Raw genomic sequence first — 115,343 nt, 5'->3', positions numbered from 1 at the left:
GGGAACCGGGACGCCATTATCATTTCCGTCGGTTACTCCGTCTTCTGCAGCGTTTTTATCTCGGAGATTATGATCTACTTCAGGGATGAAACCTATCATTTGATCTATTGGAAGTGGGGGCTGCTAGTTTTCCTGCTGTCTCTTATAGCCGTGATGGGCAGGCAATTCTCTCGCAACCATGATCAGCTGGTCAAATACTCCAAGGAGCTCGAAATGTTCAACCGGGAAATTCAGCGCGCGGAGAAAATGGAGCTGATCAGCCATCTGGCCGCATCAATCGCGCATGAAGTTCGAAATCCGCTGCAGGTGACGCGCGGCTTCATTCAACTGGCGGGGGAAAAAGCGGTAAACAAAGAGAAGCAGTTCCTGCAGCTGGCCGTGCAGGAGCTGGATCGCGCGTCCAGCATCATTACCGAATTCCTGACTTTCGCCAAGCCTCATTTGGAAGATGTCAAACCGTTGAATATTTCGGAAGAGCTGAATCACATCCAGGACATCATCTGTCCTCTCGCCGCCATGCAAAGCACGAGACTTGAATTTACCGCTGAACCTGACCTTTATGTGCTGGGCAGCGCAGAGAAATTGAAACAGGCGATCATAAATATGATCAAGAATAGCCTGGAGGCGATATCCGGGTTTGACGGCGCCGTGTCGGTTAAGGCGGACAGTGAAGGGGATGAGGTTATCATCCGGGTCACCGATAATGGCGAAGGAATCGATCCCGAGAAGCTGGACAAGCTAGGCGAGCCTTATTTCTCCAACAAATCCAAAGGAACGGGTCTTGGGCTCATGGTCACCTTCCGGATTATTGAGGCGATGGAGGGGACGATCCGCTTCAGCAGCGCCATAGGGATTGGAACGGAAGCCGTCATCCGCCTTCCCGCCGTTTCGAAGGATTCCGCGGAAAAGCCTATTCCGGAGAGCTGAACAAGAAAGCGCCCCGTTTGTCAAACGGGGCGCTTTCTATTTAACCCATCCAGTTGATCAGTCCGGCAATCGCAAGGCAGATCAATGCCAGCACAAAGGACCAGGTCGCAACCTTGTTTCTTATCCTTCTGTCCGATGGCTGCTCCGTATTAAAATTGCTTCTTTGCTGCTCAGGCGTTGTCCAGGCTCCCAAAGCGACCCCCGATATCAAAATAAATGCGCAGCCGATATAGACGAATAACTGAAACATTTAGGCGTACCTCCTCGCTTGCTGTCACGATAGTGTAATCATGTATACGGACAATTGCCGAAAAAGTTTTCGATAATGGAAAAAGACGGTCCCGCTTCAGGACCGTCTTCTCAAACCTTCTATCTGTATATGATCTCCTATCCCGTGCACATCGTCTATCTCGAATCGCTTGGCCCCTGCCGGAATGGCGTCTTGCTGTAAGGTATATCCCGGCCAGACCGCTACTGCCGTAATGCCATTCAGTTCGCCCAGCAGCCGTTCATCCTCCGCCTTTCTCACGATCACAAGCTTCGGGAACCGCTCAGCCTTAAACCCTTCAACAAGGATAAATGCCTCTGCCGGCGCTTCCCCGATCAGCTCAACCAATGCGGAAGGCTTCTCTTTCACGATTGCCGTCCGGTCTGCCGAAGTAATCGCCGACCAGACGGCTCCGGAGGAACGGTGCCGGGCGGTATCCGTATGCGCCGGCTCCGCCTCAAAATGGTGGCCGTCATGCTTAATCGTTGCGACCATCACGCCGCGGGACACCAAATAATCGATCAACCGGCATATGAGCGTTGTTTTGCCCGTATTTTTAAAGCCTGTAATCTGATATACGGCTGCTGCCAAGGCTACACCCCCTTTCGTAATTTCGCTTCCTCGTATTGCTCCGGAGTATTGATATTGTCAACAAAGCTAAGAGCTATGCCGGCCAACGTAAACTCCTCATCCGGAACCCGAGTATAGTCGATCCGCTTCAAAAAGCCCTTCATGCTGTAGTCGCCTTCCTGCAGGCAACGCTCTGCCTGCTCGAGGCATTCCGCGCGATAAACGGCATGCAGCGGATGAAGCTGCCCCTTAATCTCAGGCACGGCAGCCAGACTTCCGCTCTCTTCCATCCGATGCTGCAAATAGGAGGCTGCCTTAGCCGATACAAACGGCATGTCGCAAGCGGATACCCAGAGGGCTGAATAACAATTGTATTCAAACGCGGTATGAAGAGCGGCAAGCGGCCCTTGTCCCGGCGACGTATCAATCAGGCAGGGCAGCTTCAAGCCGGAGAGGAGCTTAGCCTGCTCCTCGGACGCGACGACGGCCGTAACGCTTCCGCATAACGGCAGCATGCCGTCACGGACCTGCTCAATCATAAACCGCCCTTCCATCGGCAGGAGCGCTTTCATTAATCCGCCCATCCTCCTGCCTTGGCCTCCGGCCAATATGATACCGCCTATCATTCTTTCACCAGTCCCATCTCCCGCTCTTCCCGCAAATACTCGGCAAGCGGCCGTACCTTCACCGCGCTTGTCTTGAAATCCGGCATTTTGCAGTTCGGATCAAGCAAGGCATTGGTAGCCCGGTTCACGTTCTGGGCATCTCCCCAATGCATCGGGATAAATAACGTATCCTCGCGAATGTCCGAAGTAAGCTTCGCACGGACGATAACCGTTCCCCTGCTCGATTGCACGCTGGCCAGAACGCCATCCTCAAGCCGGTATTTCCGAGCAGTCAGCGGATGAATCTCCAGTATGTTTTCCACCTCGCGGGCAGCGAGAACGGGGCTTCTTCGCGTCTGCACCCCTGTCAGGTAATGGGACAGCATACGGCCGTTTGTCATGTACAACGGATATTCTTCGTTTGGCTGCTCCGCCGGAGATAAACTGTCTACGGTCTGGAATACGGCAAGCCCGTCCCGATGGGCAAATCGCTCGCCAAACAACCTTGGAGTCCCCGGATGGTCAAGGGACGGGCATGGCCAATAGATCCCCTCCTCCTTGCGGAGCCTCTCGTACGTAATGCCGTAATAATCCGCAATGCCGCCGCGGCTGGCGATCCGCAGCTCATTAAAGATATCCTCCGGCCGGCGGAAGGCGAAATACTTCTCCTTGCCCAGCCAGTAAGCCAAGTCGCACAGAATCTGCCAGTCATGACGCGCTTCTCCCGGAGCCGAACGGCCAGCAGGCCGCAGCAGAACCCGGCCCTCGAGGTTTGTCATCGTCCCCTCATTCTCGAGATATGCGGTGACCGGCAGCACGATATCGGCCAGCTTGGCGGTCTCGGAGAGGAACATATCCGCAACGACGAGAAATTCCAGCCGCTCCAGCGCTTCTTCCACCAGGAGGGCGTTTGGGTTCGATACAATCGGATTAGAGCCCATTACGAACAGCCCTTTTATATCTCGGCTATGAACAAGCTCCATCATTTCGTACGCGGATACCCCTTTGCCCGGCAGCTCTTCGGGTTTAATTCCCCATACACCAGCTATATAAGCTCGGTCTTCCGGATTTTCAATCAATCGGTAACCGGGCAGCTGGTCTGCTTTTTGCCCATGCTCGCGTCCGCCCTGCCCGTTCCCTTGCCCGGTTACGGCGCCGTAGCCGCAGCCCTCCCTGCCGATTTTGCCCGTAGCCAGAATCAGGTTAAGAAAATTTCTTACGGCCATATGGCCATCCGCGTGCTGTTCAACGCCGCGGGCCGTAAAAACCATTCCCGTACGCGCCTTGCCAAAGCTGATAGCCGCTTTGCGGATCAGATCCATGCTTACGCCGGTCACGTCCGCTATTTCATCGAGGTCAAGCGAATCCACATGCTCCCTCACCTCGGCAAAGCCTTTCGTTCTGCTCTTGATAAAGCCTTCATCAATGAGCTTCTCGTCAAATATTACCTTCAGCATGCCATTCACCAGCGCCGCATCCATGCCGGGCTTCACCTGAAGATGGAGATCGGCGATAGAAGCGGTGGCCGATACTCTGGGGTCGATAACAATTATGATAGCCCCGTTATCCTTCGCTCTCGTAAAATACGGCATCAGCGTCGGCTGGCATTCCGCGATGTTAGTCCCCGCCAAAATAATGCATTCGGCTAGCGGAATGTCCGACAGCTTGTTTGTCAGGCCGCGGTCGATGCCAAAGGTTTTTACGCCAGCCGATGCCGCGGCCGACATGCAAAACCTGCCGTTATAGTCGATGTATTTAGTCTGCAGGGCAACCCGAGCAAACTTGCCCAGCAAGTAGGCAGATTCGTTTGTAAGCGATCCGCCGCCGTACAGACCAACGGAATGGGCGCCATGCTCCGTTTGCAGACCGGTCAGCCGAGTGCTGACTGCCTCGAGCGCTTCCTCCCAAGTTACCTGCGTCAGCTTGCCGTTTTTACGCATCATCGGATGAAGCAGCCTTTCCCTGCTGACTGCATGTTGATGGGCGTTCATCCCCTTCACGCATAACCGGCCCTCGGAAGCTTTATTCGGAATCGCCGTTACCTGGTAGGCTGGCCGCCGTCCCGAACGGTCCTCCGCAACCTCCATCTTGCATTGCACGCTGCAGAAGGGACATTGCGTGGCCATTACTTCCTTGGCCTGCTCCACCGTGAATGTCATTGTTTCTATGTGCCGCTCCATACCATCTCCGCCCTTTCCGCCGCCTGCATACGGCTGATTAAATCTTCCTGCTCTCCGCGATCGAGCAGCTTCTCCCTAAGCGGCTGGAGGCCGATTCGCTCAAGCCATTTCCAAGGGCGCTCCCCGTAATAAGCGGACTCCCTGTACGACTGAACGCAGGCTGCTGCCAGCTTCAGCGCCATTTCTTCCTCCGCCACTACAGCAAGCAGCTGCGCTTGCTTGACCGGATGCTCCGAATGACCTCCGACGTAAACCTCCCAGCCGGCAGGTACGGCAGCAAGCCCAAAATCCCGAACCAGAACGTCCGAAGTTTGCAAATAATGAACGGACCGCTCGGTTTGCACCGGATACGGCAGTTGCAGCTCCCGGGCATCCCATGATAACTCCGTGATCTCGTGGTCTAACAACGGACTTGCCGGCTTTTTGGATTCCTGGTTCAATCCCATATAATAAGGAATAGCCCCGCGGCAAACGACGCAGCCGTCAGCCTTGCTCCAGCCAAGCTTTTCTCTTGCCTGCGCCGCGTCTGCATACTCCCGCTTCGCAATTTCGGCCTTCACTTCTTCATGCCCCAGCTCGGTACAGCCGCAGATCGGCACCGTCTTTTTGGTTCCGCCTCCGGCTCCCGCCAGCACGCTTGCGAGTACCGCGCCAACCAGCTGTTTGCAGCCCCCGCAGGAGCCGGACGCTTTTGTCTTATCCCGGATCTGCTCGACCGTCAGCAATTTGTCCTCCTGAATGGCGCATACGATAGCTCCTTTGCTCACGCCGTTGCACGAGCATACGGTCTGGTGATCGGCCATCGCAATAACAGCCTCATCGGCACCGCCTGATGCCCCTTCCGTCTTTTCAAGGAGCACCTCCGCATCCGTTTTCTTCTTCAAATAATCCAGCAGCTTCATTCCCTCGGAACTGTCCCCGTACAATACGGCACCGGCTATCCTGCCGTTTCTGACGGTTACCTTCTTGTAAGTGCCCCGCAGACCGTTATATTGCTGCAGCGCCACCTCAATATCGCCTTGAATATCTCCTGCAGAGAACACGTCCACCCCGGACACCTTCAGCATGGAATAAGGAATGGAGCCTTTGTAAGGGGGAGTATCCGCATCCGTTAATACCTTGGCCAGCACTTTTCCCTGCTCGTACAGCGGTGCGACCAATCCGTATACCGTCCCGTTATGCTCGGCGCATTCCCCAACCGCATAGATATGAGGCATATTGGTCCGCATGTAATCATCAACAAGAATAGCCCGGTTTGTGGCAATTCCGCTGTTATTGGCTATCTCGACGTTGGGACTGATTCCGACGGCCAATACAATAAGATCCGCCATAAGCTTTGTTCCGTCACTGAACAACAGCCCTTCGGCCCGTTTGCGGCCGATAATTTTCTCCGTCCGTTTCTCCATCCAGAACCGCATGCCCTGCTGCGTAAGCTCGCGCTTGAGCATATCGGCCGACATCGCGTCCAGCTGCCTGTTCATTAGATAAGGAGCATTATGAACGACATGCACCTCCATGCCCAGATTGAGCAGACCGCGCGCTGCCTCCAGCCCCAGAAGACCGCCTCCGATCACCGCCGCTCTCCGGTAGGATTCCGATGCCTCGATCATCGTCTCGCAATCTTTTATATTACGAAAGGCTGTTACGCCGGATTTGCGAATACCCGGGATCGACGGGACAAAAGCCGAAGATCCCGTTGCCAATATAAGTTCATCGTAAGGCACCGTCCTGCCCGATTCGAGATAAACGTTTTTGCCGGCCGCGTCAACCCGCACCGCCTTCTCGCCAAGCAGCAGCCGGATTCCGCGCTCCTTGTACCAAGCAAAATCATTGATGGTAATATCCGAAATGGAGGTATCCCCCTGCAGCACTTTCGACAGCATAATCCGATTGTAATTCGGATGCGGCTCATCCCCGATAATCGTGATTTCGAAGGCTCCGGGCGATAACCGGTCTATCTCCTCTACGCATCTTACGCCTGCCATTCCATTGCCGATTACCGCTAGTTTCCTTGTCGTCACAACGTTAATCCTCCGTTTGCCATATGCGTTAGTAATAGAAAAGAAACGATTTCCCCTTTCGCCGCGCCTCTTCCGCCCGCCGGGATTACGGCAATGGCGTTTGCTTCCGCGAATGCCGCGATATTGCCCGATTTATCGTTGGGCAGCGGCGAAATCCGCCATACTCCAAGTTCCATGGACGCTATGGCGCGTACATACCTTGGATAAGGGCAAGGCTTGCCGATCGAATCCTCCAGCTTCCCTTTGAGCCATTGATTGCGGTAATTCTTCATTCCCTTTAACCATTGAACGGCCGGCTTCACCAGCAGCTCGAGACCGGAATAACAAGCGGACGGATTTCCCGACAATCCAAACAGCAAACATTCCCCTTTCTTGAAAGCAGAGGTTGGCGTACCGGGTCTCATCAGCACCTTTGTAAACAGCGGCTCAAAGCCGGCGCTGGCGGCGGACCGCTCAACGTAATCATGGTCGCCGACCGATATGCCGCCTGTCGTAATGACCACATCGGCCTGCTCCGCGGCAAGCCTGATTTCGTTTGCCAGGATGGCAGGATGATCCGGAACCGGCTTTCGGCGAATGACATGAGCGCCAAGCTGCTTCAGGAAAGCATAAACAACAAGTCCGTTTGCGTCGTAAATCCGGTTTGCGGTAAGAGCCGTTCCCGGCTCCTGAAGCTCATCGCCAACCGGCAGAACAACGATCCGAGGCTTCGCATATACAACCGCTTCCGCCTGCCCGTAGGAGGCCAGCACCGCCATTTCTTTAGCCCCGATCATGGTTCCTTTCACAAGAATCAGCTTGCCTGGCGCAAGATCCTCTCCGGCTTCCGCGATATGTCGGCCACCCGGATGCGGACGGTCTATTCCAATCCACAGCGGCTTGCCGTCTTCCCCGTTAATGGGAGTAACCACTTCCTGCATAACAACGGTATCGTAACGATGCGGCACAGGCGCACCCGTAAAGATCCGTACGGCATCCCTATCATTAACCGGCCGGCCTGCGGTACACTCCTGAGCCCATTCCTTGGAAGCGCCCGCCTTAACCTCCGCGATCACTCTAAGCATAACTTCACTGCCCGGACCGGCGCCAAGCAAGGTTTGCGAGCGTACGGCATACCCGTCCATCGCCGCCCGGCGGAACGGAGGCATCGGAAACGGTGTAAAGAAATCTTCCGCCAGCACTCTGCCCACGCAATCCTCCAAGGGCAGCTTTTCCGTTCGAACGGGGGACATTCCCTCACACAAATGACGAATCGCTTCTTCCACGGATACAACAAGCTGCTGCTTCTGCAAGGCAGTCATTCAGGCATTCCTCCCCACCGCACAAAATGAACATAAAAAGCCCGTTCCCTATAGAAATAAGGAAGCGGGCTCCGTTGCCAAAGTCGACAGCACATCGTTGTGCTGATCATTTGTTTTGAGCATAATGTAAGTTTAGTCGCATGTCAATATAAGTGACGCAAAAATATCGACTTCTGCATTATTTTATGGATATTTTAAAATTTGGTGTTAAGTTTATTGACATGCATTTGACAATTCACCTATAATTCGAATTGGGTTCACAATGATGTGACCGTACGATCCGGTGGGTACAATGCTGTACCGCCTTCGGCAAAGAGGCCGCTTCTGTCCGCAAGGGCAGTTTGCGGCCTTTTTTTAATTTTTGAAAAGAAACGAAAATCAGACTCTCGCCCCGGGAACGCGCGTCTGCGAACGGAAAACACAGAAATATATCCATTGGAGGGAATTGGTTATGAGCAACCCTACGTCGTTTTGGAAAAGCGGGCATAAGCCTTCATTATTCAGTGCATTTATGTATTTCGATATCAGCTTTATGATTTGGGTGCTGATCGGACCGCTTAGCGTCGTTATTATCGGAGATTTTGATATGACGCCGGTTCAAAAAGCCAACCTCGTTGCGCTGCCGGTGCTTGGCGGCTCTATTCTCCGCCTGGTGTTTGGCTTCCTGACCGACTATATCGGCCCCAAGAGAACCGGGCAGCTTGGCATGCTGCTTACGATGATCCCTCTGGTATGGGGATGGAAATTCGTTGATTCCCTATCGGATCTTCATATCGTCGCCCTGATGCTTGGCGTCGCAGGCGCCTCCTTTGCCGCTGCGCTTCCGCTTGCAAGCCGCTGGTATCCGCCGCAATATCAAGGTCTCGCCATGGGTATCGCCGGCGCAGGCAACAGCGGAACGGTCTTTTCCACTTTGTTCGCTAACCGAATTGCCCAGCATTTCGGCAGCTGGGAAGTCGTTTTTGGCCTGGCGATAATCCCAATCGCGATTGCCTTCATCGTCTTTACGATTTTCGCGAAAGACAGCCCTAACCAGCCGGCTCCCAAAAAACTGTCCCAGTACGCGAAAATATTAAAGCAGCGCGACACCTGGCTTTTCTGCATTATGTACAGCGTTACGTTTGGCGGCTTTGTTGGTCTCTCCAACTACCTGACGATCTTCTTCAACACCCAATACGGCTTGTCTGCCGTCAAAGCAGCCGATTTCACTACGCTATGCGTTATCGCCGGCAGCTTCTTCCGTCCGATTGGCGGGTATTTGTCCGATAAGCTTGGCGGCATTAAGGTCCTGATGATTTTGTATACGGGTGCGGCTGTTATGCTCGCTTCCATATCGAGTCTTCCGCCGCTCTATCTCGTGATTGGTCTGCTATTCGTAGGCATGATGTGCCTCGGCGCCGGCAACGGCTCCGTATTCCAGCTGGTACCGCAGCGATTCGGTGACGAGATTGGACTGGTAACGGGGATCGTTGGCGCAGCAGGCGGCATTGGCGGTTACGCTCTCCCGCTCATTCTCGGTAATTTGTATCAATCCACTGGCTCCTACACGCCAGGCTTCCTCATTTTGTGCGGCATTGCGCTGCTAAGCGTCATTATGCTGGCGTTTGCCCAGCTGGAATGGAAGAAAACCTGGATCGGGGAAGGCGGCAAAGCCCGCAGCGTTTGACCTATAATTTTGTCCTGCCCGCATGAAAAATCTTTCCGTGAGGGTTATAATGGGAGCAGGACTGATCAATGAAGAGGAGAATTACGCATGCGGTTTATCGACAATCACAATATCACGGACCCGACGCTGAATCTGGCGCTCGAGGAATATATTTTACGTTCGCTGCCGGAAGACGAATATTTGCTGTTCTACATTAACGAGCCTTCTATCATCATCGGCAAGAACCAGAATACGGTTGAGGAAATTAACGCCGAGTATGTCAATGATAATGGCATCCATGTGGTACGCAGGCTGTCGGGAGGCGGCGCGGTCTATCATGATCTCGGGAATCTCAGCTTCAGCTTCATCATGAAGGATGACGGCAAGTCGTTCCACAACTTCAAGAAGTTCACGGAGCCCGTTGTCCGCGCGTTGCGCAAGCTTGGCGTAGAAGCGGAGCTGTCGGGACGCAACGACCTTCAGGTTGGCGAGCGGAAAATTTCCGGCAACGCCCAATTTGCAACCAAAGGGAAGATGTTCAGTCACGGCACTCTCTTATTTGATTCGGAGATTGAGAATGTCGTTTCCGCGCTTAAGGTTAACGCGGAGAAATACGTCTCGAAAGCAACCAAATCCATCCGGAGCCGCGTCGCCAACATCTCGGAATTTCTGAAGGAACCGATGACCATTCAGGAATTGAGACAGTACTTGCTGGAGTCTATATTCGAAGGCGAGCCGGAAATTCCGGTCTACGAGCTGTCCGAAGAGGACTGGGCGAATGTCCGGAAGCTGGCCGACGAGCGTTACCGCAGCTGGGACTGGAATTACGGCCGCTCCCCTGCCTTTAACGTCCGTCAGACAAAGCGTATCGAAGGCGCGGGAACTTATGACATACGCCTGCAGGTGGAGGAAGGCAAAATCGTGGATGCCGCCGTATTCGGCGACTTCTTCGGCAGAGGCGAGACAAGCGAAGTGACCTCGAAGCTGATCGGAACGCGTTACGACGCGGAATCGCTCGGCAAGCTGCTGGATGAGATCGACGTGAACTTCTACTTCGGTCCCATTACGAAGGAGCAGCTGTTGTCGCTCATGCTGTAAACGGCATCTAACCAAAAACACGGTTGCGTTTATCCGGGATAAACGCAACCGTGTTTTTATTTCGGCTAATTCTCTAACGTCCTATAAATCTTTTTGACTCTCTTTAACTGCGCATCCGTGAGCTGCTGCTCTCTTGCCCGCAGCACCTTCAGATATTCCTCTATGTTAGGAGCCGTAACCGCAAGAAGAACGCTTTCCGAATGCTGAGGAACTTCTTTGGACCTGCAGCCCTCGAGATGGCGGAGCAAGAAAGGAAAAATAACTTTATTGTTAGCCTCGCTTACAGCCGCTAATTTCGAAAGCGCAAGAACAGCCTTGTCCACGGTTATTACCGAACCGGTATTCATCGCGCTTACGATTTGATCAACATGCTCCATTATCGCTCCCGATGCCGTTTCTGCTATGGTGGACAATGCCGTCATCGCGCCCCAGACCAGCCGATTATCCCGGCTTCCCAGCAGCTCGATGAAGCGTAAAGCGTATGGGCTAATCAGCTCCGGCCTTATTTCGCCAAGCTCATAGGCGACCTTGATGCAATCATGCCGGATCTTTTTATCCTTGCTCGACAAATTTTCGATGATTTCTTGTATGCCTGCAACGTTTTCTTCGCTTGCCAGCCTTTGCGCAAGCTCAATATTTGGCTCCTCATCCTTGCGGCCTAGCCGGGAAGCCAACAAGTTCACAACGGACATGGTATCCCTCTTTTTAGCACAATAGTTAACCTACTTGCCTAGCACAAACTGCAGCCCCGACCAAAATACGCGGATCGCGAAATAAACAAAGAGCAGAGCCGAGAAAAACGAAATGACCCTCACGAATTTCGCGCCTAGCGCTTTGCCCGCCCGCCCGCTGAGGTAAGCCATGCCAAGCGACCATAATAAGCCGGCGGTGAAGAAGCCCGCGATAAATAGGGCAATCGCGTACCGGCTGTCGCCATGAACCTCGGCCACAATCGGTCCGGCCGAAGCAACAAACCACAGCATAACCGTAGGAGACGACAACGCTGCTCCAAGCCCAAACATAAAATCCGCGAGCCTCCGCTTGGGCCGTTGCCCTTCATCCGCTTCCCGCGCTTGCCAATCAATCATCCTCGGATGGAGCGATTCTTTCGCCATTTTATAAGCCAGCAGCAGCAGAACCACCGTACCCGCAATCCATAGACTCCACCGAACGGGGGTAATCTCCAATATAAAGCTGAACCCGACCAGCGCGAGCGCAAGATAGGTCAAGTCTCCAAAGCATGAGCCGAAACCGATCATAAAGGACGGCTTAAAGCCGCGCTCAACCCCGGTTTTAATAATCGCAACGTTCACCATGCCCAAATCCAAACAAAGAGATAAAGAAAATAAAAAGCCTTGTATAAACGCTAACCCTAAAACCATCTAAACGTTCACTCATCCTGCTTCCAAGATTTAACCCTGTACCAATATTCGTATTGCGTCTCGAAACCGAATTTGTCGTAAAGCCGGTTCGCCGGCTGGTTCCCCTGAACGACTAATAAATAGGCTTTATCTGCTCCGTTCCGCAACGCCCAATGGAAAATATGCAGCAGCAGCTGATAGCCCAGTCCTCTGTTACGGAACCTCTCGGATGTGACAATATCGTACAAGCCGATATAGCCATGCTCGATTACTCCGATTCCGCAGGCCGCCGGAATCCCTTCCGCGTAAAGCGTTACAAAGCATTGGCGGAGCGGCATGCCGGTCAGCATCTTAACCGCCGCTTCCCGCTGCTTGTCCGATAGCGGCATCATCTGCGTAAATTCATCCAGCCAGCGTTCACTCAGCCGGTCGTCAATCCGGCATTCGCAATTCGCCGGCAACGGAAGCTCCGTTAGTGCCGCCGTCTTCACATAAACGGGATCCACCATCCGATAACCCCGCTCCTCCAGCATAGAGTCCAGCTGGCTTGGCCTGGCGAAAGGCGTGATTTTAAAAACCGCGTCCAAGCCCCGCTCCGCATACAGCTTCTCGCAGTGAAGGATTTTTTCCGCCACTTGCCCGTAACTCTCGTACAGCGGCATCACGCAATTCGAGCGCTTCGTGTAACCGTCCGCAAACCGCAGCAGCCAGCCGTCGTAAACGACCGTCTGAAGTGACGGCCATGCGTTAAGACTTAACTCCTCTATCGTCTGATGCAGCGAATTAATCTGCATGTTCGTATCTCCCCTTCATTAAAGATGAAACCTTTCGAGCTGGGCAAGTTGATTTTCCCGCAGGAGAATTTCTCTTTGCTTAGGCCCCAGCAGGTCAAAATGCGGGTATTTATCCCGTCTATGAATATATTGCGGATTCAGACCGTTATCCCTGCACCACCGCGCAAGCTTGTCCAGATCGGAGCAGCCTACCTTGGTTACGGTCTTCATGCCCGGAAAACGCGGATCCACCCAATAATGCGTCAGGTAGGCAATCTCGCCGCGGGCGACCGCTTCCTTCCATGCCGTCATTTCAGACCTGGAAATCCCGAATGCCATCGCGCTCTAAGCTCCTTTACTCACGAATGAATATGCTTTACTCTTCCGACCTGGCCGTCTGTCAGGCGAACCTTGATGCCATGAGGGTGAGTGGGCGAATTCGTCAGCAAATCCTTCACAATGCCGCGCGTCAGCTTCCCCGTCCGCTGATCCTGCTTCAGAACAATATCCACTTCAAGACCCGGCTTCACCGAAGCGCGCTCTGTACCGTTATTCATTGTTGATCATTCCTTTGTTTGCATGTATGCTTAATAGCTTATGAAGCCCAGCATAGCATATGTAGATGAAAGATGCACTTCCAAGGCACAACTGTTATACTAGACGATAAACGAGTTCGATGAAATGAGGAAAATATACAAAATGTCAACTGAATTTATTTCCATGGGTATCATCCCGGAGCTGACGGACGTTCTTCAGTCCAATGGCATTACAAGCCCTACTCCCGTACAGAAGAAAGCAATCCCCGTCCTGCTGTCCGGGCAAGACGTCATTGCCCAGGCTCAAACGGGCACAGGCAAAACCATCGCCTTCACCCTGCCGATTCTGCAGCGCATCGATGTCGATAAAGAGCAGGTTCAGGCGCTGATTCTGACTCCGACGCGGGAGCTGGCTATCCAGATTACAAGCGAGCTGAAAAAGCTTGCAGCGGCCGTTGGCGCCAAAGTGCTTGCCGCTTACGGCGGACAAGACGTGGATGCGCAAATCCGCAAGCTGAACAATGCGCCTCATATCGTTGTGGCTACGCCGGGCCGCTTGATCGATCATATGAGACGCGAAACGATCAACCTTGGCAAGCTGAAGATGCTTGTACTCGACGAAGCGGATCAAATGCTTCACATGGGCTTCCTGCCCGAAGTCGAAAGCATCGTGGAGCAGACGCCGCGCGCCCGTCAAACTATGCTCTTCTCGGCTACCATGCCGGATCAGATTAAACGTCTCGCCGAGAATTACATGAAGGTACCGGTAGATATCAAAATCCAGAGCACCAATGTAACTCTCGATAATATCAAGCAGCTCGTAGTCGAAACAACGGACCGCGGACGCCAGAAGGCACTCATTACGCTGATCGAAACCCAGCGCCCGTATTTGGCGGTTATCTTCTGCCGGACCAAGGTCCGCGCGAAAAAGCTGAACGAAGCTCTTCAGGATTACGGCTTCGAGTCCGACGAGCTGCACGGCGATTTGACGCAGGCCAAACGCGAGCAGGTCATGAAACGCTTCCGCGACGCGAAGCTGCAAATTCTTGTTGCTACGGACGTGGCGGCGCGCGGCCTTGACGTAGAAGGCGTTACCCATGTCTTCAACTACGATGTGCCAACCGATTCCGAGATTTATATCCACCGCATCGGCCGGACAGGCCGTGCCGGACAACGCGGCATTGCAATTACGCTGGCATCGCCTTACGACCGAGGAGCGGTTGCCCATATCGAGCGCAGCATTAACGCGTCTCTTGAGCGCCGCACCGTTGAGCCGGACGGCACAATCGTGAAGAGCAATGCTCCTCATTCCGGCAGCGAAGGCAAAAGCTATGACAAACGCGGAGGACGCAGTCGCGGCGGTCGCGACTTCAAGCCTGCGCAAGGCGGACGCGGCGGCAGAGGCGAGCGCAATGAGCGCGGCGCAGGTGGTGCAGGCCGTTCGCAAGCAGGCGGACGCGGCAAGCCGGAACGAGCTGCCGTCAGCAGCACCGAGGTCAATGGCAATCCGTGGGAGGCTGCTGCTCCTGAACGGGGAGGCAGAAGCGGCGAGCGCGAATCCGGACGCGGGGGCAGAGACGCACGCGGCGCTAACCGTGGCGGCAGAGGCGAACGGACTCAAGGCGGTTCTACGCGCGGCAATACGCGCGGCGCAGCAGCCGGCGGCAGAGGCGAACGGGCCCAAGACGGCGCGACACGCGGCAGTACGCGCGGCGCAGCAACCGGCGGCAGATGGGAAGGCCGTCCAAGCAGCGGCAAGGATTCCCGCAGCTCGGGCGGCAGCGCGCCGCGCGGCGGCAGGGATTCGCGCGGCAGCAACGGCGGAGGTTCCCGCGGTCCTGCTCCAGGCGGACGCCGCGGACGCAACAGATAAGCATAAAGGAGTGGCAGTACATTGAAGAACGTGCAGCTGCCGGAGGCTTATGTCCGGCAAATGCAGGCTCTTCTCGGAAGGGAAGAAGCCGAGCGGTTTCTTGACAGCTACAATGATGCCCGCGTCTACGGGCTTAGATTTAATCCTTTGAAATGTCGACAACCTATCGGGGATCAAGCGGCTGCTCTCAAGCAGCCGTTTCAATTGGAGCCCGTACCTTGGTGCAAGACCGGTTACTATTACGGCGAAGCAGCGAGACCCGGCAAGCATCCTTATCATACAGCCGGACTATATTATATCCAGGAGCCTTCCGCGATGTCCGCGGCTGAGCTGCTGGATGCCCAGCCCGGCGAGACGGTTCTTGACTTCGCGGCTGCTCCCGGCGGCAAAACCACGCAAATCGCAGGCAGCATGAATGGCGAAGGTCTGCTCATCGCCAATGAAATCCATCCTGCCAGAGCGAAAATTTTAAGCGAGAACGTTGAGCGTCTCGGCATCCGTAACGCGGTGGTTACAAATGCCGCGCCGCAGGAACTGTCGAGACGCTTTTCCGCCTTTTTCGACCGCATCATGCTGGATTCTCCTTGCTCGGGAGAAGGCATGTTCCGCAAGGATGAAGATGCGGTTGCCGAATGGTCGGAAGCTCATGTCGCCTATTGCGCCGAGCGTTCGTCGGAGATTCTGGAGCATGCCGCGATCATGCTGAAGCCGGGCGGCATGCTTGTCTATTCGACCTGCACGTTTAACCGAGCCGAGAACGAGGATACGATTGCGCAATTTGTTGCCGCGCATCCCTCCTTCCAGGTCGAACAAATCGAGCGCATCTGGCCGCATCGGGTCCGCGGCGAGGGGCATTTCGTCGCCCGGCTGCGGAAAACCTCCGAAGGCGAGCAGCAGGAGGCGACAGATGAACCGCCAAAGAGCAAAGACAAGCGGCGGGACAAACGCGCTGCGGGAAGGTCCAAGCCGTTGACCGCCGAAATGGCCTTGTTCCACAGCTTTGCCGAGCAGGCATTGCCCGGCTTAAGCCTTGGCCCGGGCGAGCCGCTCCGCTTCGGCGACGCTCTATACTGGCTGCCCCATCAAACGCAAGGCAGCTTTGGCGCCGCTAATCTTAACGGCCTTAAGGTCGCTCGGCCTGGTCTGCATCTCGGCGATATCCGCAAGAACCGCCTGGAGCCGGCGCATGCGCTTGCTCTCGCCGTTCAGGCGGAGGACGCATCGTGGGTGCAAAGCTACCCGCCGGATGCGCCGGAGGTTGCGGCTTACCTTCGCGGCGAGACGCTGACTGCCGCAGGTGAAGAGAGCGGCTGGGGCCTTGTTGCCGTTGACGGCCTGCCGCTGGGCTGGGCCAAAGCAAGCGGCGGCCAGCTAAAGAACCATCTGCCGAAGGGACTTCGACGTTTCAATTAATCGCGGGGAATGTCGGGGATGCTGCCAGCAAGCTTTTTCCTTCTGGGTAACTACCCAAATCCGGATGTATCGTGACAGGAGTCCATTCCACACAGAGCCTTCCTCAATACAATACTGTATACCGGACAGAGGGCGAATGTACTCCAGTGACAGCAGCCTTCCAGCGGAATACAATCACAAGGAGGAATTAGCATGTCTGGCGTATATGGAGGCGGCGTCAATACAGTAGGTTTCATCCTTGTCCTTTTCATTCTTCTGGTAATCATCGTTAGAGGAGTTTGGCACTAAGGACTTGGCACTAGACCCAACTGAAGAAGGGGCAGCACCCGAGGTCATCTTGACCAAGGGGCTGCCCCTTCTTAACGTTCAATCTCTTCGCTTCAGCTCCAGGCAAATTCCCTTAGAGCGTACGCAACGCCATCTTCGGCGTTGGAACGTCCAACGATATCGGCTGCTTCCTTTACCCCGTCCGGAGAGTTGCCCATCGCAATGCCGCAGCCGGCAAACTCCAGCATGGAAATGTCGTTATAGTAATTGCCGATCGCGAGTATCCGGCTCCGGTCAATGCCCTGGCTGCTGGCGAATTGCCGCAGCGCTCTGCCCTTGCTTGCTTCCGGATGATGCACGTCGATAAAGAAATCGCCGCTGCGGATCGTGTGCAGGGACGTCGGCCATTTCTCCCACTCCTCCTGCACCCGGTCCATTACTTCGATGCTGCCGAACACCGTAAACTTGACAAGCCCCTCCGGCAAGTTTGCTCCTTGCCCCAGAACGGAAGGCGACGCATGGAACTTGCCGTACATATCGGACACCTCCGGCGTTAACGATTCGACCATCATTTCAAAAGCCGTATTTACGTCGTAATGCACCTGATTCTTCCGGCAATAATCTACGAACGGCTCCAGCTGCCGGGGCGCGATCTCGTATTGGTGGATGATTTTTTTCGTATCCGAATCAATCGTTGCCCCGCCGTTGTGCGTAATAATCGTACCGGTTAGCCCTAGCTCCTCCAGCACCGGAAAGACGCTGAAAGGCGCCCGGCCCGTGCATAATACGATGCTCGCTCCACGATCCGCCGCTTCCCGCACGGCTTCGCGAGTCTTGCTTGTCAGTTGATGATCATCCGTCAATAATGTGCCATCTACGTCAAGCGCAATCAAATCATACTGTAAGGCCATACGATTCTCCCCATCCTGTTCTCTATTTTTATTCCGAAGCCCGGTGAGCGCGCAAAAGCGCAATTTCCTCATCGGTTAATTCGCGGTAAGTTCCTTCCTCCAGATCGGCATCCAGCTTAAGCGGCCCCATCGATATTCGCTTCAGGTATACCACCTTTTTGCCTACCGCTTCGAACATCCGCTTCACCTGATGAAACTTCCCTTCCATTATCGTAAGCGATATGACCGAAGTTACGCCACCCTCGCCGCTGTCCTTTTTCAATATCTTTAGATCCGAAGGCATCGTGACGTATCCGTCATCCAGCGTAACGCCAGCCTTGAATTGCGTCTGATCCTCTTCGCCCACATCGCCCTGCACGACCGCTTCGTAGGTTTTGGGAACATGCTTGCGCGGCGACAGCAGCTCATGCGCCAGCTGTCCGTCGTTCGTGAGCAGCAGAAGTCCAACCGTATCCTTGTCCAATCTTCCCACAGGGAACGGATCCATTAATTGATCCTCCGGTTTCAGCAAATCGATAACGGTCCGTTCGCGGCGGTCTTCGGTTGCGGAGATAACGCCCGTTGGCTTGTTCATCATCAAATAGATCACCTCCCGGTACAGCACCCGTTCCCCGTCGAATGCAACCTCGTCCAGTTCCGGATCAACGAGCAGCCCGCTGTCTTTGACGACCTTTCCGGCAACCGTTACTTTACCCTGCTTTACCAGCTTCTTGATCTCGCTGCGGGTTCCGTATCCGGTATGGGACAGAAGCTTGTCTATCCGCATCTTTTTGCTCATCTTACATCCACCTCCAGCCAACCGGCAGCTCGTTCTTGAGCATGCCGTCTCCCGTATATTTTCCCCATCCGACCGGATAACCGTCCGTGCATACAAGCACGTATCCTTTCAGAGGCTGAGCAGGATTTCCTTCCATCTTTATGTTATGGGCTTCCACGAAAAGCGTCTCGCCTTTTAAATACCGGATAATGTCAGGATCATCCGACGCAAAATTGAGCGATCGTACGGCTTCCGATGGCCGGAGCCCCATAGCAAGCGCTTGCGAAGGCTCGAATCGGTTGCGGCCCGCTTCGCCGACGTACCAGCCCGCGCGCACGACATGCAAGCCGTCTAATGGAGGCATCCCTTCCGGCTGGAGATAGATACGCGAGCCAAAGCTAAGCATGGACCCCGTGCCGGCAAATCCGCCCGACAGCTCCTGCTCCGCAAAAGCATGCCATGCCGCTGCCGCATCAACAACCTCCGGCTGCCGGCCTTTGCCGGACTGCCGTGCCGGACTGCCTGTCCGTTGGAGCTTGCCGCTGTCCTTCGTTTCGCGGCCGCCCTTCTTCTCCGCTGCCCGCAAGGCGGCACCGGCATTGCCTTTTACCTTCTTCCTTTTTCCGGCATCCTTCTCCGCAAGGACCGGAGGCTCAAGATATTGACGTTCCTCCGCGGGAGTAGCGCCTTTACGGGTCAGCACCGCCGCATAATGCCCCTCGCCTTCGATATGGTGAGGCCATAACCGGACGGTTCCCGCCAGCGACGCCGATTGTTCGGCCGCAAGCCCCTCTCCCGCTTCTCCCGCCCATTCGGGATGCCCGGGCTTCCAGCCGTATTGATGCCGTACCGGCCTGACCTCGAAATCCGGATATTCGGCAAGCAGCTCCGCGATTTGAGCTTCGTTCTCTTCCGGAGAGAACGTACAGGTCGAATAGACCAGAACCCCTCCCGGAGCGAGCATAGCTGCCGCATCGCGCAAAATATGCCTCTGCATGGCCGAGCAGCGTTCAATGGAATGCTTCTCCCATTCGGCGATCATCGATTCATCCTTGCGGAACATGCCTTCGCCGGAGCACGGCGCATCGACCAGTATACGGTCGAACCATTCCCGGAACACGGGAGCTAGCGCCGACGGCTCTTCGTTTAGAACGACGGCGTTGCGGACGCCGGCCAGCTCGATGTTTTTGGCGAGCGCCTTTGTCCGTTCCCTGGCATTATCGTTGCTTACCAGCACGCCGCTGCCTTGCAGCTTGGCCGCTATCTGAGTCGATTTACCGCCCGGCGCCGCGCAAAGATCAAGCACGCGATGTCCCGGCCGGACATCGAGCAGCTCAACCGGAGCCATCGCGCTTGGCTCCTGAATATAATAAAGACCGGCATGATAATGCGGATGTTTGCCCGGTCTTGCCCCTTCTTCATAATAGAAGCCGCCCGATGCCCACGGAATCGGACGAACCGCTCCCCCCATCGGCGAGATCGATTTCCACTCTTCGGCGCCCAGCTTCAAACGGTTAATCCGGATGCCGTACACACGCGGATCCTCGTAGGAAGACATAAAACGGTCGAACTCTTCTCCAAGCAGTGATTTCATCTTTGTCGTAAAAGCAATCGGCAAATAGCCGGACATCTGGTCATCCCCTTGCATGCAGCTGAAATACGTTAGAAATATAACATCGAGTATACTCTAATGCACCTATAATGAGAAGGGCAAAGCATTTGTGATCAATATGTGAAATTAATCACAACCCCTTGTCAATTTGATAAAAGTGGCATATGATAAGAGCAACAAGAGATTGTGAATTAATTCACACAAGGTGAAGCGCTTCGCCGTATAGCAAAACGCAAGCTCTCATCACCATCTTCACTGAGGCCGGAAGGAAGCCGGCACGCATATTATGCATGTGGATTGAGGTAACATGCTCCCGCATCGACGTCCGCTTCCTATTTTCGCACTGAAGTATGTGAATGTTTTCACAGAAAAATCTAAGGAGGAATTTTATATGAAGATCGCTGTTATTGGATGCACGCATGCAGGTACCGCCGCTGTTACTCAGATGGCTAAGCTTTATCCCGAGGCGCAAATTACGGTTTACGAGCGCAATGACAACGTATCGTTCCTCTCGTGCGGCATTGCCCTTCACGTCGGCGGAGTTGTGCAGGATGTGAAGAAGCTGTTCTACGCATCGCCGCAGCAGCTTACGGACATGGGCGTTCAAATGAAGATGCGCCATGAGGTGCTCGAGGTCCACACGGAAGCCAAGACGATCCTGGCACGCAACCTCGAGACCAATGAGGAGCAGCTCGAAAGCTACGACAAGCTGGTTGTGACAACCGGATCGTGGCCGATTATTCCGAAGCTGAAAGGGATGGAGCTTGAGAATATCGTTTTGTGCAAAAACTACAATCACGCTCAAGCGATCATCGAAAAAGCGAAGCATGCCAACCGGATCACCGTTATCGGCGCGGGCTACATCGGAATCGAGCTTGTTGAAGCTTTTGAACAGCTTGGCAAGCAAGTAACGCTTATTGATAATATGGACCGGATTCTGTTCAAATATTTGGACCGCGAATTTACGGATGCTATCGAGCAGGAGCTTGGCAGCCGCGGTATCGAGCTTAAGCTGGCACAGACCGTAACCGGCTTCCGCGGCGAAGAAGGCAAGGTGAACACGGTCGTAACGACAGCCGGCGAATACGACACGGATCTCGTTGTCCTCTGTATCGGCTTCCGCCCGAATACGGATTTGCTGAGAGGCCAGATCGACATGCTGCCAAACGGCGCCATTATCGTGGATGAGTATATGCGTACCAGCAACCCGGATGTCATGGCCGCAGGCGACAGCTGCGCCGTCTTTTATAACCCGACCCACAAGCATGCGTACATCCCGCTCGCAACTAACGCCGTCCGGATGGGAACGCTCGTGGCCCGCAACCTTATCGCGCCGACCGTCCGTTATATGGGGACTCAAGGTACATCGGGCATTAAGATTTACGAGCAAAATATCGCTTCGACCGGCTTAACCGAGCTGGCTGCCCTTGATGCGGGGATGGATGTAAAAACGGTTACCTTGGAAGACAATGACCGTCCTGAATTTATGCCGACCTACGAGAAAGTACTGCTCAAGGTTGTCTATGAAGCAGATACCGGCCGGATTGTAGGGGCCCAGGTGATGTCGAAGGACGATCTGACGCAAGCGATCAATACGATGTCGGTCTGCATCCAGAACGGTATGACGATGAACGAGCTCACCTTCGTCGACTTCTTCTTCCAGCCCCATTACAACAAGCCTTGGAATCTGCTCAATCAGGCCGGTTTGCAGGCAATGTAATAATTAAAAAAAGCGGAAGCTCTCCGAACAGAGCTTCCGCTTTTCGAATTATTCCGCTGCGAACTGGATGCCGTCGGGCGACAAGACTGCCACGCGCGCCAGCGAATCTACCCGGTAGCCCGCTTCCTTCAGCTTGTCCGCTCCGCTTTGGAAAGACTTCTCGATTACAATGCCGATACCCGCTACGCTTGCGCCGGCCGCTTCCACAATTCTCGCCATCCCAAAAGCCGCTTCTCCGTAAGCCAGGAAGTCGTCAATGATAAGCACCCGCTCCCCCGGCGACAAAAACTTGCGGGAAATCGCCACCTCGCTCTTCACCTGCTTCGTGAAGGAGTATACCTCCTCGACGTAAAGATCATCGCGAAGCGTAAGCGACTTCTGCTTGCGCGCGAAAACAAGGGGGACCTTGAGTGCTAGTGCCGTCATGACCGCGGGCGCAATTCCCGAGGACTCCAGCGTCAACACCTTGGTTATTCCTTCCCCCTCATACGCTGCGGCAAAATACTGACCGATTTCAAACATCAGTTGCGGATCAACCTGATGATTTAGGAAGGAATCCACCTTTAGTACGGTCTGGCTAAGAACAATGCCTTCGTTTCGAATCTTATCCTGCAATGCTTTCATTTCTCTTGCAATCCTCCTGCCCGATTTTCTTCTCTTTAATATTGAGACTACCCGGAAACGGGCAAGTACGCAAGCATTTCTAGTGTGCGGCCGCCGGCGCTGCAGCTGTTTCTTTGGCAGAACGAATCAGGTACGCTGCAAGCATAATAACCGCGAACAAGGCAAGATAGGCAAGCAGAATGCCCGTATTGCTCCAATACATATCCCAGTTGCTTGTGGAGATAACGCTTTTCATGCCGCGAAGCACATACGTCATCGGGAGGCACTGTCCGACGGATTGAATCCATTGCGGCGCAAGCTCCATCGGGAACGTACCGCCGCTGCTCGCCAGCTGGGTAACGACCAGCGCGATGCCAACCAGCTTGCCAAGCGTTCCGAAGATCGCGACAAGCATCAGAATCAGGGTCGTGAACATGCAAGCCGTAACGAGAGTAAACAGGAAGAACTTCGGCACGCTTTGCACGTCAAGCCCAATCGCATACAGCACGATGAGGTCGAGCACGATGATCTGCAGCACGGCTACCAGATAAAAGACGCCGATTCTGCCCCAGAACTTTTGCCAGACGGATCGGACTTGTCCCTCTTGAAAATGAACAATGTTAGAAGCCATTAACGAACCAACCAAGAGGCCTAACGCCAGAAAATACGGAGCCGACCCTGTTGCGTACGTCTTGACCGTATTCAGCTCTTTTTGTTCGAGCTGTACCGGCTGGGCGTACATGTCAAGCTCCGAATCGCTCGCTTTGATGCCCGCCGTTGACTGTGCCGCATCCGACAGCTTGTCCGTCAGCTGCTGGGAGCCGTCCACGAGGCGGATAACCCCGCCGAGCAGCTCCTGCGAACCGTTGTTCAACCGCTGTGCGCCTCCGGCAAGCCGGTTAATCCCGCTTTGCAGCTTGCCGATGCCATTGCCATAGGCATCAAGTCCGTCCTTCAGCTGGGCGCTTCCGGCTACTAGCTTGACGCTGCCCTCATAAGTCTGCGTTAGGCCGTCCGCCAATGCCGATTGTCCGGCAGCCAGCTTCGCACCGGATTGCCGAATGGCTTCCGCCGGCTGCTTCAATCCTTCAACGGATTCGCAGGCGCCGTCAGCAGCTTGAGCAAGCTTCTCGCTGCCGCTTGCAATGGCCGAGAAAGCAGCGTCATCCTTCAGTTCGGGATGCTGCTCCACATAGGCCTTGATCTGTGACTGCAGGCTTTCAGCCGATCCGATTACCCCGGAAGAGGCCTTGGCTGCGGCATCTGCCGCCTCATTCCATGCGGCCGTATTTTTCTGCAGCGCATTTGCCCCTTCTGCAAGCTGCTCACCTGAAGACTTCAGCTTGGCAAGGTTATCGGTCATTGCAGCTGTCCCCGCGGACAGACCGGCAGCTCCGCCTGCTAATTGCTGAATCCCTTGCTCGAGCGGCTTCGCGCCGTCGCTTAGCTTGCCCGCTCCGCTTGCCAGCGACGCTATCGCGTTATTGAGCTTGCTTACGCCATCCTGCGCGGATTCCGTTCCTTGCGTCAGCTGCTCCGCGCCGCTGCTGGCAGCCGAAAAGCCGTCGGCCATTTGCTGCATTTTCCCGTAAACGGTCTGCGTATAGCTTTTTACGATATTTTGGCTGACTTGGTTCGCCAGCTCCTTCAGCACGTTGCTTCCGATCTGACCCGATACATAGTTGTTGCCCGGATTCGTCATATAGACCAAATCGGCAGGCTTCGGATGATCCTCCGTGAGCGTCGTAACGCTTTGCGAGAAGTTGTCCGGAATAACGATCGTTAAATAGTAATCGCCGTCATAAAGCCCCTTCTCCGCCTCATTCCGCTCTACAAAATGGTAATCCAGCGTATGGGCGCTTTTCATATTATCCACGATATCTTGGCCAAGATGCAGCTCTTTGCCGTCTGAGACTGCTCCTTTGTCCTCGTTGACAATCGCGACAGGCAGCTTGTCCATATGGCCGTAAGGATCCCAGTAGCCTGCCAGAAACATGCCTGTATAGAGCAGCGGAATAAACAACAATACGATCGAGCCGATCCGAAGCGTTTTGTGGTTAGCCATCAGCTTCAGATTCAGCCAGAACAAGTTCCCCTTCATTTAACATGCACTCCCATTATTTATTTGTATAATACAACTAATAACCATTGTATTATACAAGTTTATGGCCGGAATGCAAATACTTAATTCGTCGGCATACATTACTTACCATGAGGTTGCTTGCATTATGCAATCGCCAAAGGTAAGCTAACATTAAGAAACTAAGACAGGAATGGGAAATAGCGATATGGACAGGAACGAAAAGTCGCCATTCAGCATGATTGAAAGCCAAATCTCGATCTTCATCCGCCGGGCCGAGGCAGCAAGGCTCTCCAACATTATGGGCAAGGAAATGGACCGCTCCTCGTACCTGATTCTTCAGCACCTGGAAAAAGCGGGACCAACCGGAATCAAGACGCTCTCTACCACCTTTCAGCTGGATATCTCTACGGTAAGCCGGCAGATTGCGGCCTTGGAATCCAAAAGGCTGATCTCGAGGTTAACCGATCCTTTTGACGCGAGGATCAGCCTGCTGCAGCTGACGGAGGACGCACCTCCCCTGCTCGCGGAGGTTCGCGAGTCGAGAGAAGCCTTTTTCAAGGATCTTCTTACCGATTGGAGCGAGGAAGAAGTTCGCGCCTTCGGCGATCTGCTGCTCAAATTCAACGAGACCGCCGAACACCGAATCCGGGCACGATCATAATACAAGAGGAGGTTGTCCATATCGGACAACCTCCTCTTTGGTTTGACTCTATAGGCCAAGCATGAACTGAATCGTCCGGTCCGACACTTCCGGAATATGCTCGTGGCCGTAGTCGGGATAAATATCGGCCGATTTCGGCGCATGAATGTTGTTGTAAGCCGCAAACTGGGTGGAAGGCGGGCAAACCGTATCCGCAAGTCCTACGGTCATGAGCACTTCCCCTTTGATCCGGCTGGCTAAATGCTGCAGGTCGATGTAACCAAGCTTCTCGAAAATCTGCTCTTCCCGCTCATGCCGAGGGTCAAAATGCCGGAAGAAGGTTCTCAGCTCCGCATACGCGTCCTTCGCCAGATCCATCTCCCACACCCGTTTGTAATCGCACAGGAACGGATACACGGGCGCAAGCCTCGAAACACGCGGTTCCAGCGATGCGCAGGCAATCGTTAACGCGCCGCCTTGCGATCCGCCTATCGCCCCGACCCGGTCGGGGTCAACCTCCGGTCGATCCATCGCAATCCCCGCAAGCTGCGCGGTATCAAGGAAAATATGGCGCATAAGCAGATTGTCAGGGTGGTCGTTCAGACCCCGGATTATATGTCCGTTATGGGTAGTGCCCTTCACTCCGCCCGTATCCTCCGACAGCCCGCCTTGTCCGCGGCAATCCATTGAGAAAACGGAATAGCCCAGCGCCGCATAAGTTAGCTTATCGGACCAGTCCCCCGCATTCCCGGTATATCCATGAAATTGAATGATGGCGGGATGCGGCTCCGGGACATTTTTCGGACGGACGTATTTGGCATGGATTCTAGCTCCGCGCACGCCGGTGAAATAAAGGTCGAAGCAGTCCGCGAACGGTACTTGAAAGCTGCTTGGCACAAGCTCGATTTGGGGATCGACCGCGCGCATTTCTTCGAGCGCGCGCTCCCAATAAGCGTCGAAGTCTTCCGGACGAGGATTGCGTCCTTTATAGCTGTACAGCTGTTCAAGCGGCATATCAATAAGCGGCATAGATCATTTCCCTTTCTTTTAGCCCCATGACCCGGGGCCTCATTCTTTTTTCTTGTCCTCCATCTTTTCCATTTCCATATTCGCATGCCGGGTGCGTGTTGACAACCCCATCCGCGCAGAAAAAAATCCCGCAGACTGCGTTTAGGCAGTTGCGGGATTTCTATGAATCCGATCCTCAGTTCGTATGGTTGCTCTTCTTCGCACGAAGGATCGCCGATTCGATGTCAACCGACAGCTGCTTGAGACCATACAGATCCTCCTGCTCAAACAGCTCGTTGAATTTCATTTGAAATTGTGCCGCTTCTCTCACGCGGTGGTAGAAATACAAATCCTGAATCGAGCTGAGCACGGTGGAGACAACGTTGGAGCGTTCCTCGAAGTCGCGCTGCGCATCCAGAATTTCGTGGCGGATGCTGGACATTTCCGTATCGAGCAGAAATGCCGCTTCGGCCGCTTTCTTCAGCCGCTCGCGAACGTCATCCGGCAAGCTTTCCTTATATTTATAGTTCAGCGAATGCTCAATCGTAGCCCAGAAATTCATCGCAAGCGTGCGAATCTGAATCTCGGCGAGCACGAATTTTTGGCCAAGCGCTGTTTGTACCGGATATTCCACAATCATATGGTAGCTTCGGTAGCCGCTGTCCTTGTAATTGGTAATGTAGTCCTTCTCGTAGACAAGCTTCAGATCCTTCCGGATGCGGATAAACCCGGCGACGCGGTGAATGTCGTCTACGAACTGGCACATGATCCGGATACCCGCGATATCCTCGATGCCTTTTTCCAGCTGATCGGCGGGCACGCTAAGCCGTCTTGCTTTTTCCAGTATGCTGGAGACTTTCTTGACACGACCGGTAACGAACTCGATCGGAGCATACGCCTCACGCATCTTAAGCTCGACCCGCATCGTCTTTAACTTCACTTTCAATTCTTCAACTGCTTGCTCATAAGGCTGTAAAAAAAGATTCCAATCTCTTCCATCCATCCGGCCGCCTCCTGTTCCTATCGATGATCTGCGCCCACTGCCTCCGATATGTTACGGTAGCCGTCTTTACGCAATCGTTCTTTTAAGCCGTTCGTCAGTTCGCGGAGTACTCCTGGACCTTTATAGATCAAAGCGGTATAAATTTCAACGAGCGAGGCCCCGGCGCGGATTTTATCGTATGCGTCATTCGCCGTAAAAATTCCGCCCGATCCGATAATCGGAAGCTTGCCTTCCGTCAGCCGGTATACCGCCCTAACAACCTCGGTCGAGCGCTCGCGAAGCGGCGCTCCGCTAAGTCCGCCCGTTTCCTTGGCATTAGGATGCCTAAGCCCATCCCGTGAAATCGTCGTATTCGACGCAATAATGCCCGCTACACCGCTGTCTTTAATCGTCGAGACGGTAAGCTCAAGCTGCTCGTCCGTCATATCAGGAGCAATCTTCACCAGAACCGGCTTTGCTTTACTACCTAATTTCGACGCCTGAAGCCCGATTTCCTCCAATACTTCGCCAAGAAGCGTGCGCAGCTCGTCGCCATGCTGCAGCGCGCGCAAATCCGGCGTGTTCGGGGAACTGATGTTGACGACAAAGAAGTCGCCATACGGATATAACACTTGTATGCAGGAACGGTAATCTTCGTGAGCCCGTTCATTTGGCGTTGCTTTATTTTTACCGACGTTTACGGCAATCGGGATCCGGTTAATTTTGCGCTGCGACAGCTGGCGGGCCATCGCTTCCGCGCCTTCATTATTAAAGCCCATCCGGTTAATAAGCGCTTCGTCGGAAGGCAGACGGAAAAGCCGCGGCAGTTCGTTGCCCGGCTGTCCTTTTGGCGTTACCGTTCCTACTTCGGCGAATCCGAAGCCGATGCTGGAGAAGCCGTCCGCGGCTACGCCGTTTTTGTCCAGCCCGGCGGCAAGTCCAACCGGATGCGGGAAATGAATGCCAAACAGATCGACCGCAAGCTCCGGCGATTCGGCCACGCCGTACATGGCATGCAGCATGTTGTTCATGCCCGGAACGCGTCCGGCTGTATGCAGGCCGTCAATGACGAGGTGATGAGCCTTTTCGGGATCCATTTGAAAAAATACCGGTTTAAGAATAGAAGAATAAAGCAAGATTACACACTCCGTTTCAAGTTTCTGTCCTACCTGACAGTTTATCTTTTTTGTAAGAAAAAGAAAAGGGCGGCGCTCTCCGGCAAGTCCTTCCGGATATTGCGGCAGAACAAGAAACCGTTTACAATATGGGTATATGGTTTTCATTTTTCCCAAGGAAAGGTTGATTGACGATGAGCACAGCCAAACGGAAAGCTCCCGCTATGAAACAGAAGCCGAAAGAAGAGGTAAACGTCAAGGCGCTCGCCTGGATTGGTTCGGTCGTGGTTGTCATTATCGCCGCCGTTGCGGTCCTCCTCGTCCTCAATCAATAGCGATATGCAAAACGCGCAAAAAAACTCCATGCTCTCAGCGAAGGCTGAAGTAGCATGGAGTTTTATTATGACAGCTTACATATTAAACGGTTCGTCAGCGATCTTGATCGAATCTGTAGGGCAGCCGTCGCAAGCATCTTGCAGATCGTCGTACAGATCCTCAGGAATTTCCGTATTGCCATGGTTGCCGTCGTTTCCGAAGATGACTTCGGCAATGCCCTCGTCGTCGTAATCATAAATATCTGGTGCCGTAGCGCCGCAAGCTCCACATGCGATACAGGTGTCTTTCTCTACCCATGTAAATTTAGCCATTGGTATTCCCTCCCACAAAAAAATAGACATAAAAATGCTTAAGCAAACGTCGTGATGTATCTACCGCTCGCTATAATTAGTGTGAACCTTCACTCATCAATATATAACAAACCGACCACCTTGGCAACAAGCTATGCCTAAGCAATTGTTACAATTCATCCTTTTGGAGAGAAGTGCCGCGCAATCGCTTATTGCGGATAAGCACGGACGGATCATCGCCCAGCATGCCCGCCGTCAGCACCGCGTTCTCGCCAAATTTGTCCCGCAGCACATCCATGGTTTTGGTCAAGGCCTCCTTGCGCGGCTGCTCCTTGTAATCAAACAAATCGAGCTGAACGGCAGTCTCTTCCTCCGCCGTCAAATTTTGCAGGGTAACCCCCAAGAGTCGGGCGGGTTCATTTCCCTTCCAATGCTCATCAAACAGCCGGCAGGCTTCATGATAAATAACATCCGTCGAATGGGTCGGGGCGCGAAGCGTGCTGGAACGCGTTATGGTAGCCATATCCGGCTTGCGGATCGTAATCTGGACCGTTGATGCCATCAGCTTTTGACGACGCAGCCTGCGACCCGTCTGGTCGGCCAAATTCAGCAGTATCCGGTGGGCATCCTCCCTGTCCGTTACATCGTAAGGCAGCGTGGTGGTGTGCCCGATCGACTTGCTCTGCTCCCGGTCCGCGCGCACCTCGGAAGGATCAATGCCGTGGGCGGCCGACTTCATCCACGAGCCGTATACGCCGAACTGGCGAATCAGCAGCTCCTCGTCCGCCGCGGCGAGCTGGCCGATCGTGCGGATACGCAGCCGCTCCAGCTTATCTGCCGTTTTCTTCCCTAGGCCATGCAGCACGTCGCAGGGTTTATCCCACAAGACATTCGGGACGTCCCGCAGCCGCAATACCGTCAACCCGTTAGGCTTCTTCATGTCGGAAGCCATTTTGGCCAGCAGCTTATTAGGCGCGATGCCAATGGAACAAGGCAGCGTCCACTCTTCCGCGATCCGCTTTTGCAGCGCTTCGGCGATCTCGAGCGGGGAACCGAATATTTTCGAGCCGGTAATATCCATATAGCATTCGTCAATCGAGATCGGCTCCACAAGCGGGGTATATTCCCTGGCAATGCTCATAAACCCGCGCGAATATTTGCGGTACAGCTCAAAATCCGGCTGGATGATCATGAGATCGGGGCAAAGCCGCATCGCCTGCCTGACGGTCATGCCCGTCTTGATTCCTTTGCTTCGCGCGGCATAGGAGCAGGTGACGATAATCCCTTTGCGGAGCTCCACGCTTCCGGCAACGGCCGTCGGCTTCCCCTTATATTTCTCTGGTTCCTCCGCTTCATGCACGGAGCAATAGAATGCATTCATATCCAAATGAAGAATGACGCGCCCTTTGGCCGGATAGTCCTTGTGTGTGTCAGCCATAGCCAATAATCACCTTCCTACTCCTCCCAGAATACCGCCCTTTGGGAAGATGCGTCAAATCCAAATGGATGTGCGTAATATTTTAAAAAATTCCATGCTCCTCTCTACATTCTAATCAACAAGTGTTATAATAGTTAATTATATTTGTGTAGGCGATCAGTGAAGAAGGAGGCGTTCCCGGCTATGACAACATCGATAACAATATTTGATACTACGCTGCGCGACGGTACGCAAGGCGAAGGAATCAGCCTGTCAGCGGACGACAAGCTCAAAATTGCTCAAAAACTTGACGCTCTCGGCGTTCATTATATTGAAGGCGGGAATCCTGGAAGCAACGGCAAGGATATTGAGTTTTTCCAACGGGTTAAGAGCTTGAAGCTTCAATCGAAAATTACGGCATTCGGAAGCACTCGCCGTAAGTTCAGTCAGGCTGATCAAGATTCTTCCCTCGTGCGCATCGCGGAGTCCGGCGTACCGGCGGCTACGCTCGTAGGCAAGTCGTGGGATTTCCACGTGCATACCGCCTTGCAGACAACGCTGGAAGAGAATTTATCCATGGTTTACGATTCCATTGCTTTCTTGAAGCACAGAGGCATGGAGGCATTGTTCGATTCCGAGCATTTCTTCGACGGTTACAAAAACAATCCGGAATACGCGGTAGCGGTATTGCGCAAGGCCCAGGAAGCCGGTGCGGACTGGCTGGTGCTCTGCGATACGAACGGCGGCACCTTGCCGGGTGAAATCCACGAAATTGTTAGCCGCATCCGTCAGGAGCTGACGGCGCCTATCGGCATACATACCCACAATGACTGCGAGCTGGCCGTGGCCAATTCTCTCGCGGCCATTCAGGCCGGCGCGCGTCAGGTGCAAGGTACGATTAACGGTTACGGCGAGCGCTGCGGCAACGCGAATCTCTGCTCGATTATCCCGAATCTTCAGCTCAAGATGGGCTACGATGTTCTCCCCGAAGAGAAGCTTCGGACACTAACGGGCACCGCCCGTTACGTGAGCGAGATCGCGAACGTCAATATGCCGGTCGGACAAGCGTACGTCGGCAACGCCGCATTTGCCCACAAAGGCGGCATTCACGTATCCGCGATTATGAAAGACTCCAAAACCTACGAGCATATCCAGCCTGAGCTTGTAGGGAACAAGCAGCGCATTCTCGTATCCGAGCTTGCCGGTCAATCAAATATTATTTCGAAGGCGCAATCGCTTGGACTGGATATCAATGCCAATAACGAGCAGACCAAAGCGATTATGGATCACATCAAGGAGCTTGAACACCAAGGCTATCAATACGAGGCCGCGGACGCATCCCTGGAGCTTCTTCTCCGCCAGGCCTTTGGCGAACCGGTTGAAGTGTTCAAGGTTGAGTCGTTCAAGATTCTGGTTGAGAGCGGCGCGAAAGGCCAGATGAACTCCGAAGCGATCGTCAAGCTGAACGTAGACGGCCAGCAGGTCTACACCGCGGCAGAAGGCAACGGTCCTGTTAACGCGCTCGACAATGCCCTGCGCAAAGCGCTGGTGCAATTTTATCCGAAGATCGAAGAGATTCATCTGTCGGATTACAAGGTTCGCGTGTTTGACGAAAAGGATGCAACTGCAGCGAAGGTACGCGTTCTGATCGAATCTTCTAACGTAGACAACACGTGGAGCACGGTAGGCGTATCCAGCAACGTCATTGAAGCAAGCTGGGAAGCGCTTGTCGACAGTATCCGTTATGCTTTGCTTAACATGGAGAAATCAACAACGGCAAGCTTTGACAATATCGAACGTATCGGTGTCATAAACCACTAACAAAGAAAGAAACGCCCGGCAGCTGGTCTGCCGGGCGTTTTTATTTTAGCTGTATTGCTCGATTAGCCGTTCCCATTCGTCAATCGTGATAACGCCGTTGATTCTCTCGCGTATGACTCCCGATGAATCGATCAGGAAGGTTGTCGGGAATGTATCCACCTTATACGTATTGGTAACGTCCCCTTTTCGGTCCATTAGAATCGGGAACGTAAATTCGTGATCGTCCACAAACTGCCTCGCTGCTCTTTCCTTGTCGAACTTTGTGGCATTTACGCCGTAAAAAGCGATTTTATCCCCGTATTTCTCATACAGCTTCTGTAAATCCGGCGCTTCCAGCTCGCATGGTCCGCACCACGAGGCCCAAAAATTCACGAAGGTCAGCTTGTCCTGCTTGCCGCCGACCGCATAGTTCTTCTCGTCAAGCCCAGGCAGCTGGAAGGTTAACGCTTCGGAACCGGCCTTTGGTTTAAAGTCGGATGCCGCTGCCGTAACGCTTGATTCATCCTTGGATACGTATTGATACACCGCTAAACCTGCCAATACAAATGCGGCGATAAACAGCATCGTAGCGCGCTTCATGGTGTCCCTTCTTTCTTGTTCATTTCTATATTATGCCTATCGTAACACGGCGAGGAATGGAAGCTCAAGCCGGGGGGCACATTAGCCATGAAAAAGACAATGTCACCTAGATCGGAGGACTCTTCTTTTATGGCCGAAAACAAATGGCTGCAGTATATCGCTTTTGCTTCCGTTCCGCTCGTTCTGGTGCTCGGCAATTCCATGCTTGTCCCGATTTTGCCTGACCTTGCCAAACAAATGAAGCTGTCCGAGCTTCAATCCAGCCTTGTTATCACTTTATTCTCGGTTAGCGCCGCGGTTTTCATACCAGCGATTGGCTATTTGTCGGACCGTTTCCGCCGTAAAGCAATCATCATTCCGGCATTAGCGGTATATGGGGCTGCAGGAATCGTTGCGGGCTTTGCGGCGATTTGGGGCTCTTATTGGCTCTTGATCAGCTCGCGGGCCTTGCAAGGCCTTGCGGCGGCAGGTACCGCTCCCATTGCAATGGCATTGGTTGGCGATATGTATAAGGATGGCCAGGAGAGCGAGGCGCTGGGCATCGTTGAAGCCTCCAACGGCGCAGGCAAAGTCGTAAGTCCCATTCTTGGCTCTCTGCTCGCGCTAATTGTCTGGTATGCGCCGTTTTTTGCTTTTCCCGTATTTTGCGCGGCGTCGCTGCTCGCCGTATGGTTTTTTATCAAAGAGCCCGAATCCAAGTCCGAGCCCTTGAAGCTCAAGCCCTATTTGGCCGACATGAAAAAAATATTCCGCGAAAAAGGCCGCTGGCTAATTACCGCTTACTGCACGGGAGCATTAGGTCTATTCCTGCTATTCGGCGTCTTGTTTTATTTGTCGGATCTGCTGGAGAAGCCCCCCTACTCCATAGATGGAGTTCTAAAAGGCTGTATTTTAGCGATTCCGCTTCTTGGTCTTGTCATTACGGCTTATTTGACCGGACATTCCATCAAGAAGGACGGAAAAAAAATGCGCCGATGCATTCTGATCGGACTCTCGCTTATGAGTGCCGCCTTGATCGGCTGTTTGTTCAGTTACTGGCTCATTTACGTATTTATTGGATTTATCACGATAAGCAGCGTTGGCACCGGATTGCTTCTTCCTTGTCTAAACACTTGGATTACCGGCTCCGTGGATACCACCCACCGCGGAATCGTAACTTCATTCTATAATAGCTTAAGGTTTTTGGGCGTTGCCGCGGGTCCTCCGCTGTTCAGTTGGCTTGCCGACCGGTCGGTTACCGCTCTCTTTATCCTTTTGGCCGTTTTGGCCATTGTCGCCTTGCTCTTCGCAATCCGTCTCCTGCATCCGGAAAAGACGGCAAACCCGGCTAGCTAAATCCTTCCTGAGCCTTGTATAATGAGCTGTATCGTTCAGGAAAGGAAGATTGCCTCGCATGTTATCCATCTCGACCATTTCGATTACTCATCAGGCATACGGACAGCTGCTCGGCATCTGCCGGGAAGCGATGCCCCAAGAGGCTTGCGGAATCCTTGCGGGAACGCCGGCTGCGCCGGAAATTCCCGCTATAGTTACGCAAGCTTATGTCATCACGAACGTACACGAGGATCCTGTACGCTCATTCCGTTTTGACCCGGCCGAATGGGTAACCGCGTATTTCGACATACAAAAAAACCGACAGTCGCTCGTCGGTTTTTTCCACTCCCATCCGAATTCATCGGCCATACCTTCGAAACGCGATTGGCTTGGCTTGCCGGTCTCCGATGATGGGATCTCTTATTGGATTGTCTCCATGCCGGGCAGTTCCGCCGCAGATGTCCGGCCTTACCGTTTGTATGAACAAACCTTCCGCCCGCTTGCTCTAATGCTTACTTAAATAAGCGTATAAATCTCCTAATGTCATAATGTTCCGGTCCAAAATCCGGACAAGAAACTTCTGCCATAGCTTCGCCGTCATCATGGAGTCCTGCAGGGCATGGTGACGCTCGGTAATCGGAATTCCAAAGTCCTCCAGGAGATCGTCGAGCGCATAGGAGGCCCGCTTCGGCTCCAGCCACTTGGCAACCAGCATCGTGTCCAATACCCGGTGATTCAAGCTGACCTTGGAGGTCCGCCATAACGCTGCGTTCAAAAACTGCTTATCATGCCCGGCTGCATGCGCAATGAGCAGCCTTCTTCCGATAAACTCCATGAAATCATGGAGAACCTGCATCAGATCGGGCGCATCCTGCACCATCTCGTTTGTTATTCCCGTCAGCTCGGTAATTTGCCTTGGAATACGGCGCTTCGGATTAACTAGACTATGGAACTGCCTGGATTCGTCAAGCTCAAGCCCCTTCATATGGACCGCCCCAAATGATAGGATCTCGTCGCCGTTAGAAGGATAGAACCCGGTCGTCTCCAAATCGAAAACTACGATGTCGAGCTCCTTCAACGGCGTATCCAGCATGGACTGTTTGCGCTGCTCCTTGTTGATGGAACGGATAAACGCCATCTGCTGCGCGTTTTGCGAGCCCAGCATGGAGGCAAGGGCAGGCGTAAAGCCCCCCATTTTGTACAGGTTCCACATCCGCCCGACGCCTTTTGGTTCCTTCATTTCCTTTCATCACCGCCTTACATGAGCCTTCCCGTTGTCCGTTTAAACACCTTTCGCTGGAGCTTCTTGCTGGTTTTCAGCGCGCTCTTCAGCTCCTCGGTCATCTCTCTCGACAAGCTCCGGTTGGAGAGCTTTCCGTTGTTGGCGTATAGTCCGTCCTCATTCTGCTCCGTCGTCATTAACCGTAGCCGGAGAAAGAGCAGGAAAGCCTGTTCATAAGCCGCAGCCTCCTCCGATGGCAATTGTTCGTGAAGGGCAAGCGTGCGGATTCGCGACAACGTTGACGTATCGCGGATACCCGCTTGAATGGCCAATAACCGAATCGCATTCACAAGCGGTATATAAGCCCCGTATTTGATGTCCAGACTTCCCGCATCCGAGCCGTATTGTTCCTTCAATAAATGGCCAAATAATCCGAGCAGCACCTTATGGCGCATCGTATTGTCAAGCATTCGCCTCGTGATATTCGGATACTCTACGACATTATTGAAATAATGATCTCTCAGTTCAAAAGCAAGACGATGGTCGCCGTAGACCGGCCTTCCGTCCGCCATGATCAACAAGTACCGAACGGCTTCCCAGGCAGGCTCTCCAAACCAGCCATTCAGCTTGACCTTCCATTCGGTTAACGACATGCACCATTCCGGGTTGTTGCTCAGCACATTGCCTTCGCATAACGGATAACCGGACTGATGCAGCATCGAGACGATGATTGAGGTTAATTGCTGAAAATAAGCCCTGGTTTCCTCCAAATCGCTTGCGGGGTCCTCAAACACAATACCGCTGTCCTGATCACTCGACAGCGTCTGCTCCTGACGTCCTCCGCTGCCGAACAATAGATACGCGTATGGCACGGGGGGAGAACCAATCCCGAGCCGTGCCATTTCCGCTTCCGCAAGTATGATTGAGCGGCAGATAAGTGTATCATGCAGCTCATTTAATTGTTCGTTGAATTGTTCGACCGGACTCATCTGGAGGATACCTTTCATATGCTCGTGTACTTGATCCCGCAAACTGCGCAGTACATTCACGTTATCGGCCTTGCCGATTTGCTTCAGAAGCTGCACACGTACCGGATCGCCCATCCGCCGCCTCTCCCCTCAGGTCAGTCCAACAAAACTTGTTTTAGCCTTGGATGCCTTGACCTTTTTTAAGTTGCTCAGGATAACCATAAGCGCCGTGCTCACTCAGGTCAAGACCGATAATTTCTTGCTCTTCCGTTACGCGGAAGCCGATTGTTACTTTAATGAGGAAAAGAACCAGGAACGATGCGGCAAGGACAAACGCGCCGCATACCAGAACCGACAGCGCTTGAACGCCCAATTGGTGCCAGCTGCCTGTATCGATCAGACCGCCTTGGCCGACGCCAACTTTTGCCGCCAATTCGTCAGTCGCGAAAATACCGTTAGCCAGCGTACCCCAGATACCCGCAGCGCCGTGCACCGACATGGCATAGATCGGATCGTCCACTTTGATTTTCTCGAAGAATTTCGCGCTGTAGAATACAAGCACGCCTGCTACCAGACCGATAACGACAGCAGCCCAAGGCTCTACGAATGCGCAAGAAGCCGTAATAGCAACGAGACCGGCAAGAGTACCGTTCAGCATAGTCGTAATGTCGGCTTTCCCGTTAACCGCCCACGAGATCAGCAGAGCCGCAACTGCGCCGGCGCCTGCACCCAGCATGGTAGTAAAGCCTACATAACCAAAGAAGCCATCGCCGATTGCGAGAGTAGAACCGGCGTTAAAGCCGAACCAGCCAACCCACAGAAGCAATACGGAAAGTGCGGTAAATACTTGGTTATGCCCGGAAATTTCGTTAGCGGAGCCGTCTTTGTTGTATTTGCCGATACGCGGTTTGAGCAGCACGGTTGCCGCGAATGCCGCAATAGCGCCGGACAAGTGAACAACGGTCGAACCCGCGAAGTCTTGCGCGCCGTCTTTAGCGAGCCAGCCGCCGCCCCAGATCCAGTGAGCCACGATAGGATAAATAATACCGATAAAGATAATGGTAAAGATAAAGTAGGAGGACAATTTAGCGCGTTCCGCGAAGCCGCCCCAAGCGATGGACAGCGATACAATGGCGAAAGCCAATTGGAACAGGAAGAACAATGTAGTAGGAAGTCCGTCGTCTACGCTAATAATAGAAGGATCAAACAGGAAATCGCCAAATCCGATAAATCCGTTAAGCGAGCTGTCGGCGCCGAATGCGAAGCCGTAACCAACCGCCCAATAAATCAATGCCGCAAGACCTGCTGTGAAAATCGTTTTGCCGGCAACGTGGCCTGCGTTTTTCATTCGGGTGGAGCCTGTTTCTAAAAGGATAAAACCGCCTTGCATGAGCAATACGAGCACGAAGGCTACCATTACCCACAGCGAGTTAATTCCCATGTTAAGTGTTCCTGCCGTTGGGTCATCGGCAAACGCCATTGCCGGGAACACCAAGCATAATGCAGCTAAAGTTAACACCATTTTCTTAATCAATACGACCACTCCCTTAATGTAATGTTTACTAACATGTTAGGAAAGACTTAATGTCATTATAGTCAGGAACACCTAATTTGACAATATATATTCTTCTAAAATAGAAAAAAATCTAACGTTCGTGTCTAAAAACGAACGGAATGTTAAGTTTTTTCACAAATCCTTTAGTGAATTGGTTCTAGAGTCTATACATTCTTCGCATTTTGAATCTACGACTTTGGAATCAGAATCTATGAGCCTTCATTAAAGAGGCGAAATTTGTACATTCATGTAACACGTTTGACTGTACGGTTAGTTTCCGATTATGATTAAAGGACAGTATTATAGAAAGAAGGTGGAGAGATTGGGGATACGAAGCTTTATCGTATAGGCGAACTCGCGAAGTTAGCGGGTGTCAGCCCTCGGACTATTGATTATTACACCTCAATGGGCCTATTAGAACCGTCGGAACGTTCCGCCAAAAATTATCGCTTGTACCATGATGAAACTTTAGTCCGTCTCAAACGTATCGAACAAATGAAGAACGAAAAATATACGCTAGACGAAATCAAGGAAGCTTTGGAAGGCTGGAGCAAGGTTACGCCCGAGGAGCAAGTATCTCAGAAGCTGACGGATCTTCAGCATCACCTATCCCAGCTGGAACGCGAAGTAAAAGAGCTGGAGCCGGTGATCAAGCAGCTTAAGCCGAGACAAGCAAACCGGCTGTATACCCGCCTGATGCCTCAAACCGCGGCTTGCATCGAGGCGTTAATGCTCCTTATTAACAAAGGGCCATTTATGTAAGAATATGTCCCATCGATGTATTCCTTGACCACTCTGATGGAGGTATGATCACATGTTTTTTCACCCTATGGACTTCCTGATCCTAATTGCCTTCGGTTTATCCATTTGGGCGCAGTTCCGGGTAAAAGGAACGTTCAACCGCTGGGCCGGCGTACAAACGACGTACGGATTGACCGGTTACCAGGCTGCAAGACGCATGCTGGATGCCAACGGCTTGCATGACGTACCTATCGAGCCCGTACGCGGCACCTTGTCGGACCATTACGATCCGATCCACCGCGTTGTCAGATTATCCGAGCCGGTCTATTACGAAAGCTCGATTTCCGCTGTTGCGGTTGCCTGCCACGAGGTTGGCCATGCGATTCAGCACAAAGTACATTATCCCATGCTGGTGCTTCGCCACCGGATCTTCCCGGTCGTGAACATCGCATCCGGCATTGCACCGTTCCTGCTTATCGCCGGTTTCCTGTTCCACGCGATGAACCTTGTCGGACTCGGTATCATCTTCTTCTCCGTTGCGGTTGCCTTCCAGGTAATCACGCTGCCCGTCGAATTCAACGCAAGCAACCGGGCACGCGATTTGATGGTTGCCGAGGGCTTCATTACGAACGAAGAAGAACGCGGCGTAGCCAAGGTGCTTAACGCAGCGGCCCTCACTTACGTGGCGGCAGCGCTCATCTCCTTGCTGGAGCTCGTTAAGTACATTATGATCTTCACTTCATCGAACAACGATGATTAACCAACATAACGAAAAAAGGGCTGCCCCAATCGTCGCCAAGACGATGGGACAGCCCTTTTTCTGCTGCTTATTTCTCCTTATTCCCCTGCTTGCCTTCTAGCTCATTAAAGTATCTCAACAGGAAGCCATGAAATACTTTAGCCACTAGCGGCATCTTCTCGTTCGAACGGTGGATGATGCCGATATTCCGCGTTACATTGGGCGTTCTTACGCGAACCTTGGCCGATTGGAGCACACCCGCATGATACAAGGCCATCTCCGGCAGCAGACTTACCCCCATACCGGCCGCAACCAATCCCCGTATAGTTTCAGTCTCTTCCCCTTCAAAGCCGATTTTTGGCGTAAACCCGGCCTCCTGGCAGGCTTCCCATACAATCGGCCGAAGCGAATATCCTTCGCTGAACATAACAAACGTATCTTCCTTCAGTTGAATAAGATCAATCTCCTGCTCGCCGGCAAGCGGATGGTTGGGCGGCAGGATGGCAAACAGCTCTTCGGTTAACAGAACCTCGCCGCAGACCTGCTCATGCTCATCCGGGAAAGGCGAGATAAAAGCTAGATCAATCTCGCCTTTTACCATATCGCGAATCAAGGAAGGGTACATGCCCTGACGGAATCGAAATTTGACATTAGGATGAAGCTTGCGGAAGGCTGCGACCACCTGGGGAACAACCGACACCCCAAGACTATGCGGGAAGCCCAGCCGGATTTCCCCTTTCTCCGGATCCATAAACTCGTGAATTTCCACGACTGCCCTCTCCAGATCATCGAGAATCACTTCCGCGCGTTTAAGAAACAGCTGCCCTACCGGCGTCAGCTGCAGGTTGCGTCCCTTCTGCAAAAACAGCTTCACACCAAGCTCTTCTTCGAGCTGATGGATTTGACGGCTGACCGCAGATTGCGCAACATGCAGCTCCTCGGCCGCTTGCGTCACATGTTCTTTTCTGGCAACCTTCACAAAATAATAAAGCTGTCGTAGTTCCATAATGTCTCCAATCTCTCCCGTACATCCTGATTCTAATACATGCGCCGTCTCTTCGTCATCGCGCGGTCCAATAAGCCGTAAAGCAAAAATCCTGCAACTCCGCCCCCAACATGCCCAAGCAGGCTTACGCTAGGCACAATAACCGAGAAGACCAGACCAAAGCCAAGAATCGTGTAAACCGTTTTTCTCGAGCTCTGGTCCAGCCAAGCCTTCCGGAAGATGGCAATATAGAGAAATGCTCCAAATACTCCGTATATCGCTCCCGAAGCCCCGGTGGACAAATAAATAGTCTGGTCATCCCCATACAGACCATGTACCGCGCCGGTGAAAAAATTCGAGATAATACCGCACAATAGATAAAACACAGCATATTTCACCGGCTTCAATAATCGCTCCAGAGGCGGGGCAAATACAAGGATCGAGAACATATTAAAGAAAATATGCTGAAAGCTTGAATGCATAAACATCGAGGTGATAATCCGCCAAGGCTCCTTGAGACCATACGGATTATCGGGCATATAGCTGACAAATGCGCCCGACTTCATTAAATGATAATTGTCGTTAATATCCCCTGTCACGGCGATTGCAATAAAATAAATGAGATTAAGCGCAATGATCGCCGAAGTAACCGGATAAGCGCGCAAATAACCCCGAAAGCTTTCGTACCTTAAAAAAATCATTACGCATCACTCCTTCCAACCATTGGACAACCCCGATTCATAAAGCTTATAATATAACCTGTTACAAACCTTAAACGTGAGAAGGAGGACATATCCATTATGTCACAAGAACGCACTGGCGTTGCCGCATTTAAAGGCAATCCTATTACATTAATCGGACCGGAAGTTAAAGTTGGAGACCAAGCTCCCGATTTCACCGTCAACAAATCGCTTGTTGACTCCGTATCCTTGAAAGATTTCGCAGGCAAAGTAAAATTGATTAGCGTTGTTCCTTCAATCGACACGGGCGTGTGCGATGCGCAAACCCGCCGTTTCAACGAGGAAGCCGCTTCGCTTGGCGACAACGTAATCGTGCTGACCGTAAGCGTTGATACTCCTTTCGCGCAATCCCGCTGGTGCGGTGCGGCAGGCGTAGACAAAGTCGTTATGCTGTCGGACTTCAAATCGCATGACTTCGGCCAAGCTTACGGTGTGTACATAAAAGAATTCGGCCTCGATATGCGCTCGATCTTCGTTATCGACGCAAACGATAAAGTACAATACGTCGAATATCTGTCCGAAATGACAGAACATCCAAACTACGAGCAAGCCATCAACGCCGTTAAAGCTCTCGTATAATTTAAGCGTAAATAAAGCGAGTGAAGGCTTGCCTTCCTCGCTTTTTTATTTATTATGTGATTCCTTCTTATGCCTTAAAAGCAGCGAGCTTCTTGTCCAGCGTCCGGTAAATGTCAAGAATAACCCGGTAATTGGAACCAAGATCGCCAAGCGAGCCTTTGGAAGCGGAATAAATATCAACTGCCGAGGTAACAGGATTCACGCCAATAACGGTTACCGTAATATCCATTGTACGCCCCGTCATCGTACGCTTCTCCATGACAATCTCCCCAACCGACTTCACTTCGTGGAGCAGCTTGTAACCCTGCATTTTCTTCAAGGTAGACAGAACTTCCTCCCAAGCCTTTTCCTTCGAAAGTTTATAAATATGTGATTTGAGCAGTGGGTCTTTAGCTTTATCGCCCGTCGCTTCGTGACTGCGAAGCAGTCCGATTAGAGTGCGCTTCAACAACGATGATCTCCCCCTCTAGCATCTATGTACATCATTATAATTGTAGCATGTTTATATGCATGAAAAAAGTCCATAAACAGGTTTCAACATACAAAAGCAGTTCCTTGATCATCCCGTGAGGACAACCAAGGAACTGCCGGTCACTATAATGGCAAGAAAAAACCCGCCTATGCCGTCCGACTTACATGCTTCTGAACCCGCTCTCGCAGGTGGGTGTCCTCAGAAACGTTTTTGAGATCCCCTTTTGAGGGCTTGTCAGCCGCGTTTCAATGTTGGTCTCCCTAGAAACAGCCATTGGTTCAAAACAACGAAAAGCCGAAACGAACATCGCAGGATGTATTGCTATTATAGACGTAAATCCGGCAAAAGTAAACTTCGCTTTGCTTGCTATTTACTGGTTACGGTCCCTCTCGGAATCCGTAAGCTCCGCAAGCTCGTTTTCCTGCTCCTCCGCCGCCTTCTTCTTCTCGTTCTCCATTTGATCTTGAAGCTTGCGGTAGATCAAATGGAAATTCCAGAACGAAAGATAAGCAATTACGCTGCCCATAAAGAAAGGAATAAGGAACGTATACTGCGTGCTGAAGTACATGACTGCTGCTGCCATAATCGCCGTCGAGAACGAACGGATCGGACGTCCGATCGTAATCAGGATCGCGTTTTTCAGCAATTGAAACGTTTTCATATGATAGTGCACGAGCATCGAGAAGAAATTGAATAAGGAAACAACGAGAAGCAAGCAGATCGCCAGATACAGGTATGAGAACAAATTAAATTTATCCTGATAAACAATAAAGTCAATGATCATGATGCCGAGTACAAGCGAGTAGAAAATGCCGCCGATCATGCTTTGCACATAATTCTCTTTGTAACCGCGGAAGAACGTTTTAAACATAGGTACATCGACTTCACCCATTACCCATTTGCGCGCAATCGTAAACATCGCTGCCGTGGCCGGGAACAAGGTGAACGGCGCGATAACCGCCATCATAATTAATGTAGCATACACCTGACTTGTAATCGCAGAATCAGACGTATTCGCCGGGGCTGCAAGAAGTCCGCTCCATGCGATAAATACAAACGGAATCGAACATACCAGCCATAAGATGTTAATGACCGCCAGACGCATTATCCATTCGGAAATCCGATACAAACCGCCAACAAGGCCTTTTGGTTCCATTTGATTCGCCCCTACCCTAATAGAATGATTATGAAAAAAAGGGGAAAGCCCGGATGCCCGTTAGGCATCACGGACTTCCCCTGATCTACATACCTTAGTTGTTCACGAAGTCTTCAGACGAATATTTCGGACGGCGCGGTTCGCTGCTGTTACTGCGGCCTTCGCCGCTGCGTCCGCGTCCACCGCCGTTATTGTCGCGGTTGCGATTTTCATATCCGCTGCGGGATCCGCTGCCGCTTTGTCCGCGTCTGTCGTCACGGCCGCGGTAACCGCCGCCGCCTTGAGCGCCGCGATTGCCGCCGCCAAACGATCCGCCAGAGAAACGGCGACCGTTCGAGCGGATATCCGGCTTGCGTTTTTTAGCGCGAAGCGGTTCTTCCGGCGTCAGCTCAACGCTAACGTCTTTCTTCTCGCCGGTAAGCAGCTTGAGAGCCGCCGCCATCAAATGCACGGAGTCATATTGCTCCAGCAATTGGATGGCAATGCCCTTGTACTCGGTGAAGTCATCGTTCTGAACCACTTCGAGCACGCGCTCCGCCGTAAGGCGTTGCTTGCCTTCAATCGCTTCCGCCAGGCTTGGCAAAGGTTTCTTGCTGATTTTTTGACGCGTAACCTTCTCGATAAAGTGAAGATGATCCACTTCGCGAGGCGTTACGAACGAATAAGCGGAGCCTTCTTTGCCGGCACGGCCTGTACGACCGATACGGTGAACGTAGCTCTCCGGATCTTGCGGAAGATCGAAGTTGATAACATGCGTTACGCCGGACACGTCGAGACCGCGTGCCGCAACGTCGGTTGCCACCAGAACGTCAATGCTGCCGTCACGGAATTTGCGCATAACGTTATCGCGCTGGTTCTGAGACAGGTCACCATGAAGGCCGTCAGCCGAATATCCGCGTTTTTGCAGACCTTCGCTGAGCTCATCAACACGGCGCTTCGTACGACCGAAAATGATGGCGAGTTCAGGCGATTCCATATCGAGCAGGCGGCAAAGCGCTTCGAATTTCTGACGCTCATGCACTTCGAAATAATTCTGTTGAATCGTTGGTGCGGTAACTTGTTTCGAAATAACCGCCACATGCTCAGGGTTTTTCAGGAATTGTTGTGCCAGCTTCTGAATGTTCGGAGGCATTGTAGCCGAGAACAACAGGGTTTGGCGCTCTTCCGGCACTTGCTTCAGGATGGCTTGGATATCCTCCATGAAGCCCATGTCCAGCATTTCATCCGCTTCGTCGAGAACAACGGTCTGTACATCTTCAAGCTTGATTGTCTTGCGGTTAATATGGTCGAGCAAACGGCCAGGTGTACCGATAATGATTTGCGGCTTCTTTTTCAGAGCGCGGATCTGGCGACCGATTTCTTGTCCGCCATAGATCGGCAGTGAACGAAGACCTTTGTATTTAGTCAGCTTCCCAATTTCGTCTGCAACTTGGATCGCAAGCTCACGGGTCGGCGTCATAATCAATGCAACGATACGTTCTTCGTTAATGGAAATCTTGTTGATGAGCGGTATTCCGAATGCAGCCGTTTTGCCTGTACCAGTCTGTGCTTGACCAATCATATCGCTTCCGCTCATTGCGATCGGAATCGATTTGTCCTGGATTGGGGTAGATTCCTCAAATCCAAGCTCCGTAATTGCCTGCAACACTTTAGGTTCCAGGCCAAATTCAGCAAATGTTTTCAAACTTTTCTCATACTCCTTTTATCTGCAGCCTACTAAAAAATATCCAAATCATTATAGCACATAATAACTTACGAATACCAGCAATGGGCAAAAAGCCATACTACCATAGATTAACAACCGCTGGTTTACAGCGAATTCAACTACGGAGATTACCAAAAATGAACAGCAAATGGATATTCAAACCTGCGGTCACCGCAGTTGTTATGACCATAGGCGCTTTGCTTATTGCCGGCGCGTTCAATTTGTTCCTGATCCCCCATCAATTGCTGAGCGGCGGCTTGTCCGGCGTTGCGATGATGATCGGCTATATTACCGGCGGAAATATCGGCTGGCTGTATCTGGTGCTTAATGTTCCCGTTCTGGTTTGGGGCTGGTTTATCGTGGGACGCCGTTTTATCGTCTGGAGCATGTGCACCGTTCTGGCCTCCACTCTGTTTCTCCAGCTCATTCCGGTTGCGGCCATTGCCAAGGATGCCGTCCTCGCCTCCGTCTTTGGCGGTATTATTCTGGGGATCGGAACAGGCATGACCTTAAGATACGGCGGTTCCTCAGGCGGCTTCGACATCATCGCGTCCATTATAACACGCAAAAGGGATTTGCCGGTGGGATCTCTTATTTTCACCCTGAACGGTCTTGTCATCGCAGCCCTTGTCCTCTACACGCAGGATTGGAATCTCGCGCTCTATTCCCTGCTGTCCATTTATATCGCGGGGAAAGTGGTCGACATTATCCATGTCCGGCATATTAAGGTGACGGCTTTTATCATTACGACCAAAACCGAGGAGATGCTGACGAAGCTGCTAAGCCATCCCCGCGGAATTACGATTATCAAGACGAGAGGCGCTTATACATCCGCGGAACAAGATATGCTGATGACCGTCCGTACGCGGTACGAGTTAGCCGAGCTTCGAAAAACGATTGCCTCCATCGACAGTCGCGCCTTCGTTAATATCGTGGAAACGGTTGGGGTTATAGGCGACTTCCGGCGGTCGAAGGATTAGTCCACGTATAATAGACAAACATGGAATCATATACATATCCCTATGTTTTTGCATTTCATCCTGTTATAATGTGGTTATCCCGTTACTTTTGGTTTCTTGCCATATGATTTGCCCTGAACCTATGATGAAAGGGTGATGCTCAGGTGGATATGGAAACAGTCACATTGTCACAGATTGTGGAAAAGCTGGTGCCCGAGCTAAGTTCTTTCCTCACGAAGCGCGAGCTTGCGATCAACATCGTGCTGCGGGATGGATTAGCCGTTCTGGAACCGGAAGATGCAAGGGAAATTGTGCAGCATAGCATTTGCGAGCATCAAATACAGGCTTTACTGCAATGACAAGATGGGGTATATGATTCAGAAAGTCAGCCTGTCGGCTTCGTGCCGGCAGGCTTTTTTGTTTGCAGCCGTACATGAAACAATTGCCTGCTTAGAAAGTGGCCGGACCGAAAAAAATAATGCCACGATTCCTTCTTCTGCTTTATAATTTGGATGAAAACGCTAACGGGGAGAGGGCATAATTATGGACATTATCTTTTCGACGCTGATGCTTTTGTACCATCTTGTTACGGGAACCGGAGAAGAAAATGCCGCCTCGAAACAGCTTGCTGCCTCTCTTTTTAACGCAGCCGCAGGAAAAACGATTATCCCGGCTGCACCCGCTATGGCCGCCACAACGCCAGAAGCGTTTAAAGACGGCATAAAGGCTGATCCCCAGCCGGACGCCCCAACCGTCAAAGGCGTATACGTAACGGCTCACAGCGCCGGTGGGTCGCGTCTGAGCTCGCTGCTGAAGCTTATGGACGACACGGACCTCAACAGCATGGTCATTGACGTCAAAGATGATAACGGATACATAACCTATCCGACGCAAACGCCAGAGCTGCTGAAGCTTGGCACCACGCAAAAATATATCTCGAATATTCATGCCCTGATGTCGAAGCTGGAGGCTCATAAGGTCTATCCGATTGCCCGAATCGTCGTGTTTAAGGATACGGTCCTGGCCAAAAAGCATCCCGAGCTTTCCTACCGCCGCGCCGACGGTTCCTTGTGGGCCAACGGCAAAGGGGACAGCTTCGTCAACCCGTATATGCCCGAAGTGTGGAAATATAACGTCGCGGTTGCGAAAGAAGCCGTCAAGCTGGGCTTCAAAGAAATTCAATTCGACTACGTGCGTTTCCCGGAAGGCTTCGAGAAGAAGGCGGATTCGCTTACCTTCGCGAAAACCGATCAGAGCCGCGTGGATGCCGTTGCCGGCTTCGTGAAATATGCCCGGGAGCAGCTTGAGCCGTTAGGCGTCCGCGTCTCCGTCGATATATTCGGCTACGCCGCCTCCGTGCCTGCCGCTGAAGGCATCGGCCAGGATTTTGTAAAGATATCGAGCGATGTCCATGTCATCTCGCCGATGATCTACCCAAGCCATTACGGGTCAGGCTGGTTCGAGCAGCAGGACCCGGACAAGAGTCCGTACGCTACCATTGCCGGAGCGATGAAGGATACGCATAAAAAGCTCGATCCCATCGGAGACAAAAAGCCGATCATCCGGCCTTGGATTCAGGATTTCACCGCAAGCTGGCTTGGCAAAGGCCACTACATCAAGTACGGTGCGACTGAGGTAGAAGCACAGATCAAAGCCCTCCACGATGCCGGGGTCGACGAGTACCTGTTATGGAATGCCGGAAACCATTATTCTGAGGGAGTGAAGTATTAACGCTCCGGTTATTTCGGTCGCGCGTTCCTTGCGGTTTGTTTCTTGATCAACTTAAAAAGTGGTTGAAACAAACGCGCAAAGTCACGCTCGACTCGAAATAACCTCCGCTGACCAATTAAAACCAATTCAATAAAAAAGGCTTCTTCGACCAATTTCGGATCGAAGAAGCCTTTTTAAATTACAAACGAGTTATTCAACAATTGCTTTCGCTTTTTTCCGACGGTTGAACAATTCGTATACCATCGGTACGAAGATAAGTGTCAGCAGCGTGGAGCTGATCAGACCGCCGATAACGGTGATCGCCATTCCTTTCGAGATCAGACCGCCCGACTCGAAACCAAAAGCAAGAGGCAGGAGCGCGCCCACCGTAGCGATAGCGGTCATCAGGATTGGACGCAGACGCGTGCCCGCCGCCTCCAGCAGCGATTCGCGAACGGACAAGCCTTCTTTTTGCTTGTGAATAACGCGGTCTACGAGTACGATCGCATTCGTTACCACGATACCGATAAGCATCAGCATACCGATCAAGGCAGTAACGCTGATCGTCTCCCCTGCGATCCACAGGCCAACCAATGCGCCGATAACGGTAAACGGCAGCGAGAAGAGGATGGCAAACGGAGTAAGAGCTCCGCCAAACGTAATGACAAGCACAAGGTATACGACCGCTATAGCGGCAAGCATGGCCAGGCCAAGCTGCGTAAACGATTCTTGCATGTCTTCCGTCACGCCGCCCATTTTGATCTCAACGCCTGCAGGCAGCTTCATGCCGTCAATCGTTTTTTGCAAGTCCGAGGATACCGCGCTTACGTTAGAGGATACGACGTCGGCCGTTACTTCCGCATTAATGCGGTCGTCGAGGCGGGTAATCGTATTTGGCGATTTGCCCTCTTCGATCTTCACGACATCCTTCAGCGCAACCTCCGCGCCTGTAACAGGCGATTTAAGCATGACGTTTTCAAGGTCGGATTTTTCTTTGTACGTCTTTGTATCCACCTTAACGTACACATTTACGTCTTCATTGTCTTTCTTGATCGTAGTCAATACCGGATTGTCTCTAACCGGGCTAAGCGCCATTGCCACTTGGCCGGCAGTCAAGCCATATTGGCTCATCTTCGCTTGATCCGCTACGATGCGGTATTGCTCGTAACGCTCGGAGAGGCTGGAGTCCACTTTCTCGAGATCTTTGTTTTCTTTCAGCTTGTTCATCAGATCGGTTACGACCGGATCAAGCGAATCCATATCCGGACCGTATACGACCATGGAGATCGTCGATCCGCCTACGCCGCCGCCTGCGCCGAAGTTCTGCTCTTTCCATTCGCCTTTGCCGCCGAGCTTCTGGAGAAGCGGAACAATCTGATCCTTCTCGTCGGAGAAGTTCTTCATGTCTTCATCGTAAGTCAGGTTAAACAAAGCCTGCTTCGACGCGCCAGGGTTCATCGGGTTCTGGCCGCCAACCGCGTACTGCACGATATCAATGCCTTCGCGCTTCATCAGTTCTTTTTCCGCCTTCAGCGCCATTTCTTCAACCTGCTCTTTCGTCTCGCCAGGAGCCGGGTTGTACGTGACGATCATCGATTTCTGCTCATCGCCCGGCAGGAAGCTCATGCCGATGAGCGGCGTCAGCGAGAGACTGCCTACAAGCAGAACAATCGCAATAACGGAAGTAATGACTTTATGGTTAAGCGACCATGCCAGAATGCCTTTGTACCAGGTTGCCAGGCGGCCATGCTTGTCGTGGTCCACGGCCTTGCCTTCCTTGATACCGTTCCTGAACATCATATGAGCCAGCATCGGCACGACCGTAATCGCAACAAGCAGGGATGCGAGCAAAGCGAATACGACGGTTAAGGCAAACGGCGTGAAGATCTCCCCAACCATGCCGGATACGAACGAGAGCGGAAGGAATACGGCAATCGTTACAATCGTCGAGGACATGATCGGAACGAACATTTCGCGGGTCGCATCCAAAATCAGCTCTTTGCCCTTCAGCTTCTCGCCTTTAAGCGCCATCCGGCGGTACACGTTCTCGATAACGACAATCGAGTCATCGATAACCCGCCCGATCGCGATCGTCATGGCGCCTAGCGTCATAATATTAAGCGTAATATCCATGCGGCTTAAGATGAGCAGCGCAATCAGAATCGACAGCGGAATCGAGACAACGGCGATAACGGTGGAACGGATATCACGCAGGAAGATCATAATGATAACTACAGCGAACAATGCGCCGATAACGGCTTTGCTCAGCATGGTCTCAACCGATTTCTCGATAGGAGCGCCTTGATCGAGCGTGGTAACGATAGTAAGGCCATCGTTCTTCTCTTCCATAGCCTTAATGGCATCCTTCACATTGTTAACAACGTCCACCGTATTGGCGTCTGCTGCTTTTACAATGTTAATGCCGATGGAGTCCTTGCCGTTCGTACGGGATACGGATTCCGCCTTGCCTTCTACCGTCAGCTTCGCTACATCGCTAAGCTTTACGTTAGGCATCAGAATCAGATTGTTCAGATCCTCTTCCGTGGATACGTTGCCGTCAACGACAACCGCTTTCTCGGAATCGCCGAACTCAAAGATCCCAAGAGGGGCTTTCATCGCGGAGGCTTGAATGATGCCTTTTACGGCATCCTCCGTCAGCCCGAGCTGCGCAAGCTTGGCTTGATCGAATGCAAGCTGCCCTTGCAGGACGTTCTGACCGGAAATCTGAACATCCGCTACGCCCGATATCCCTTGCAGTTCAGGCAAAATACTGGAATTCACCAGATCGGTCAGCTGCGCCAGATCTTGCTTGTCGTTTGCGAAGCTAAGCGAAATAACCGGGAAGGCATTCAGGCTGATTCGGGATACGTCCGGATCTTGCGCTCCTTCCGGCAATTTCAGGTCGGCAAGCAGGCTTTTCACCTCGCTTTCCGCCTTATCCATATCGGTTCCGAATTTATATTGGATGATGACCGAAGATGCATTCTCGAAGGATGTCGAGCTGACGCTGTCCACTCCTTCCATATTCCGTGTCTGCTGCTCGATCGGTTTGGTCACTTTCTCCATCACTTCTTCCGGCGCAGCGCCAGGCAGCACCGTGGTTACGCTGACGATTGGCACCGTAATGTCCGGCAGCGTTTCCATCTTCATGTTCAGGCCGGAATACAGGCCCGCGAACAGGACGATAACCGTCATGATCCATAAAGCAAATTTGTTATTCAGCGAAAACTTGATCATGCTTTTCAAACCTTCCCACTCCTTCTCTATTATCTACTCTGCTTTTACACTTTGAACCGGTATCCGACGCCCCATATCGTCTCGATGTATTGCGGGTTCGACGGATCGTGTTCGATTTTTTCGCGCAGCCTCCGAATATGAACCGTTACCGTAGCTGCGTCGCCGTTTGAGTCTAGACCCCATATCCGCTCAAACAGCTCCTCCTTCTCAAAAACCCGGTTAGGATGGGAAGCCAGAAGCAGCAGAAGATCATATTCCTTGGAGGTCAGCATGGCCTCCCGGTCATGAATCGTTACTCTTCTGGAGGTTTTATCGATCAAAAGTCCCCGGATCCCAATCTGTTCACGGCTCTCGCCCCGGTCCGCAGTGAGCCGCTCGTATCGGCCTAAATGCGCCTTTACCCTGGCCACCAGCTCGCTTGGACTAAAAGGCTTCGTCATGTAGTCATCCGCCCCAAGCCCAAGTCCCCTGATCTTATCGATATCTTCCTTCTTCGCCGTGACCATGAGCACCGGAATATTTTTCGTCTGCCTGATCTGGCGGCAAATTTCGAACCCGTCCAGCTTCGGCAGCATGACATCCAGAATGATCAGGTCATAGGAGCCGCTTAATGCCTTCTGCAGCCCGATATCCCCTCGCCCTTCGATCTCGACGGCAAAGCCGTGGCTTTCCAGATAATCCCTCTCCAGCTCGGCAATAGCCTTCTCGTCTTCAATGATTAGAATGCTCTTCATGCTCGATCACCACCGTTCTAACGGGTTCGGCTCTTGGGAGTTGGAAGCAGAATCTGGCCCCGCCGCCTTCCACATTTTCCGCCCAGACCGTACCGCCATGCCCTTCAATAATTTGTTTGACGATAGCAAGACCTAGCCCGCTTCCTCCCGTCTCGGAGTTCCGGGACTGCTCCGCCCGGTAGAACCGGTCAAAGATATACGGGAGATCCTCCTTCTCGATCCCCGGTCCCGTATCCTCGATGGCAACAAGCACATCGCTTCCTTTCTCCCGAACCGAGACCGTAACCCTCTTCTCCGCGGATTCCGGAAGCTGGCCCATATACTTCTCGCTGTTATTCAAAATATTCGTTAATACCCGGCCAAGCTTGTCCGGATCGGCCGCGATCAGCAGCTGCACGCCGGGAGGAGACTGAAAGCTGAGCTTTACGCCCGATTTTTCAAGATCAAACCGCTGCTCCTCTAAGTAATGCTCCAAATATTTGACCGAATCAATCGTTTTGAAATCAAAGGCGACCTTGTGCAAATCCAGCTTGGAAAACAAAAATAATTCGTCAATCAATTGATCCATGTCGTTAGCTTTATGATAAATGGTCTCCATGTACCGCTGGCGCTTCTCGTCCGTGTTGGCGATGCCGTCCATAATGCCTTCCACATAGCCTTTGATCGCGGAGATCGGCGTCTTCAAATCATGCGAAATATGGGACAGCAGCTGCTTTCGGTTTTCCTCGTACTGCAAGCTTTGATCGATGGACTCCTTGAGCTGGATCCTCATCGCTTCGAAGGCCGCGGCGAGCTGCCCGACTTCCCCTTTGCTCCTGACAACAACCTTTTGCGATAAATCGCCGTCCTTGATCTGCAAGGCAGCCGTCTTCAGCGCATGAATCGGCCGAATGATGCTGCGGGAAACGTAATAGGTCAGAATCAGACTGGACAAACCGATAAACGCGATAAAGATCAAAGTCCCAATAGGCCTCCAAAGCGGCGGCACAACATCATAGCGGCGAAGCAGCAGCATCTGACCGTTGTGTCCGTCCGGATACCTGAAGGCGATTTCGTTGATTTGAAACTTGAAAGCTTTGAAAGATACCGTATTCGGTAACTTGTCAAACAATCCTTGCCAGTCCTCATGCGGTGACAGTTCCTTCAAAAACACCGGAACCTCCGTTACGATTCCATCCTTCGCCATGATAAGCCCCGCCCATTGGTCAGCCAGTCTCCGCTGAAGCTTATCGGTATAAGCAGGGGACGAAAGCTTGTCGGTATCATTCTCGAGAACGTATTTCAATTCACCGTAAATGAGGGACTGGTTCGTCTTCTCCTCCTTCTCCACGCGGAAATATTCCCTCAAATCCTGCATGCCACCGGCATAAAGCACAAACACGACAAAGCCCAGGATCAAGACCATCGGCAGAAAAACCATGGCCAGATACGACATGTACAGCTTCACTCGAATGGACAATCGTACTCACCCTGACTGCGGAAGTTTTGAATCTATCGTTTATCATAACCGTGAATTCTAAACGAACTCGAAAGCATTTCTTACAAAGTTCTTACAAATGGCCAATCGACGCAGGCAGCGTTACGATAAAGACAGAGCCATGGCCAAGCTCGCTTTCCACCACAACGGAGCCGTGATGCATCTCGACGATCTTTTTCACCAGCGACAGCCCAAGGCCGCTTCCCCCAACCTTGCGGCTTCTGGCCTTGTCTGATTTGAAAAAGCGGTCGAAAATAAGCTCATGCTGATCGGCGGCAATGCCGATCCCGGTATCCTTGATCCGGAATTCCACCATGCCCCCCAGTTCCCTTAAAGCAATATCGATCTGACCGCCTTCCGGCGTAAACTTGATGCTGTTGCTGATCAGATTGATCCAGACCTGACTGAGCAGATCCTCATCGGCTTCCACGTAGACATCGTCAAGATCTGCGTTAAGTTCAATGGATTTCCCCGTCCACTGCGGTTCGCAAGAAAGAATAAGCGTTCCGAGCTGTCGGTCCAGCCGGTAACGCTTAGGCTCGAAGGGATGCTTCTCCGAATCAAGCGAGGCAAGCCGGAGCAAATTCTCGCTGAGCTTGGACAGCCTGGAGCTTTCCCCTTCGATAATACGCAAATATTTCATCCTGGTGTCAGAATCAATCGACTGATTCTGCAGCGCGCGCGCAAAACCGCTAATGGATGTTAGCGGTGTCTGAATTTCATGCGAAACGTCGGAAATGAACTCCTGCCGCAGCTCCTCCAGCTTCTCGAGTCCGTCCGCCATCAGGTTAATCTCGTCGAGAATCTCCATGTACCTTGGATCCATCTTGCCGAAGTTGAGACGCACCTTGAAATCGCCTTGCGCAATCCGTCTAAGCGCGTCTCTCATCGAATTCGTAAATTCCTTCTGCCTTTTGTGAAAAAAGAAGAATCCGATTAATTGGATCACAATGCCCATTAAAAAGAAACCGCCCAGCAAATTTAGAAGTTGAGCGACATAATGATGTGGAGTCCAATGGATTTGGTTGTATAACCAATGGCTAAAAAAATAAACGGCAGTCCAGCATGCCGTAACAAACGAAAGCATGAGGCTGAATTGGCCGATTCTCACGAGAACTTTAAGCACAAGCTTCAGCTTATCCTTCAACCCTGCACCTCCAGACGATAGCCCAGACCACGGATCGTCGCAATACGGAAGGTATGCAACGCTTCAGGGAATCTTTCGCGCAGCCGATTGATATGAACATCAAGCGTCCGTTCATTCCCCTCGAAATCGTACCCCCATATTTCTTCAATCAGCTGTCCGCGCGAGAACGATTGCCCCGGATAACTGGCCAGCTTGAACAGAAGCTCGAATTCCTTAAGCGGAAGCGTCATGCTCTGTCCATTGACCTGAACCGCATAAGTCTTCCGGTCAAGAATAAGATCCCCCGCTTGAACCGTCTGCGAAGACGCGATTCTGTAACGTTTAAGCAGCGCCTTCACCCGCGCAATCAACTCCAGCGGTTCAAACGGCTTCACCAGATAATCATCGGCGCCCAGCTCGAAGCCCTTCAGCTTCTGAGCCGTTTCCCCTTTCGCCGTCAGCATAAGCCGCGGCAAATCATAATGATCGCGAATCTCGGCGCAGAGCTCCCAGCCGTCCATGTTCGGCATCATGACATCCATAATGACCAGATCCGCTTTAGCGGACTCCAATATCCTCAAGGCATCTACGCCGTCACAGGCTTCCAGCACCTCAAATCCTTCAACCTTCAAGTAATGGCTGATTAACTCCCGAATATGCACATCGTCGTCAACGACCATAACGCAAGCCATGTTCATTCTCCCTTTCCGTTACGAGATTTTCTCTAGCCGTAATTGCTGGTTGGCAAATTCGCGATAGAGCTCATGGGATTGCAGCAGCTGTTCATGCGTGCCTCTTCCCGTAATCGTTCCCTTCTCGACAAACAAAATCTGATCGGCATCCACCACCGTGGACAACCGATGCGCGATAACCAGCGTCGTGCGCCCAGCCATCAGATTATCGAGAGCCTGCTGCACGACAATCTCCGATTTGCTGTCCAGGCTTGAAGTCGCCTCGTCCAGCATCAGAATTTGGGGATCGCGCAGAATCGCCCTTGCGATTGCAATCCGCTGGCGCTGCCCGCCGGACAGCTTGATGCCGCGCTCGCCAACCTCCGTCTCGTACCGGCCGGGAAGCTCGTCAATAAAAACATCCGCATAAGCCATTTTCGCGGCTAGTTCCATTTCCTCATCGGTAATCGTTCTGCCCGTGCCGTAAGTGAGATTATCCCGGATCGTCCCGGCAATAATCGGGCTTTCCTGCGAGACATAGCCGATCTTGCTGCGCCAGTCATGCAGGGATAGAGCAAAGATATCCTCCTGCCCTATGCGAACCGTACCCTGCTGCGGTTGATAAAACCGCTCAAGAAGCGAGAACAGGGTTGTTTTCCCGCCGCCGCTTGGACCAACGATCGCCGTCACCGTACCCGGCCGAAGCGTAAAATCGATATTCCGGAGAACATCATCCTGCTCGCCGTATGCAAACGTGACATCCTCGACTACAATCGGCTGTCTTGCGTCAAGCAAAGGACGACCTTGGTGCATTGGCTCTTCGTCCGAATGCAAGGTAGCGATAATCCGCTCCGTCGCTCCGATTGCCTTCTGCATTTGCGTGAAAAATTGCGAAATCTGGTTAATCGGAAATACAATTTGGATCAAATATAGGATAAACGCGACCAAATCACCGGCAGTCAGCTCGCCAGACGATACGCGCATTCCGCCGTAAGCAATAATCAGAACAAGCATCCCCATCATGACCAGCCCTACAATCGGAAAAATAACCGCCTGCAGCTTGCCTTCCCGGATGCCGAGACCAAGCAGCTTCACGATGGAACGCTTGCCGTTGTTATATTCATAGTCTTCCGCATTTGACGCTTTGACTAATCGAATTTCCGACAACGCCTGATCAAGCACGGTCGTAAACGCTGCCGTCTCGTCTTGAAGCTCTCTCGAAATCTTCGTCATCTTCCGGCCGACCGGAATAAAGATCAGCATCGCAACCGGTAAGGCCGTCAGCATCAGCAGCGTCATTTTCCAATCAAGGAACATAAGGATCGTTACCGCGCCAATAATCGATATCAATCCGTTAAAAAATCCGGTCAAATGCTCCGTAATCAATCCTTTGACGATTCCCGTATCATTGATTACCCGGCTTACCGTATCCCCTGTCCGGTGTTTATCGAAATAGGGCACGGTCAAGACCAGCAGCTTCTTCCATAGCCGGTCGCGCAGGCTTGCGACAACGCTTTGCCCGACCCGGTTCAGAAGGTAGATGGATACCCCGGATGCCGCCGCCTGCCCAAGAAAGGCCAGGCATAGCCCAATAATCTGCGTCGTGCTTATATCGGTAATGGAAAAGCTGTCCACCACATTTTTCGTTAATAAAGGTACCGCCAGCCCAACAACGGTAGAGATAACGCTTAATCCTACCGCAATTCCAAGCAGCCATTTCGAAGGCTTGGCGTCCAGCATCAGCTTCAAAAACGGACGCCAGCTGCCTCCGTCCTTGCGCTTCTTCTCTTTTCGCATTGTTTTCCTTCCTCTCCCGCAAGCATTCTAGTCACTTGGAAGAATACTACGCCATTGTAAACCCAATTTAAACAAAAAAGCGCCAGAGCAGCAATTGCTCTGGCGTTGTCATCTTTGCTAGATATGAAAATTTATTGGGAAAGGCGAAGAGCCAGATTGTACATTTCCATATTAAACGGCTTCTTGGTGTTAACAACCGTATCAATGTCGGTAGTAACCAGCTCGCCGCGTACGATGCCGCAGGCTTTGCCGGACTCGCCCTCCATCAGTTGATGAACCGCAAAGTCGCCGAGACGGCTTGCCAGAATCCGGTCCATCGCCGTTGGCGTGCCGCCTCGCTGAATATGACCAAGGACCGTCACGCGAGGCTCAAGACCGCAGCCCTTCGTAATTTCCCTTGCCACGTCTTCACCGCGACCGGCGCCTTCGGCTACGACTACGATACTGTGGCGTTTGCCTTTGGCAAAGTTGCTCTCCATGCGCGCGGACACTTCAGCCATGTCGATTGGCACTTCCGGAACGATAATCGTTTCCGCGCCGCTCGCAAGACCCGCATACAAAGCGATATCTCCGCAATGGCGTCCCATAACCTCAACAACGGAAGAACGTTCATGGGAGGACATGGTATCGCGGATTTTGTTGATCGCGTCAACTACGATGCTGACAGCCGTATCGAATCCGATCGTGAAATCCGTAAACGGAATATCGTTGTCGATAGTGCCCGGCAGACCCATTGTCTTGATGCCAAGCTTGCTCAATTTGTTGGCGCCTTGATAAGAGCCGTCGCCGCCAATAACAACCAGGCCGTCAATTCCGCGCTCGCGCAGAACCTCGGCACCGCGCTGTTGGCCTTCGGGAGTAGTAAACTCCTTGCAGCGAGCCGTCTGGAGAATCGTGCCGCCGCGTTGGATAATATCGCCTACGCTGCGAAGATCCATCTTGAAGAGGTCGTCGTTGATCAGACCTTGATAACCGCGTTGAACGCCATATACGTCGAGACCATTATACAGAGCGCTCCGGACAACGGCGCGGACCGCCGCGTTCATGCCTTGAGAGTCGCCTCCGCTCGTTAGTACAGCAATAGATTTTACAGATGACATAATCATTCCTCCAAGTATTTTATCTAAACCTGTTGTCTTCGAATCCAGATGCTGTTGACCAAAAAAAACAGGCGGGTAAGCGGGCTTTTTTTCATCAGCTTGCGGGATGCGGCCAGCACATCCGATTGGGTACGGACCTTGGGATCGGATAGGTAAAGGGCTAGCAGCCCTTCGATAATTAGCCGGTGGAAGCCGGCTGCAGGGAGCTTTTTCACATCTTCCCTGGCCCTATCGACAATCGTGACAATCCGTTCGACAAGCTGCTGCTGACTGTCATAATAATGACAGAAATTCAAATCGCCGCCGGCTCGGTCTTCTTCCTGGTCGATCAAATAATCGAGCATGATATGAAGGCCGCACACATGCGGAAAATATATATTTTTAATTGCTTCCGCGTCTTCCGGACGTAACGTCTTGTCGCTCGCCGCAGCAAACAGCATAAACATGCCAAGCGTCGAGCCCGTCGCGGCTGCAAATTCATTCCAATATAATCCGGGATACCTGTCGGCGTAAGACTCCCACCAGTTAAGCAGTCTCTCCTCGCGCAGGTCCTTGCGGATATGCTTATACACCTGAAGATCGGTATACAAGCCAACAAGCTCCGTAACATGCGGCTGTGCCGCGGCATACGAAGGCAGCATCGAAACACAGTGTTGACATAAATTTACCAAATGATGCAAATAACCGCCATCGTTCCGCTCCTGGCGCAAAGCGTAATAATCCTTCACCGGCGCTGACGGGTCGACCGCATCCAGCATCGATTGATGGAGCAAACGGAAATCGTCCGGGTCTAGCGATGTACTGCGGTCGCATAGATTGTCCAGGTAATCGCTTATCGTCTGCAGCGCCACAATTAAAGGAATAAGAACATACCGCTCGTCCAAATTCACGGAGGCGTAGATCGCACCGCCCTGGCAATGAAACTTCTTGCTGTCCATGCTTTGAAGGGCCTGCAGCCGAAGCTCGGGATCCGGAATCTGCTCGGCCAGCCTGCGCAGCTTGCGCAGCTCGATATTCACTTCAGGCAATATGTACTTATAGACGCGGTGCATGAGCTTTAACGGGCGCTCGGGTACCCGATTGCCGGACAAAGTCATTACTCTCACAACGCACCCCCTTCTAAGACAGCCTTACGTATGCCGGCGGGAATCCAGCTCCTGATTCGTACGGTACCAGATATGCAAGTCGTTAATCCGGCTTGCGTATTCGGCTATCTCCGCATTCAATCGGCAAGACTCTTCGAAATTCTCTTCCTCGTACAATTGACTTTGCATACGGTTGATAACTCTCTCAAATTCCATAACCCGATCCGGTATTGTTCCCCTAATGAGCTCCCACCGTTCCACGATGTCCGACTGCTCCGCGGATGAGTACTGCTCCCAGTCCGCTTCAAGCACCGGCAATGCGATCAAGAGCCGCTCATTCCACTCAAACCGATACATCAACATTCGTGAACCTCCAGACAATAATGTACCATTTCGACAAGCAATAATCCAGCCTATCATGTATACTGTTAAACAATGTTGTTTGATAAGTACAGGCTTACGAAGCAAGAATTATCGCGAAGAACGCGCGTTAATTCTTTTCAGGAGGAAAACATATGGATCACTCAGACTGCGCGGCGCCTTCCGCAGCTACGGTCAAACGGGATACGCTTTCGCTCAGAGCCTTCAGCTTTGCGATGTACTCCACGCAGGCTCTGCTCATTTCTTACATTCCCTTGTATTTTATGGACCAAGGGTTCTCGGCGCATCAGATTGGCATTATTTATTCAACCGGCCCTTTTATCTCTATCTTTGCGAATCTGCTTCTAGGCATGGCAAGCGACAGGTTCCGGACGATCAAGAAGCTGCTTACGATTCTCTTGTTCGGGCAGCTGGTTATGATCTCTCTCTTGTTCCCGGTTCATCACTTTGCCCTGATCTGTCTCGTCATGACGGCCTTTTATTTCTTCCAGACACCAATGAACCCGCTTAGCGATAGCCTGATCCTGCTCGCCAGCCAGCACATTAAGACACCTTATGCGCTAATCCGCATATTCGGCTCGCTTGGTTTTGCCGTATCGGCTTACCTGTTTGGTTTAATCCTGAAAGGGATTGGCACGGAATGGACTTTACCGCTCGGTTTAGGCACGATAACCGTCACGATTCTATTATCGTTCTTCTTGAAGGATTACCATGGCAGCACCCGCAAAATCGATTTTTCAGGATTCTTCAAATTGCTTCGGAAGCCTGAAATCTTATTTTTCTTCTTCATTATATTGCTTGTCTCGATCAGCCACCGGATGAACGAAAGCTTCCTAGCCGTTGCCCTGCGGGAGATGGGCGCTTCGGATTCCCAGGTAGGGCTGGCCTGGCTGTTCTCCGCGATCAGCGAAATCCCGGTCTTGTTCCTGATGGGGAAATACGGACATAAATTCAAAGAGCTGCCGCTGCTCGTATTCGCCTGCCTGATGTATATGCTCCGGTTCTGGCTGGCTTCCGTGCTGGAAGACCCCCGCCTCGTGCTGAGCACGCAGCTTATGCACAGCGTCAGCTTCGGCATCTATTTTTCAACCGCGCTCCGTTACTTGTCGCAGCTTATCCCGGATGAATACCGCTCCTCCGGCCAAGCTGTCTATGCGGTTGTATGGTCAGGACTCGCCGGACTGATCAGCGGTACGGTCGGAGGTTATTTCTTCGAGCATTTCGGACGAAGCAGCTTTTATCAGATGGGAGCCGTGCTTGCCCTGATCTCGGCAATTCTGTTCTTCTTACAACATGTATTTGGACGAAATAACGCTTAAAGAACGAAAAAAGAGATCCTCTCGAATACGAGAAGGATCTCTCTTGCTCTCTTGCGTGCTTATAAGGGGTTGATCTTATAATTTAATGACGTTAGACGCCTGTGCACCGCGATTGCCTTGTGTAATTTCGAATTCCACCGACTGACCTTCTTCCAGCGACTTGAAGCCGTCGCCTTGAATAGAAGAATAATGGACAAACACGTCTTCGCCATTCTCTACCGAGATAAAACCGTAGCCTTTCTCAGCGTTAAACCATTTAACTGTTCCCTTCAACTTTCACTACCTCCTAAAATAACCGCCGCTTGAAACGACGAGTAACATCATTATATCTGCCTAATTTGGAAAAATCAACAAATTGAAATTCGAAGAAATTGATTAGAGCCCGGAATAAAAGGAAGACCCGAATTCAACAGCTCCGGTTCCCCGCCGTTTGCCGTAACGGATGCCAGCAATTCATCCATCCGTTCATACGGCTTCCACCCCAAGGAATACAGCGGGTAGATTCTTACTTCTCCGCCGGGCCTGCAAACCCGCATCAATTCCAGCAGGGATTGCCTGTGGAACTCAAAGCCAAACTGCTCCGCGTATAGAAAAAGAAAATGACTGCACAATACAAGCGAAAATGCATGGTCTTCGAACGGAAGCTCCGGCAATGATCCCGCTACATACCGGCTCCGCCCTTGCGCTGAATGCAAATGCCCGCGAAACCTCTCGAGCGATTGCAAACGACCTTCGCGATGCTGCTCCAGGCTGCCGTAATAGCTCCAGTCGAAATGCTCCCTCAGCTTATGAAGCTTTGCCGTAGAGGTCTCGATCTCGGCTGCCGCCTCCTCGAGCCACGCGCCGGTATCCTGCACATAACGGGGATCCGCTGCGGTCGCATCATAGCCGCGGCTTCCCGCATCCGCGGTGAACGAGGATCCGCCTCCTGCCACATCCAGCATCTTGCCCTTTGCCAGTACCCGCTCCGTTAACTCAAACATTCTCGCGTACTCGTCAAAACCCCGGCATGTCATAGCCACGCCAACCTGCTCGTATACCTGCTTGCTCATCTCCAACACGCTCCTCAACTCGGCTCTTCTCGTCTCTTCATTCCGCCTGCTTGAAGAATAGCCTAATTCTACCATCCGCTATTATTGATTTCCACCCCTAAATTTGGCTATGATGAACAGTATATCTTGGTTAGGAAGGTGGAAAAGCAACGATGTTTAAAAAACATGAAATTTTTAAAACCGATAAATACAATATGCTTACCGTGGAGGTTCAAGGCAAAACCTTGATCGTCCGCGAAATTTCCGATCAATGGGGCGAGGAGACCCACACCTTCGTCAGCCGTCCGGAAATGATGCATTGGGCGGAAAACCGGTTCAAGCCGGAGCAATTCGCAGGCCGCGAAGAAGAACGGGAAAAAATTCTGAAAGCGCTGAAAGAAGTATAATACGGCAGGAAATATTAACCTGTACGGCGAACACATATCGTTACAACACGGTGCATAGACAATAGACTAGCGCTTGCTTTCGTCATGTTTATGATTTCAGGAGGAACAGATGGGCTCCGTAAACGCAATTTTTATCATTTCCGCCTTCGTGCTTGGCGGCCTCGTTATTTTAAAGCGCGATTCCATGGCGCCACACCTGCGCAGGTGGATGGCAATCATCTCTATCGTCTTAATCGCATTCGCCTTTTTCCTTATTGTGTATAGCTTCTTTACAATGGGAACTTAGGTTCATGTTTGGAAGCATCGCCGGGCATACTAGGACAAATTGTGTTCCTGAGGTGATCTTCCGCGAATGAAATGGCTGCCTGTCGTACTAGCGTTATGCCTTGCTCCCGGTTCGGCATCCGCCGACGCCGGCAAGCAGGCTGCGTCCAATCACCAATCTTCTATATCAATACCGAGGAGGAGTTCGATGAATCACGTACCTAAGCGTTCCGAAACCGCAGTAGAATCCCGCTGGAAGCTGGAGGATCTGTTTGCCGACCAGGCTGCCTGGGACAAAGAGTTCGCCGAAGCGAAAGCTTTGATCAAGAAAGTCGGAGCTTTCGAAGGCAAGCTAAGCGATCCCGCGCAATTGAAAGCCTGCTTCGAGCTGGAAGATGAGCTCTCCCTGCATGTTGAACGTCTTTATGTCTATTCCAATATGAAGCATCATGAGGATACCGCTGAACCGGCTTTCCAGGCTCTGTCCGACAAGGCCAAAAAAATCAGCGTGGAAACCGGAGAAGCTCTTTCCTTTATCACGCCTGAAGTATTATCGCTCTCGGATGCCGAGCTTGACGCTCTGATTGAGAACAAAGATCTTGCGGTATTCAAGCATACGCTTGAAGAAATGCGCCGCCAGAAAGCGCATGTCCTGTCCAAATCGGAAGAAGCGCTGATGGCGCAGGTCGGCAACGTAAGTTCTGCTCCGGGTTCAATCTACAGCATTCTGAACAATGCGGATCTGAAGTTCCCTAAAGTGAAAAACGAAGCCGGCGAGGAAGTCGAATTGACGCAAGGCCGCTACATTCAGTTCCTGGAAAGCAAAAACCGCGAAGTGCGCGCGAACGCCTTCCGCACGATGTACGATACATACGGCAAATTAAAAAATACGCTCGCGACGACGCTGAATGCGAACGTTACGAAAAACATTTTCTATGCGCGGGCACGCAAATACCCTTCCGCGCTTGGCATGTCGCTGTACGGGGACAACATTCCGGAAAGCGTATATACGAACCTGATCGATACGATCCATAAGCACCTTCCGCTCATGTACCGCTATATGAACCTGCGCAAGAAGCTGCTTGGCGTTGACGAGCTTCATATGTACGATCTCTTCGCCCCGCTCGTTGAGGAATTCGATATGGAAATTTCGTACGACGAAGCGAAAAAAATCGTAAAAGAAAGCTTGAAGCCGCTTGGCGAGGATTATTTATCCGTGCTGCAGGACGGCTTCGACAACGGCTGGATCGACGTATACGAGAACGAAGGCAAACGCAGCGGCGCTTACAGCTGGGGCGCTTTCGGCACGCATCCTTACGTGCTGCTGAACCATAAAGACAACCTGAACAGCATGTTCACCCTGACGCACGAAATGGGCCATGCGCTCCATTCGTACTACTCGGATACGAATCAGAACTACCGCGACGCGCAGTACACGATCTTCCTTGCGGAAGTAGCGTCTACGCTGAACGAAGCGCTTCTGATGGATCATCTGCTTGGCAAGTCGACGGATCCGAAGGAAAAAATGTACCTGCTGACGTACTATGCGGACCAGTTCCGCACGACGGTATTCCGCCAAACGATGTTTGCCGAGTTCGAGAAAATCATTCACGAGAAAACCGAGCAGGGCGAATCGCTGACTCCGCAGGATTTGAGCAAAATTTACTACGACCTGAACGTGCTGTATTACGGCAAGGACATGGTTGTGGATAAAGATATCGAGATGGAATGGGCGCGTATTCCGCACTTCTACAACAGCTTCTACGTGTACAAATACGCAACGGGCTTCTCCGCCGCAACAAGCTTCTCGAAGCAAATTCTCGAAGAGGGCGCTCCGGCGGTTGACCGTTACCTCGGCTTCCTGAAGAGCGGCGGCAGCGACTTCTCGATCAATATCCTGAAGAAGGCCGGCGTTGACATGTCTTCCCCTGAGCCAATCGAGCAAGCGATGAGCGTGTTTGAGAGCTTGATTGAGCAGATGGAGGAGCTGACGAAGTAAACGGATCGGTTGGTGCTTTATTGGAGGATGAGGCTGTTCAGAGGACGGGAAAGGAACTCCTTCCGACGCTCCGCTCCTCCAGGAGTTCCTTTCCCTCTCTCTTCACCCTTTCATCGCCATGGTCCACCAAAAGCTCCTCTACTTCGTATAGAGGGGCGAGGAAGGCAGAAAAGACACAAGACAGACTCGGTTGATTTCGAGTCTGTCTTTTTGTGTTAGGAGATATTGTTTTTTTCTTATAGCAAAGTGATTAATTGCCTATTATTTTATAATAATTAGGATCGATGACGAGTCTTGCTTAACACCCTCGCATCAGAATGATTGGAGACAGTTTACTTCCCTTCCACCACTTCGGTGACAGAAGGGTTTTCAAACAGCGCCTGCTTTTCTTCTTTTTGACAACCAACGTACTACGCAAGGAACTTTATTCCTTCCCCATCCAAAAAAACGACAGCCGATACCGGCTGCCGTTCTTTCAACATTATTCTATAATGGCGACTGGGCGGGACCAGCCTCCGCTAGCTTTTTCCACTTTGATCGGGAAGCAGCATATCTTGAAGCCGTATGGCTGAGGAATTTGATCCAGGTTGGCCAATTTCTCGATCTGGCAGTATTCACGGTCCTTGCCGACAAAATGAGCCGCCCACAGGACGCCTTCTCTCGGATCCTGTTTGAACGATTCCGCTTGCAGGTTAAGCGGAATATCCCATCCCCATCCGTCGGTACCCACGACTTTAATGCCTTGATCAAGCAGCCACACCGTCGCTTCGGCCGATACCCCCGCATGCAGAAAGGCATAATGCTCGTGGTATAAACGTTTGTCCGCATCGCTGCGGATAAGAACGATATCAAACGGTTTTAAGGTGTAGCCAATTCGATCGAGCTCGGCTTTCAGATCCTCCGTAGTAATTTCGTAGCCCGGTGGCTTGGCGCTGAAATCGAGCAGTACGCCGTCGGAGAAGAACCACTCGAGCGGAAGCTCGTCAATCGTTCTGGCCGGCTTCCCTTCCGAAGTAGGCCAATAATGCCATGGCGCGTCTATATGAGTACCCGCATGCGTGTTCAAGGTTACCGTTTCCGTTGCCCACGCTTTGCCTTCCGGAAAATCCTCTTGCTTAAGCCCCAGTATGGCAGCCGCTTGCTGCGCCCCTGCCTCATGGCTCGAATAGTCGATTTTGGCAGGCAAAGGCTCTCTGATTGATGGGCTAATAGGTACGCTTAAATCAATTATTTTCATCACGTAATTCTCCTTGTCTCCCGATTCAAGCCCCATTATACCACAATCCGCCAACCGCCTAGTTTGAGATTACGTTAATAATCCTTGCAAGGGCAATCCAATCTACACTTCGCCCCAGTAGATCTCAGTCTCGTAATCGAAGGAGATTAGACCATTTTTCTCGGTAGCGTCAAATAGCTTCCGCAGCTCAACCATTAAAGGCTCGTGGTTAGGATGGCCGGGCAGCGGCATGTAGGAGGAAGACGACATCCGCCCGCTTACTTGCTCGAAGTTAAGCGGACTTAATAACGGGAAGGTTGCTTTACGGAGTTCTCCGTCTTTGAAAAACGGCGTAAGGGCGTCTCGGGAAATATTTTTATGACCCACCTTCTCGTAATCGATGCCGTATGTCCGGAGCAGCAGGTCGTAACCTTCCAGGAATGGGGTGCCGGTTGTTAAACGCGAGTTCCAGATCAGCACGGCTTTGCCGCCGGGCTTTAGGATCCGGTTGAATTCGGCTTTAGCAGCGGGACGGTCAAACCAGTGAAAGGACTGGGCGCAAACGATAAAATCAACCGAGTTGTCCGCAAGACCGGTGTCTTCGGCTGAACCCTGTACCGCCTGAAACTCGGGATATCCGCTTAATTGATCAATGGCGGCCTGGCGCATATCCGGGTTAGGCTCAACGGCAATCACCTTGCTGCCTTGCTCCAGCAATAGCCTGGTGAATATGCCCGTTCCCGCTCCCACATCGGCAATGACGGATTCCGGACGAAACCCGATTGTCCCGTACAAATAGTGAATAACCTCGTCCGAATAGCTCGGACGGTATTTCACGTACTGATCTACCCGGTCGGAAAAACGCTCCTTGCTGTTCATCGATTCGTCATCTCCTAATCTATTATTAGTATTTATAGCCACTGCAGAAATTCGAGACGGTTTCCAAATGGGTCGCTTAGATAGAATCGCTCTACTCCTTCATCAGACCGCGCATGATCATCAATCACTTGAATTCCCTCTTGAAGTAAATACTCCCGCAGCGCGCATAAGTTCTGCACCTGAAAGGCGGGATGAGCTTTTCGGGCGGGAATAAAGTCGTTTTGAACCCCGATATGCACCTGATGCGATCCGCATTGAAACCAAACTCCGCCGCGTGCAATCAGACTTTGAGGCTTTGCTATCTCCTTCCAGCCAAGCAATTCTCCGTAAAAGCTGCGCGCATCCTTCTCGCAGTCTTCAGGAGCCGCTAACTGAACATGATCGATACCAGTGAATAAGAAAGACAACCTCTCACCGCCCTTAGTTCCATCATGCGAAACATAGTTTCAATTTATAGTTCCATTTTATAGGAAAACCATGCAAGAATCCAGTCACTTCGAACAAACAAGAGTAAAAAAAGACCCCTGCGGAAGATTAGCTGTCTTCAAGCTAATCTTCCGCAGGGGATTGTTTTAAAAGAGGGCGCCGATGGCCCAGCCAAGCAGGCCGGCGAAGACCGACGACAGGAGATTTACCCTGTCGTTGTTCAGCGCGGCCAGGCCGCGCACCCGCTCTGCCGCCGTCCCGCAATGGACGGCGCGCTCGGTCTCGCTGCCGCATACCCGGCAGCGGTACATGGCCTGGCCGGTGGCGCCGAGCGCCGAGTCGGCGAAGCATCCGGCCAGGCCGGCGGCAGCGGCGGCGATGATTACCGCCGCCGCGCCGCCGGGGGCGCTGCCCGCAGCTGCGTCAGCCTGCTGCGGGAGCGCCAGCAGCGCAGCGCTGACGCCGCCGATGAAGGCGGCGCCAGCCAGCGCTGCAAGCGTGCCGAGCGGCGTAACCGCGCCGCTCGTGCCCGGCTTTACCCGCTTGCCGGTCGTGATCGATCGCGGCGCGGTACGGCTGAGGGCTCCGATTTCCGTGGCCCACGTATCCGCGTTTACGGCGGCCATCACGCCGATATAAGCAAACAGCCAGGCCGTATCCGGCCAAAGCGCATTGCCCGCGCACATGAGCAGGCCAATGCCGCCATTGGCCCAGACCTGTCCGGCGTCCCGCCTGCCGGTCTTCTCGTAATTCGCTTCCGCGGCGGCTTTCGCCCGGTGGCGTTTCTTCCACTTCGACCATAGGGTCGAGGATACAAAGAAAGCAATCAGGCAGCCGAACCAGACCGGCTCGCCTAACGTCACGAAGCCCGTCCCCATAATCATGGCAGACCATGCGCCCGAGCCCGATAATGAACGTGCTCGATAAGCAGCAGCGGCAATCAATCCGCTCCCGACAAGACCCGCAAGCAGCCTCAGCCACCACTCGTCTACCCAACCAACCATAATCCTCGCTCCTTAGCATTAAACAAATGGATAGTCGGTTTTTAGCCCTACAATCCATCATTCTGCCTGATTTCCATGTGCTGATAGGCTGATTTCAGCCTATCAGCCTCCGTAACTATCATCTTATAAAACTGCTTATCCAGCCAGTTTAAACCCCTGCCAGACTGTTCTCAGCCCGACAGGGGTCCACAGCTTGCTTCTGTTACACGCCAACCTGCTGCATCGCTTTTTGCCAGCGGTCGGGATAATTCGTGCAAATCATCAGCTCCGGATCAAGCGCGATCAGCTTGCGGATGGAGCGTTCGTCGTTAGGCGTCCAGGCCATCACCTGGATACCGGCCTGCTTAAGCAGCTCCAGGCGGGAGGAGTTGAGCCGGCCATGCTCGATCGACAGGAACTTGGCACCAAGCTGTTCCAGTTCTACAGGCAGCGAGTTGCGCCAGCCATCGAGGATTAGGCCCGTAAGGATGCTGCCGCCAGTCCGTTTATGTACATTAAACAATGTCCCGGCATGGAACGACGTTATCACTGCTTCGTCCTCCATGCCGTAGTCCTTCAGCAGCTCAATTACATAATCTTCGAGCTTCGGGTAACGGATCCCATCCGTCTTCAGCTCGATATTAAGGCGAATACGCCCACGGGCCTTATCGAGCACCTGACTAAGCGCAGGAACGCCTTCTCCCTTGTACAGCGGGGAAAACCAGCTCCCGGCATCCAAAGCCTGCAGCTCGGCAGCCGTCAGACTTTTTACGTCGCCGCGCCCGTTGGTTGTCCGCTTCAGCTTGTAATCATGGATAACGACGGGTACATTGTCCTTCGACAGCTGCACATCCAGCTCGATCCACTCGATATCCGGCTCGTCAATCGCTAATTGAATGGCTGCTAGCGTATTCTCCGGAGCGCGTCCGGACCAGCCCCGATGCGCAACACATGCATTTCTCATTAGGCGCTGACCATCCTTTCGCTTCCCTTATTTCGCTGCAATCGTGCCGTCGCCGCGCACCCTCGCGCCAAACGACAACGCCGTTAGATGATCCAGCAGCGTCTTCGCTTTGTCGCCCTCAACCGGCTTGGGCTGGGCAAGATTGTTGTTCATGGGATCAAATTTCAGATCGCAGTCACCGGACTTGGAGCAAACCGCGTTCAGTACGCCTGTATCTGCCGTAGCCCCTTTTGGATACGCGCTAAAAATAAAATTGCCCAAGCTGTAAGCAATCCACTTGCCTTTGTACTGCTCGAATCCTTGCAGCACATGCGGATGGCTGCCAATGACAAGATCCGCGCCCGAATCGATATATTCCCGCGCAAAATCCCTCTGGTATTGCTCAGGCTGTTCAGCCCGTTCAATCCCCCAGTGAACCATGACAACAACAAGATCGGCCTTTTCCTTGGCTTTCTTGATCGCAGCTTTGGTTCTTGTCGTATCGTAGGTCTCGGCTACGCCAGCGCGGTTTTTATCCGCTTTCCAGTCGCCCGTCGGCACAACCCGGCTGACGCCGATATAGGCAACCTTAATGCCGTTTGCTTCCTTAATAACCGGAGCAAAAGCCTCCGTGTCGTTCTTGCCGGCCCCTACATGGTTAATGCCGGCTTTGTTCAAATTAGTCATCGTATCCAGCAAGCCTTCAACCCCTTGATCCAACGTATGGTTGTTGGCTAAGGTTACGATATCGATACCGGAATCCTTCAGCGCCGGCAGCGCGCCCGCATCGCCTTTAAACACAAATTGCTTGTCTTCGGCAGGCACTCCGCGGCTTGTCACCGGATATTCGAGGTTCGCAGCCGTCAGATCCGGCTCGCTTAGGTGAAATAACGCTTCCTTGTACGGATAGTCGTCTCCGTATTGCTTCATCATGTCGCCAACGCTTGCCGCCAGCAGAATATCTCCTACAAAGGCTAGACTTACCGTATCGCCGGACGCTCCGCCGCCTGCGGAGCTGCCTCCTGACGCTGGGGTGCTTGAGTCGTTTTGTCCGCCTGAACTGTCCCCATTCGTTCCGCCATTATCCGTACCGTCGGTATTTCCGTTGTTGGCTGCGGAAGTTTCTTCCGGCGCAACACTTGCCTCAGGGGTTGCCTCAGATGAGGAATTGCCGGCTGCGTCAGCATTAGTCGGTTCTGGGGAATGACCGGCTGCGGCCGATTCTTCCGTCTGCGGCTTGCTCTTCTTATGGAATAAGCCGCCGTCCTCGGCAGAGGCCCAAGCCGCGATTAGAACGACAATTAGGCCAACAATCATCAAATTCACGGTTAACAGAAGGCGAAATCTTTTTTTGCGTCTTCGTTTTTCATGCTGATGCGCTTCAGAACGGGATGCGTACATGGATCGGCTCCTTCCAGCCAGAATATCCCTTCCATTATAGCAAGGTTAGTTCTAGATTGCGAAGGTTTCATAGAGTCGATAGAATTTCGAGAGCCGCTTCTTTCCCCGATCGGATGCAGTCCGGCAATCCTACTCCGCCAAAAGCTGCGCCTGTTACGTATACGCCCGGAAGCTCCGCTGCCAGACGATTGCGAAGAGCTGCCGTATTCTCCAGATGCCCTACAGGATATTGCGGCATCGAGCGCGGCATACGTGTTATTTCCGTAAAAATCGGAACGGCATCGATACCCAGCACCTTCTGAATATCTTCAAGCACGGCCTTTTTCAACTCTTGATCCGGAAGCTTAGCCACCTCTTCATCGCCAGCACGGCCTACATAGCACCGGAGCAGCACCTTATCGTCGGGACTGGTATGCAGCCATTTGTTTGATGTCCAGGTACAAGCTGTAATGCGCAGTCCCTCCGAGCGCGGCACAAGGAAGCCCGACCCGTCAAAGTCTCGGTCAAAAGTCGATTTCTCAAAGGCCATAACCACATTTGCGACGGATACATAGTTGATGGCCCGAAGCTCGTTCACGTCCACAAGCGGCTCCAGCAGATCTGCCGCGCGGAAAGCCGGCACGGTAACGAGCACCCGGTCTGCGGGCACGATCTCGCCCGACTCTAAAATAACCTCGTAATTAGAAGCTGCATCCTCGCCATTAAGAGGGTTGATCGCCACGACGGCATCGCCCAAACGCCGCTCTACGCTTTGCAGAGCTTTATCAAGAGCCTTTACTATCGTGGACAAGCCTTCTTTAAAGCTTAAGAAAACACTGTTCTTCAGTTCTTCCGGCAAATAATCCGGCGCTTGATGCGGCGCTTTGTTCTTTTGCTGCATCTGCGTTCCCCGAATAAGGCTGCCGTATTGGCGTTCCGCCTCCGCAAACTGCGGAAATGTCGCCTGAATACTCAGCTTGCTAAGGTCCCCCGCATAGATACCGGCAAGAAGCGGCTCCGAAATATGCTTTACAATCTCGGCGCCAATTCTGCGGGACAGAAAATCGCCAAGCGATTCATCTCCGTCCGGTGCCTCAGACGGCATCTCCAAATCCTCAAGCGAACGGGCTTTGCCTTCATCCGACAACAAAGTCGTCTGCATAAACGTATCGAGATTCGTCGGAATGCCAAGCACCATGCCCTTCGGCATCGGATGAAGCTTGCCTCCTCGCATAATATAAGAGGTTTTGCCGTTTTCGTTTTGCGCGGTCAGCTCATTCTCGATGCCAAGCTCCTTCGCCAGTTCAATCATCGGCAGTTTGCGCGACAGGAAAGAATCCGGCCCCTTCTCGATGACGAACCCGTCACGATGCAGCGTATTAATTTTTCCGCCAAGAACAGGCGCGCCGTCCACAATCGTCAGCTTCACCTGTTTGCCTTGCCGCTCCGCTTCCCGCTGCAAATAAAAAGCGGAGCTCAGTCCGCTGATCCCCCCGCCGATTACGACAATTCGATCAACCATTCCGATTCTCCGCATGCTCTTCATCCTTTCCCTATTCCAAAGAACCGGCGCCCATAACCGATTCTGCTAACGTTTCCATATACAGTGGGTCTCTATTCAACATCGTTATCCGTTCAAGCGTAATTCCCAATTCGGCTGCAGCCTGCTTGGCTTCAAGATCCAGATCGTACAGCACCTCCAGATGATCGGATACAAATCCGACCGGGGCAACCAGTACGGCTTTAATCCCTTCATCCGCGAGCACCTTCAGCGTATCCAGAATGTCCGGTCCAAGCCAAGGCTCTCTCGTGCGTCCTGCGCTTTGCCAAGTAAACTGCCAATCCTGCGCTTCCACGTTCGCCAGCTTCGCAACCGCATCCGAAGTGGCCAGGAGCTGCTGCTCATACGGATCGCCCATCTCTCGGATTTTTTCCGGAAGGCTATGCGCGCTGAACAATACTTTAACCGGTGCTGCGTTGCCGGACGATTCCGCCAGACGCTGCAAGCCGTCCGTTACGCGTTCGCTAAGGGCTTGCAGCAGCTTAGGATGAAGATGGTATTCTTTGACGAACGACATCTTAATGCCAAGCTCGGCTGCTTTCTCTTGCGCGCGCTTATTATACGAGCCTACGCTCATGATCGAATAATGCGGCGCAAGCACAATGCCTACCGCTTCCTTAATACCATCGCGCGCCATTTGCTCCACGCCGTCTTCGATATAAGGAACGGCATGCTTCAATCCCTGGTAGCAGACGTAACGGCCCGGCGCAAGCTGCTCCAGCTTATCCTGCAAGCCTGCTACTTGCCCGTTTGTATTCTCGCGCAGCGGGAATACGCCGCCAACGATCGCTTCATAGCGGTCGGTCAGCTCTTTCAGCTGCTCCGGCGTTGGCGCGTGGCCCCGGCGGATATGGGTGTAATAGGCTTCAACATCATCAAGACTTTGCGGCGTGCCATACGACATCACCAGAACGCCAATCTTGTTATTCCTCTCAGACATGACTCGTTTCCTTCCCCTCTCGCGCTGCAATAGCTTTCTCCGAATAGGAGTGAATGAATGCCGTCAACTCTGTTAATTTCTCGATAGATGCTTCCGGGAACAGACCGTGGCCCAAATTAAACACAAAGCCCGGCTGCTGAATGCCTTGGTCAATAATCTCTGCCGCATACTGTTCGATAACGCTCATGGGCGCAGTCAGAATAACCGGATCCAGATTGCCCTGTACCGCGTACTTACCGTCCAGACGGCGGCGGCCTTCCGGAATCGATACGCGCCAATCAAGACCGATAACGTCAGCCTTCAGCTTGCGCAGCTCCGGCAAAAGCTCTCCAGAGCTCACGCCCGGGAAGTAGATTTTCGGCTGCGGCAGATCCGACAGCTCGGCAAAAATCCGCTCGATCGTCGGCAGTACAAACTTGCTGAAATCGGCAGGCGTAAGCGCCCCTACCCAGCTGTCGAACAATTGGAATGCCTTGCCGCCGTTTGCCATATGGGCGCGCAAATAAGCGATAACCATATCCCCAAGCTTATCCATAAGGCTGAACCAGACCTTCGGCTCGCTGTACATAAGCGCTTTGGTCCGCAAATAATTTTTCGAAGGTTTGCCCTCGATCAAATAACTTGCGATCGTGAACGGAGCGCCGGCAAACGTAATAAGCGGCACTTCCAGCTCCTTGTCCAGTATGCGGATCGTCTCCAGCACATGGCCCAGATCGCCTTCTACGTCAATTGGCTTTAAACGCTCCACATCAGCCGCCGCGCGAATCGGATTGTGAATAACCGGTCCTATGTTGGCAACGATGTCGAAATCAATCCCGATCGAGGCGACCGGGTTCATAATATCCGAATATAAAATAGCCGCATCCACGCCAAGCTTGCGTACCGGCATCATCGTAACTTCCGCCGCTAGCTCTGGCTGCTTGCAAATTTCGAGCAATGAATATTTCTCTTTAATCTTACGGTATTCAGGATCATATCGTCCTGCCTGACGCATGTACCAGACCGGTACAGTGTCTACAAGTTCCTTCCGGCATGCCCGAATGAAACGGTCGCTATAGCTCATGTTGCCGTTCCTCTTTTCTTTAATTTTTCACTAATTTCCATTATGCCCTTTTTCGTTACCCCTAACAACCGTTCTCGTCTTGCTTCCTATGACAATAGTATGACAATCAAACCTTCCGTGCATGAAGAACCGATGAATATTAGCCGTCAAAAAAGAAGACAGCAGTAAGGCTCTCCCTATCGTTCAGGGTTCCTCCACTGCTGTGTTATTCCTCTTATTCGGCCGTGGCCGGCAAGATCGGATCCTTCAATAAGGCCTTATAGGACGGGTCGAAATACGCGGTAAATGACAGCTCCGTCGAATTCATTCCGCTGTCGGTCTGCTGCAGGGTAAAGTCATTAATCACAATAAGGCGCTTTTGCTGCTGAAGTTGAGCCATCCAGCTTTTCACCTGTGCGTAGGTGCCAAGCAAAGACACGTTTACATTCACTTCCTTCACGGTTGGATACAAGGGATCTTCACCGCCGGATAAAGCGTTGAGCTTATTCTCGCCCGGAAGATCAACGGTTGCGCTGTTTAATTTCGCTCCGGTCTGAAGGCTTAAGCTTTTGAGCGTAACAACAAGCTGTTCCGAGTTATCCCATAGTGGAAGCGCAGCTTGCATATCCTGCTCCGCCAGCCCGCTTCCTTCCTCTTGTTTAGTCACGCTCGCCTGCAGGGCATTTAATTGCATTTCGGATTGCTCCGCAAGCTTCTTCTGATCCGACAGCTTGCTGCTGGATGGCTGAAGCAATACGACGTACAACAGAAGCAGCACAAGAAAGAGCAGCATCATGACAATAAGGCCAAGCGAGCGGTTTTTCGTATTATCCATGATTGTCCGATCCTCCTGCGTCAGTCTGTTCTGAAGCAGACGCTTTTTTCCAAGTGATCTCGTAGCTTCCTACCCATTGGCCGTTATTATCGGCAAAAGACCGCAGATGAACGTTCCCGGCAAACGGCATGGCACGAAGGCTCGTCAAGTAAATGGATAACGCTGTTAAATCCGTGCTTTTGAACGTAAGGGACAGTTTCCCGGGTGTGTTGTATTCAATCGTTGCAAGCCTGGAGCCATAAGGCAGCCGATTCGTCAGCTCGTCCAGAACGGCAACGGCATCCTGTCTGTTATCGTTAATATACTTCACGACCGCCTGCGGATCGGCATCCGCTTGCGCCTCCGAATTTTGCGTCGATATTTGCTGCTGGAGTAAAGCCGTTTTATCCTTGATGACTTGCACGGTATGCTCGTAATCCGAGATTTGAAGCCTGTTGTTCGTATTAAGCGCAAGAATAGCTCCAAGGCAAAGCAGCCATAAGATGCCCGCGATCAGCAGCTTGGCCGGAATAGGCCTGGTCTTTCTGGCTTTCTCCGGCATCAGATTAATGCCTGGAGTCGTTTTATCGCGAATGGCAAGACCGAACGGAATCATATATTCGTCAAGCTTCCTGCGGACCCGCTTGCGAAGCGGCGATTCCAGCTCGACGGTCTCGACTCTCATTTCCGGCTGCGCCTGCTGCAGCTCGGCTGCCAGCTGGGTACGCCCGGCCAGCTCGCCGGCGATAATCGCCTGATTTATCCGAGCATGGCCTTCATGAATACTGTATTGATAGAAGCTGAGAAGCCTGGAAATCTCCGCATTAATACTGGAGATCAGCTCCGGGGTAAACGTTCCGTCAATGGAGCCGCTGTAATCATATTCGTTAATGACCCGCATAAAGACCGGATGCCCCTTATGGAACATATACACTTCCACATTCGCTTTATCCAGATGAATGAGCATCGTATTTTCAAGCGAGTCTATGTACCTGGCTTGAATCGCCCTCGCGAAAGCCGTTGAAGCCAGCTCGGCGTATTTGACCTTCAGGCCCGCGTTCTCCAACAGCTCAATGCATTGCTTAAGCCATCTTTGCGGGGAGGCGTATACGAGTACATTGGTAGACTGCTCATCCGATCCGGCAGCGATATAATCATAGACCGGATCTTCAAACGGAAGATGAAGCGCCGTCTCGACTTCGAGATTAATCAGCTGGTCCAGCTCTTTTTCATGAACGGTCCCGATCTGAAGCTTCCGGATAATGATCTGCGATGTCGGAATGGACAGCGTAATCGAAGTGCCGTTAAGCCTCTCTTTCTTCACCCACTCCTTCAGACTGGAGCGAAGCTCTTCCATGTTCGTGAAGTGATCCTCAAGAATGACTCCATCGGCAAAAGGCAGGAAGCCGGTCTTCTCGATTTCCCAGCCCTTTTTCCTTTTCCTTACTCTCGCGTAGCGTACTCCGCCATGATCGATCGTTAGACCAACACGCTTGCTGCTATCGAGCATTCTTCCTCACATCCCGCTACATCAGAATTGAACGGTACAAATCAATCATTGCATCGCCGTAAGCAAAGGACAGCAACGCGCCAAGCAATAAAAACGGCCCAAACGGAATGGGCTGCTTTCTCTTCACAACCTTAAACAGCATTAATAATCCGCCAATTAAGCTGCCGAAGAAGCAGGCCAGAATAAAGGCGGGAATCAAATTCGGCAGCCCGAGGATCCACCCTAGCAGGAAGAGCAGCTTAACATCGCCAAGCCCCATGCCGCCTCTCGTAAGAATAACAACGGCCAGCAGAACACCGCCTCCGGCAAACGCCCCTCCGAGATGAAGCCAGATGGAGCCTGCCGGGAATAGACATCTAAGCATAATAAATAGTGGGGCAAAGAAGAGCAAAATACGATTGGGCAAAAGCATATATTTCAAATCGGAGACGGTAAGAATGACCGACATGCTGACAAGGAGCAAGCCTATTACCGTATTCCAGCTGTTTCCGAAGGTAAGATAGATCCATACAAACAAAATGCCGGTGATCGATTCCCCAAGCGGGTATACAGGAGAAATCCGTTTGCCGCACTGACGGCAGCGTCCACGGGACAAAAGGTAGCTCGCAACGGGCATCATATCACGCGGTTTAAGGCGCATCCCGCATTTCGGACATTGCGACGGCGGCGATACAACCGATAGCTTGATCGGAATCCTTAGCCCAACAACGTTAAAAAAGGAGCCTACGATTAAGCCTAAAAAAAACAAATAGATTGCGAGAAATAGGGTCATAGGCGGGTTCGCTTTCGGTTTAGTGTTGTGTTGTAAGACACCAGAAATCGGATACGTTATCCGATTTCTGGTGAGTTATATACTAGGTCGCAGTAGGAGTTGGTGTTGCTGTCGCCGCTTTACCATCTTTTATTTCGTCAGCGTCAATAGTTTTACTATTCAAAGTAACAAAATCTAGATTACCGGATGCATCGAATTTTACTGCAGATGTTGCTGCAATTGGATCTTTTGAACTAGGTAGAACAGTATTTGCAGCAATGTAACCCGAATCCGCTAAATTTTTAAACGTAATAGATTTATTATTAAAATCTCCATCCAACTCTCCAGTTACATACAATCTTGCAGCATCATACAATTGTTGCGCTGTAGCAACATCCGCGTCCTTCTTCGTGTTATCAATAATTTTACCAATCAACGGAACCGCAATTACCGCAATCACAGCAAGAATAACGATAACCGCCAAGAGCTCGATCAGCGTAAAGCCCTTTTCTTCTTTTTTCAGATGTTTCATCATTTTTTTCAACATGTTGGTTTCCTCCTGAAATATTTGATTGTTGTCTCTTCTATGTTGTCTAGCTAGTAAGCCCCCATGGTTACTGGACACTGGAATACAAGGTGAACATCGGTAAAATAATCGCCATAACGATCAGCCCGACTACCCCCGCAAGGAAAACGATCAAGAGAGGTTCGATCAAAGACTTCAGACGGTCGACCGTGTTGTCGACGTCCATCTCGTAAAAGTCCGCGATCTTGGCCAGCATCTGGTCAAGCGAGCCGGTCTCTTCCCCAACCGCAATCATCTGCGTTACCAACGGAGGGAATACCCACGCTTTCTTGAACGGCTCCGACAAGGAATTTCCTTGACGCAGCGACTCCCCCGATTTCCGTATGTATCCGCCGATCACTTTATTGCCTACCACCTCCTCCACAATGGCCAGAGACTGGAGCACCGGCACGGAGCTAGCATACAGCGAGGACAGCGTCCTCGACATTTGGGCGATTGCGCCTTTTTGCGCGAGCTTGCCGAAGATCGGTACCTTCAGCTTTGCGTAATCCAGCACATACCGCCCCCGCTCCGTCCGTTTGTATATCTGATAGGCCGCAATCAGGACGATCAAAGATAGAAGCCAGTAATACCATTGATGGGACATGCTTTTGCTGAGTGCCAACACAATCTTCGTAATTGCCGGAAGCTCGGAATCAAACGATTCAAACATCGTGACGAACTGAGGCACAACGCCCTGCAGCAAATAAATAACGGAAGCGATGGACATCAGGCCAACAACCGCCGGATAGGTCATCGCGGATTTGATTTTTTCTTTGGTCGTATGAGCCTTCTCGAAGAAAAGAGCCAGCCGGTCCAGCGTGCCGTCCAAATCCCCGGTCTCTTCGCCTGCTCGGATCATGCTGACAAATAACGGCGGAAAAATCCGCTTATGCTCTTGCACGGCTTGAGAGAACGGAATACCTCTTAGAAGAGCCGAGCTTACGTCTACCAACGCTTTCTTTAGCGGTTTGCTTTCCGTCTGAGCGGCTAGGATATTGGTCGCTTCCACAATCGTAACCCCTGCCCGGATTAGCGTTGAGAATTGACGGCAAAAAATAATAAAATGAATGCTTTTCACCGGATTGCCAATGTAAATTTCGGTAGACAATACGCTTTTTCGGATCTCTTCGACGGATAATACCGTCAGCCCGCGCTTACGCAGCTCCTCTACCGCCGAGGACTTATCCATGGAGTTCAGCTTTCCTTGCAGCTGCTTGCCGCCGTTCGTCTTCACATGATAAGCAAATTGCGGCATTAGAAACCTCCTTCCGTCATATAGGGCTTAGCCGCGGATGGGTGAATGATGCCGGAGTGGAGCAGCTCCTTCACGGACATTTCCAGCGTGTGCATGCCTTGGGCACGGCTTGTCTGCATGATGCTTTTAATCTGATGCACCTTTGCCGTCCGGATCAGGTTGGAGACGGCCGGCGTATTGACCAGAATCTCCGTTGTACACGCTCTGCCTGCTCCTCCCCGCTTCGGAAGCAGCCTCTGCGACACAACGGTAACGAGTACGGATGCCAGCTGCGTTCGAATCTGTCCCTGCTGGTGCGCGGGAAAGGCGTCAATGATCCGGTCAATCGTCTGGGGTGCATCGGAAGTATGCAGAGTTGCCAATACAAGATGCCCGGTCTCCGCTGCCGTAATCGCAGCGGATATCGTCTCGAGATCACGCATCTCGCCAACGAGAATCACATCGGGATCTTGCCGGAGCGCGGCGCGCAGGCCGCTTGAGAAGCTGCTTGTATCCTGACCGACCTCTCTTTGATCGATAATCGAGGACTGACTTGTATGTACAAATTCAATAGGATCTTCGAGGGTTACGATATGTCTCGCCTGCGTCCGGTTAATATGGTCGATCAAGGCGGCAAGCGTCGAAGATTTCCCGCTTCCCGTCGGCCCCGTCACCAGCACGAGCCCTTGGTGTTTCTCCGCCAGCAAGGCTAGAGACGGCGGCAGCTGGAGCTGCTCCAAGGTCGGGATTTGAGTCGGAATCGTTCTGGCGGCAAGGCTAATGCAACCTCTTTGCTTGTATACATTGATCCTGAAACGGCAGTACCCCGGCAAAGAAAGGGAAAAGTCTACCTCCCCCATCGCGCGGAGTTTATCCGCCTGCTCATTTAACAGCAGGCTTAATGCCATCTCCTCTGCTGCATCCGCAGTGACGGCGGAATCGCCAATCTTATGGAGTTCTCCATTAATCCGGAATACCGGAACGCTGCCAACCGACAGATGCAAGTCCGATGCCCGGAGCTCATGAGCCTGCTTAAGCCAATTTAGAATAGGTTCGTTAAACACGGCTTTCCTCCTAAAAGGAAGCACCACGAAAATGAGAGGCAAATAGGCTGTCGTGGCGATTCTTGTTTCGTAAACATTCCATTAATTGGCCACGGTTTCGCGGAGAACTTCCTGCAGTGTCGTAATGCCGCGGGTTACCTTTTCCAATCCGTCGTCCATTAGCTGGATCATCCCTTGCTTGGCTGCTGCCTCGCGAAGCTCGCTTAACGAACCGGATAATGTGATAAGCTCGCGGATTTCGTTATTGATCTGTAAAACCTCATGAATAGCCACCCTGCCGCGGTAACCCGTGCTTCCGCAATTGCCGCAGCCTCGGCCGCGGTAAAGCGTTTGCGCCTGAATCCCCCGGCTTTTCAAGAACAATCTCTCCTGTTCGGTAGGCTCTTGCGCTTCCCTGCAGTCGTTGCATATCCTGCGGACAAGCCGCTGCGCAACTACGCCGATAAGCGATGACGCGATTAGGTAAGGCTCAACTCCCATATCCCGGAACCGCGTAATCGAGCTGACGGAATCATTCGTATGCAAGGTGGACAATACCAAGTGGCCGGTCAGGGAGGCGCGAATCGCAATCTCTGCGGTCTCCGTGTCCCGGATCTCGCCGACCATGACCACGTTGGGGTCCTGACGAAGGATGGAGCGCAGACCGGTTGCGAAGGTTAATCCGATGGTCGGGTTAACCTGGACCTGGTTAATGCCGTCCAGCTGGTACTCTACCGGATCTTCAACGGTAATAATGTTGGTATCCTCTTCATTCAGGTGGCTGAGCGCGGAATACAGGGTCGTTGTTTTGCCGCTGCCCGTCGGGCCGGTAATGAGCAGTATGCCGTACGGCCGCTCAATCATTTCCTTAAATACTTGGACGTTATGGTTATTGAAGCCAAGCTGGTCGACCGCTTTCACGCCCGTGCTCAGGTCAAGCAGACGAAGAACAATCTTCTCGCCGTGAATGGTAGGCAAGGATGCGACGCGGATATCTACCGTCTTGAAATCGAACTGCATCTTCATCCGGCCGTCCTGCGGAAGCCTCCGCTCGGCGATATTTAATTTGGACATGATTTTAAGTCTTGCGGTAATAAAGCCCTGCATCTGCTTAGGCAAAGCCCGTTCCGTGCGCAGCACGCCGTCAATCCGGTAACGGATCGTGACGCTTGTCTCACCCGGGTCAACGTGAATATCGGAGGCTCGAAGCTGTACCGCCTGCTGAATCATCTGGTTCACAAGCCGTACGACGGGAGAATCTTCGTCCGTGATTTCCGTCTCGCGGATCTCTTCCTGCGTCGGAAGGTCAATCATCATCTGACTCATGGAGTCCTGCAGGCCGTAATGTCTTGCGATAGCCCGCTGCAATTCGTCTTTGCTGGATATAGCCGGTTCGATTCGGAAGCCTGTGCTCATGCGCAGCTCTTCGATCGCGAAGTAATCAAGAGGATCCGCCATGGCTACCATAAGCCTGCCGCCGTCCTTCTGCAGCGGGATCGCCTGGTAGCGCTTGGCCATGCTTTCGGGGATGATCTGGGTAATTTCCGGATCAATCTGATATTTATACAAGCTGACATGCGGGATTCCTAGCTGAAATTCCAATACTTCAATGAGCTGCTGCTCGGTTATGTAGCCTTGCGCGATAAGCAAGTCGCCTAGCTTCTGCTTCGATTTGCCCTGCTCTTGCAGCGCCTTCTGCAGCTGTTCTTCGGATATTATGGCGCTCTCGACCAATAAATCTCCTAGTCTCTTCTTAATAGCCACCATCTCTTAACAGCCCCATTCTCTTATATCTTCGCGACTGCAAACCTAATGCGATATAAAATCAAGCCGAAACCGGGTTCTTTATACCCAAAATTCTAGACCACGGAACCATTTTTGGCAATATTTATTCTATTATATGTTGCATCTATAGACCCTCTGACTTAAACTGATTATAGCGCATTATTACTAGATTTCAAGAAATATTTTAGGTACTAGGAACTATGTAAAAAGAATGTAAAAATAGGAGGATAGGACTATGAAATTAGCAGGTTTTCAGAAAAAAATTTCCATCGCCTTAGTCATTACTCTCCTCGGGTCGCTGTTCGCGTTTGTAGGCTTTCCCGCCAAACATGCCGAAGCTGCGGATACGTTCGACCTGGGACTTGTTGCGCTGAAATCGGTTGAGAAAAGCAAATACGTGAAGGTGACGTCAAACAACTCTACTCCTGCTGCCGACTCGGACAAGGTATGGACGGAAGAGCTTTTCGTATTGGCGAAGTCAGGCAACTATTACACTTTGAAATCGAATAATACGGGAAAATATCTAACGGCAGGCAGCAGCAACAGCTCGCTGACCGCAAGCAGCGACACCAATACGAACGATAACCAAAGGTTTTCGATTACGACTAACCCCGACGGAACCGTGTCTTTCTACTCTGTAGCCAAGAGCAGATATATGAGCACAACCTCCTCAAGCAGTAATCTGCGTCTGAGCAGCGTTACGACCATTCAAAGCTCCCAAAAATTCAAGCTTACCTCCCTCCGCGATTCCGTTCGAATACTCGAAATAACCGAATCCGGAGCATCGGACCTCTCCTCCATACTCGGGAGCAGCTCTCCCGTCCCGTTCACCATCGATACATACAGCATGAAGGAATTTGTTGCTTCCCGTGATGATTTGGACGGTAAATACGATGCGGTGTACATAGGAAAAGGCACCTTGGTCGACAAGGACAACAAGACAAAGACGCCCTACAGCATGTCCTTGCTTAGCGCGCAATCCTCAGGGAGTTCAACGCAAAGCAATAACCATAACACAAGCAGCATTCAGAACGATATCACGAAGCTGAAGGCAGATGAAATTACGAATGATTTTATCAATAAAGGTCTGCCCGTTATCTTTTACAACGATGCTTCCACCAGGAATGGCATCGAATATCAGGCGGATTTAAGCTCAAGCTCGAAGGCTTTGCTGAAGAAGTACTTCCTTCCTTATAAAGACGGAAGCACGGCAAACGCTATTTTCGTGGATTCAACTCATATCTCTTCTGCGGCGAACTTCATGAGCAAGACCAATCTGCTGGAGAAAGCCAATGTACGTCCGCAATTGACGGTAACGGGTAAACCAACCGACTATACGGCAAATCAGGCCAATTCGTACAGCGCAGGAAGCACCATTACTTTCAACTACAAGATTGATAACGTAGGAGATATCAGCCAGAAAAATATTGAGGTTAATTTGTACATCAGCACCGATCGCTCCCTGCCGTTTGGCGCTGAGCAAGTGGTAGCTGCCAAGCAGGCGGACAGCGCAACGGGAACAATCTCTTACACACTGCCCAAGGGCTATTCCGGCATTCAATATTGGCGGCTTGAAGCGGTGGATTTCAATACCAAGCTGAAGGATTATGCTTCGGGGGTTTACCGGTTCCAGGATCAGAAGATTAATATCAAGGTTCTTCAGGTTATGCCTAACGACAGCAGTGCCAGTACATTAAATAACACGAACAACATGAGCTCCTCTTATCTCACTCCGACTAGCGGCAATAATAAAGACGCTTATAGCGTAAGCATCGATGTCATGAACATGAGCACGTTTAACAGCACGGGCTACAAAACCTTAAACGGCAAATACGATATGCTGATTTTTGGCTTTGGCGACATCTACAACAACAACGCTCCCATTAACGACGATGCCGCGGCCGCCGTTATCGCCTTTATAAACACAGGGCAAAGCGTTATGTTTACCCACGATACGATCTATAACAGCAGCAACTCGAACAGCGGCAACTGGCTCAAACAATTCCAGACGATTACCGGCCAGATTGCACCGCGAACGGATCTTGGTCTCGGGGCTCCGGAAGCTTCAACAACAACGGAAAAAGTGAATGACGGCTTATTGACGCAATTTCCTTTCCTGTTAAGCAATACAACGAATGTAGCCACTACCCATAACCAGTATTACACGCTTAACTTGGAAGATCCGACCGTTATTCCTTGGTATAATATGAGCGGTGGCAAACGAACCTCCGGCGACAGCTGGAATTCTTACTACACTTACTCCAAGGGGAATGTAACGTACTCGGGCTCCGGGCATACGAACAGCCGCTTCCCGGACTGGGAGCAGCAGTTGTTCGTCAATACGATGTACCGTGCGTATATCGGCTCTAACCATGTCCCACAGCTGACGGTGAACTCGCCTGTAGAGTACAATTCGGCAAGCAATAATTTCATCCCGTCCTATCAAAATATTTTGCTCAACTACCAGGTCGATGACTTTGACCTCGCGGACCGCGAGCTCAGAACAACGGTTAACTTTATTTACGGCGGTCAATCGCACGAGATTTTCAAGGACAAAACCATGCTCTCCGGCGGTACGATTAACCAGCAGATTGCTAACCCGCTTCCAAACGGCGGTGACTTGAAGGTCGAGATTATCGCCAAAGATAAGAGCGGTGCTCAGGTTAGTCAAACGATTAACGTGAAGATCGTTAAAGTAGAATCCAACATCGATCTAAGCCGTACGGTATCGAGCAATGTAACGGATAACCGGGTACAGACGAATACAACCGCTGCTTTCACTTATACCGTTACGCCAAAGGCGATTCCGTCAAGCGACGCTTTGTCCGCAGACAAAATGAAGATTACGAATATGACGTTCATCGAAACCTTGCCAGCGAAGCTGGAGATTACCAGCCTTCCGTCCGGATGGACGAAAGCCGGTACGGCAGCAACCGGATATACCGTTTCGGGTACTCTCCCTACTATTACGTACACCTTAAGCGGCAATAGTTACATCGCTTCGCCGGTGTCCTTCCAGATTGGAGTGAAGCCTACGGCCGACGGACTATACCCTCTTCAAAACGCGGCCCTTACGTTTAACGATATTGGACAGCAATCCGCAAGAACCCTGACTTTCCCTGGTTATGTTCTGGAGGCTGTAACCAGACTGACCTCGCTTAGCTTAAACCATACTACGCTGCTAGTTGGCGACAGCCGGAAAATGATCCCGACCTATGCGCCGCTTAACGCAACCTATGCTTCCACGTATATCTGGGAATCCGATCGTCCGGATCTTGTAACGGTGGACAACTCCGGCATTATGAAAGGTTTAGCGGCCGGTACAGCCCATATCACCGCAAGAGCAACGGATGGCAGCGGATTATCCGCAACCGCGGCGGTAACCGCCATTGTACCTGGTCTTAACATTGTTGGTCAGGACCGCGTCGCGTCCGGCGATTCGATTGACCTGACTGCCAACCTGTATACCGCGGATTACGAAAAGATAACAAGCTATCAGTGGAGTATGAAAGACGGGTCGAGCTACATCGCCTTAAACGGAACAACCAGCAGCACCGTTTCCGTTACAGGCAAAAACGTAGGTATTGCTACTATCCGCCTTTCGGTTGGAACCGACCAGAATCATACGTATACCAAAGAAATGAGCGTTACCGTGTTTAAAAAAGTCACTTCCATTACCCTGACCGGCACAACTATGATCGTAGGCTCCACTTATCAACTTCATCCAGTCATAAGTCCAACGGAAGCAACGGATAAATCTATTGCTTGGCTGCCTAGCAGCAACTCAAGCGCAGCAACCGTAAACAGTTCAGGCCTTGTCACCGCCGTTGGCGTTGGAGAAGCGACCATCACCGTACAGGCGCAGGATGGCAGCGGAGTGACGGGCAGAGCGGTCATTAAGGTCATTGATCCGGTTCCCGTTATTTCGGGACCAAGCGCAATCGAGCTTGGAACGGACGGAACGCTGTCTGTTGACCTGACTACGGCAACCGGTGATGTCATTACTTCTTATGAATGGGCCATTACAAAGGTTACGGGGCAAGCAGATGCGAAGGGTTCCACCACAAGCAAATCGCTGGCCTTTACCGGCAAACAACCAGGTAAAGTGATCATCAAGGTTACGGTTCATACGAAGAACGGGAAGGTCTACGTTTCCGAACAGGAGGTCACCGTCAAATCGGTTACTCTCCGACTGGAAAGCTCCTATCGGATCCAGGTTGGCAAATTGAAGGATTTGTTCGCTGCTCTGGCTTCCAGTCCCGCCGCAGGCAAAACAAACATTAAAGGCGATCTGCAGTGGTCTTCGAGCAATCCATCCCTTGCAACGGTAGACGGCAGCGGCCGCGTAAACGGCATAAAAACGGGAACAGTCACCATTACGGTCACGTACAGAAACGATCCGTCCATAACGGCAAAAACAACGATCATCGTGGAAAGAAGCACGACCAGCGGCGAAAAATATTGATTCTGCAACCAAAAACAGCCCCGATCCTGAAGAGGATCGGGGCTGTTTGTTGATATTGGCCGCGAAAATAGAGTCCTAGACTACTGCTGTTTATTAAGCATACTAAACGGTTTTACCTTCATTTTGTAAGGCAAGCACTTCCCTTGCTGCTTCTATAAAAGATAACACGATAGGTGAAAGCCACTTGTCTTTATGCCACAACATCTGTGTATACACGTGCAAGTCTGGAATTTGCCATGAAAGGGGAACTAGTTCCCCTCGTTCAACTTCTGCTTCCGTAACGATTTCCGGAAGAAAGGCAATACCGATTCCTGAAATTGCGCATTGTTTAATGGCCTCAGCGCTTTGAAATTCTAAATACGTAATGCTATCAATGCCCTCTTTCTCAAATGACCGGTCAAACATGGTTCGATAGGGACAGCCTTTTTCATTTGTCAGGAACACTTGCCCGTGAAAATCTTCAAGCTTTAGCACAGTCCGTTTTGCGAGCGGGTGATCTGGAGCGGCGAACAAGCGGAAATTTTCTTCAAGCAACGTTTCCACGGTAAGTCCGGTCGATCGAATCGGTTCGTCCAACATATAGACAATATCCGCGGTTCCATCAAAGAGTGTTTGCTTGAGCTCTTGATTCGGAACGGAGCGGAAGATCAGACGGACTCCCGGATGCTGCGAACGAAACCGTTGAAAGACAGCTGGAAGCCGATAGGCGCAAATAACCTCATTGGCACTTATCGTTAGGATGCCGGTTAGATTTTCATTGTCATGAACGACGCTGTGAGCTTCATCCAATTTGTCGAGAACGGCTTGAATATGAGTTAAAAAGCGCTTACCCGCAGTTGTGAGAACAAGCTGCTTGCCCAAGCGATCAAAGAGGCGGACACCAAGCTCTTCCTCCAATGCTTTAACTTGCATCGTGACGTTGGAGGGGACGTAATTCAGCACTTCAGCAGCCCGAGTGAAATTTAATGTTGATGCAACCATGCGGAACGTCTTTAGTTGGCGCAACTCCAATATACGTTCCTCCCTTACTTTCAAAATTATTGAATACTACTATGAATTCCATTCACTTTTATTGAGGATATCACGGATCTATACTAACAACAAGAAATACAATTTAAATGTATGGTTTCAACACGAAAGGAGCAAACAACACGATGGAGTATGAAACTTTTGATTTGGGTGACGTATCTTTGCAATCTGGACTGACGTTGCCGAACGCTTTTCTTGCCTATAAGACTTACGGAACATTAAACGAAAAGAAAGATAATGTCATTGTGTATCCAACGGCTTTCGGCGACCAGCATGTTCAAAATGAATGGTTAATTGGAAGTGGGATGGCACTCGATCCGGAGAAATATTTTATTATCGTTCCGAATCTGCTGGGCAACGGATTATCTTCGTCTCCTAGCAACACACCTCCTCCATTCGACCGTGCTAAGTTTCCGCAGGTGACCATCTATGACAATGTCATGCTCCAGCATCGGCTGATTACCGAAAAGTTCGGCATTCAAAAGATTGCTCTCGTAGTTGGATGGTCCATGGGAGGCATTCAGGCCTTTCAATGGGGTGCAAGTTTTCCTGAGATGGTGGAGCGAATTGCACCTTTCGCGGGAATTGCCAAGCCGTGGCCGCATACCTTTGTTGTCTTGAAGAGTATGGAAGCTGCGCTGCTATCTGCGGTTGGTTTCGATTCAAGCAAACTAAACCAGCTGACTTTTGAAGACATGCGCGCCGTTGGCCGGGTCTATGCGGGATGGGGATTATCGCATGCGTTTTATAGAGAGGAGCATTATCGTAAGATGGGATTTGACTCCTTAGAAGATTTTGTGGCTGGCGTCTGGGAAGATAGCTTTATGAAGATGGATCCACATAATGTCCTAGCCATGTTATGGACAGGCCAACATGCGGATATTAGTGCAAACCCCTCCTATAACGGAGATTTTGATAAAGCGCTTAAGAGCATTAAAGCTCTCGCCTGCATCATGCCGGGAAGCACTGACCTCTTCTGCACAGCGGACGATAATGAATACGAAGCTAAGCTTATACCTAATGCAGTCTTTAAACCAATCCCTTCGATCTGGGGCCATTTTGCCGGTCGCGGAATCAACAGTGCCGATAATCAATTTATTGATGATCACCTAAAACACTTGTTAGCCCTTGGCACAAACGAATAGATCGCGATTTGCATTGCTGCCAGTTATTTCTGGATCAGCTGTCGGATATTTATTAAATTCTGCTGAGCCCTGGACATGTTTTTAAAATGCAATAGACAACTAAAATAACTCAATTATCAAGTTAGTCAAGTCATAAGCTATATTTAAATTGCCCCTACTAAACCTTGAATCTTGAACTAAAAAATCTGCCGGTTGCTCGGCAGATTTTCCTGTGATCGTGCGAAGATATCCAACAGTAGCCTTACATTAGCGCATAAAAGACAGCTGATCGTTAACTACTGGCTCCTCAATGTCTATATTCAACAAACGATCTGAATCCAAATCCGTTCCAACGCCAGGAATGGTATCCTTTTGAATATGAAGGAGCTTCTCACTAATATCCCATAACTTCTTTGCGGACGCCGGATCAATGGCCCAAGGACGAACGCCATGTTGAAGCTGGCTGTCTGCCGGTACGACCTCAGCGATATCGCAGTCCTCACAATAGACGCCGCCCATGCCATTCAGCATTGGACTTACCGCACACCAAACCGAAGTAGCGGCACCTTGCTCGACAGTTTTAAAGCCACCGGATGAAGTATAGGAACCGTCTACATTGCGGGTAACGCCCCATGCCGCCAAATCTTCGTTACTCAAATGCCGAACCAAACCGGACAAGATCGCTCCGGGGTGAACTGCGAATGCGCGAATCCCGTATTCTTGCCCGCGGCGATCGAGCTCCACGGCGAACAACGAACACGCAGTCTTCGACTCCCCATAAGATATGTTTTTATCATAAGGCCTTTTGTTAAAATGCAGGTCATCGAAATCGATCGGTCCTATCATGTGACCTATGGACGAAAGCGCGATGACTCGTGCATTACCAGAACGCTTCAAAGCTTCCCACAAGCGTAACGTCAGTTGAAAATGCCCGAGATAATTCGTAGCGAAATGGGTATCGAACCCGCGTGCGTCTTTTCGTTCAGGGGTAAAACTTACGCCAGCGTTTAAAATAAGCAGATCCAGCTCTCGACCAGAGTTCATAAATGCTTTTGCAAATGCTTCAACCGAGTTCGGATCCATTAGGTCGAGTCCGATTACCTCGACATTAGGAAGAGAAGCAAGAATTTCTCGTGCGCGCTCCACGCTTCTGGCACCGACAATAACGGTTGCCCCGGCACCTGCTAACACGCGAGTTGTTTCAAGTCCGATCCCACCATGCCCACCTGTTACGATAACTGACTTGCCATGAAGGTCTTGACCAGCTACAATTTCTTGCGCGGTTGTTTCGGGTCCGTATCCGGAATGCAGCGGTTTCTGTTCAGTTATCATAAGCTAATGCTCCTTTAAAGTGTTTTTCAAATAATGTAGGATAGATTTTCCTGTACCGATAATTAATATTCATGTTTTCCGCCATCAAAAATAGGCTAACCAGTATATTCTGGTTAGCCTATTGATACGAAAAGCCGCGTATACGCGGAATTTCGTTGCTTTTTTAGAATTCGTTTGATGCCGCAGTCTGTTACTTTATAGGCTTCATAAGTCGCTTCGAGAGTTCATATGCGCTTCGTTCCACCCAGTTGTGGGCGAGTTTCCCATCACGAACCTCCCATACCGCGATGCCGGTAAGCTGAATCGGGCGATCGTCGGGCAGAGAACCAAGTACGCCTTGGTTGTATCCCGTGACTACCCATCGCGATACAACGCGCTTGCCGTCGGCGCCGCTGAACATATCAAGGCTTTTTAACTTGATGTCGCGGATCTTCGAAGTGAATGTTCGTGCCCACTCCTTAAATGCAGCGCGACCCACAATGTCACCGTCCGCGTTCGAGAGAATAAAGTCATCCGTACAGAGACGGTCGATGACATCGAGGTTCTGCGGAAGGTTGTAAACGTTGGCCCATAACTCCGTTAGAAGCTCTTCGCCGATATTGCTGGATAAATTCATATGATCACCTCGTGTCGATTACACGGAATAGCCAAAATTACTCATCGACTGACCCGCTTTAGTTATTTTATGAAGTCCAAATGTTAATTTCTAAGTGTTAACGGTATTAAGCGAGTATTGGTGGCCCAATAATGAAGGTGTCATTCTGCTCGGCCAGTCGCCCAATTTCCTCGATTGAATGTCGGCCGATTTCAGGAAAGAAATCATCGATTCCGCCTGGTGCGAAGGTGAATAGGATACGTCCACTATTAGGCCCGACGTTTGCCCACGCATGAGGTAGGCCTCGTGGAACCACGACACTCGTGCCTGGAGCAGCCTCTAATTCCTCCTCTCCCACTTGGAATCGGAAAGTTCCTTCAAGAATCTCGAATATCTCTTCCCTTTCCTTATGAATATGCTTTGGCGGACCAATCAAAGCTGGTACACGCGCTTCAATGACGGTTATTGCTCCGCCAACTTGACTGCTGTGAATACGAATAGCCATTTGTTCGCCCGGCATCGTATCGAACCATTCGAGATCCTTGGCGAAAGTAACAGCTGCTTTGTTTAAAGCCCTATTAACCTGTTCCATTTTCATTTCTCCTCGCTATCCGTTTTTATTTTATCTATCCGCTGCACCAACACTTTCTCTTATATGACAAACTTTTGACCTATCAGTTGTTCGCTAAGGCTCCAGAGCCGATCGGCTGCTTCGGCGTCAACCGCATACGGCATCACACCGGAATCCGTTAAGGTTGAATCGTTGTCCAAATAAAAGTCCGACTCAGCGTCATGCCCGAGAGAAGCGATATCACAGTTCTCACAGTAGACGCCGCCCATATTGTTAAGCTGCGGACTCGTCGCGCACCATACGCTGGTAGCGGCCCCTTGTCCTACCGTCTTGAGATTTTTCGCGGGGTCGAGAACAGGCTGTCCGTGCTCGTCAATGACGCCGGCCGCTCGAAGTTCCTCCTCCGAAAGATGTTTTTCGAGACCTGTGCCGACAATGCTGCCCGGATGAAGGGAGAAAGCCCGAACGCCGTCGGCCTGACCGCGTTTGTCCAGTGCGACAGCGAAGAGAATGTTGGCCGTCTTGGACTGGCCATAAGCTGCCCAGCGATCATAGTCGCGTCGATCGAAGTTGGGATCATCAAATACGACAGGCGAAAAGTGATGCCCCCAAGACGAAACCGACACCACCCGTGCGCCATTTGCCTTGCGCAGCGCTGGCCATAGCCGTGCAACAAGCTGGAAATGACCCAAATGGTTCGTCGCGAATTGCGATTCATATCCCCTCGTATCGCGGAACAGCGGAGATGCCATAATGCCTGCGCTGTTTATCAGGATATGCAATGCTTGTCCGGTGGCAAGAAACTTGTCTGCAAACGCATTAATCGAGGAAGAGTCCATCAGGTCCATCACTTCAATATCAACGCCGTCGATGTTTGCAAGAGCGTTCACCGCTCTATTGTAGTCACGCGTTGGAACGATAACCTTGGCGCCAGCTGAACGCAACACACGTACGGTTTCAAGACCGAGCCCGGAATAACCTCCGGTAACGATGGCGGTTTTGCCGGAAAGATCAATCCCCTTAATAACGTCTTCAGCTGTTACAGAAGCTCCAAACCCGGAGCCGATTGGTGTTTGCATTGTTGTCATCATAAAGTTCCCCTTTAAAGGTTAGTATAATAAATGGCTTATCGAGCGTTTGCTATCCGTATTGGAATGTTAGCCGCAAAGTCCAGCTCGTTCAGTTGGCAACCCCATATTGTAATTTTTTATTTATGCGTGATCATCATAATAAGTCTCCTTTATTGATATTTAGACAAATAACGTTTAATGTCTACATGCATATAGTATACGACTAGACAAAGTTTGTAAAGTGTATAATAATTACATCATGGACGATAAAAAAAAGCTTCATATACTAACCGTTGCATTGGACGTGTTTTTCAAGTATGGCTATAAGCGAGTGTCAATGAATGAAATAGCAGAAGCCGCCGGCATTTCTCGTGCGGGCCTCTATCTGTATTTTAAGAACAAGGAGGAAGTTTTTAACGCGACGATTCTTCATTACGGCGACCTTCTTATTGAAGAAATAGTGGAAGGGCTTAGTTCGAGGAAAACGCCTGAAGACAAAATTTTATATGCGTTCGAGGTATGGTCAATTAACAATTTTGATCAATCGTTGGATTCACCTGAAGTAAAAGAAATGACTGAAAGCTCCTATACATTTGCTCAAGAGGCACTCCATGCGAGCTACAATAAGCTTGAGGTTGTTCTGGTCTCCATCTTGGAATCCCAGTTGAAATCGGCCAACTGCCTAAATAGCCTATCCTCTGAGAAATTGGCTCATCTTTTAACAAGTGCAAGCCGCGGGTTTAAGATTGTCGCCAGAAACTCTTCGGAGCTTCGCGAAATGATTGAAGATTTGCTTCGATTGATTCTTAACAACTAGGAGAGAATGTTTCATCTCTTGCAATCCGGAAAGCCGACTATAGATCGGCTTTTTTGCTTTCTTTATTTTTCTAAATATCTGCACAAAAATCACGCTATCCTTCAGTCAATAAAAATGGCAGCTGAGCAGCTGCCTTGGTTAGTAGGTTATTAATGTTCTCTTATATTAGAAGGGATGATTAATTGACAATTTTACTGTAACTAACTGTTTTTTCGTGTCTCCATCAACAAAAACTAATATTGGTCCCAAAATTTTTTCCTAAAATGCTTACTCATGTCCATAAAAATAAGCGTTGCCGGATTAATGACAACGCTTATTGTTTTTTTATATTTTTAATCGAGCTATTGCCTTGTTGTTACCACACTCCCGTAAACATTTGGTTTGAATTCCGAACTTCCGGCCATCCATGGTAGCAGTAGCATTGCTGGTCAATCATCGATTCACCGCATATCGCTCCAACTTCATTTCGTACCCAGACCTTCGCGCGGATGCCGACGGATCAATTCCTGCGCAGCCTCGCCTCTTCCGGTTTCCTCAAGCCGAGTTACATAGTCCTTCAGATGGCCCTTCGCATGGTAGGGCCCTCCTTCCCGGATTACCGTCCACAGCGGGTCGATATCGCTCTTCATCGAAGCCATCATGCCATCATGCCATTCATTCAAGTAATAGACCGCCTCGCGGCACAGAGCCTTGCACGACTCAGCCAAATTATGCTGCTCGTGCGGATCTTCCTTCAAGTTGAACAGCATCTCTTTATCGAACAAGTGGAACCCGTCATGATACGTTCGAATGTACAGATAATCCCCGAAGCGAACGCTGCGCTGACAGACATGCGCGCATTGGGAGACGACGAGATACTCCCGCTCTCTGCCCACGGACGCTCCTCCCGTCAGAACCTGCGCATAGCTCGATCCGTCCCAGCCCGGCTGCGGTTCTTTGCCCAGCAGCTGCGCGAGCGTCGGCAACAGGTCCAGATGATAATGCAGTCCTTCGTCTACCTGACCCCGCGCCAGTCCCGGCCACCGGATGATCATCGGAATCCGGCACGTCCCTTGGTCGGCTGTCCCGTGTTCGCCATAGATGCCAAGCTCGCCCATATTCTCGCCGTGATCGGCGGTAATGATGACAACCAGATCATCCATGACTCCCTGTGATTCCAGCGCCTTGAACAGCTGCCCGATATTGTCGTCCATAAAGCGAATGCCAGTGTCATAGCCGTCGATCATCCTGCGCAGCCCCTCCCGGTCCTTGAATTCGCCGGGATGCCTCGGATACTTGGGATTGGTAATGTTATCGAACATATTGATCTCCTGCGCGCTGTGTGGACCTACCTTCATCGTCGTATGCGCGAGCAGAACCTCGTCCGTTATCCAATCCGGCAGCGGCTCGTCTTGGAAAGGATGGCCGAAAGCATCCGGAGCCCTGTACGGCGTATGCGGATCCCAATAATTGACGTACAGGAACCAATTATCTTGACTCGCATTCCGCTCGATCCAATCCAGAACGACTGGCGTGACCTCTTCGGCCGACTCCATCCCGCCTCGTCCGGTATTGTGGATCTCGTTGAAGCCGGCGTAGAACGTCCACGCCGAGTGGCGCTCGCCGAACGGGCTGATCAGCGCGGTGCGAAGGCCGGCGGACCGCAGCAGCGAAGGGAAGCTCTCATGATTCAGCCGGCTGCGGAATTGACGGTCTTCGCCGTCATGCCTCACATCACCCGCGGTTCCGCCATGGCCGACGACGCCGTTATGAATGCCGAATCGTCCGGTCATTAGCGCGGTACGCGATGGAAAGCACGGCGCATCCGAGGTGTAATAGTTCGTAAAACGCACCCCTTCTTCGGCGATCCGGTCAATGTTCGGTGACGTATTCCGATGATAGCCGTAGCAGCCGAGATGATCGGGCCGCGTAGAATCCAGGTCGAGCAGCAAAATTCTCATGTCGAGCACTCCTTTGAACATTGTTAATAGTCTGTCCGCGGCATCCCGATGCCCCTAGATACTGCCCTACCCTTTCACCGCACCGGCGATCCCGTCTACGAAGAAACGCTGCAGCAGTAAAAAGATGACGATGATGGGCACGAGGGCGATCGTACCTCCGGCCGCGATTCCTGTCCAATCTACGATATTCTCGCCGCGCAGCGCGTATAACCCGACCGCCAGCGGCCGGATGTCCGGCTTGCTTAACGTCAGCACGAGCGGCAGAAGGAAGGAATTCCACGTCCAGATGAACTGCATGATGATCATGCTTCCGATGACCGGTTTGGCGAGCGGGAGCATGATTGAGACGAAGGTCCGAAAGAACCCGCAGCCGTCGATAATGGACGAATCCTCCAGCTCCCTTGGCAGCTGGCGAAAGAACCCGGCGAACAAGAGCACGAAGACGACATGGCTGCCGCCGGACTCCGCCGCGATTACGCCGGGCAGCGAATTCATCAGCCCGAGCTTCTTGATCAGCTCGAAGATCGGGATGATCGCGAACTCGAGCGGGACGAACATGCTGGCCGCAAATAGAGCCACGATCAGCCTTTTGCCGCCGAACGAATAACGCCCGATCGCGTAGCCGCAGGTAGCCGTCACGAGGAAGACGATGAGGATGACGGTAACCGTAATGACGACCGAATTGACGAAATACTGGCTGAAGTTCCCTTCGTTCCATGCCCGGCTTAGGTTCGCGAAGTGTAACGAGCTCGGAATGAGACTGAGCCCGTTGTTAAAGAATTCCTCCTCCGTTTTGAAGGAAGCGGCGACCATCCATAGGAACGGATACACCCAAATGACGAGCAAACCGGCGGAGACGAGGTACAGCAGTACTTTTCTGACGGTCCGCAGCACCTTCTTGGCGGCAATCGCGTTCATCGCTTCACGCTCCTTTCACTGCCGCGCCTACCAAGACCGGTGCACAGCCGCTGGATGACGCCAATCGCGAGCACGGTCGCCGCGAACAGAATGCCCGCCGCCGATGCGTAGCCGAGTCTAGGCAGGCCGAGCTCGCTGGAGAACGCGTAACGGTAAATATAGGTGGACACGACATCCGTAGCGAAGAAAGGTCCGCCGTCGGTCATCGTTTTCACCAGATCGAATACTTTCAACGCGCCTGCGATATCGAGCAGCAGAATGATCAGGCCGATTGGCACGATTAGCGGCAGCGTTATGTACCGGAATACCGCGAAGAACCCGGCGCCATCCACTTTGGCCGCTTCGTGCAGTTCGCGCGGAACGCTCTGCAAACCGGCTAGCCAGTACACGACGTTAATGCCGAGATTTTTCCATACGTAGATGATAATGACCGTGAACAGCGCCCAATCCGCATCGCCCAGCCAGTTGATCGGCGAATTCAGGATGTGAAGACGCTGAAGCAGCCAATTGACCGCGCCGTCGGACGCCCAGATGTACACCATGATAATCCCGACGATCGAGGCGGTCGTCACCACGGGCAGGAAGATAACCGTACGGTAAAAGGCTGCGAAGCGCAGTTTCGGATGATTCAGAATGACCGCTGCGGCAAGCGCAAGCCCAATCTGCAGCGGGACGGCGCCCAGCATAAAGACAAATGTGTTTCGGTACGCCTTCCAGAAGTACGAATCGGCGATCAGCGATTTGAAATTATCGAGACCGATAAAGGCGGAACGAGAATCGAGCCCCGACCAGTCCAGCAGCGAATAGTACCAGCTGACCGCGATCGGCCAGCCCGTAAACAAGAGGAACAGTGTCAGATTCGGCAGCACGAACAGCCAGCACCAAAACTGGACACGAGTATGGCGGGATCGTGCTGTCCGCCCCCGTCCCAATGTTCCCTTAGAAGGTAATACTTCAGTTTGCAATTTCATGGCGTCCTCCTTCAGGGAGAGGAATAGGGATAACGCCATTCCTCCACACCAGTGCTTGGCTTCCTAGATCATTTGGCTGCAGCATAATCATCAGCCTCGTAATTCTCCAGCGGCTTCCAATTAGCGAATTCAAAATCCTTGGCGTCGACCGCGGCGCCGTTCTTCTTTGCCGCCTCGATCGCCTCCGACCACGCGCGGTCCAGCTGCTCGGACAGTTGATGAAGCTTCTTGGGCGCATCCGAGATCGCGCCGCCGACCACGCCGGCCAGCAGCTCGCCCAAGCTTGGATGCACGTCCTTGAACGCCGCGAACACTTCGGAGACGGCAGGGTTCAAGATGTTCGGATCCGGGACCATCCGGCCATACTGATTCGCGATATCGTAATATTGCTTCAGCTGCTCGGAAGTCGCATATTTCTCATTAATGCCTTTAACGACGGAGAAGGAATCGCCGGTCTCCACTTTCTTCGCTTGGAAGAAATCGCCGCCGTAGTATTCCTTCAGATAGAGCGCTGCTTCCTTCGGATGCTCCGACTTCGCGGACAAGCCGAGCCAGCCTCCTGAGCTGGTCAACGGAAGCGCGCCTTTCTGCCGGCTGTCCGGAACCGGAGGCGGCGCGACGCCGAAGTCAAGCTCCGGGTTATCCCGCTTCCATACCCCGACATTCCAGGCGCCTTGAATAATGAACCCGGCCTGGCCTTGCGCGAATAGTGCCCGGGCTTCCGGCGCGGACAGGCTCATCGTCTTCGGATGATAGCTGCCGTCCTTGGCGATCGATTGGAACAGGTCGAATAGACCCAGCACGGCCTCCGAATCGTACGTCGTTTTCTTCGTGACGAGGCTAATCGGCGACTGGCTGTTCAATCCGCTTCCTGCAAGGGCAGACCAGTCTCTTGCGGCATCCGTCCAGCGGTTCGTCTGTTTGCCGCCTTCGATAATGCCATAATACTTCCCGTGGCCCGCTTCCGTAATTTTCTTGGCGGCTTCGCGGAATTCGTCGTACGTGGCCGGCGGCTTCTCGGGATCAAGCCCCGCCTCCTGGAACAGCTTCTTATTGTAGAAGAGCAGCGTGCCCGGCAGAGACAGCGATTCGGGAATCGCATAGATCTTGCCGTCCACCTTCGTCGTCCCCTCTTGGAACGTCCCATCAATGAACAAGCTCTTAAAACTGTCGTCGATGTAAGGGTCAAGCGGCTGGAACCAGCCGTCCTTCACCAAGGTCGCCAGCTTCATGCCGGTCGGGATCGGGAACAGATCCGGCGCCTCTTCCGACTTCACCGCTGTTAGAATCGTGTTCTTGAACTGGTCAATCGTTAGCTGTGTATATTCAATCTTGATATTGGGGTATTTCTCCGTAAACTTCCGGTGGAACTCCTCCCGGATTGCCTTCGTGCTGTCGCTCCAATCCATTACGCGCAGCGTCACTTGCTCGGCCTGCCCCGTGTTTGCTCCCGCGTTACTCGTCTGCTCCGAGCCTTCGGCAGGCGCAGACGCATTCGACGAGCATGCCGACAATAAGCTCATTGCGGCAAGCAGCATGATAGCGGTTCTCTTTTTTCGCTCAAACCCCTTCATTAATATTATTCCTCCCTGTATACTATGATATAAACTAATAATACCCGATCGCCCGGACCAGGTCATGTAGAATCCAACGGCTTCGTGTACAATTCTCTCTCTAAAAGAAAAGAGGCTGCTGACATGTTATCGCTTATTTCCGTTCATTACGACAACCGTATCCCAAACTGGCGCAACGGCATGGCCAGGCTGACCTGCAATATTCTGGCGCTCATTACCGAGGGCAAGATCCGCTATACGGTCAACCAGAAATCCTATATCGCGGTCAAAGGCGATCTGCTTTTCATCCCTGCGGGATCGTGGCGGGCTAGCGAGAATTACGAAGGGGAGCACGCCAAGCTAACATTGCTGTTCAACTATGGCGAGGAAGAAGCCGGCGAGATTGAGCTTCTGGCAAGGTCCGAATTCCGTATGGGCAAGCTGCGCAGCTTCGAATATATCCGGCACCGCTTCGAGCGGCTGTACCGGGAATGGACCGTAGAAGGGAAGAATCGCCGGATGGTCTCCACCGGAATTGTGCAGGAGATCATCGGCATTGCCACACGTGAGATGGAAAGCTCAGACATCGCGCCCAATAAGCTCAAGCTTGCCGGGAAGCTCCAGCAGTTTATGGTGGAGCATTACCGGGATGCCATCCCGATCGACCAGCTGGCCGGACTTATCCAACGGTCCCCGAATTACACGATCTCGCTCTTTCGCGAGGTCATGGGATTGTCCCCGATCCAGTACATGCACCAGCTTCGGATGAAGGAAGCTTGCCGGCTGCTCGGCGGTTCAGATCTAACGGTATCCGAAATTGCCACGTTCCTCGGTTATTACGACCACTCCTACTTCTACCGCATGTTCAAAAAGCATACGTCCTTGTCCCCGTCCGCTTACCGGTTGAACGGATCAGCCGAGGCTGCCCTTACCAAACCTCACGCAAGGTACTTTTAATCCGGGTCTTCTCGTTGCCTCTGTACGTGGTAAGGCATTTTGCGCTGCTGGGCATCATAAACCGTTCATTTCCGAGGATCACGGGGCTGTATAGAAGTTCTTGTCTTGAGAAAACGACAAGAACTTCTATACAATAAAAAAGCCGCAGTTTATGCGGCTTTCGTAGTATATATGTTCTTGCCATCCGACATTCGTGCATTATCAAGATATCAGTTGCTGTCTTGGACACGCTAAGCGTAAAATTCATAGTAAGAGCTCCAGGGTTTATATCCCCACGTTGAACAATGCCAACTAAAATCCGTGGTAGTTTTCCAATTAACTTAAAGATGGACTGCTGCCGCAGTCTACATCTTTTTTTTAGTCTACGACTATTCCGGCGGAAGGTGGCGAACATATAAACGCGGCCACCATACGCATGGACTTCATGCGCCCAGAATTTCTGCTAGGTGAAAAAGTCATCCTGCGGCCGATAGACGGGGTATGGGCCCTCCCATGCAGTCAAATCCCGGCTTACATACGCATCGAAGCCGGTTCCTTTGCCCCTATATTCGCATCGGTGCTGCCGGACAAGTAAAACAACTGTTCCCCGTTGCGTTCAAGCGGCAGTACGTACGGATCTCGGATCTGAATATCGATTTTACTACGCATAATATCAATTTCTTCACGAATATTTGTCATCAATAGGTCGGAAAAATCAACCCGATGTCACGCTTCTTCCGCATCACCCCATCATCGAAGGCAAGCAGTTCGTTTCCCTTGACAGTAAACGGCAACTCCATGCCCCTGTAGAAAAGCGTTCCTTCGACTGTCCGCGCGCTTAACCCAAGCACTCCTTTCAGCAAGCCCTTGCGATCTGCAATAATCCTTACGCCCGCAGGGAATCTTGCCATGCTTTTCCCGTCTTTCAGAATTTCGCTTTCTTCCGGCAGGTTGACCAGCTCAAAGGTTATTCCGTCAACGGTGCGCGAGTATGCGGTATGATGGGCGATCTCCTCGCCGTGGTCGAAGTCGTACGGCACCAGACCGCTGAACCACAGCTCCCCCTCCGGCGTTGGCATAATGCCGCACAGACGCTCCACGTAATCAAGCACGCACAGAATGGCAGGCGAATACGATTCCGTAAAACCCTCTTCCCCCGTCCAAGGACTGAGGCATTGCCCGAAGCGCTTCATATTCGCAATCGCGGCCAGAATCGGGTACATCACCCACGTAAGCTCCACATGTCGGCCATGATGTTCGAAGGCGTGCGGAGCGCGGATCAGGCTCAAGAAATTGGTCGGGCCTCCCCAGCTGTTATAGCTCGAGAAGGGGTCAAACCGCGGGTCGTCCATCGCCATCGAGGTGAACGGATATTTGGCAAAAAACTTGCGCGTATTCAGCAAATACCGCTCCAGCATCGCGTCAAAGAACGCCTTGTCGCCTACCTCGCAGGCCATGACGCGCAACAACACGTCAGATTGGACGCGGACGAAACGGCCTTGACGGTCTCTGTCGTAGAAGAAGTAGTCCTCCTCGTCGAAGCATTGCGCATACAGACTTTGAAGGCTTCGCTCCGCCTTCTCCCTCCATTCCGCTCCGCTGCCGCCGAGCACTTCGGCTATTTTGCCTAAATAGGCACGCTGACAGTAGACATTCGCGGTCAAATCCGGCGCGATGAAGGGAAGAATCGGCGAGTCCGGGTATACTTTTGCCGGGAAACCGAGATGCGGCGTGTCCGGCACATGCCAGAAACGCGGAGACAGATCATGACCGGTATCGAATGTGCAAAATGCCTCGACGGCTCCCGTCCCTCGCGTATCCCGATGCTCGGCAAGCCACTGGTCATGACGGCTCATGGCCGCGTACATCGCAGGCAAGAAATCCCCGTCTTGGCCATGAAGCGCGGCATGGTTCCATACGCAGCGGGCCAGCGGCGTAACCATCTGGATTTGGCGGAATACCGGTCCGTCAGCGGTAATTTTGTACGGCATCAGCCCGTCCTCGCGCTGGTGCGTTGCAAATGCGCGATAAGTCGATTCCGACACCGATGGTATGAAGCGGGACAGCAGCTCCGCGTTAATGGTGCCCGTGCTCTCCATCCAACAGCCGAGATAAATGCCGCCTTCATGCAGAATTGGCATAGGACCGCCTGTTGGCACGATGCAGTCCAGCAGTTTGCTTAGCGCGTTATAGTAGACCGTCTCCAGCCGGCCCGTGGACGCGAACCGGACTCCGGAGCTCTCCCACTCCGCCAGCACCGCCGCGTCGGATTCTTTCTTAAATTCGCCGATTCTGCTAGCCGCATCCAAACTGCGGAGTCTGTCTAGCAAATGTTCTTTCATCATATAAAGGTTAACCTCCTTCACCCTTCCATGGGAGGGAATCAAAGCGCACGCCTTCAAAATCAAAAGGCAGGCCCTCAGCCTGCCTTTCTAGCCAACGCTAAGCGACGGTTGGTTCGCCAGTCAGCGCAGTAACCCCTTACTTGTTGCTGTCGAATATCTTAACCGTTCCGCTGTAGAAGTCGGTTACGGCTTGCTCGACTTTTTTCCGGCCAAAGCCGATTTCCTGCACGGTGGTCTCGGCTAGCTTCGAGAACTCGGAGAAGCCCGGCAGGTTGTAGCTGACGGCGAACGGCTCGGTCTCCGCTTGTTTGGAGACGCGGCTCGTGTAATCGTAAATGAGGCTGTCGATTTCGTTTGCTTCGCCTTCGAGCAGCGTGCGGTTGGCGGCCGTGACCGGCACGCCGCGGTCATTGCCCAGGATTTTCGCCGCATCCGGATCATTGATCCAGAAACTCATGAGACGCGCGGCTTCGGCGGGATGCTCGGTTTTGGCATAGCCGGACATCCCCTGGCTCGATTCAAACACGACGCCGGTTCCTTTCGGGCCGCGCGGCACCTGCACAAGCGTCAGCTTATCCTGCGTCAGTCCTTGCATGGCGGTTAGCTGGTTGGACGCGGCAAGCGTCATGGCCACCTTGCCCGTAAGCAAGAGCGATTTGCCCGTATCGGTTGGCGGATTCGACACTTGGAGCTCCGGCGTTACGACGCCGCCTGCCTCGGAGGTCTTCTGCCAGTAATCAAACCATGGCCGGATATCCGCTTCCGCGAAGCCAAGCTGATTGTTCGCCATATCGTAGAGCTGCTTGCCATTTTGCTTCAGATAAATATCGAAGCCATCCACGGTGAAGTTATAGGTGCCGTAAAAGCCTTTGCCGAGTTTATCGGAGATCTGCTTGCTGATCGCCGCATAGTCGTCCCACGTCCAGCCGTCCTGCGGAACCGGAATGCCCGCTTTCTCGAACATCGTTGTATTAATCAGAATGCCCCTCGCATTGGCGCCGGCCGAGATATGCTGCAGCTTGCCGTCCAGCGTGCCGTATTCAATCATTGCTTTGTCCATATCCTTCAGGTTGAGCTCCTTGTCGATATATGGGCTGAGGTCAAGCAGGACGCCTTTTTTCGCATAGTCGACCACATTCCCGCCAAGGAAGAAAACATCCGGTGCCGTTCCGGAAGCCAGCTGCGTGTTAAGCTTATCGAAATAACCGGAGCTTGGCGCAAATTCGCCAATAACTTTAATATCGGGGTTTTTCTCCATGAAGATTTTCAGCGCCTCGTTCGTCCGGTCGGCACGGGCTTGATCGCCCCACCACATGACGCGAAGCTCGACCTGATCGTCTGATGCCTCCCCTCCCTCGGCCGGCTGCTTTGTGTTCGTCACCCCTTGATTGGAGGAACCGTTATTCGACGACTCTCCCCCTGCTGAAGGTCCGCCGCTTGTTCCCGAACAAGCGGCCATTACGGTCATTAGCGCCGTAAGCGTCAATGCTAACATCGATTTTTTCATATCGCTGCTCTCCCATTATAAGAACGTTTTAGTGTTAACCGCTTGCAATTCTATCGTAGCTGAAGTCCCGTTACGCGAGAATGAGAGTCCTTCGGCTCTTCGTTATCGATTTTTTCAGGTGGGTCTTACTTTAAGCCGGTCGTCGCAATCCCCTCGAGGAAATACCGCTGGAACAGGAGGAAAATGGCCGTGATCGGCAGGAGCGACAAGGCCGACATCGCCAGCAGTGCCCCCCAATCGGATTGCCCGGACGGATCGAACAAGGAACGGATGCCGAGCTGTACCGTGAACAGGCGGATATCGCTCAAGTAAATCATTTGACTGAAGAAATCGTCCCACGACCAGATGAACGTAAAGATCGCCGTCGTAATGAGCGCGGGTACGAGGAGCGGCAGAATGATGCGCCAATAAATTTGCCGCTGGCTGCAGCCGTCGATCCGTGCGCTCTCGTCGAGCTCGCGCGGGATGCCGCGGATGAACTGTACCATGAGCAGGATGAAGAACGAGTCATGGGCCAGCCATTTAGGCAGGATCAGCGGGAAATACGTATTGATCCACTGGAACTCGTTGTAGATCATATACTGCGGTACGAGCGTCACGTGATAAGGCAGCATGATCGTGACGAGCATCAAGGCGAACCATACTTTTTTCATCCGGAACTCAAGTCGTCCGAAGGCAAATGCCGCCAGCGAACAGGTGAGCACATTGCCCAGCACGCTCATAACCGAGATGAGCGCCGAGTTCATGAAGAACTTGCTGAAGGATACGCCATTGAGTCCGCGCCAGCCGTTGACGTAATTGTCGAGCGTGAATGCTGCCGGCCAGAGGCTTGTGTTCGTGAAAATCATCGTATTCGGTTTGAACGAGCTCGCGACCAGCCACAGCACCGGATAGAGCATGCCTATGCCGATTAGGATGATGATGAGATGTCTGGCGAGACGAGACAGGTTATGCCGCATCGTCATGCTTGTCTACCTCCCTTCCTTGCCGTCGCCGTAGAACACCCAATACTTCGAGGTGACGAACACGATGGCCGTGAAGATGGCAATGATGAGAAGCATAATCCAGGCAAGCGCGGAGGCGTAACCCATATCGAAATACGAGAAGCCTTTCAAATACAGATACAGTGTGTAGAACATCGTCGCATCGAGCGGTCCTCCACGCCCGTCTCCAATCATGAAGGCCGGCGTAAACGCCTGGAAGGAGTTGATAATGCTCATGATCAGGTTGAAGAAAATGACCGGCGACAGCAACGGCAGCGTAATCCGGAAAAATTGCCGCAGCTTACCGGCTCCGTCCACCTGGGAAGCCTCGTACAAATCGGCAGGTATTTGCTTGAGTCCAGCCAGGAAGATAACCATCGCCGATCCGAATTGCCAGACGGACAGCGTCACAATCGTATAGACGACATAGTCGGGATGGGAAATCCAGGACGGACCCTCAATGCCGATGCGGGCGAGCAGTTGATTGACTACCCCTGTCCCTTCGAACAGCTGTCGCCACACGATCGCAATCGCGACGCTGCCTCCCAGCAGTGAGGGCAAATAATAAACGGTCCGGTAGATGCCCAGCGCGCGAATGCCTTTGTTCAGCGCCATGGCGACAAGCAAGGCGAAGATCAGCCGCAGCGGCACCGACAGGAAGACATAAGTGAACGTAACGGTAAGCGATCTGGTAAACGTGCTGTCCTCGGTAAAGATGGCGGCATAGTTGCTGAGACCGATCCAGTCAGGCGGACTAAGCAGATTGAATTTGGTCATCGACAGGTACAAGGAACCTAGCATCGGACCAAGCGTCAGGCAAAAAAAGCCGAACAGCCAAGGCAGCAAGAAGGTATATGCGGTCAGGTTGTCCGAAGCTCCCGGCGGCTTGCGCATGGCATCGCGCCTCCTTTTCTCATAAGCGGTTGTGGTATGGGTTAAGCATACCGCCCCATGCGCATGACCGGAATTCGATTTCTTCGGCATCTCGTTTTCAATTTATTCAGGTCGCTTCTGCCGATACTCCGAAGGGCTCAGCCCATATACCCGTTTGAACTTGGAGCTGAAGTAGCTGGCATTCGAGAATCCGGTCAGCTCCGCAATGTCCCACAGACTCAGTTCCGTCTCCTCCAGCAGTCTGGTGGCCTGCTTCATTCGAACGTCGGTTACGTATTGAATGAACGTCTTGCCTGCCTTCGCCTTGAACAGCTCGGAGAAGTACGAAGGGTGATAGTTGAAACGTTCGGCGATCATCGATAAATGCAAGTCGATCATATAGTTTTCGTCGATAAATTGCCTTACGGCTTCAATGAGCGAGGACTCCCCCCGCTCCTCGGACGTATGGCGATCCGCTATGCGAATAGCGATCGGCATGAGGAAGCCGCTTGCTTTGGCCACCGAGTCAAGGCCCAGTACCTTCTCGGGACGAAGCCACAGCTGCTCGCCGCTTTCCAATGCGGTACGGGCAGCATGGGCAAGCGCTTCAAGCATGAGATACAGCTGAAAGATCACTTTTGTGAACCGTGACCGGGAGATCTGGAACGCTTCTTCCAGCTCGCGTCTTAACGTACGCTCGAAGGACGCGATTGCGCCTCGCTGGACGAAGCTGCGCAGCACTTTCACCGTATCCTCGGACAGCGCAGCTTGTCCTTCCGCCGCGCCTCGCGCCGAATCCTGCATTCCCCGGTCGGCCAGATTCCACGTCAGCAGCGAGGACATGTAGCCTTCGCTCCATTGTTTGAGGCTCCTTACGGAATGACCGATGCCAATGAACGGCTCCATGCCGATGTAAGCCGTTATATTCCTCTTTAGCGATTCGGTTAATAACGCGAGTTCTTTGTCATCCAGGATAGAGACGATATGGACCAATCCCGGGTAGCTTGAATCGCGGAACATGTTGGCGGATTCGCCGTATGCGCTCAAGCTTTCGCGGCAGACCAGCTCAAACGGCAGATGCATCTGATCCGGTGACCGGTCTTGGGCTGGCTGATTGTCGTTGTAAGCAAGCGGCCGAAGTCCGACCGTCAGGAATCGGACTGGGCAAGCGTCCCATTCACCTAGCTGGAACAGCTTGGCTCGCTCGAGCCGTTCGCGTTCATGGGCGAAATTCTCTTTGACGAGCTGGACGATGTATTGCTCCTTCATCTCTTTGTAATATTGCGACAATCGCCATTGCATAGCCGAAGCCTCGTTCTTCTCGGTCCGATCGTCGTCAAGCTCCTTGCGCAGCCGCGTCAGTGCCTCGCTTAATTCATCCCGGGCTACCGGCTTAAGCATAAAATCCCGGGCTTGATGGCGTACGGCAGCTTTCGCGTATTGAATATCCTCATAGCCTGTAATGACGAGCAGCCGAAGCTCCGGATAACGTTTCTCGCAAGCCTCGAGAAGGGAAACGCCGTTCATGAGCGGCATATTCATATCCGTAATCACGATATCGAACGGCTTTTCCGCCAGCATCGCCATCGCTTCGGCGCCGTTTCCCGCTTCCCCCGCAATCGTAAGGCCCAGCTTCTCCCAATGGACTTTAAGCTTTAAGCCCTGCCGGATTTCCGGTTCGTCATCCACGATCAATACTCGGTACATGCGCATGCTCCTCCCGGATCGGTAATAGGAGTTCAATGACCGTGCCTTCGCCCGGCACCGACTCGATGTGCAAATCAAAAAGCTCTCCGTAGTACAGCCTGCAGCGAGCAAGCACGTTTCCTAGTCCAATCTCCCGGCTGCGGCTGGTCAGCATCTGATCCAGCTGCACGCTGGCTGACTGGTCCTTCAATTTGACAAGCAGCTCCTCAGGCATACCCGGACCGTTGTCCGAGACGGATAACCGGAGCTGGCCGTTACGTCGACTGATCCGGATACGGACGATGGCGTTAGGCGATTGCCGAAAACTATATTTAACCGCATTCTCGATCAGAGGCTGGAGGATGAACTTGATGATCATTACTTTCTCCAATCCTTCATCGGCTTCCATCGTGACATGCAGCTTATCGCCGAAACGGACTTCAAGAATCGACAAGTAGTCCCGCACATAGTTCAGCTCTTCCTTAAGCCTGATCACGTCGTCGCTGATCCGCAGCGAGAAGCGAAGCATCTTGCCCAGGGACTCTATCACGTCGACCGTATCGTCCGTCCGCTTCTGCATGGCAAGAGAGCTCATTAGTTCCAGCGTATTGAACAGAAAATGAGGATTGATCTGCATTAGCAGCGCCTTATACTCCGCCTGCTGGCGAAGCAGCTTGAGCTCGAACTCGGTCTGGATATGGCTGCGAAGCTGGCCGACCATTTTGCGAAACGTCATCGTCACGAAACTCACTTCGCTTCTGACGCTGCGCACGGTTGGAATCCGTTCCTCCGCGCCTGCGAAATCGCCCCGCTGCACATGACGCATCGCCAAGACCAAGCGCGTGAGCGGCCTCGTAATGCCGTGCGATAACCATATCGCAATGAAAACGGATACAAGAAACAGTAAAATAGCGAATGTGACAATGCTGTCGCGCAGCGTATACAATTTCCCATACAAATCCTCTTCGCTTACGAAGCCAACCAGCATCCAGTCGGTGCGCCCCAGCTTTTTGTACACCACAATATCGTCGCCTTTCGCATGGCCGGAGGTATACTCTACGCCTTGCTTCTGCCGCCCGCCGCTCAGCTTCTCGATAAGTGCCGTCTTATCGGCATGCTGCCCGTATTCCGTCTGGGACAGCATTGGACCAAGCAGTTCATTCAGCAGGAAGATGGTTCCGCTCTCCCCGAGATGGATGCGGTTAAGCGGATCGAGCAAATACGCCGAGCTGATGTTGACCTTCATCACGGTCTTGGCCAATGCAGGCTCGAATTGGCCGATCGGCATCAGCAGGCTGATGACCGGCTTATTGTAGTATTGCTGCGAGTAGGGGTCCAGGTGCGCAGGTACCCATCGGACGCTTCGCTCTTTGAAATCCCGGTACCACGCCTCTTCTTTGAATGAGGGATCGAACGCGACTTCGTTGTTCATCCCAATTCGAAGACCGTCCTCCCGATAGATGAATACGGAGGAGACGATCGAATAATTGTTCGTCGTCTGGGTCAGGAAACGGCTGAACGTGATGTTCGCCAGACTTTTCTCCCCGGGCGACAGGTTGGGGTCCGTACTCGCAAGCTCCCAGCGATGGGTCAAATCGCTGTTGAAGACGAGTGACGAGAAATCGTACATTTGCGACTGCGCCATATCGATAAACGAGCCGTACTCGTCCATTTTTTCCAATGCAGACGATTCAACATAAGAGCGAATGATGGCGCGCGATTCTTTGAAGAGCAGAAGCGTCATGACTCCGAAGGACAGCACGAACAGCAGCACGAATGCGATAATCAGGCGGCTTTTGAGCGAATACAGCATACGAGACACTCCCTTATCGGTACAGCGAATACGAGACTATTGGCTGCAACTGCTAATGATGAAGATTATTGTCGTGGCAGATCTGCCTGTGTCCCTTATTGTAAGCGCGTTTTTGCATGAAAAGCTATACCGATCGCTTTGCGTCCAGTGAAAATAGAGTTTGAGACTGATCGATTTGATTTAACGGGGCTTAGGGGGTCATAAATAGTTAGCTTTCAACAATTAAGTATTAGACTGGCGCAAAAAATCAAACAGCGGCGGACCAAGACTGAGTAATAAAGTCTTAGACCGCCGCTGGTGTCATTCAGCTAACGTTTCCGTTGAATCACTAGAAAACTTTGAAGGAATGAAACGTTAGCCAGACACTATGCTGCGCTTCTGCAATAGGTTCACAAATACGCCTGAAGGTAGGGGCACTATCAACTAAAGGGCGAATCTTATTACCGTGACACAGATTTTTCTCGACAAGGCCACTATAATATACTACGTAATTCTGCCCGCTACTTTAACAAAAATGGCAACTGATCATCCTGATCAGCTGCCATTACGTTATTCTCAACTAACATTTCCCTTAGAATGACACCCGCAGTCTACAACTTTATAATTTACAGTCTAATACTTTATTTTTTCAAGACAGGAGAGAATAGCAGCTGCTTTTTTCCCACGATAACGCTTAGCTTCTTGACGCGGGGCAAGCCTTCATATTGATTCTCGAAGAAATCATAATCGTAGTTGATAATAAATCGCGATTCGTTAAAGGGAATGGTGTTTTGCAGCCTGGCATCAAAGATAATATCCGAACCTCCGTCAGTGGCTTTGCCAAGCACGGCATTGATCGTCAAATCTCCCTTCGAGAAGAAACCTCCCCGCAGCCAAAAAATGGAACCCACCCCATACAGCTCCGCGTCTTCATCCGTATAAAAGAAAGCATCCAGAATATTAGGATTAGATTCGGGGTTATACGTGCCGTAATCATTGTTGAAGGAGTCAACCTTGTTAACCAAAACCGGCCCTTTCGAGATCATGATCAGCTGCTTGCGTTCCCCTTTTTCGGTTTGAACACCCTTGATTTGGGCGTCTTCGATGGTCGTGCTCCCGAGCGTAAAGATGGTTGAATCCACTTGAACGCTATCGCTGATAAAGACATTGCCCGTCACCAGAATATTGGCTTTGACCACCAGCGGATCACTGGAATAGTTCGAAATCGTCAGATCCCCGTTTACGATCAGCCATTTATGATTGTCCTGCTTGGCGGAATCCGTGAAAATCAAGCTCTTGTAATCCAAGCCATCCAGCTTTAAGTCCCCATTAAAGAGAACCGTGTTCGTAAAGGAATTGAATTGAACAAAATAAGCATCGTATTCCTTCAGAGCTTCATTATAAGCATCCATCGCTGCCGTATCGTCCAAATCCGTAGGCAAGGTTGGCTTTGCCGGAGGACCGGAGGTCGCCGTTACGCCGCTGCCTTTCTTCAGAACAGCCGCCAGATTATTAAACCTGCCCTCTTCTCCGCTATGCGCCAAAGCATAATCGACGGCCGCCTTTATGCTGTTGCGGTCCACGTTGGTTGCTTCCTCAGCCTTATCGATAAAGGATTCCGCAACGTTAATCGAAATAAATTTCTTCTGGTCGCGAAGCTGAATTTTGCTGTTATCCACTCCAAGAATCTGTTGCAAAGTCAGGTCCGTTCGGGAATAAGGCTGATAGTTGCCCGTGATTTTGTCCAGCACTTTAATCGAGTCCATATTCTGGATAAAGATATTGCCGTTAAAAAACGGATATTTCGTATCCTTTGTTTTATTGGGGTCATTGTTATATATGTATTTCGCGGTGTTATCGATAAGAAAGTCGCGACCGGCATAGATATTGCCCATTCCGTAAGCAGCGCCGTTTATAATGACATTATTCTCCGAGCCAAAGGCGTAATTCAGGAAATCCGGGTAAGCCCCTATCGTAACCTGCTGGGTCAGCCGCCTTGTTACGCCGTTAACCACCGCTTCCGCTGTCAGGTTCAGCTTGTAGCTGGTTTGCTCGCCAACGCTCACCTGCTCCGTTGTTACATCCGTAATTCTTCCGCTGGCTCCCGGCAGGTCGGTGCTGGTCGTGAGCCGCTGCAGTTCATCGATACCCGCCTGCATCAGCTGCGAGAGCTCCTCCGGCGCGATATCTTCCCTGCCATTATATTTGGTGACGAGAAACGAAGCTGCTTCATTTAATGTCTTTTCCGCCAGATGAAGGCTTTGCACGTCATTTTCCCTTGTCTCTGCCCGCGTTGCTCCGCCTAGCGTCGAACTGACAACCGCCGTACCCAGAATGGTCAGCAGCAAAATCATAAACAGAACCAATACCAGAGCGTAACCGCGCTCTTTCTCGCTTCCCATGCACCCTTCCCCCTAAAACCCGAATTTGCTTTCCAGAGTCAGCTGCTGATTCCGCCCGTTATGATTCTGCTCAAGCACCAGCCGGATCTCAATGAGACCGCTGCTGCATTCCGTTACATTCGTTTTGCATCTAAGCTCTATGGATGAAGCTTCAGAGGTTGGATTTGTCTCACTCGGCATATCCACAACCGATCGGGTATCCACCGTTCTGTCGCCGATATGAAGCTGATTATTCCGAATAATAATCTGCCGTTCTTCTCTCGTGCCTGCATCCCGCACCAGCGTAATGCCGTTCGCATTCTTCGAAATCAATTCCGGCCCGTACGAATACAGCTCCGTAATAATGGAGGACATCAACAGATCCGCATCATCCCGCAGAGCATTCTCCGTTTCGACCCGGTTATAGGTATTCATGCCAAACGTCACGACGGAAAAAATAATGCCTGCGGCGATCGACAGCAGCGTCATGGCTGCTATCAGCTCCACCAGCGTCAGCCCCTGCTCCTCGTTCCGCCACTTTTTAACGAACTCTCTCACTGGCGATATATCCCTCCACTTCCGCCGCGTTACGCGCGCTGGCAGAGCCGTTCGCCTTCTCTACCCGGACTAGCACGGGCAGCAGCTCCTCTGCCATGTTTTTCTTATCCGAATCGTGAAGCATCCCGTCATGCATTTCTCTCTGGTAGATAACGGAGATGGTATACTGCACGCCGTTAATATTGGGATTTAGAATTTGCTGCAAGACAGCCGAATCTTCGGCCAACCGGCCAACAGCGGCATCGCATCCGGTTAGCGGACAGCCGATAGCCGTATTTGAGGTGTTCGAGAAATAGGTCTGGATAGGCTCATAGCGCTGCTTCTCCATATAGAACAACGCGTTGCGGGCCAGATTGACCATAACCGTCTTGCTCTGGTTGCCTTTCGCATAGGTAAGCGCATTCGTGAAGAAGGAGGTCAGCATCAGGCTGACAACCGATAAAATAACAAGGGCAGCCAGCACCTCCACCAAGGTTAATCCGGATTCCTTGTTGCCATTCCGAATCCATTTCATGTCATTAGCACCTACGATCTACCTTCATTTTTCCGAAAAAACTATTTCCATTTTACTATAATCTAGCTTTTTTTACCATGAATAGTGGTTCTATTTTCATAGATTTTCCGCAAACGAAATAAGCCAGAAGAACTAGAATCGATTAAATAAAAAAGAGCAACGATGCCGGGAGGCATCATTGCTCTTCACTGTCGCCTGCTTTATTTTACGATCGCAATCGCAAGACCGTCATATCCCGGGAGAACGGTGCTCATCAGCCGTTCGTCGCTTGCAATCCGCTGATTGAAGCTTCGGACGGCTTTGACGGACGGACCTTCCTTGGCCGGGTCCGTTGTGCGTCCCCGCAGCAGGATGTTATCGCCGATAATAACCGCACCCGGATTGGAGAGCGCAATCGCATGCTCCAGATATACCGGGTACCCTTCCTTGTCCGCGTCAATAAAGAAGAAATCGAAGGTTCTGCCCTCTTCCTTCAGCTTCGCAAGGCTTTCGCGGGCATCCCCGATTATGTATTCAACGGCGTCGCCAAGCCCCGCTTCCGCCATATGCGCCTTCGCCACTTCCGCATATTCCGCCTTCAGCTCTAATGAAGTAAGCAATCCTCCCTCGGCAAGCCCCCGCGCAATGCAGATCCCGCTGTAGCCGCCAAGCGCGCCGATCTCCAGCGCCGTCTTCGCCCCATTCATCTTGGCGAGCATCGTCAGAAGCCTGCCGTATCCGTCAGCTATCGATATATCGGGCATGCCGCGCTCGGCGATCCCTTTTTTCGTGCGGACTAGGTCTTGGTCTTCGCCATATAGCCCGTCCACATATTGTTCGTCTGTCAATTTACTCTCAACCTCTCTATTTTTACAATTTGTAAAAGCTACCCTCTTTGTCCTATACTTGATTGTATGATTTTGACCGTGTGGATACAACTGATGTTTTCACAGGTAAGGGGAGAATTGTAATCATGACAACGATTAATCTTATCGCTACCGCGCCGATGGGACTGGAAGCGGTCGTTGCGCGCGAGCTGAAAACTCTCGGCTACACAGACCTTCAGGTGGAGAACGGCCGCGTCCGTTTCACCGGGCAGCCGATCGATATTTGCCGCACGAATCTGTGGCTTCGCTCCGCGGGACGCATTCTCGTCAATATGGGCGAGTTCAAGGCGACAACCTTTGAAGAGCTTTTCGAAGGAACGAAAGCGCTGGATTGGCCGGAATGGATTCCCGAAGACGGAGAGTTCCCCGTTAACGGACGTTCGCAGAAGTCGCAGTTGACCAGCGTTCCTGCCTGCCAAAGCATCGTCAAGAAAGCCGTAGTCGAGAAAATGAAGGACCGCTACGGCACCGAATGGTTCCACGAGGACGGCGGCCGTTATGTCATTGAAGTGACGCTCATGAACGATATGGCCATGCTGACGCTTGATACAACGGGAGCTGGCCTCCATCAGCGCGGCTACCGGAAAGTATCGACCGAAGCGCCCATCCGCGAGACGATGGCCGCAGCTCTTGTTGACCTCAGCCGCTGGAATCCGGAGCGTCCGCTGTATGATCCGTTCTGCGGCTCCGGCACGATTCTCGTGGAAGCGGCCATGATTGCCTGGAATATCGCTCCCGGTCTTCGCCGTTCGTTTAACGCGGAAGGCTGGCCTCTCGTCCCTCACGAGCTGTGGGATGAAGCGCGGGAAGAAGCGTTTGATGCCGTGAAGGATGATATCCCTTTGCAAATCGCGGGGTCCGACATTGACCCTTATGCCATAGAAATTGCGGAAGCCGCGGTTAAAAAGGCAGGTTTTGGCAAAGAAATTAAGTTAAAGGTTATGCCGGTGGCCAAGATCAAGCCGGAAGGCGATTATGGCGTCATTATTACGAACCCGCCTTACGGCGAGCGGTTGGGCGATGACAAGGATGCGGAAATGGCACTCATGCAATTTGGCCGGTCCGCGCTTTATTTGCCGACATGGTCGTTTTTTGCGATCAGCCCTTCCGCAAGCGTCGAGCATTATTTCGGCAGGCCGGCGGATAAGAAGCGCAAGCTCTTTAACGGCCGTATTCAATGCAACTACTACCAGTTCTTCGGCCCGCTGCCTCCCCGGAAATAAGAGAAAGGAATTTTTGCGTTTATGTTAAGTTACAACGAGCAACCTAACGCCTTGCGACGCTTGATGCGCTTCACGCTGGAATGGCTGAACCGCCTCAAGGGCGTAGACGTTATCTTCTTTTTTATCGCCATGCTGTTAAAGCAGCTGTGGTTCAACAAGCTGATCCATGTTCCGAATATGGATATGAACGGCTATGATACTGCTGTTGCGATTGGCACGCTGGCTCTTGTCACCTTCTGGACATTCTGGCTGCCGACACGCGGACGGATTATCGCCCTGATTGCGCTGAACCTGCTGTTATCGTTTATCATGTACGCCGACGTAATTTACTACCGGTACTTCCAGGACTTTATCTCTGTACCCGTGCTTCTGCAGGCGAATCAGGTCGATTCGCTTGGCGAGAGCATCGGGACGTTAATGCACGCGAAGGACTTTCTGCTTGGGGTAGATTGGCTGCTGATCATTCCGTTTGGGGTGTATGTCATCTGGAAAGGCCGTTCGGATCTTCGCAGGGATTCCCATGGCTATGGATACGGCTATTCCTCTCCGCGGAGAACGCCGCTTTGGCGTAAAGCGGTCATTCGGACAGCCATTAGCGCCGCGATCTTCGCAATCGGGATGTCGATGTCGATCGGCAACGTAAACGAAGCGAAAAAAACATGGGCGCTTGGCCTCTTCGACGGCAACTGGTGGAATGTCTCTCTGTACAATGTCACGGGCATCGTAGGTTTCCATGGCTATGATGTGTACCGCTATGCGAAGCTGCATTGGATCGAGTCCGAGCAGGCTTCCGCCGAAGAAACGGCGGAGGCGATGGCGTGGACGGAAGCCCGCGGCGATAAGCGCCAATCGCTTGAATCGGATCCTACGTTTGGCGAATACAAAGGCAGCAATGTCATTGTGGTACAGATGGAAGCTTTCCAGAACTTTATGATCGGCAAATCGATCGGAGGTCAGGAAATTACGCCGAATCTGAATAAGCTGGTGAAGGAGAGCGCGTATTTCAGCCAGTTTTACCACCAGACGGCCCAAGGCAGGACTTCGGACGCCGATTTCCTGAGCAACTGCTCGCTGCAGCCGATGATGAGCGGCTCCGTCTTTATCCAGTACCCGAATCATCAGTACAACTGTATGACAAGTACTCTTAAGGACAACGGTTATGCAACCGCCGCTTTCCATGCTTACGAGGGCGGCTTCTGGAACCGCAATACGATGTACGCCAATATGGGCTACGATACGTTCTATAGCAAAAAGAATTTCGAGATGGACGAGCCCGTAGGCTGGTCGCTAGGCGACAATTCGTTCTTCCGGCAGTCCGCGGATTTGATGGCGAAGGAGCAGCAGCCGTTCTATTCGTTCCTCATTACGCTATCAAGCCATTATCCGTTTACGATGCCGGTATCCGAGCGGAAGCTGAATGTCGGCGAGCTGGACGGCACGATTATGGGCGATTATTTGCAGGCCGTTCATTACGTGGATGCCTCCATCGGTACCTTTATCGACCGCCTGAAGGCGGAAGGGCTTTGGAATAACACCATCGTTGCTTTCTATGGAGACCATGATAATTCGATCCGGGATTGGAGCCTATTCGAGACCTTCCTTGGACAGCCTCTGAACGACCTGCAGCGGGAAATGATTCTGAAGCAGGTGCCGTTTATCGTCCATCTGCCGGATGGCAAATACGCCGGCACGCATACGAACGTTGGCGGACAGCTTGATGTCACGCCAACGATCCTGCATTTGCTTGGCATCTCGACGGCTGACATGACGCTGCTTGGTCAGCCGCTTATTACCAGCCAGCAGCAAAGCAAGCTGGTCGTGCAAAGAAACGGTGCTTTCACCGACGGCACCGTCTATTATATGCCTTCCGGCGATGCCGTCGCAGGCAACGGCAAGTGCTGGAACATCGCCGCGAATAAGCTTGGCGATGTGCAGAAATGCCTCGGTGCGGTGGAGGACGCGCGCACCGAGCTGTCCATGTCCGATCAAATCGTGCAGCATGATTTGATTGCATCCTTCCGCGCAGCCGCCGTC

At 52.0% G+C, this 115,343-nt stretch carries 103 protein-coding genes, 1 other RNA gene and 2 pseudogenes (2 of these 106 only partly in view); 28 read left to right on the top strand and 78 right to left on the bottom strand.

The window, feature by feature from the left end; translation table 11 throughout:
* On the top strand, window positions 1-927 hold the 3' portion of the coding sequence (locus EV294_RS04780; RefSeq protein WP_132304300.1) for a sensor histidine kinase. It extends 1,014 nt beyond the left edge of the window; 927 of the gene's 1,941 nt are visible here — the last part of the coding sequence; the start codon falls outside the window, past its left edge; the stop codon is at window positions 925-927.
* Between the two features lie 40 nt (window positions 928-967).
* On the opposite strand, the gene EV294_RS04775 is transcribed toward EV294_RS04780, so the two are convergent.
* The 6 genes from EV294_RS04775 to EV294_RS04750 all read right to left on the bottom strand — a co-directional run bounded on the left by EV294_RS04775 (window position 968) and on the right by EV294_RS04750 (window position 7,872).
* Window positions 968-1,177 (bottom strand): DUF5316 family protein, encoded by a 210-nt coding sequence (locus EV294_RS04775; protein ID WP_132304298.1) that lies wholly within the window; start codon window positions 1,175-1,177, stop codon window positions 968-970.
* Between the two features lie 96 nt (window positions 1,178-1,273).
* Window positions 1,274-1,786, bottom strand: a complete 513-nt coding sequence (gene mobB / locus EV294_RS04770; protein ID WP_165930578.1) for a molybdopterin-guanine dinucleotide biosynthesis protein B — start codon at window positions 1,784-1,786, stop codon at window positions 1,274-1,276.
* A gap of 2 nt (window positions 1,787-1,788) precedes the next feature.
* Window positions 1,789-2,391: a molybdenum cofactor guanylyltransferase gene (gene mobA / locus EV294_RS04765; RefSeq protein WP_132304294.1), complete on the bottom strand. Its 603-nt coding sequence runs from the start codon at window positions 2,389-2,391 to the stop codon at window positions 1,789-1,791.
* Window positions 2,388-4,550 (bottom strand): assimilatory nitrate reductase catalytic subunit NasC, encoded by a 2,163-nt coding sequence (nasC, locus tag EV294_RS04760; RefSeq protein WP_132304292.1) that lies wholly within the window; start codon window positions 4,548-4,550, stop codon window positions 2,388-2,390. Before nasC ends, mobA begins: the two co-directional genes overlap by 4 nt.
* Window positions 4,535-6,571, bottom strand: coding sequence for a nitrite reductase large subunit NirB (nirB, locus tag EV294_RS04755; RefSeq protein ID WP_132304290.1), 2,037 nt, complete (start codon window positions 6,569-6,571; stop codon window positions 4,535-4,537). The genes nasC and nirB overlap by 16 nt, the downstream gene beginning before the upstream one ends.
* On the bottom strand, window positions 6,568-7,872 hold the full coding sequence (locus EV294_RS04750) for a molybdopterin molybdotransferase MoeA (RefSeq protein ID WP_132304288.1): 1,305 nt from the start codon (window positions 7,870-7,872) through the stop codon (window positions 6,568-6,570). Before EV294_RS04750 ends, nirB begins: the two co-directional genes overlap by 4 nt.
* 451 nt (window positions 7,873-8,323) lie before the next feature.
* Here EV294_RS04750 and EV294_RS04745 point away from each other — a divergent pair, with 451 nt between their 5' ends.
* Both EV294_RS04745 and lplA read left to right on the top strand, forming a co-directional pair.
* On the top strand, window positions 8,324-9,538 hold the full coding sequence (locus tag EV294_RS04745; protein WP_132304286.1) for a nitrate/nitrite transporter: 1,215 nt from the start codon (window positions 8,324-8,326) through the stop codon (window positions 9,536-9,538).
* A gap of 87 nt (window positions 9,539-9,625) precedes the next feature.
* Window positions 9,626-10,615 carry a lipoate--protein ligase gene (gene lplA, locus EV294_RS04740; RefSeq protein WP_132304284.1) on the top strand — a complete coding sequence of 330 codons (990 nt, stop codon included), beginning with the start codon at window positions 9,626-9,628 and terminating at the stop codon, window positions 10,613-10,615.
* Between the two features lie 65 nt (window positions 10,616-10,680).
* Here lplA and EV294_RS04735 read toward each other — a convergent pair whose 3' ends face one another.
* From EV294_RS04735 to EV294_RS04715, 5 genes are read right to left on the bottom strand one after another with little or no spacing between them, the layout of a single operon-like run.
* Window positions 10,681-11,307, bottom strand: coding sequence for a hypothetical protein (locus EV294_RS04735; protein ID WP_132304282.1), 627 nt, complete (start codon window positions 11,305-11,307; stop codon window positions 10,681-10,683).
* 30 nt (window positions 11,308-11,337) lie between these two features.
* Entirely contained in the window at window positions 11,338-11,997 is a 660-nt protein-coding gene (locus tag EV294_RS04730) for a LysE family translocator (protein ID WP_132304280.1), read from the bottom strand.
* 8 nt (window positions 11,998-12,005) lie between these two features.
* Entirely contained in the window at window positions 12,006-12,770 is a 765-nt protein-coding gene (locus EV294_RS04725; RefSeq protein ID WP_132304278.1) for a GNAT family N-acetyltransferase, read from the bottom strand.
* 18 nt (window positions 12,771-12,788) lie between these two features.
* Window positions 12,789-13,088, bottom strand: coding sequence for a hypothetical protein (locus EV294_RS04720; protein ID WP_132304276.1), 300 nt, complete (start codon window positions 13,086-13,088; stop codon window positions 12,789-12,791).
* Window positions 13,089-13,108: 20 nt separating this feature from the next.
* Window positions 13,109-13,306: a YwbE family protein gene (locus tag EV294_RS04715; protein WP_132304274.1), complete on the bottom strand. Its 198-nt coding sequence runs from the start codon at window positions 13,304-13,306 to the stop codon at window positions 13,109-13,111.
* 142 nt (window positions 13,307-13,448) lie between these two features.
* Here EV294_RS04715 and EV294_RS04710 point away from each other — a divergent pair, with 142 nt between their 5' ends.
* From EV294_RS04710 to EV294_RS30610, 3 genes are all read left to right on the top strand, one after another.
* Window positions 13,449-15,158, top strand: a complete 1,710-nt coding sequence (locus EV294_RS04710) for a DEAD/DEAH box helicase (RefSeq protein WP_132304272.1) — start codon at window positions 13,449-13,451, stop codon at window positions 15,156-15,158.
* 21 nt (window positions 15,159-15,179) lie between these two features.
* Entirely contained in the window at window positions 15,180-16,571 is a 1,392-nt protein-coding gene (locus tag EV294_RS04705; RefSeq protein WP_132304270.1) for an RsmB/NOP family class I SAM-dependent RNA methyltransferase, read from the top strand.
* A gap of 192 nt (window positions 16,572-16,763) precedes the next feature.
* Entirely contained in the window at window positions 16,764-16,859 is a 96-nt protein-coding gene (locus tag EV294_RS30610; RefSeq protein WP_132304268.1) for a dihydroorotate dehydrogenase, read from the top strand.
* Window positions 16,860-16,951: 92 nt separating this feature from the next.
* Here EV294_RS30610 and EV294_RS04695 read toward each other — a convergent pair whose 3' ends face one another.
* The 3 genes from EV294_RS04695 to EV294_RS04685 are packed head-to-tail and all read right to left on the bottom strand — an operon-like array spanning window position 16,952 to window position 20,136.
* Window positions 16,952-17,749 carry a Cof-type HAD-IIB family hydrolase gene (locus EV294_RS04695; protein ID WP_132304266.1) on the bottom strand — a complete coding sequence of 266 codons (798 nt, stop codon included), beginning with the start codon at window positions 17,747-17,749 and terminating at the stop codon, window positions 16,952-16,954.
* A 28-nt stretch (window positions 17,750-17,777) separates the two neighbouring features.
* On the bottom strand, window positions 17,778-18,527 hold the full coding sequence (locus EV294_RS04690; RefSeq protein ID WP_132304264.1) for a pseudouridine synthase: 750 nt from the start codon (window positions 18,525-18,527) through the stop codon (window positions 17,778-17,780).
* 1 nt (window position 18,528) lies between these two features.
* Complete coding sequence (locus EV294_RS04685) at window positions 18,529-20,136, bottom strand: RsmB/NOP family class I SAM-dependent RNA methyltransferase (RefSeq protein WP_132304262.1); 1,608 nt, start codon at window positions 20,134-20,136, stop codon at window positions 18,529-18,531.
* A gap of 373 nt (window positions 20,137-20,509) precedes the next feature.
* Here EV294_RS04685 and EV294_RS04680 point away from each other — a divergent pair, with 373 nt between their 5' ends.
* Window positions 20,510-21,838: an FAD-dependent oxidoreductase gene (locus tag EV294_RS04680; protein ID WP_132304260.1), complete on the top strand. Its 1,329-nt coding sequence runs from the start codon at window positions 20,510-20,512 to the stop codon at window positions 21,836-21,838.
* Between the two features lie 48 nt (window positions 21,839-21,886).
* Here EV294_RS04680 and EV294_RS04675 read toward each other — a convergent pair whose 3' ends face one another.
* Together EV294_RS04675 and EV294_RS04670 are read right to left on the bottom strand one after the other, a co-directional pair.
* Complete coding sequence (locus EV294_RS04675) at window positions 21,887-22,462, bottom strand: xanthine phosphoribosyltransferase (protein ID WP_132304258.1); 576 nt, start codon at window positions 22,460-22,462, stop codon at window positions 21,887-21,889.
* A 79-nt stretch (window positions 22,463-22,541) separates the two neighbouring features.
* Entirely contained in the window at window positions 22,542-24,542 is a 2,001-nt protein-coding gene (locus tag EV294_RS04670; RefSeq protein ID WP_132304256.1) for a YhgE/Pip domain-containing protein, read from the bottom strand.
* A gap of 187 nt (window positions 24,543-24,729) precedes the next feature.
* Here EV294_RS04670 and EV294_RS04665 point away from each other — a divergent pair, with 187 nt between their 5' ends.
* Window positions 24,730-25,185, top strand: a complete 456-nt coding sequence (locus EV294_RS04665) for a MarR family winged helix-turn-helix transcriptional regulator (RefSeq protein WP_132304254.1) — start codon at window positions 24,730-24,732, stop codon at window positions 25,183-25,185.
* A 48-nt stretch (window positions 25,186-25,233) separates the two neighbouring features.
* Here the strand turns inward: EV294_RS04665 and EV294_RS04660 are convergent, their stop codons facing one another.
* The 3 genes from EV294_RS04660 to EV294_RS04650 form a co-directional block, all read right to left on the bottom strand.
* Window positions 25,234-26,193, bottom strand: a complete 960-nt coding sequence (locus EV294_RS04660; RefSeq protein WP_132304252.1) for an acetylxylan esterase — start codon at window positions 26,191-26,193, stop codon at window positions 25,234-25,236.
* 175 nt (window positions 26,194-26,368) lie between these two features.
* A complete protein-coding gene (gene yjbM / locus EV294_RS04655; RefSeq protein WP_132304250.1) occupies window positions 26,369-27,175 on the bottom strand; it encodes a GTP diphosphokinase in 807 nt (268 codons plus the stop codon).
* A gap of 17 nt (window positions 27,176-27,192) precedes the next feature.
* Window positions 27,193-28,290, bottom strand: coding sequence for a quinone-dependent dihydroorotate dehydrogenase (locus EV294_RS04650; RefSeq protein ID WP_132304248.1), 1,098 nt, complete (start codon window positions 28,288-28,290; stop codon window positions 27,193-27,195).
* Window positions 28,291-28,463: 173 nt separating this feature from the next.
* On the opposite strand from EV294_RS04650, the gene EV294_RS30220 reads away from it, so the two are divergent.
* Window positions 28,464-28,604 carry a hypothetical protein gene (locus EV294_RS30220; RefSeq protein WP_165930536.1) on the top strand — a complete coding sequence of 47 codons (141 nt, stop codon included), beginning with the start codon at window positions 28,464-28,466 and terminating at the stop codon, window positions 28,602-28,604.
* 75 nt (window positions 28,605-28,679) lie between these two features.
* Here the strand turns inward: EV294_RS30220 and EV294_RS04645 are convergent, their stop codons facing one another.
* Window positions 28,680-28,916, bottom strand: coding sequence for a ferredoxin (locus tag EV294_RS04645; RefSeq protein ID WP_132304246.1), 237 nt, complete (start codon window positions 28,914-28,916; stop codon window positions 28,680-28,682).
* A gap of 148 nt (window positions 28,917-29,064) precedes the next feature.
* A complete protein-coding gene (locus tag EV294_RS04640; protein ID WP_132304244.1) occupies window positions 29,065-30,333 on the bottom strand; it encodes a DNA polymerase IV in 1,269 nt (422 codons plus the stop codon).
* A 183-nt stretch (window positions 30,334-30,516) separates the two neighbouring features.
* On the opposite strand from EV294_RS04640, the gene cimA reads away from it, so the two are divergent.
* A complete protein-coding gene (gene cimA, locus EV294_RS04635) occupies window positions 30,517-32,133 on the top strand; it encodes a citramalate synthase (protein ID WP_132304242.1) in 1,617 nt (538 codons plus the stop codon).
* 45 nt (window positions 32,134-32,178) lie between these two features.
* Here cimA and EV294_RS04630 read toward each other — a convergent pair whose 3' ends face one another.
* Complete coding sequence (locus tag EV294_RS04630; RefSeq protein WP_132304240.1) at window positions 32,179-32,712, bottom strand: TlpA family protein disulfide reductase; 534 nt, start codon at window positions 32,710-32,712, stop codon at window positions 32,179-32,181.
* 99 nt (window positions 32,713-32,811) lie between these two features.
* On the opposite strand from EV294_RS04630, the gene EV294_RS04625 reads away from it, so the two are divergent.
* Complete coding sequence (locus EV294_RS04625; RefSeq protein WP_481856048.1) at window positions 32,812-34,047, top strand: MFS transporter; 1,236 nt, start codon at window positions 32,812-32,814, stop codon at window positions 34,045-34,047.
* Between the two features lie 58 nt (window positions 34,048-34,105).
* Window positions 34,106-34,546, top strand: coding sequence for a M67 family metallopeptidase (locus EV294_RS04620; protein WP_132304238.1), 441 nt, complete (start codon window positions 34,106-34,108; stop codon window positions 34,544-34,546).
* Here EV294_RS04620 and EV294_RS04615 read toward each other — a convergent pair.
* From EV294_RS04615 to EV294_RS04605, 3 genes are read right to left on the bottom strand one after another with little or no spacing between them, the layout of a single operon-like run.
* Complete coding sequence (locus EV294_RS04615; RefSeq protein ID WP_132304236.1) at window positions 34,532-35,266, bottom strand: 3'-5' exonuclease; 735 nt, start codon at window positions 35,264-35,266, stop codon at window positions 34,532-34,534. The two genes, EV294_RS04620 and EV294_RS04615, sit on opposite strands and share 15 nt — an antisense overlap.
* Before the next feature lie 17 nt (window positions 35,267-35,283).
* Window positions 35,284-36,351, bottom strand: a complete 1,068-nt coding sequence (locus EV294_RS04610; protein WP_132304234.1) for a DUF294 nucleotidyltransferase-like domain-containing protein — start codon at window positions 36,349-36,351, stop codon at window positions 35,284-35,286.
* Between the two features lie 40 nt (window positions 36,352-36,391).
* Window positions 36,392-37,750, bottom strand: coding sequence for an ammonium transporter (locus EV294_RS04605; protein ID WP_132304232.1), 1,359 nt, complete (start codon window positions 37,748-37,750; stop codon window positions 36,392-36,394).
* A gap of 342 nt (window positions 37,751-38,092) precedes the next feature.
* Between EV294_RS04605 and EV294_RS04600 the strand changes: the two genes are divergently transcribed.
* Together EV294_RS04600 and EV294_RS04595 are read left to right on the top strand one after the other, a co-directional pair.
* Complete coding sequence (locus tag EV294_RS04600) at window positions 38,093-38,533, top strand: MerR family transcriptional regulator (protein ID WP_132304230.1); 441 nt, start codon at window positions 38,093-38,095, stop codon at window positions 38,531-38,533.
* 52 nt (window positions 38,534-38,585) lie between these two features.
* Window positions 38,586-39,272, top strand: coding sequence for a zinc metallopeptidase (locus tag EV294_RS04595; protein ID WP_015843741.1), 687 nt, complete (start codon window positions 38,586-38,588; stop codon window positions 39,270-39,272).
* Window positions 39,273-39,339: 67 nt separating this feature from the next.
* Here the strand turns inward: EV294_RS04595 and gltC are convergent, their stop codons facing one another.
* Entirely contained in the window at window positions 39,340-40,257 is a 918-nt protein-coding gene (gene gltC, locus EV294_RS04590) for a glutamate biosynthesis transcriptional regulator GltC (RefSeq protein WP_132304228.1), read from the bottom strand.
* 32 nt (window positions 40,258-40,289) lie between these two features.
* The gene (locus EV294_RS04585) at window positions 40,290-40,937 is read right to left on the bottom strand and encodes a rhomboid family intramembrane serine protease (RefSeq protein ID WP_132304226.1); all 648 of its coding nucleotides are present in this window, start codon (window positions 40,935-40,937) and stop codon (window positions 40,290-40,292) included.
* Between the two features lie 99 nt (window positions 40,938-41,036).
* Between EV294_RS04585 and tpx the strand changes: the two genes are divergently transcribed.
* Window positions 41,037-41,555 carry a thiol peroxidase gene (gene tpx, locus EV294_RS04580; RefSeq protein WP_127496561.1) on the top strand — a complete coding sequence of 173 codons (519 nt, stop codon included), beginning with the start codon at window positions 41,037-41,039 and terminating at the stop codon, window positions 41,553-41,555.
* A 92-nt stretch (window positions 41,556-41,647) separates the two neighbouring features.
* Window positions 41,648-41,686 (top strand): annotated as a pseudogene (locus EV294_RS31065) (hypothetical protein).
* 29 nt (window positions 41,687-41,715) lie between these two features.
* Here the strand turns inward: EV294_RS31065 and EV294_RS04575 are convergent.
* From EV294_RS04575 to cshA, 4 genes and pseudogenes are all read right to left on the bottom strand, one after another.
* Window positions 41,716-42,003, bottom strand: a pseudogene (locus EV294_RS04575) (DUF1499 domain-containing protein); the annotation flags it as partial.
* A gap of 159 nt (window positions 42,004-42,162) precedes the next feature.
* Window positions 42,163-42,345: non-coding RNA, 6S RNA (gene ssrS / locus EV294_RS04570), on the bottom strand.
* Between the two features lie 52 nt (window positions 42,346-42,397).
* Window positions 42,398-43,183: a YesL family protein gene (locus tag EV294_RS04565; RefSeq protein ID WP_132304222.1), complete on the bottom strand. Its 786-nt coding sequence runs from the start codon at window positions 43,181-43,183 to the stop codon at window positions 42,398-42,400.
* 94 nt (window positions 43,184-43,277) lie between these two features.
* Window positions 43,278-44,867, bottom strand: coding sequence for a degradosome RNA helicase CshA (cshA, locus tag EV294_RS04560; protein WP_132304220.1), 1,590 nt, complete (start codon window positions 44,865-44,867; stop codon window positions 43,278-43,280).
* Window positions 44,868-45,025: 158 nt separating this feature from the next.
* On the opposite strand from cshA, the gene EV294_RS04555 reads away from it, so the two are divergent.
* From EV294_RS04555 to EV294_RS04545, 3 genes are all read left to right on the top strand, one after another.
* Window positions 45,026-45,868: a YitT family protein gene (locus EV294_RS04555; protein ID WP_132304218.1), complete on the top strand. Its 843-nt coding sequence runs from the start codon at window positions 45,026-45,028 to the stop codon at window positions 45,866-45,868.
* A 149-nt stretch (window positions 45,869-46,017) separates the two neighbouring features.
* Entirely contained in the window at window positions 46,018-46,206 is a 189-nt protein-coding gene (locus EV294_RS04550) for a hypothetical protein (RefSeq protein ID WP_174806585.1), read from the top strand.
* Window positions 46,207-46,390: 184 nt separating this feature from the next.
* The gene (locus tag EV294_RS04545; protein WP_132304216.1) at window positions 46,391-47,578 is read left to right on the top strand and encodes a putative glycoside hydrolase; all 1,188 of its coding nucleotides are present in this window, start codon (window positions 46,391-46,393) and stop codon (window positions 47,576-47,578) included.
* A 189-nt stretch (window positions 47,579-47,767) separates the two neighbouring features.
* Here EV294_RS04545 and EV294_RS04540 read toward each other — a convergent pair whose 3' ends face one another.
* The 9 genes from EV294_RS04540 to EV294_RS04500 form a co-directional block, all read right to left on the bottom strand.
* Entirely contained in the window at window positions 47,768-50,803 is a 3,036-nt protein-coding gene (locus tag EV294_RS04540; protein ID WP_132304214.1) for an efflux RND transporter permease subunit, read from the bottom strand.
* 35 nt (window positions 50,804-50,838) lie between these two features.
* Complete coding sequence (locus EV294_RS04535) at window positions 50,839-51,528, bottom strand: response regulator transcription factor (protein ID WP_132304212.1); 690 nt, start codon at window positions 51,526-51,528, stop codon at window positions 50,839-50,841.
* Window positions 51,506-52,987 (bottom strand): sensor histidine kinase, encoded by a 1,482-nt coding sequence (locus EV294_RS04530; RefSeq protein WP_132304210.1) that lies wholly within the window; start codon window positions 52,985-52,987, stop codon window positions 51,506-51,508. Before EV294_RS04530 ends, EV294_RS04535 begins: the two co-directional genes overlap by 23 nt.
* Before the next feature lie 91 nt (window positions 52,988-53,078).
* On the bottom strand, window positions 53,079-54,152 hold the full coding sequence (locus EV294_RS04525) for a sensor histidine kinase (RefSeq protein ID WP_132304208.1): 1,074 nt from the start codon (window positions 54,150-54,152) through the stop codon (window positions 53,079-53,081).
* Entirely contained in the window at window positions 54,149-54,823 is a 675-nt protein-coding gene (locus EV294_RS04520; RefSeq protein WP_132304206.1) for a response regulator transcription factor, read from the bottom strand. The genes EV294_RS04525 and EV294_RS04520 overlap by 4 nt, the downstream gene beginning before the upstream one ends.
* Window positions 54,824-54,841: 18 nt before the next feature.
* On the bottom strand, window positions 54,842-56,599 hold the full coding sequence (locus tag EV294_RS04515; RefSeq protein ID WP_132304204.1) for an ABC transporter ATP-binding protein: 1,758 nt from the start codon (window positions 56,597-56,599) through the stop codon (window positions 54,842-54,844).
* Window positions 56,600-56,730: 131 nt separating this feature from the next.
* A complete protein-coding gene (gene pfkA / locus EV294_RS04510) occupies window positions 56,731-57,699 on the bottom strand; it encodes a 6-phosphofructokinase (RefSeq protein ID WP_132304202.1) in 969 nt (322 codons plus the stop codon).
* A gap of 23 nt (window positions 57,700-57,722) precedes the next feature.
* The gene (locus EV294_RS04505) at window positions 57,723-58,796 is read right to left on the bottom strand and encodes a tetraprenyl-beta-curcumene synthase family protein (RefSeq protein ID WP_132305288.1); all 1,074 of its coding nucleotides are present in this window, start codon (window positions 58,794-58,796) and stop codon (window positions 57,723-57,725) included.
* Window positions 58,797-58,829: 33 nt separating this feature from the next.
* A complete protein-coding gene (locus EV294_RS04500; RefSeq protein ID WP_132304200.1) occupies window positions 58,830-59,147 on the bottom strand; it encodes a hypothetical protein in 318 nt (105 codons plus the stop codon).
* 152 nt (window positions 59,148-59,299) lie between these two features.
* Between EV294_RS04500 and EV294_RS04495 the strand changes: the two genes are divergently transcribed.
* Window positions 59,300-60,484, top strand: a complete 1,185-nt coding sequence (locus EV294_RS04495) for an MFS transporter (RefSeq protein ID WP_132304198.1) — start codon at window positions 59,300-59,302, stop codon at window positions 60,482-60,484.
* A gap of 75 nt (window positions 60,485-60,559) precedes the next feature.
* On the opposite strand, the gene EV294_RS04490 is transcribed toward EV294_RS04495, so the two are convergent.
* Both EV294_RS04490 and EV294_RS04485 read right to left on the bottom strand, forming a co-directional pair.
* A complete protein-coding gene (locus EV294_RS04490) occupies window positions 60,560-60,757 on the bottom strand; it encodes a cold-shock protein (protein WP_127496577.1) in 198 nt (65 codons plus the stop codon).
* Window positions 60,758-60,831: 74 nt separating this feature from the next.
* Window positions 60,832-61,536: a class I SAM-dependent methyltransferase gene (locus EV294_RS04485; protein WP_132304196.1), complete on the bottom strand. Its 705-nt coding sequence runs from the start codon at window positions 61,534-61,536 to the stop codon at window positions 60,832-60,834.
* A gap of 152 nt (window positions 61,537-61,688) precedes the next feature.
* Here EV294_RS04485 and EV294_RS04480 point away from each other — a divergent pair, with 152 nt between their 5' ends.
* Window positions 61,689-61,922 carry a hypothetical protein gene (locus EV294_RS04480; RefSeq protein ID WP_132304194.1) on the top strand — a complete coding sequence of 78 codons (234 nt, stop codon included), beginning with the start codon at window positions 61,689-61,691 and terminating at the stop codon, window positions 61,920-61,922.
* Window positions 61,923-62,394: 472 nt separating this feature from the next.
* Window positions 62,395-64,185 (top strand): oligoendopeptidase F, encoded by a 1,791-nt coding sequence (pepF, locus tag EV294_RS04475; protein WP_132304192.1) that lies wholly within the window; start codon window positions 62,395-62,397, stop codon window positions 64,183-64,185.
* A 481-nt stretch (window positions 64,186-64,666) separates the two neighbouring features.
* Here the strand turns inward: pepF and EV294_RS04470 are convergent, their stop codons facing one another.
* From EV294_RS04470 to EV294_RS04395, 16 genes are all read right to left on the bottom strand, one after another.
* Window positions 64,667-65,422: a cyclase family protein gene (locus EV294_RS04470; RefSeq protein WP_132304190.1), complete on the bottom strand. Its 756-nt coding sequence runs from the start codon at window positions 65,420-65,422 to the stop codon at window positions 64,667-64,669.
* A gap of 102 nt (window positions 65,423-65,524) precedes the next feature.
* Window positions 65,525-66,280, bottom strand: coding sequence for a class I SAM-dependent methyltransferase (locus tag EV294_RS04465; protein WP_132304188.1), 756 nt, complete (start codon window positions 66,278-66,280; stop codon window positions 65,525-65,527).
* A gap of 32 nt (window positions 66,281-66,312) precedes the next feature.
* The gene (locus EV294_RS04460; protein WP_132304186.1) at window positions 66,313-66,687 is read right to left on the bottom strand and encodes a VOC family protein; all 375 of its coding nucleotides are present in this window, start codon (window positions 66,685-66,687) and stop codon (window positions 66,313-66,315) included.
* Between the two features lie 165 nt (window positions 66,688-66,852).
* Entirely contained in the window at window positions 66,853-67,710 is an 858-nt protein-coding gene (locus EV294_RS04455; RefSeq protein ID WP_132304184.1) for a DUF92 domain-containing protein, read from the bottom strand.
* A gap of 202 nt (window positions 67,711-67,912) precedes the next feature.
* On the bottom strand, window positions 67,913-68,653 hold the full coding sequence (locus tag EV294_RS04450) for a glycerophosphodiester phosphodiesterase (RefSeq protein ID WP_132304182.1): 741 nt from the start codon (window positions 68,651-68,653) through the stop codon (window positions 67,913-67,915).
* Window positions 68,654-68,680: 27 nt separating this feature from the next.
* A complete protein-coding gene (locus EV294_RS04445) occupies window positions 68,681-70,033 on the bottom strand; it encodes a CapA family protein (protein WP_132304180.1) in 1,353 nt (450 codons plus the stop codon).
* Window positions 70,034-70,100: 67 nt separating this feature from the next.
* Window positions 70,101-71,549: a protoporphyrinogen oxidase gene (gene hemG, locus EV294_RS04440; protein ID WP_243711561.1), complete on the bottom strand. Its 1,449-nt coding sequence runs from the start codon at window positions 71,547-71,549 to the stop codon at window positions 70,101-70,103.
* Between the two features lie 16 nt (window positions 71,550-71,565).
* Entirely contained in the window at window positions 71,566-72,513 is a 948-nt protein-coding gene (hemH, locus tag EV294_RS04435; RefSeq protein WP_132304178.1) for a ferrochelatase, read from the bottom strand.
* A complete protein-coding gene (hemE, locus tag EV294_RS04430) occupies window positions 72,506-73,576 on the bottom strand; it encodes a uroporphyrinogen decarboxylase (protein ID WP_132304176.1) in 1,071 nt (356 codons plus the stop codon). Before hemE ends, hemH begins: the two co-directional genes overlap by 8 nt.
* Window positions 73,577-73,790: 214 nt before the next feature.
* The gene (locus tag EV294_RS04425) at window positions 73,791-74,390 is read right to left on the bottom strand and encodes a GspMb/PilO family protein (protein WP_132304174.1); all 600 of its coding nucleotides are present in this window, start codon (window positions 74,388-74,390) and stop codon (window positions 73,791-73,793) included.
* Window positions 74,383-75,879: a pilus assembly protein PilM gene (gene pilM / locus EV294_RS04420; RefSeq protein WP_132304172.1), complete on the bottom strand. Its 1,497-nt coding sequence runs from the start codon at window positions 75,877-75,879 to the stop codon at window positions 74,383-74,385. Before pilM ends, EV294_RS04425 begins: the two co-directional genes overlap by 8 nt.
* Before the next feature lie 16 nt (window positions 75,880-75,895).
* Window positions 75,896-76,651: a prepilin peptidase gene (locus EV294_RS04415; protein WP_132304170.1), complete on the bottom strand. Its 756-nt coding sequence runs from the start codon at window positions 76,649-76,651 to the stop codon at window positions 75,896-75,898.
* Between the two features lie 82 nt (window positions 76,652-76,733).
* Window positions 76,734-77,177, bottom strand: coding sequence for a type II secretion system protein (locus EV294_RS04410; RefSeq protein WP_132304168.1), 444 nt, complete (start codon window positions 77,175-77,177; stop codon window positions 76,734-76,736).
* Between the two features lie 67 nt (window positions 77,178-77,244).
* Window positions 77,245-78,453 carry a type II secretion system F family protein gene (locus EV294_RS04405; protein ID WP_132304166.1) on the bottom strand — a complete coding sequence of 403 codons (1,209 nt, stop codon included), beginning with the start codon at window positions 78,451-78,453 and terminating at the stop codon, window positions 77,245-77,247.
* Window positions 78,453-79,496 carry a type IV pilus twitching motility protein PilT gene (locus EV294_RS04400; RefSeq protein ID WP_132304164.1) on the bottom strand — a complete coding sequence of 348 codons (1,044 nt, stop codon included), beginning with the start codon at window positions 79,494-79,496 and terminating at the stop codon, window positions 78,453-78,455. The genes EV294_RS04405 and EV294_RS04400 overlap by 1 nt, the downstream gene beginning before the upstream one ends.
* Window positions 79,497-79,577: 81 nt before the next feature.
* A complete protein-coding gene (locus tag EV294_RS04395) occupies window positions 79,578-81,242 on the bottom strand; it encodes a GspE/PulE family protein (protein WP_132304162.1) in 1,665 nt (554 codons plus the stop codon).
* A 253-nt stretch (window positions 81,243-81,495) separates the two neighbouring features.
* Between EV294_RS04395 and EV294_RS04390 the strand changes: the two genes are divergently transcribed.
* On the top strand, window positions 81,496-85,725 hold the full coding sequence (locus EV294_RS04390) for a DUF5057 domain-containing protein (protein ID WP_132304160.1): 4,230 nt from the start codon (window positions 81,496-81,498) through the stop codon (window positions 85,723-85,725).
* Between the two features lie 102 nt (window positions 85,726-85,827).
* Here EV294_RS04390 and EV294_RS04385 read toward each other — a convergent pair whose 3' ends face one another.
* On the bottom strand, window positions 85,828-86,736 hold the full coding sequence (locus tag EV294_RS04385) for a LysR family transcriptional regulator (protein ID WP_132304158.1): 909 nt from the start codon (window positions 86,734-86,736) through the stop codon (window positions 85,828-85,830).
* A 143-nt stretch (window positions 86,737-86,879) separates the two neighbouring features.
* Between EV294_RS04385 and EV294_RS04380 the strand changes: the two genes are divergently transcribed.
* Window positions 86,880-87,899 (top strand): alpha/beta fold hydrolase, encoded by a 1,020-nt coding sequence (locus tag EV294_RS04380; RefSeq protein WP_132304156.1) that lies wholly within the window; start codon window positions 86,880-86,882, stop codon window positions 87,897-87,899.
* Between the two features lie 246 nt (window positions 87,900-88,145).
* Here the strand turns inward: EV294_RS04380 and EV294_RS04375 are convergent, their stop codons facing one another.
* The 4 genes from EV294_RS04375 to EV294_RS04360 all read right to left on the bottom strand — a co-directional run bounded on the left by EV294_RS04375 (window position 88,146) and on the right by EV294_RS04360 (window position 91,467).
* Window positions 88,146-89,210, bottom strand: a complete 1,065-nt coding sequence (locus EV294_RS04375) for an SDR family NAD(P)-dependent oxidoreductase (RefSeq protein ID WP_132304154.1) — start codon at window positions 89,208-89,210, stop codon at window positions 88,146-88,148.
* Window positions 89,211-89,400: 190 nt separating this feature from the next.
* Window positions 89,401-89,826 (bottom strand): ester cyclase, encoded by a 426-nt coding sequence (locus EV294_RS04370; protein ID WP_132304152.1) that lies wholly within the window; start codon window positions 89,824-89,826, stop codon window positions 89,401-89,403.
* Window positions 89,827-89,932: 106 nt separating this feature from the next.
* Window positions 89,933-90,397 carry a cupin domain-containing protein gene (locus EV294_RS04365; protein ID WP_132304150.1) on the bottom strand — a complete coding sequence of 155 codons (465 nt, stop codon included), beginning with the start codon at window positions 90,395-90,397 and terminating at the stop codon, window positions 89,933-89,935.
* A 59-nt stretch (window positions 90,398-90,456) separates the two neighbouring features.
* Entirely contained in the window at window positions 90,457-91,467 is a 1,011-nt protein-coding gene (locus tag EV294_RS04360; protein WP_243711560.1) for an oxidoreductase, read from the bottom strand.
* Window positions 91,468-91,705: 238 nt separating this feature from the next.
* Between EV294_RS04360 and EV294_RS04355 the strand changes: the two genes are divergently transcribed.
* Window positions 91,706-92,263 carry a TetR/AcrR family transcriptional regulator gene (locus tag EV294_RS04355; RefSeq protein WP_132304146.1) on the top strand — a complete coding sequence of 186 codons (558 nt, stop codon included), beginning with the start codon at window positions 91,706-91,708 and terminating at the stop codon, window positions 92,261-92,263.
* 461 nt (window positions 92,264-92,724) lie between these two features.
* On the opposite strand, the gene EV294_RS04350 is transcribed toward EV294_RS04355, so the two are convergent.
* The 4 genes from EV294_RS04350 to EV294_RS04335 all read right to left on the bottom strand — a co-directional run bounded on the left by EV294_RS04350 (window position 92,725) and on the right by EV294_RS04335 (window position 97,666).
* The gene (locus EV294_RS04350) at window positions 92,725-94,203 is read right to left on the bottom strand and encodes a sulfatase family protein (RefSeq protein ID WP_132304144.1); all 1,479 of its coding nucleotides are present in this window, start codon (window positions 94,201-94,203) and stop codon (window positions 92,725-92,727) included.
* Between the two features lie 66 nt (window positions 94,204-94,269).
* Window positions 94,270-95,121, bottom strand: coding sequence for a carbohydrate ABC transporter permease (locus EV294_RS04345; RefSeq protein WP_207918098.1), 852 nt, complete (start codon window positions 95,119-95,121; stop codon window positions 94,270-94,272).
* A complete protein-coding gene (locus tag EV294_RS04340; RefSeq protein WP_165930576.1) occupies window positions 95,118-96,092 on the bottom strand; it encodes a carbohydrate ABC transporter permease in 975 nt (324 codons plus the stop codon). The genes EV294_RS04345 and EV294_RS04340 overlap by 4 nt, the downstream gene beginning before the upstream one ends.
* 68 nt (window positions 96,093-96,160) lie before the next feature.
* Window positions 96,161-97,666 carry an ABC transporter substrate-binding protein gene (locus tag EV294_RS04335; RefSeq protein WP_165930575.1) on the bottom strand — a complete coding sequence of 502 codons (1,506 nt, stop codon included), beginning with the start codon at window positions 97,664-97,666 and terminating at the stop codon, window positions 96,161-96,163.
* Between the two features lie 123 nt (window positions 97,667-97,789).
* Here EV294_RS04335 and EV294_RS04330 point away from each other — a divergent pair, with 123 nt between their 5' ends.
* Entirely contained in the window at window positions 97,790-98,602 is an 813-nt protein-coding gene (locus tag EV294_RS04330) for a helix-turn-helix domain-containing protein (RefSeq protein WP_132304138.1), read from the top strand.
* 510 nt (window positions 98,603-99,112) lie between these two features.
* On the opposite strand, the gene EV294_RS30215 is transcribed toward EV294_RS04330, so the two are convergent.
* The 11 genes from EV294_RS30215 to EV294_RS04280 form a co-directional block, all read right to left on the bottom strand.
* Window positions 99,113-99,250 (bottom strand): hypothetical protein, encoded by a 138-nt coding sequence (locus EV294_RS30215; RefSeq protein ID WP_165930574.1) that lies wholly within the window; start codon window positions 99,248-99,250, stop codon window positions 99,113-99,115.
* A 29-nt stretch (window positions 99,251-99,279) separates the two neighbouring features.
* The gene (locus EV294_RS04325; protein WP_132305282.1) at window positions 99,280-100,923 is read right to left on the bottom strand and encodes an MGH1-like glycoside hydrolase domain-containing protein; all 1,644 of its coding nucleotides are present in this window, start codon (window positions 100,921-100,923) and stop codon (window positions 99,280-99,282) included.
* Between the two features lie 139 nt (window positions 100,924-101,062).
* Complete coding sequence (locus EV294_RS04320) at window positions 101,063-102,433, bottom strand: ABC transporter substrate-binding protein (protein WP_132304136.1); 1,371 nt, start codon at window positions 102,431-102,433, stop codon at window positions 101,063-101,065.
* Between the two features lie 125 nt (window positions 102,434-102,558).
* Entirely contained in the window at window positions 102,559-103,398 is an 840-nt protein-coding gene (locus tag EV294_RS04315) for a carbohydrate ABC transporter permease (protein ID WP_481856032.1), read from the bottom strand.
* A gap of 6 nt (window positions 103,399-103,404) precedes the next feature.
* Window positions 103,405-104,310 carry a carbohydrate ABC transporter permease gene (locus tag EV294_RS04310; RefSeq protein WP_132304134.1) on the bottom strand — a complete coding sequence of 302 codons (906 nt, stop codon included), beginning with the start codon at window positions 104,308-104,310 and terminating at the stop codon, window positions 103,405-103,407.
* 102 nt (window positions 104,311-104,412) lie between these two features.
* Window positions 104,413-105,996, bottom strand: coding sequence for a response regulator (locus EV294_RS04305; protein ID WP_132304132.1), 1,584 nt, complete (start codon window positions 105,994-105,996; stop codon window positions 104,413-104,415).
* Window positions 105,971-107,788, bottom strand: a complete 1,818-nt coding sequence (locus EV294_RS04300) for a sensor histidine kinase (protein ID WP_132304130.1) — start codon at window positions 107,786-107,788, stop codon at window positions 105,971-105,973. Before EV294_RS04300 ends, EV294_RS04305 begins: the two co-directional genes overlap by 26 nt.
* Before the next feature lie 620 nt (window positions 107,789-108,408).
* The gene (locus tag EV294_RS04295; RefSeq protein WP_132304128.1) at window positions 108,409-110,169 is read right to left on the bottom strand and encodes a hypothetical protein; all 1,761 of its coding nucleotides are present in this window, start codon (window positions 110,167-110,169) and stop codon (window positions 108,409-108,411) included.
* 12 nt (window positions 110,170-110,181) lie between these two features.
* The gene (locus EV294_RS04290) at window positions 110,182-110,706 is read right to left on the bottom strand and encodes a PulJ/GspJ family protein (protein WP_165930573.1); all 525 of its coding nucleotides are present in this window, start codon (window positions 110,704-110,706) and stop codon (window positions 110,182-110,184) included.
* Window positions 110,690-111,220 (bottom strand): type IV pilus modification PilV family protein, encoded by a 531-nt coding sequence (locus EV294_RS04285; protein ID WP_132304124.1) that lies wholly within the window; start codon window positions 111,218-111,220, stop codon window positions 110,690-110,692. Before EV294_RS04285 ends, EV294_RS04290 begins: the two co-directional genes overlap by 17 nt.
* A 200-nt stretch (window positions 111,221-111,420) precedes the next feature.
* Entirely contained in the window at window positions 111,421-112,047 is a 627-nt protein-coding gene (locus EV294_RS04280) for an O-methyltransferase (RefSeq protein ID WP_132304122.1), read from the bottom strand.
* Between the two features lie 125 nt (window positions 112,048-112,172).
* On the opposite strand from EV294_RS04280, the gene EV294_RS04275 reads away from it, so the two are divergent.
* Window positions 112,173-113,309 (top strand): THUMP domain-containing class I SAM-dependent RNA methyltransferase, encoded by a 1,137-nt coding sequence (locus EV294_RS04275; protein ID WP_132304120.1) that lies wholly within the window; start codon window positions 112,173-112,175, stop codon window positions 113,307-113,309.
* A gap of 21 nt (window positions 113,310-113,330) precedes the next feature.
* Window positions 113,331-115,343, top strand: the 5' portion of a protein-coding gene (locus EV294_RS04270) for an LTA synthase family protein (protein ID WP_132304118.1). Its footprint extends 60 nt past the window's final position; 2,013 of the gene's 2,073 nt are visible here — the first part of the coding sequence; the start codon lies at window positions 113,331-113,333; the stop codon falls past the right edge of the window.

The organism is Paenibacillus sp. BK033 (assembly GCF_004345425.1).
In the GTDB taxonomy this organism is placed as follows: domain Bacteria; phylum Bacillota; class Bacilli; order Paenibacillales; family Paenibacillaceae; genus Pristimantibacillus.
This window is presented reverse-complemented; position numbering and strand designations above follow the sequence as displayed.

Coding starts and splice junctions, on each gene's coding strand:
- EV294_RS04775 (WP_132304298.1), bottom strand. CDS start 1,177: ATGTTTCAGTTATTCGTCTATATCGGCTGCGCATTTATTTTGATATCG.
- mobA (WP_132304294.1), bottom strand. CDS start 2,391: ATGATAGGCGGTATCATATTGGCCGGAGGCCAAGGCAGGAGGATGGGC.
- nasC (WP_132304292.1), bottom strand. CDS start 4,550: ATGGAGCGGCACATAGAAACAATGACATTCACGGTGGAGCAGGCCAAG.
- EV294_RS04750 (WP_132304288.1), bottom strand. CDS start 7,872: ATGACTGCCTTGCAGAAGCAGCAGCTTGTTGTATCCGTGGAAGAAGCG.
- EV294_RS04745 (WP_132304286.1), top strand. CDS start 8,324: ATGAGCAACCCTACGTCGTTTTGGAAAAGCGGGCATAAGCCTTCATTA.
- lplA (WP_132304284.1), top strand. CDS start 9,626: ATGCGGTTTATCGACAATCACAATATCACGGACCCGACGCTGAATCTG.
- EV294_RS04735 (WP_132304282.1), bottom strand. CDS start 11,307: ATGTCCGTTGTGAACTTGTTGGCTTCCCGGCTAGGCCGCAAGGATGAG.
- EV294_RS04730 (WP_132304280.1), bottom strand. CDS start 11,997: ATGGTTTTAGGGTTAGCGTTTATACAAGGCTTTTTATTTTCTTTATCT.
- EV294_RS04725 (WP_132304278.1), bottom strand. CDS start 12,770: ATGCAGATTAATTCGCTGCATCAGACGATAGAGGAGTTAAGTCTTAAC.
- EV294_RS04720 (WP_132304276.1), bottom strand. CDS start 13,088: ATGGCATTCGGGATTTCCAGGTCTGAAATGACGGCATGGAAGGAAGCG.
- EV294_RS04715 (WP_132304274.1), bottom strand. CDS start 13,306: ATGAATAACGGTACAGAGCGCGCTTCGGTGAAGCCGGGTCTTGAAGTG.
- EV294_RS04710 (WP_132304272.1), top strand. CDS start 13,449: ATGTCAACTGAATTTATTTCCATGGGTATCATCCCGGAGCTGACGGAC.
- EV294_RS30610 (WP_132304268.1), top strand. CDS start 16,764: ATGTCTGGCGTATATGGAGGCGGCGTCAATACAGTAGGTTTCATCCTT.
- EV294_RS04695 (WP_132304266.1), bottom strand. CDS start 17,749: ATGGCCTTACAGTATGATTTGATTGCGCTTGACGTAGATGGCACATTA.
- EV294_RS04690 (WP_132304264.1), bottom strand. CDS start 18,527: ATGAGCAAAAAGATGCGGATAGACAAGCTTCTGTCCCATACCGGATAC.
- EV294_RS04685 (WP_132304262.1), bottom strand. CDS start 20,136: ATGTCCGGCTATTTGCCGATTGCTTTTACGACAAAGATGAAATCACTG.
- EV294_RS04680 (WP_132304260.1), top strand. CDS start 20,510: ATGAAGATCGCTGTTATTGGATGCACGCATGCAGGTACCGCCGCTGTT.
- EV294_RS04675 (WP_132304258.1), bottom strand. CDS start 22,462: ATGAAAGCATTGCAGGATAAGATTCGAAACGAAGGCATTGTTCTTAGC.
- EV294_RS04670 (WP_132304256.1), bottom strand. CDS start 24,542: ATGAAGGGGAACTTGTTCTGGCTGAATCTGAAGCTGATGGCTAACCAC.
- EV294_RS04665 (WP_132304254.1), top strand. CDS start 24,730: ATGGACAGGAACGAAAAGTCGCCATTCAGCATGATTGAAAGCCAAATC.
- EV294_RS04660 (WP_132304252.1), bottom strand. CDS start 26,193: ATGCCGCTTATTGATATGCCGCTTGAACAGCTGTACAGCTATAAAGGA.
- yjbM (WP_132304250.1), bottom strand. CDS start 27,175: ATGGATGGAAGAGATTGGAATCTTTTTTTACAGCCTTATGAGCAAGCA.
- EV294_RS30220 (WP_165930536.1), top strand. CDS start 28,464: ATGAGCACAGCCAAACGGAAAGCTCCCGCTATGAAACAGAAGCCGAAA.
- EV294_RS04645 (WP_132304246.1), bottom strand. CDS start 28,916: ATGGCTAAATTTACATGGGTAGAGAAAGACACCTGTATCGCATGTGGA.
- EV294_RS04640 (WP_132304244.1), bottom strand. CDS start 30,333: ATGGCTGACACACACAAGGACTATCCGGCCAAAGGGCGCGTCATTCTT.
- cimA (WP_132304242.1), top strand. CDS start 30,517: ATGACAACATCGATAACAATATTTGATACTACGCTGCGCGACGGTACG.
- EV294_RS04630 (WP_132304240.1), bottom strand. CDS start 32,712: ATGAAGCGCGCTACGATGCTGTTTATCGCCGCATTTGTATTGGCAGGT.
- EV294_RS04625 (WP_481856048.1), top strand. CDS start 32,812: ATGTCACCTAGATCGGAGGACTCTTCTTTTATGGCCGAAAACAAATGG.
- EV294_RS04620 (WP_132304238.1), top strand. CDS start 34,106: ATGTTATCCATCTCGACCATTTCGATTACTCATCAGGCATACGGACAG.
- EV294_RS04615 (WP_132304236.1), bottom strand. CDS start 35,266: ATGAAGGAACCAAAAGGCGTCGGGCGGATGTGGAACCTGTACAAAATG.
- EV294_RS04610 (WP_132304234.1), bottom strand. CDS start 36,351: ATGGGCGATCCGGTACGTGTGCAGCTTCTGAAGCAAATCGGCAAGGCC.
- EV294_RS04595 (WP_015843741.1), top strand. CDS start 38,586: ATGTTTTTTCACCCTATGGACTTCCTGATCCTAATTGCCTTCGGTTTA.
- gltC (WP_132304228.1), bottom strand. CDS start 40,257: ATGGAACTACGACAGCTTTATTATTTTGTGAAGGTTGCCAGAAAAGAA.
- EV294_RS04585 (WP_132304226.1), bottom strand. CDS start 40,937: ATGATTTTTTTAAGGTACGAAAGCTTTCGGGGTTATTTGCGCGCTTAT.
- tpx (WP_127496561.1), top strand. CDS start 41,037: ATGTCACAAGAACGCACTGGCGTTGCCGCATTTAAAGGCAATCCTATT.
- EV294_RS04565 (WP_132304222.1), bottom strand. CDS start 43,183: ATGGAACCAAAAGGCCTTGTTGGCGGTTTGTATCGGATTTCCGAATGG.
- EV294_RS04555 (WP_132304218.1), top strand. CDS start 45,026: ATGAACAGCAAATGGATATTCAAACCTGCGGTCACCGCAGTTGTTATG.
- EV294_RS04550 (WP_174806585.1), top strand. CDS start 46,018: ATGGAAACAGTCACATTGTCACAGATTGTGGAAAAGCTGGTGCCCGAG.
- EV294_RS04545 (WP_132304216.1), top strand. CDS start 46,391: ATGGACATTATCTTTTCGACGCTGATGCTTTTGTACCATCTTGTTACG.
- EV294_RS04535 (WP_132304212.1), bottom strand. CDS start 51,528: ATGAAGAGCATTCTAATCATTGAAGACGAGAAGGCTATTGCCGAGCTG.
- EV294_RS04520 (WP_132304206.1), bottom strand. CDS start 54,823: ATGGCTTGCGTTATGGTCGTTGACGACGATGTGCATATTCGGGAGTTA.
- EV294_RS04515 (WP_132304204.1), bottom strand. CDS start 56,599: ATGCGAAAAGAGAAGAAGCGCAAGGACGGAGGCAGCTGGCGTCCGTTT.
- pfkA (WP_132304202.1), bottom strand. CDS start 57,699: ATGTCATCTGTAAAATCTATTGCTGTACTAACGAGCGGAGGCGACTCT.
- EV294_RS04505 (WP_132305288.1), bottom strand. CDS start 58,796: ATGACTTTGTCCGGCAATCGGGTACCCGAGCGCCCGTTAAAGCTCATG.
- EV294_RS04500 (WP_132304200.1), bottom strand. CDS start 59,147: ATGTTGATGTATCGGTTTGAGTGGAATGAGCGGCTCTTGATCGCATTG.
- EV294_RS04495 (WP_132304198.1), top strand. CDS start 59,300: ATGGATCACTCAGACTGCGCGGCGCCTTCCGCAGCTACGGTCAAACGG.
- EV294_RS04485 (WP_132304196.1), bottom strand. CDS start 61,536: ATGAGCAAGCAGGTATACGAGCAGGTTGGCGTGGCTATGACATGCCGG.
- EV294_RS04480 (WP_132304194.1), top strand. CDS start 61,689: ATGTTTAAAAAACATGAAATTTTTAAAACCGATAAATACAATATGCTT.
- pepF (WP_132304192.1), top strand. CDS start 62,395: ATGAATCACGTACCTAAGCGTTCCGAAACCGCAGTAGAATCCCGCTGG.
- EV294_RS04470 (WP_132304190.1), bottom strand. CDS start 65,422: ATGAAAATAATTGATTTAAGCGTACCTATTAGCCCATCAATCAGAGAG.
- EV294_RS04465 (WP_132304188.1), bottom strand. CDS start 66,280: ATGAACAGCAAGGAGCGTTTTTCCGACCGGGTAGATCAGTACGTGAAA.
- EV294_RS04455 (WP_132304184.1), bottom strand. CDS start 67,710: ATGGTTGGTTGGGTAGACGAGTGGTGGCTGAGGCTGCTTGCGGGTCTT.
- EV294_RS04450 (WP_132304182.1), bottom strand. CDS start 68,653: ATGAGAAATGCATGTGTTGCGCATCGGGGCTGGTCCGGACGCGCTCCG.
- EV294_RS04445 (WP_132304180.1), bottom strand. CDS start 70,033: ATGTACGCATCCCGTTCTGAAGCGCATCAGCATGAAAAACGAAGACGC.
- hemG (WP_243711561.1), bottom strand. CDS start 71,549: ATGCGGAGAATCGGAATGGTTGATCGAATTGTCGTAATCGGCGGGGGG.
- hemH (WP_132304178.1), bottom strand. CDS start 72,513: ATGTCTGAGAGGAATAACAAGATTGGCGTTCTGGTGATGTCGTATGGC.
- hemE (WP_132304176.1), bottom strand. CDS start 73,576: ATGAGCTATAGCGACCGTTTCATTCGGGCATGCCGGAAGGAACTTGTA.
- EV294_RS04425 (WP_132304174.1), bottom strand. CDS start 74,390: ATGGATAATACGAAAAACCGCTCGCTTGGCCTTATTGTCATGATGCTG.
- pilM (WP_132304172.1), bottom strand. CDS start 75,879: ATGCTCGATAGCAGCAAGCGTGTTGGTCTAACGATCGATCATGGCGGA.
- EV294_RS04415 (WP_132304170.1), bottom strand. CDS start 76,651: ATGACCCTATTTCTCGCAATCTATTTGTTTTTTTTAGGCTTAATCGTA.
- EV294_RS04410 (WP_132304168.1), bottom strand. CDS start 77,177: ATGTTGAAAAAAATGATGAAACATCTGAAAAAAGAAGAAAAGGGCTTT.
- EV294_RS04405 (WP_132304166.1), bottom strand. CDS start 78,453: ATGCCGCAATTTGCTTATCATGTGAAGACGAACGGCGGCAAGCAGCTG.
- EV294_RS04395 (WP_132304162.1), bottom strand. CDS start 81,242: ATGGTGGCTATTAAGAAGAGACTAGGAGATTTATTGGTCGAGAGCGCC.
- EV294_RS04390 (WP_132304160.1), top strand. CDS start 81,496: ATGAAATTAGCAGGTTTTCAGAAAAAAATTTCCATCGCCTTAGTCATT.
- EV294_RS04380 (WP_132304156.1), top strand. CDS start 86,880: ATGGAGTATGAAACTTTTGATTTGGGTGACGTATCTTTGCAATCTGGA.
- EV294_RS04375 (WP_132304154.1), bottom strand. CDS start 89,210: ATGATAACTGAACAGAAACCGCTGCATTCCGGATACGGACCCGAAACA.
- EV294_RS04370 (WP_132304152.1), bottom strand. CDS start 89,826: ATGAATTTATCCAGCAATATCGGCGAAGAGCTTCTAACGGAGTTATGG.
- EV294_RS04365 (WP_132304150.1), bottom strand. CDS start 90,397: ATGGAACAGGTTAATAGGGCTTTAAACAAAGCAGCTGTTACTTTCGCC.
- EV294_RS04360 (WP_243711560.1), bottom strand. CDS start 91,467: ATGATGACAACAATGCAAACACCAATCGGCTCCGGGTTTGGAGCTTCT.
- EV294_RS04355 (WP_132304146.1), top strand. CDS start 91,706: ATGGACGATAAAAAAAAGCTTCATATACTAACCGTTGCATTGGACGTG.
- EV294_RS04350 (WP_132304144.1), bottom strand. CDS start 94,203: ATGAGAATTTTGCTGCTCGACCTGGATTCTACGCGGCCCGATCATCTC.
- EV294_RS04345 (WP_207918098.1), bottom strand. CDS start 95,121: ATGAACGCGATTGCCGCCAAGAAGGTGCTGCGGACCGTCAGAAAAGTA.
- EV294_RS04340 (WP_165930576.1), bottom strand. CDS start 96,092: ATGAAATTGCAAACTGAAGTATTACCTTCTAAGGGAACATTGGGACGG.
- EV294_RS04335 (WP_165930575.1), bottom strand. CDS start 97,666: ATGAAGGGGTTTGAGCGAAAAAAGAGAACCGCTATCATGCTGCTTGCC.
- EV294_RS04330 (WP_132304138.1), top strand. CDS start 97,790: ATGTTATCGCTTATTTCCGTTCATTACGACAACCGTATCCCAAACTGG.
- EV294_RS30215 (WP_165930574.1), bottom strand. CDS start 99,250: ATGCGTAGTAAAATCGATATTCAGATCCGAGATCCGTACGTACTGCCG.
- EV294_RS04325 (WP_132305282.1), bottom strand. CDS start 100,923: ATGAAAGAACATTTGCTAGACAGACTCCGCAGTTTGGATGCGGCTAGC.
- EV294_RS04320 (WP_132304136.1), bottom strand. CDS start 102,433: ATGAAAAAATCGATGTTAGCATTGACGCTTACGGCGCTAATGACCGTA.
- EV294_RS04315 (WP_481856032.1), bottom strand. CDS start 103,398: ATGACGATGCGGCATAACCTGTCTCGTCTCGCCAGACATCTCATCATC.
- EV294_RS04310 (WP_132304134.1), bottom strand. CDS start 104,310: ATGCGCAAGCCGCCGGGAGCTTCGGACAACCTGACCGCATATACCTTC.
- EV294_RS04305 (WP_132304132.1), bottom strand. CDS start 105,996: ATGTACCGAGTATTGATCGTGGATGACGAACCGGAAATCCGGCAGGGC.
- EV294_RS04300 (WP_132304130.1), bottom strand. CDS start 107,788: ATGCTGTATTCGCTCAAAAGCCGCCTGATTATCGCATTCGTGCTGCTG.
- EV294_RS04295 (WP_132304128.1), bottom strand. CDS start 110,169: ATGGGAAGCGAGAAAGAGCGCGGTTACGCTCTGGTATTGGTTCTGTTT.
- EV294_RS04285 (WP_132304124.1), bottom strand. CDS start 111,220: ATGAAATGGATTCGGAATGGCAACAAGGAATCCGGATTAACCTTGGTG.
- EV294_RS04275 (WP_132304120.1), top strand. CDS start 112,173: ATGACAACGATTAATCTTATCGCTACCGCGCCGATGGGACTGGAAGCG.